The sequence below is a fragment of the Brevundimonas bacteroides DSM 4726 genome (genome assembly GCF_000701445.1).
Lineage (GTDB): Bacteria > Pseudomonadota > Alphaproteobacteria > Caulobacterales > Caulobacteraceae > Brevundimonas > Brevundimonas bacteroides.
The window spans coordinates 278,991-387,822 of record NZ_JNIX01000007.1 but is presented as its reverse complement, the minus strand read 5'-3'; the positions used below and the strand labels follow the sequence as shown (position 1 = coordinate 387,822).

116 protein-coding genes and 3 tRNA genes (1 of these 119 running past the window's edge) are annotated in these 108,832 nt (G+C 68.7%); 58 read left to right on the top strand and 61 right to left on the bottom strand.

The genetic code is table 11. The features are described 5' to 3' along the window. Positions 1-50 precede the first annotated feature (50 nt). Positions 51-563 carry a hypothetical protein gene (locus tag Q333_RS16315; protein WP_035293693.1) on the top strand — a complete coding sequence of 171 codons (513 nt, stop codon included), beginning with the start codon at positions 51-53 and terminating at the stop codon, positions 561-563. On the opposite strand, the gene Q333_RS0104160 is transcribed toward Q333_RS16315, so the two are convergent. The 4 genes from Q333_RS0104160 to gor all read right to left on the bottom strand — a co-directional run bounded on the left by Q333_RS0104160 (position 560) and on the right by gor (position 5,012). Further along, the gene (locus Q333_RS0104160) at positions 560-1,330 is read right to left on the bottom strand and encodes a chorismate mutase (protein WP_029415486.1); all 771 of its coding nucleotides are present in this window, start codon (positions 1,328-1,330) and stop codon (positions 560-562) included. The genes Q333_RS16315 and Q333_RS0104160 overlap by 4 nt on opposite strands. Positions 1,331-1,613: 283 nt before the next feature. After that, positions 1,614-2,198, bottom strand: a complete 585-nt coding sequence (locus Q333_RS0104150; protein WP_051651103.1) for a prephenate dehydratase domain-containing protein — start codon at positions 2,196-2,198, stop codon at positions 1,614-1,616. Continuing rightward, positions 2,195-3,565, bottom strand: coding sequence for a class II 3-deoxy-7-phosphoheptulonate synthase (locus Q333_RS0104145; RefSeq protein ID WP_029415484.1), 1,371 nt, complete (start codon positions 3,563-3,565; stop codon positions 2,195-2,197). Before Q333_RS0104145 ends, Q333_RS0104150 begins: the two co-directional genes overlap by 4 nt. Positions 3,566-3,617: 52 nt before the next feature. After that, positions 3,618-5,012, bottom strand: coding sequence for a glutathione-disulfide reductase (gene gor, locus Q333_RS0104140; RefSeq protein WP_029415483.1), 1,395 nt, complete (start codon positions 5,010-5,012; stop codon positions 3,618-3,620). Positions 5,013-5,246: 234 nt separating this feature from the next. Here gor and Q333_RS0104135 point away from each other — a divergent pair, with 234 nt between their 5' ends. After that, positions 5,247-5,987 carry a TSUP family transporter gene (locus tag Q333_RS0104135; protein ID WP_211249689.1) on the top strand — a complete coding sequence of 247 codons (741 nt, stop codon included), beginning with the start codon at positions 5,247-5,249 and terminating at the stop codon, positions 5,985-5,987. 324 nt (positions 5,988-6,311) lie between these two features. Here the strand turns inward: Q333_RS0104135 and rpiA are convergent, their stop codons facing one another. Further along, positions 6,312-6,998: a ribose-5-phosphate isomerase RpiA gene (gene rpiA, locus Q333_RS0104130; protein WP_029415481.1), complete on the bottom strand. Its 687-nt coding sequence runs from the start codon at positions 6,996-6,998 to the stop codon at positions 6,312-6,314. Between the two features lie 172 nt (positions 6,999-7,170). Next, a complete protein-coding gene (gene glmU / locus Q333_RS0104125) occupies positions 7,171-8,508 on the bottom strand; it encodes a bifunctional UDP-N-acetylglucosamine diphosphorylase/glucosamine-1-phosphate N-acetyltransferase GlmU (protein ID WP_029415480.1) in 1,338 nt (445 codons plus the stop codon). Positions 8,509-8,575: 67 nt separating this feature from the next. Between glmU and Q333_RS0104120 the strand changes: the two genes are divergently transcribed. Both Q333_RS0104120 and Q333_RS0104115 read left to right on the top strand, forming a co-directional pair. Beyond that, entirely contained in the window at positions 8,576-9,289 is a 714-nt protein-coding gene (locus Q333_RS0104120) for an HAD-IA family hydrolase (protein ID WP_029415479.1), read from the top strand. Between the two features lie 79 nt (positions 9,290-9,368). Then, a complete protein-coding gene (locus tag Q333_RS0104115) occupies positions 9,369-10,658 on the top strand; it encodes a dicarboxylate/amino acid:cation symporter (RefSeq protein WP_029415478.1) in 1,290 nt (429 codons plus the stop codon). On the opposite strand, the gene Q333_RS0104110 is transcribed toward Q333_RS0104115, so the two are convergent. Next, positions 10,655-10,951 carry a FliM/FliN family flagellar motor switch protein gene (locus Q333_RS0104110; protein ID WP_211249688.1) on the bottom strand — a complete coding sequence of 99 codons (297 nt, stop codon included), beginning with the start codon at positions 10,949-10,951 and terminating at the stop codon, positions 10,655-10,657. The genes Q333_RS0104115 and Q333_RS0104110 overlap by 4 nt on opposite strands. Positions 10,952-10,982: 31 nt before the next feature. Between Q333_RS0104110 and lipB the strand changes: the two genes are divergently transcribed. Next, on the top strand, positions 10,983-11,684 hold the full coding sequence (lipB, locus tag Q333_RS0104105; protein ID WP_029415476.1) for a lipoyl(octanoyl) transferase LipB: 702 nt from the start codon (positions 10,983-10,985) through the stop codon (positions 11,682-11,684). Positions 11,685-11,690: 6 nt separating this feature from the next. On the opposite strand, the gene Q333_RS0104100 is transcribed toward lipB, so the two are convergent. After that, positions 11,691-11,765, bottom strand: a tRNA-Val gene (locus tag Q333_RS0104100). 124 nt (positions 11,766-11,889) lie between these two features. On the opposite strand from Q333_RS0104100, the gene Q333_RS0104095 reads away from it, so the two are divergent. The 8 genes from Q333_RS0104095 to Q333_RS0104060 all read left to right on the top strand — a co-directional run bounded on the left by Q333_RS0104095 (position 11,890) and on the right by Q333_RS0104060 (position 18,427). Then, positions 11,890-11,974 (top strand) — tRNA-Leu (locus Q333_RS0104095). Positions 11,975-12,101: 127 nt separating this feature from the next. After that, positions 12,102-13,505 (top strand): magnesium transporter, encoded by a 1,404-nt coding sequence (gene mgtE / locus Q333_RS0104090; RefSeq protein ID WP_029415475.1) that lies wholly within the window; start codon positions 12,102-12,104, stop codon positions 13,503-13,505. A gap of 99 nt (positions 13,506-13,604) precedes the next feature. After that, the gene (locus Q333_RS16840) at positions 13,605-15,128 is read left to right on the top strand and encodes a lysozyme (protein WP_051651102.1); all 1,524 of its coding nucleotides are present in this window, start codon (positions 13,605-13,607) and stop codon (positions 15,126-15,128) included. 42 nt (positions 15,129-15,170) lie between these two features. Then, complete coding sequence (locus Q333_RS0104080; protein WP_029415473.1) at positions 15,171-16,334, top strand: isovaleryl-CoA dehydrogenase; 1,164 nt, start codon at positions 15,171-15,173, stop codon at positions 16,332-16,334. 2 nt (positions 16,335-16,336) lie between these two features. Further along, positions 16,337-16,768 carry a DUF3574 domain-containing protein gene (locus Q333_RS0104075; RefSeq protein ID WP_029415472.1) on the top strand — a complete coding sequence of 144 codons (432 nt, stop codon included), beginning with the start codon at positions 16,337-16,339 and terminating at the stop codon, positions 16,766-16,768. Positions 16,769-16,816: 48 nt separating this feature from the next. Next, on the top strand, positions 16,817-17,002 hold the full coding sequence (locus Q333_RS0104070) for a DUF3008 family protein (protein ID WP_029415471.1): 186 nt from the start codon (positions 16,817-16,819) through the stop codon (positions 17,000-17,002). 49 nt (positions 17,003-17,051) lie between these two features. Further along, a complete protein-coding gene (locus Q333_RS0104065) occupies positions 17,052-17,687 on the top strand; it encodes an exopolysaccharide biosynthesis protein (RefSeq protein ID WP_029415470.1) in 636 nt (211 codons plus the stop codon). 77 nt (positions 17,688-17,764) lie between these two features. Further along, the gene (locus tag Q333_RS0104060) at positions 17,765-18,427 is read left to right on the top strand and encodes an exopolysaccharide biosynthesis protein (RefSeq protein WP_029415469.1); all 663 of its coding nucleotides are present in this window, start codon (positions 17,765-17,767) and stop codon (positions 18,425-18,427) included. A gap of 354 nt (positions 18,428-18,781) precedes the next feature. Here the strand turns inward: Q333_RS0104060 and Q333_RS0104055 are convergent, their stop codons facing one another. The 3 genes from Q333_RS0104055 to flbT form a co-directional block, all read right to left on the bottom strand. Continuing rightward, positions 18,782-19,612, bottom strand: coding sequence for a flagellin (locus tag Q333_RS0104055; protein ID WP_029415468.1), 831 nt, complete (start codon positions 19,610-19,612; stop codon positions 18,782-18,784). A gap of 364 nt (positions 19,613-19,976) precedes the next feature. Beyond that, positions 19,977-20,345, bottom strand: a complete 369-nt coding sequence (gene flaF / locus Q333_RS0104050; protein ID WP_029415467.1) for a flagellar biosynthesis regulator FlaF — start codon at positions 20,343-20,345, stop codon at positions 19,977-19,979. Next, on the bottom strand, positions 20,342-20,725 hold the full coding sequence (flbT, locus tag Q333_RS0104045) for a flagellar biosynthesis repressor FlbT (RefSeq protein ID WP_029415466.1): 384 nt from the start codon (positions 20,723-20,725) through the stop codon (positions 20,342-20,344). Before flbT ends, flaF begins: the two co-directional genes overlap by 4 nt. Before the next feature lie 144 nt (positions 20,726-20,869). Between flbT and Q333_RS0104040 the strand changes: the two genes are divergently transcribed. The 8 genes from Q333_RS0104040 to Q333_RS0104005 all read left to right on the top strand — a co-directional run bounded on the left by Q333_RS0104040 (position 20,870) and on the right by Q333_RS0104005 (position 27,204). Beyond that, positions 20,870-22,666, top strand: a complete 1,797-nt coding sequence (locus tag Q333_RS0104040) for a tetratricopeptide repeat protein (RefSeq protein WP_051651101.1) — start codon at positions 20,870-20,872, stop codon at positions 22,664-22,666. A 51-nt stretch (positions 22,667-22,717) separates the two neighbouring features. Further along, entirely contained in the window at positions 22,718-23,161 is a 444-nt protein-coding gene (locus Q333_RS0104035) for a hypothetical protein (RefSeq protein WP_029415464.1), read from the top strand. Continuing rightward, positions 23,158-23,385, top strand: coding sequence for a hypothetical protein (locus tag Q333_RS0104030; RefSeq protein WP_051651100.1), 228 nt, complete (start codon positions 23,158-23,160; stop codon positions 23,383-23,385). The genes Q333_RS0104035 and Q333_RS0104030 overlap by 4 nt, the downstream gene beginning before the upstream one ends. 81 nt (positions 23,386-23,466) lie before the next feature. Continuing rightward, entirely contained in the window at positions 23,467-24,339 is an 873-nt protein-coding gene (locus Q333_RS0104025; protein ID WP_029415462.1) for an AAA family ATPase, read from the top strand. Positions 24,340-24,452: 113 nt separating this feature from the next. After that, on the top strand, positions 24,453-25,346 hold the full coding sequence (locus Q333_RS0104020; protein ID WP_051651099.1) for a hypothetical protein: 894 nt from the start codon (positions 24,453-24,455) through the stop codon (positions 25,344-25,346). A 136-nt stretch (positions 25,347-25,482) separates the two neighbouring features. Beyond that, positions 25,483-26,076, top strand: a complete 594-nt coding sequence (locus tag Q333_RS0104015) for a YfbR-like 5'-deoxynucleotidase (RefSeq protein ID WP_029415460.1) — start codon at positions 25,483-25,485, stop codon at positions 26,074-26,076. 3 nt (positions 26,077-26,079) lie between these two features. Beyond that, positions 26,080-27,021 carry an NUDIX hydrolase gene (locus Q333_RS0104010; protein ID WP_029415459.1) on the top strand — a complete coding sequence of 314 codons (942 nt, stop codon included), beginning with the start codon at positions 26,080-26,082 and terminating at the stop codon, positions 27,019-27,021. Positions 27,022-27,114: 93 nt separating this feature from the next. Next, positions 27,115-27,204 (top strand) — tRNA-Ser (locus Q333_RS0104005). Between the two features lie 143 nt (positions 27,205-27,347). On the opposite strand, the gene Q333_RS0104000 is transcribed toward Q333_RS0104005, so the two are convergent. After that, positions 27,348-29,810 (bottom strand): DUF305 domain-containing protein, encoded by a 2,463-nt coding sequence (locus Q333_RS0104000; protein WP_051651098.1) that lies wholly within the window; start codon positions 29,808-29,810, stop codon positions 27,348-27,350. Positions 29,811-29,961: 151 nt separating this feature from the next. Here Q333_RS0104000 and Q333_RS0103995 point away from each other — a divergent pair, with 151 nt between their 5' ends. Genes Q333_RS0103995 through Q333_RS0103980 form a run of 4 tightly spaced genes read left to right on the top strand, consistent with a single transcriptional unit; the run spans position 29,962 to position 34,859 of the window. Next, entirely contained in the window at positions 29,962-31,512 is a 1,551-nt protein-coding gene (locus Q333_RS0103995) for an exopolysaccharide biosynthesis polyprenyl glycosylphosphotransferase (protein ID WP_029415457.1), read from the top strand. A 13-nt stretch (positions 31,513-31,525) separates the two neighbouring features. Further along, complete coding sequence (locus Q333_RS0103990) at positions 31,526-32,977, top strand: lipopolysaccharide biosynthesis protein (RefSeq protein WP_029415456.1); 1,452 nt, start codon at positions 31,526-31,528, stop codon at positions 32,975-32,977. Beyond that, a complete protein-coding gene (locus Q333_RS0103985; RefSeq protein ID WP_029415455.1) occupies positions 32,974-33,909 on the top strand; it encodes a glycosyltransferase family 2 protein in 936 nt (311 codons plus the stop codon). Before Q333_RS0103990 ends, Q333_RS0103985 begins: the two co-directional genes overlap by 4 nt. After that, the gene (locus Q333_RS0103980; RefSeq protein ID WP_029415454.1) at positions 33,909-34,859 is read left to right on the top strand and encodes a glycosyltransferase; all 951 of its coding nucleotides are present in this window, start codon (positions 33,909-33,911) and stop codon (positions 34,857-34,859) included. The genes Q333_RS0103985 and Q333_RS0103980 overlap by 1 nt, the downstream gene beginning before the upstream one ends. Here Q333_RS0103980 and Q333_RS0103975 read toward each other — a convergent pair. Both Q333_RS0103975 and Q333_RS0103970 read right to left on the bottom strand, forming a co-directional pair. Next, positions 34,840-35,520 carry a P-loop NTPase family protein gene (locus Q333_RS0103975; protein WP_245591476.1) on the bottom strand — a complete coding sequence of 227 codons (681 nt, stop codon included), beginning with the start codon at positions 35,518-35,520 and terminating at the stop codon, positions 34,840-34,842. The genes Q333_RS0103980 and Q333_RS0103975 overlap by 20 nt on opposite strands. Before the next feature lie 63 nt (positions 35,521-35,583). Continuing rightward, complete coding sequence (locus Q333_RS0103970) at positions 35,584-37,044, bottom strand: GumC family protein (RefSeq protein WP_029415452.1); 1,461 nt, start codon at positions 37,042-37,044, stop codon at positions 35,584-35,586. Positions 37,045-37,138: 94 nt separating this feature from the next. Here Q333_RS0103970 and Q333_RS0103965 point away from each other — a divergent pair, with 94 nt between their 5' ends. Next, positions 37,139-37,861: a polysaccharide biosynthesis/export family protein gene (locus tag Q333_RS0103965; RefSeq protein WP_029415451.1), complete on the top strand. Its 723-nt coding sequence runs from the start codon at positions 37,139-37,141 to the stop codon at positions 37,859-37,861. 103 nt (positions 37,862-37,964) lie between these two features. On the opposite strand, the gene Q333_RS0103960 is transcribed toward Q333_RS0103965, so the two are convergent. Together Q333_RS0103960 and Q333_RS0103955 are read right to left on the bottom strand one after the other, a co-directional pair. Next, on the bottom strand, positions 37,965-38,276 hold the full coding sequence (locus Q333_RS0103960) for an SEL1-like repeat protein (protein WP_029415450.1): 312 nt from the start codon (positions 38,274-38,276) through the stop codon (positions 37,965-37,967). A gap of 176 nt (positions 38,277-38,452) precedes the next feature. Further along, positions 38,453-39,178 carry a glutathione S-transferase family protein gene (locus tag Q333_RS0103955; RefSeq protein WP_029415449.1) on the bottom strand — a complete coding sequence of 242 codons (726 nt, stop codon included), beginning with the start codon at positions 39,176-39,178 and terminating at the stop codon, positions 38,453-38,455. 149 nt (positions 39,179-39,327) lie between these two features. Here Q333_RS0103955 and Q333_RS17810 point away from each other — a divergent pair, with 149 nt between their 5' ends. Then, the gene (locus Q333_RS17810) at positions 39,328-40,425 is read left to right on the top strand and encodes an RcnB family protein (RefSeq protein WP_245591475.1); all 1,098 of its coding nucleotides are present in this window, start codon (positions 39,328-39,330) and stop codon (positions 40,423-40,425) included. A gap of 18 nt (positions 40,426-40,443) precedes the next feature. Here the strand turns inward: Q333_RS17810 and Q333_RS0103945 are convergent, their stop codons facing one another. The 4 genes from Q333_RS0103945 to Q333_RS0103930 form a co-directional block, all read right to left on the bottom strand. Further along, positions 40,444-40,719: a hypothetical protein gene (locus tag Q333_RS0103945; protein WP_029415447.1), complete on the bottom strand. Its 276-nt coding sequence runs from the start codon at positions 40,717-40,719 to the stop codon at positions 40,444-40,446. Continuing rightward, positions 40,710-40,919 carry a hypothetical protein gene (locus Q333_RS16310; RefSeq protein WP_035293689.1) on the bottom strand — a complete coding sequence of 70 codons (210 nt, stop codon included), beginning with the start codon at positions 40,917-40,919 and terminating at the stop codon, positions 40,710-40,712. Before Q333_RS16310 ends, Q333_RS0103945 begins: the two co-directional genes overlap by 10 nt. 101 nt (positions 40,920-41,020) lie before the next feature. Further along, positions 41,021-41,482, bottom strand: coding sequence for a DNA polymerase III subunit chi (locus Q333_RS0103935; RefSeq protein WP_029415445.1), 462 nt, complete (start codon positions 41,480-41,482; stop codon positions 41,021-41,023). A gap of 5 nt (positions 41,483-41,487) precedes the next feature. Continuing rightward, positions 41,488-42,966 (bottom strand): leucyl aminopeptidase, encoded by a 1,479-nt coding sequence (locus Q333_RS0103930; RefSeq protein WP_029415444.1) that lies wholly within the window; start codon positions 42,964-42,966, stop codon positions 41,488-41,490. A gap of 92 nt (positions 42,967-43,058) precedes the next feature. On the opposite strand from Q333_RS0103930, the gene Q333_RS0103925 reads away from it, so the two are divergent. From Q333_RS0103925 to Q333_RS0103885, 9 genes are all read left to right on the top strand, one after another. Further along, the gene (locus tag Q333_RS0103925; RefSeq protein ID WP_245591474.1) at positions 43,059-44,237 is read left to right on the top strand and encodes an LptF/LptG family permease; all 1,179 of its coding nucleotides are present in this window, start codon (positions 43,059-43,061) and stop codon (positions 44,235-44,237) included. Next, positions 44,234-45,382, top strand: a complete 1,149-nt coding sequence (gene lptG / locus Q333_RS0103920; protein WP_051651097.1) for an LPS export ABC transporter permease LptG — start codon at positions 44,234-44,236, stop codon at positions 45,380-45,382. Before Q333_RS0103925 ends, lptG begins: the two co-directional genes overlap by 4 nt. 79 nt (positions 45,383-45,461) lie before the next feature. Then, positions 45,462-47,864 (top strand): LPS-assembly protein LptD, encoded by a 2,403-nt coding sequence (locus Q333_RS0103915; protein WP_245591473.1) that lies wholly within the window; start codon positions 45,462-45,464, stop codon positions 47,862-47,864. Positions 47,865-47,946: 82 nt separating this feature from the next. After that, positions 47,947-49,272 (top strand): peptidylprolyl isomerase, encoded by a 1,326-nt coding sequence (locus Q333_RS0103910; protein WP_245591472.1) that lies wholly within the window; start codon positions 47,947-47,949, stop codon positions 49,270-49,272. Between the two features lie 4 nt (positions 49,273-49,276). Continuing rightward, positions 49,277-50,272: a 4-hydroxythreonine-4-phosphate dehydrogenase PdxA gene (gene pdxA, locus Q333_RS0103905; protein ID WP_029415439.1), complete on the top strand. Its 996-nt coding sequence runs from the start codon at positions 49,277-49,279 to the stop codon at positions 50,270-50,272. 9 nt (positions 50,273-50,281) lie between these two features. After that, positions 50,282-51,094 (top strand): 16S rRNA (adenine(1518)-N(6)/adenine(1519)-N(6))-dimethyltransferase RsmA, encoded by an 813-nt coding sequence (gene rsmA, locus Q333_RS0103900; RefSeq protein WP_029415438.1) that lies wholly within the window; start codon positions 50,282-50,284, stop codon positions 51,092-51,094. Positions 51,095-51,176: 82 nt separating this feature from the next. Further along, positions 51,177-52,676, top strand: coding sequence for an alkaline phosphatase (locus tag Q333_RS0103895; protein ID WP_029415437.1), 1,500 nt, complete (start codon positions 51,177-51,179; stop codon positions 52,674-52,676). Positions 52,677-52,771: 95 nt separating this feature from the next. Next, a complete protein-coding gene (locus Q333_RS0103890) occupies positions 52,772-53,692 on the top strand; it encodes a dienelactone hydrolase family protein (protein ID WP_029415436.1) in 921 nt (306 codons plus the stop codon). A gap of 52 nt (positions 53,693-53,744) precedes the next feature. Then, positions 53,745-54,899 (top strand): pyridoxal phosphate-dependent aminotransferase, encoded by a 1,155-nt coding sequence (locus tag Q333_RS0103885; RefSeq protein ID WP_029415435.1) that lies wholly within the window; start codon positions 53,745-53,747, stop codon positions 54,897-54,899. On the opposite strand, the gene gmk is transcribed toward Q333_RS0103885, so the two are convergent. The 8 genes from gmk to Q333_RS0103845 all read right to left on the bottom strand — a co-directional run bounded on the left by gmk (position 54,866) and on the right by Q333_RS0103845 (position 61,671). Beyond that, positions 54,866-55,507 carry a guanylate kinase gene (gene gmk / locus Q333_RS0103880; protein ID WP_029415434.1) on the bottom strand — a complete coding sequence of 214 codons (642 nt, stop codon included), beginning with the start codon at positions 55,505-55,507 and terminating at the stop codon, positions 54,866-54,868. The genes Q333_RS0103885 and gmk overlap by 34 nt on opposite strands. A gap of 1 nt (position 55,508) precedes the next feature. Further along, on the bottom strand, positions 55,509-56,699 hold the full coding sequence (gene mltG / locus Q333_RS0103875; protein ID WP_035293687.1) for an endolytic transglycosylase MltG: 1,191 nt from the start codon (positions 56,697-56,699) through the stop codon (positions 55,509-55,511). Then, the gene (gene fabF, locus Q333_RS0103870) at positions 56,699-57,979 is read right to left on the bottom strand and encodes a beta-ketoacyl-ACP synthase II (RefSeq protein WP_029415432.1); all 1,281 of its coding nucleotides are present in this window, start codon (positions 57,977-57,979) and stop codon (positions 56,699-56,701) included. The genes mltG and fabF overlap by 1 nt, the downstream gene beginning before the upstream one ends. A 104-nt stretch (positions 57,980-58,083) precedes the next feature. Beyond that, a complete protein-coding gene (locus Q333_RS0103865) occupies positions 58,084-58,323 on the bottom strand; it encodes an acyl carrier protein (RefSeq protein ID WP_021697838.1) in 240 nt (79 codons plus the stop codon). Positions 58,324-58,481: 158 nt separating this feature from the next. Continuing rightward, positions 58,482-58,676, bottom strand: coding sequence for a hypothetical protein (locus Q333_RS0103860; RefSeq protein WP_029415431.1), 195 nt, complete (start codon positions 58,674-58,676; stop codon positions 58,482-58,484). Next, the gene (fabG, locus tag Q333_RS0103855; protein WP_029415430.1) at positions 58,676-59,416 is read right to left on the bottom strand and encodes a 3-oxoacyl-[acyl-carrier-protein] reductase; all 741 of its coding nucleotides are present in this window, start codon (positions 59,414-59,416) and stop codon (positions 58,676-58,678) included. The genes Q333_RS0103860 and fabG overlap by 1 nt, the downstream gene beginning before the upstream one ends. 14 nt (positions 59,417-59,430) lie before the next feature. Continuing rightward, the gene (fabD, locus tag Q333_RS0103850) at positions 59,431-60,378 is read right to left on the bottom strand and encodes an ACP S-malonyltransferase (RefSeq protein WP_029415429.1); all 948 of its coding nucleotides are present in this window, start codon (positions 60,376-60,378) and stop codon (positions 59,431-59,433) included. A gap of 69 nt (positions 60,379-60,447) precedes the next feature. Further along, the gene (locus Q333_RS0103845; protein ID WP_029415428.1) at positions 60,448-61,671 is read right to left on the bottom strand and encodes a hypothetical protein; all 1,224 of its coding nucleotides are present in this window, start codon (positions 61,669-61,671) and stop codon (positions 60,448-60,450) included. Between the two features lie 255 nt (positions 61,672-61,926). Between Q333_RS0103845 and rpsF the strand changes: the two genes are divergently transcribed. From rpsF to Q333_RS0103815, 6 genes are all read left to right on the top strand, one after another. Further along, complete coding sequence (rpsF, locus tag Q333_RS0103840) at positions 61,927-62,310, top strand: 30S ribosomal protein S6 (protein WP_029415427.1); 384 nt, start codon at positions 61,927-61,929, stop codon at positions 62,308-62,310. Between the two features lie 14 nt (positions 62,311-62,324). After that, complete coding sequence (rpsR, locus tag Q333_RS0103835) at positions 62,325-62,606, top strand: 30S ribosomal protein S18 (protein ID WP_029415426.1); 282 nt, start codon at positions 62,325-62,327, stop codon at positions 62,604-62,606. 1 nt (position 62,607) lies between these two features. Then, positions 62,608-63,192 carry a 50S ribosomal protein L9 gene (gene rplI, locus Q333_RS0103830; protein ID WP_029415425.1) on the top strand — a complete coding sequence of 195 codons (585 nt, stop codon included), beginning with the start codon at positions 62,608-62,610 and terminating at the stop codon, positions 63,190-63,192. A gap of 345 nt (positions 63,193-63,537) precedes the next feature. Then, on the top strand, positions 63,538-66,006 hold the full coding sequence (locus Q333_RS0103825; RefSeq protein WP_029415424.1) for a TonB-dependent receptor plug domain-containing protein: 2,469 nt from the start codon (positions 63,538-63,540) through the stop codon (positions 66,004-66,006). A 115-nt stretch (positions 66,007-66,121) separates the two neighbouring features. Next, positions 66,122-66,499 carry a hypothetical protein gene (locus Q333_RS0103820; protein WP_029415423.1) on the top strand — a complete coding sequence of 126 codons (378 nt, stop codon included), beginning with the start codon at positions 66,122-66,124 and terminating at the stop codon, positions 66,497-66,499. A 124-nt stretch (positions 66,500-66,623) separates the two neighbouring features. Then, positions 66,624-68,111 carry a replicative DNA helicase gene (locus tag Q333_RS0103815; RefSeq protein WP_029415422.1) on the top strand — a complete coding sequence of 496 codons (1,488 nt, stop codon included), beginning with the start codon at positions 66,624-66,626 and terminating at the stop codon, positions 68,109-68,111. 11 nt (positions 68,112-68,122) lie between these two features. On the opposite strand, the gene der is transcribed toward Q333_RS0103815, so the two are convergent. From der to Q333_RS0103780, 7 genes are all read right to left on the bottom strand, one after another. After that, entirely contained in the window at positions 68,123-69,736 is a 1,614-nt protein-coding gene (der, locus tag Q333_RS0103810; protein ID WP_029415421.1) for a ribosome biogenesis GTPase Der, read from the bottom strand. Between the two features lie 28 nt (positions 69,737-69,764). Beyond that, entirely contained in the window at positions 69,765-71,216 is a 1,452-nt protein-coding gene (locus Q333_RS0103805; protein WP_029415420.1) for a PQQ-like beta-propeller repeat protein, read from the bottom strand. Positions 71,217-71,236: 20 nt separating this feature from the next. Further along, positions 71,237-71,992 (bottom strand): tetratricopeptide repeat protein, encoded by a 756-nt coding sequence (locus Q333_RS0103800; protein WP_029415419.1) that lies wholly within the window; start codon positions 71,990-71,992, stop codon positions 71,237-71,239. A gap of 81 nt (positions 71,993-72,073) precedes the next feature. Beyond that, entirely contained in the window at positions 72,074-72,910 is an 837-nt protein-coding gene (gene panB / locus Q333_RS0103795; protein WP_029415418.1) for a 3-methyl-2-oxobutanoate hydroxymethyltransferase, read from the bottom strand. 69 nt (positions 72,911-72,979) lie between these two features. Beyond that, positions 72,980-73,399, bottom strand: a complete 420-nt coding sequence (locus Q333_RS0103790; RefSeq protein ID WP_029415417.1) for a hypothetical protein — start codon at positions 73,397-73,399, stop codon at positions 72,980-72,982. Beyond that, positions 73,389-73,952, bottom strand: a complete 564-nt coding sequence (locus Q333_RS0103785) for an RNA polymerase sigma factor (RefSeq protein ID WP_035293684.1) — start codon at positions 73,950-73,952, stop codon at positions 73,389-73,391. The genes Q333_RS0103790 and Q333_RS0103785 overlap by 11 nt, the downstream gene beginning before the upstream one ends. 28 nt (positions 73,953-73,980) lie before the next feature. Then, complete coding sequence (locus tag Q333_RS0103780; RefSeq protein WP_029415415.1) at positions 73,981-74,382, bottom strand: DUF6249 domain-containing protein; 402 nt, start codon at positions 74,380-74,382, stop codon at positions 73,981-73,983. 221 nt (positions 74,383-74,603) lie between these two features. Between Q333_RS0103780 and Q333_RS0103775 the strand changes: the two genes are divergently transcribed. Next, on the top strand, positions 74,604-74,909 hold the full coding sequence (locus Q333_RS0103775) for a UrcA family protein (RefSeq protein WP_029415414.1): 306 nt from the start codon (positions 74,604-74,606) through the stop codon (positions 74,907-74,909). Here the strand turns inward: Q333_RS0103775 and Q333_RS0103770 are convergent. From Q333_RS0103770 to Q333_RS0103760, 3 genes are read right to left on the bottom strand one after another with little or no spacing between them, the layout of a single operon-like run. Continuing rightward, entirely contained in the window at positions 74,899-75,213 is a 315-nt protein-coding gene (locus tag Q333_RS0103770; protein ID WP_029415413.1) for a hypothetical protein, read from the bottom strand. The two genes, Q333_RS0103775 and Q333_RS0103770, sit on opposite strands and share 11 nt — an antisense overlap. Next, positions 75,203-75,727, bottom strand: a complete 525-nt coding sequence (locus tag Q333_RS0103765; RefSeq protein ID WP_029415412.1) for an RNA polymerase sigma factor — start codon at positions 75,725-75,727, stop codon at positions 75,203-75,205. Before Q333_RS0103765 ends, Q333_RS0103770 begins: the two co-directional genes overlap by 11 nt. Before the next feature lie 24 nt (positions 75,728-75,751). Next, positions 75,752-76,159, bottom strand: a complete 408-nt coding sequence (locus Q333_RS0103760) for a hypothetical protein (RefSeq protein ID WP_029415411.1) — start codon at positions 76,157-76,159, stop codon at positions 75,752-75,754. Between the two features lie 130 nt (positions 76,160-76,289). On the opposite strand from Q333_RS0103760, the gene Q333_RS0103755 reads away from it, so the two are divergent. Beyond that, positions 76,290-76,529, top strand: a complete 240-nt coding sequence (locus Q333_RS0103755; RefSeq protein ID WP_029415410.1) for a DUF2188 domain-containing protein — start codon at positions 76,290-76,292, stop codon at positions 76,527-76,529. Here Q333_RS0103755 and Q333_RS0103750 read toward each other — a convergent pair. Continuing rightward, positions 76,526-76,873, bottom strand: coding sequence for an ArsC family reductase (locus Q333_RS0103750; protein WP_029415409.1), 348 nt, complete (start codon positions 76,871-76,873; stop codon positions 76,526-76,528). The genes Q333_RS0103755 and Q333_RS0103750 overlap by 4 nt on opposite strands. Positions 76,874-76,946: 73 nt before the next feature. On the opposite strand from Q333_RS0103750, the gene Q333_RS0103745 reads away from it, so the two are divergent. Further along, positions 76,947-77,510 carry a hypothetical protein gene (locus tag Q333_RS0103745; protein WP_029415408.1) on the top strand — a complete coding sequence of 188 codons (564 nt, stop codon included), beginning with the start codon at positions 76,947-76,949 and terminating at the stop codon, positions 77,508-77,510. A gap of 19 nt (positions 77,511-77,529) precedes the next feature. Here Q333_RS0103745 and Q333_RS17245 read toward each other — a convergent pair whose 3' ends face one another. Genes Q333_RS17245 through infA form a run of 4 tightly spaced genes read right to left on the bottom strand, consistent with a single transcriptional unit; the run spans position 77,530 to position 79,525 of the window. Then, positions 77,530-77,691, bottom strand: coding sequence for a DNA gyrase inhibitor YacG (locus Q333_RS17245; protein ID WP_084175720.1), 162 nt, complete (start codon positions 77,689-77,691; stop codon positions 77,530-77,532). 4 nt (positions 77,692-77,695) lie between these two features. Next, complete coding sequence (locus tag Q333_RS0103735; RefSeq protein ID WP_029415407.1) at positions 77,696-78,724, bottom strand: S1 domain-containing protein; 1,029 nt, start codon at positions 78,722-78,724, stop codon at positions 77,696-77,698. Continuing rightward, positions 78,721-79,296 carry a Maf family protein gene (locus tag Q333_RS0103730; protein ID WP_029415406.1) on the bottom strand — a complete coding sequence of 192 codons (576 nt, stop codon included), beginning with the start codon at positions 79,294-79,296 and terminating at the stop codon, positions 78,721-78,723. Before Q333_RS0103730 ends, Q333_RS0103735 begins: the two co-directional genes overlap by 4 nt. Before the next feature lie 10 nt (positions 79,297-79,306). After that, complete coding sequence (infA, locus tag Q333_RS0103725) at positions 79,307-79,525, bottom strand: translation initiation factor IF-1 (protein WP_008261544.1); 219 nt, start codon at positions 79,523-79,525, stop codon at positions 79,307-79,309. A 183-nt stretch (positions 79,526-79,708) separates the two neighbouring features. Between infA and Q333_RS0103720 the strand changes: the two genes are divergently transcribed. Continuing rightward, positions 79,709-80,167 carry a RidA family protein gene (locus Q333_RS0103720; RefSeq protein WP_029415405.1) on the top strand — a complete coding sequence of 153 codons (459 nt, stop codon included), beginning with the start codon at positions 79,709-79,711 and terminating at the stop codon, positions 80,165-80,167. A gap of 7 nt (positions 80,168-80,174) precedes the next feature. Here the strand turns inward: Q333_RS0103720 and Q333_RS0103715 are convergent, their stop codons facing one another. Next, entirely contained in the window at positions 80,175-80,885 is a 711-nt protein-coding gene (locus Q333_RS0103715) for a hypothetical protein (RefSeq protein ID WP_029415404.1), read from the bottom strand. A gap of 116 nt (positions 80,886-81,001) precedes the next feature. Between Q333_RS0103715 and mntR the strand changes: the two genes are divergently transcribed. After that, a complete protein-coding gene (mntR, locus tag Q333_RS0103710) occupies positions 81,002-81,436 on the top strand; it encodes a manganese-binding transcriptional regulator MntR (RefSeq protein ID WP_035293680.1) in 435 nt (144 codons plus the stop codon). Positions 81,437-81,441: 5 nt separating this feature from the next. Here the strand turns inward: mntR and Q333_RS0103705 are convergent, their stop codons facing one another. Further along, complete coding sequence (locus tag Q333_RS0103705; RefSeq protein WP_029415402.1) at positions 81,442-81,918, bottom strand: glycohydrolase toxin TNT-related protein; 477 nt, start codon at positions 81,916-81,918, stop codon at positions 81,442-81,444. A 133-nt stretch (positions 81,919-82,051) separates the two neighbouring features. On the opposite strand from Q333_RS0103705, the gene Q333_RS0103700 reads away from it, so the two are divergent. Next, positions 82,052-83,482, top strand: a complete 1,431-nt coding sequence (locus Q333_RS0103700; RefSeq protein ID WP_029415401.1) for an amidase — start codon at positions 82,052-82,054, stop codon at positions 83,480-83,482. Here the strand turns inward: Q333_RS0103700 and Q333_RS0103695 are convergent. From Q333_RS0103695 to tadA, 3 genes are read right to left on the bottom strand one after another with little or no spacing between them, the layout of a single operon-like run. Continuing rightward, positions 83,479-84,651: a class I SAM-dependent methyltransferase gene (locus Q333_RS0103695; RefSeq protein ID WP_051651096.1), complete on the bottom strand. Its 1,173-nt coding sequence runs from the start codon at positions 84,649-84,651 to the stop codon at positions 83,479-83,481. The two genes, Q333_RS0103700 and Q333_RS0103695, sit on opposite strands and share 4 nt — an antisense overlap. Positions 84,652-84,693: 42 nt before the next feature. Then, positions 84,694-85,110, bottom strand: coding sequence for an MliC family protein (locus Q333_RS0103690; protein ID WP_029415399.1), 417 nt, complete (start codon positions 85,108-85,110; stop codon positions 84,694-84,696). Between the two features lie 26 nt (positions 85,111-85,136). Beyond that, on the bottom strand, positions 85,137-85,619 hold the full coding sequence (tadA, locus tag Q333_RS0103685) for a tRNA adenosine(34) deaminase TadA (protein WP_029415602.1): 483 nt from the start codon (positions 85,617-85,619) through the stop codon (positions 85,137-85,139). Between tadA and Q333_RS0103680 the strand changes: the two genes are divergently transcribed. The 3 genes from Q333_RS0103680 (at position 85,608) to Q333_RS0103670 (ending at position 89,043) form a co-directional block, all read left to right on the top strand. Then, positions 85,608-87,134 (top strand): pseudouridine synthase, encoded by a 1,527-nt coding sequence (locus tag Q333_RS0103680; RefSeq protein WP_029415398.1) that lies wholly within the window; start codon positions 85,608-85,610, stop codon positions 87,132-87,134. The two genes, tadA and Q333_RS0103680, sit on opposite strands and share 12 nt — an antisense overlap. Positions 87,135-87,137: 3 nt before the next feature. Beyond that, complete coding sequence (gene rsmD, locus Q333_RS0103675) at positions 87,138-87,701, top strand: 16S rRNA (guanine(966)-N(2))-methyltransferase RsmD (RefSeq protein ID WP_029415397.1); 564 nt, start codon at positions 87,138-87,140, stop codon at positions 87,699-87,701. Between the two features lie 328 nt (positions 87,702-88,029). Beyond that, on the top strand, positions 88,030-89,043 hold the full coding sequence (locus Q333_RS0103670) for a Kelch repeat-containing protein (protein WP_029415396.1): 1,014 nt from the start codon (positions 88,030-88,032) through the stop codon (positions 89,041-89,043). Here Q333_RS0103670 and Q333_RS0103665 read toward each other — a convergent pair. The 4 genes from Q333_RS0103665 to Q333_RS0103650 form a co-directional block, all read right to left on the bottom strand. After that, a complete protein-coding gene (locus Q333_RS0103665) occupies positions 89,040-89,531 on the bottom strand; it encodes a low molecular weight protein-tyrosine-phosphatase (protein ID WP_029415395.1) in 492 nt (163 codons plus the stop codon). The two genes, Q333_RS0103670 and Q333_RS0103665, sit on opposite strands and share 4 nt — an antisense overlap. Positions 89,532-89,625: 94 nt before the next feature. Then, on the bottom strand, positions 89,626-90,096 hold the full coding sequence (locus Q333_RS0103660) for a DMT family transporter (RefSeq protein WP_245591471.1): 471 nt from the start codon (positions 90,094-90,096) through the stop codon (positions 89,626-89,628). Next, positions 90,093-90,695, bottom strand: a complete 603-nt coding sequence (locus Q333_RS0103655) for a glutathione S-transferase N-terminal domain-containing protein (RefSeq protein WP_029415393.1) — start codon at positions 90,693-90,695, stop codon at positions 90,093-90,095. Before Q333_RS0103655 ends, Q333_RS0103660 begins: the two co-directional genes overlap by 4 nt. After that, positions 90,695-91,093 carry an MAPEG family protein gene (locus tag Q333_RS0103650; protein ID WP_029415392.1) on the bottom strand — a complete coding sequence of 133 codons (399 nt, stop codon included), beginning with the start codon at positions 91,091-91,093 and terminating at the stop codon, positions 90,695-90,697. The genes Q333_RS0103655 and Q333_RS0103650 overlap by 1 nt, the downstream gene beginning before the upstream one ends. 86 nt (positions 91,094-91,179) lie before the next feature. Between Q333_RS0103650 and Q333_RS0103645 the strand changes: the two genes are divergently transcribed. Together Q333_RS0103645 and Q333_RS0103640 are read left to right on the top strand one after the other, a co-directional pair. Then, positions 91,180-91,746 (top strand): TetR/AcrR family transcriptional regulator, encoded by a 567-nt coding sequence (locus tag Q333_RS0103645; RefSeq protein ID WP_162175571.1) that lies wholly within the window; start codon positions 91,180-91,182, stop codon positions 91,744-91,746. A 290-nt stretch (positions 91,747-92,036) separates the two neighbouring features. Continuing rightward, positions 92,037-92,651: an SOUL family heme-binding protein gene (locus tag Q333_RS0103640; protein ID WP_245591470.1), complete on the top strand. Its 615-nt coding sequence runs from the start codon at positions 92,037-92,039 to the stop codon at positions 92,649-92,651. A gap of 31 nt (positions 92,652-92,682) precedes the next feature. Here Q333_RS0103640 and mutL read toward each other — a convergent pair whose 3' ends face one another. Then, the gene (mutL, locus tag Q333_RS0103635; RefSeq protein WP_029415389.1) at positions 92,683-94,542 is read right to left on the bottom strand and encodes a DNA mismatch repair endonuclease MutL; all 1,860 of its coding nucleotides are present in this window, start codon (positions 94,540-94,542) and stop codon (positions 92,683-92,685) included. Positions 94,543-94,753: 211 nt separating this feature from the next. Between mutL and Q333_RS0103630 the strand changes: the two genes are divergently transcribed. Together Q333_RS0103630 and Q333_RS0103625 are read left to right on the top strand one after the other, a co-directional pair. Beyond that, positions 94,754-95,329: a DUF4287 domain-containing protein gene (locus Q333_RS0103630; RefSeq protein WP_029415388.1), complete on the top strand. Its 576-nt coding sequence runs from the start codon at positions 94,754-94,756 to the stop codon at positions 95,327-95,329. Between the two features lie 251 nt (positions 95,330-95,580). After that, positions 95,581-96,702, top strand: a complete 1,122-nt coding sequence (locus Q333_RS0103625; RefSeq protein WP_029415387.1) for a Ppx/GppA phosphatase family protein — start codon at positions 95,581-95,583, stop codon at positions 96,700-96,702. Here the strand turns inward: Q333_RS0103625 and Q333_RS0103620 are convergent. The 7 genes from Q333_RS0103620 to Q333_RS0103590 all read right to left on the bottom strand — a co-directional run bounded on the left by Q333_RS0103620 (position 96,669) and on the right by Q333_RS0103590 (position 105,068). After that, positions 96,669-97,556, bottom strand: coding sequence for a peptidylprolyl isomerase (locus tag Q333_RS0103620; RefSeq protein ID WP_035293675.1), 888 nt, complete (start codon positions 97,554-97,556; stop codon positions 96,669-96,671). The two genes, Q333_RS0103625 and Q333_RS0103620, sit on opposite strands and share 34 nt — an antisense overlap. A 2-nt stretch (positions 97,557-97,558) precedes the next feature. Further along, positions 97,559-98,419, bottom strand: coding sequence for a peptidylprolyl isomerase (locus tag Q333_RS0103615; protein WP_029415385.1), 861 nt, complete (start codon positions 98,417-98,419; stop codon positions 97,559-97,561). A 14-nt stretch (positions 98,420-98,433) separates the two neighbouring features. After that, positions 98,434-98,916: a pantetheine-phosphate adenylyltransferase gene (coaD, locus tag Q333_RS0103610; protein WP_029415384.1), complete on the bottom strand. Its 483-nt coding sequence runs from the start codon at positions 98,914-98,916 to the stop codon at positions 98,434-98,436. An 82-nt stretch (positions 98,917-98,998) separates the two neighbouring features. After that, positions 98,999-102,241, bottom strand: coding sequence for an efflux RND transporter permease subunit (locus tag Q333_RS0103605; RefSeq protein ID WP_035293754.1), 3,243 nt, complete (start codon positions 102,239-102,241; stop codon positions 98,999-99,001). Further along, positions 102,241-103,404: an efflux RND transporter periplasmic adaptor subunit gene (locus tag Q333_RS0103600; protein WP_029415382.1), complete on the bottom strand. Its 1,164-nt coding sequence runs from the start codon at positions 103,402-103,404 to the stop codon at positions 102,241-102,243. The genes Q333_RS0103605 and Q333_RS0103600 overlap by 1 nt, the downstream gene beginning before the upstream one ends. 117 nt (positions 103,405-103,521) lie before the next feature. Then, on the bottom strand, positions 103,522-104,304 hold the full coding sequence (locus Q333_RS0103595; protein WP_029415381.1) for a hypothetical protein: 783 nt from the start codon (positions 104,302-104,304) through the stop codon (positions 103,522-103,524). Then, positions 104,304-105,068: a class II aldolase/adducin family protein gene (locus tag Q333_RS0103590; RefSeq protein WP_029415380.1), complete on the bottom strand. Its 765-nt coding sequence runs from the start codon at positions 105,066-105,068 to the stop codon at positions 104,304-104,306. Before Q333_RS0103590 ends, Q333_RS0103595 begins: the two co-directional genes overlap by 1 nt. A 168-nt stretch (positions 105,069-105,236) precedes the next feature. Here Q333_RS0103590 and Q333_RS0103585 point away from each other — a divergent pair, with 168 nt between their 5' ends. The 3 genes from Q333_RS0103585 (at position 105,237) to Q333_RS0103575 (ending at position 107,746) form a co-directional block, all read left to right on the top strand. Next, complete coding sequence (locus Q333_RS0103585) at positions 105,237-106,373, top strand: DUF2336 domain-containing protein (protein WP_051651095.1); 1,137 nt, start codon at positions 105,237-105,239, stop codon at positions 106,371-106,373. A 54-nt stretch (positions 106,374-106,427) separates the two neighbouring features. Beyond that, the gene (locus tag Q333_RS0103580) at positions 106,428-107,201 is read left to right on the top strand and encodes an NAD kinase (RefSeq protein ID WP_029415378.1); all 774 of its coding nucleotides are present in this window, start codon (positions 106,428-106,430) and stop codon (positions 107,199-107,201) included. Positions 107,202-107,266: 65 nt separating this feature from the next. Continuing rightward, positions 107,267-107,746, top strand: coding sequence for a hypothetical protein (locus Q333_RS0103575; RefSeq protein ID WP_029415377.1), 480 nt, complete (start codon positions 107,267-107,269; stop codon positions 107,744-107,746). 170 nt (positions 107,747-107,916) lie between these two features. Here the strand turns inward: Q333_RS0103575 and Q333_RS0103570 are convergent, their stop codons facing one another. Next, positions 107,917-108,832, bottom strand: the 3' portion of a protein-coding gene (locus Q333_RS0103570) for a DUF2336 domain-containing protein (RefSeq protein ID WP_029415376.1). The gene runs 230 nt beyond the window's last position; 916 of the gene's 1,146 nt are visible here — the last part of the coding sequence; its start codon lies off the right edge, out of view — the gene reads right to left on this strand; its stop codon occupies positions 107,917-107,919.

Here is a 108,832-nt window from a genome sequence, read left to right as displayed (position 1 = left end):
TAGCGCTTAGACTCCCCTTCCCTGACGTTGGGAGAACGGGGGACTTTGAAATGAAGACGATGATGACGGCGCTCGCCTGTGCGGGCGCGGCTATGCTGCTGGCGGCGTGCGACGGCAGCGTCACCAGGACCATCAGCGCCTCGGCGGAGACCGGCGAGACGCCGATGGTGCTCGCGGCCAGCGATATCGAGGCTGGTCGCTATCTGGTGCTGGTTGGCGGCTGCAACGATTGTCACACGCCGCAGTACGCCGCGACCAACGGCGCTCAACCGCCGGAAGCCGAGTGGCTGAAGGGCTCGACCGAAGGCCATACTGGCCCGTGGGGCACGACCTATGGCAAGAACCTGAGGCTGACGACGCAGCGACTGAGCGAGGACCAGTGGGTCGAGCTGCTGGCCACCGGCTCGAGCCTGCCACCCATGCCGTGGCCGAGCGCGCGCGCCATGTCGGAGGCCGACAAGCGGGCGATCTATCGCTACATCCGCCAGCTGCCCGGCGACGCGGGCGAGCAGGCTCCGGAGCCCCTGCCGCCTGGCGCAACGCCGCCCGCGCCTGCCGCCTAGGCGATCGCGCCGACGCAGCCCTCGGCGTCGCCGGGCGTGAGCCGGGCGTCGGTCAGAGCCAGGGTCCAGCCGTGGTGGGTGTTCAGACCCCAGCGGCGCGCCCCGCCGCCGTCGCCCGCGTCCCCGCCCGCCGTGACGATGACGCTGCGGCCGGTCGGCAGGGCGGCGGGGTCGATCTTGCCCACGGCGAGCGAGCTGGGCTGTCCGCCCGCCTGGCCGAAGCCGTCGAAGACGCTCAAGGATGACCAGTCTCGGCGCAGGCCGACCCACCAAGGGTCGTCGGTATTGACCGCCAGCACCGCCACGCCCTTGCCCTCGGCGGCGAAGGCGAGCGCGGCCTGGGCGTCGCGCACCATCCGGATCGACGCCGCCGAGCCGAAGCGGTGACGCGCCCCGTCGAAGGCGCGGGTCGGGTCGACGGGGGCCCAGACCTGGACCTGGAGTTGCCCCTGCTGGGCCAGGCCCCAGCCGACGATCTCGCGCCAGAGGCCTTCGACGGCGGTGGCGTTCTCGGGCTGAGCCTTGGACAGGACGCGGGACAGGACGGTCTGCTCGCGGTCGGGGCGCAGCTTGGTGTGGGGGCCGTGCGGCGCGTCCTTGGCGAGGCCCACCTTGGCGGCGATGGCGAGGCGCTTCTGGAACAGGGCCAGCATCTCGTCGTCTATGAGGTCGATCTCGTGACGCAGGGCGGCGAGCGCCATCTGCTCGGGCGACATCTCCTCGGGGTTCATGTCGGGCCAGACTTGCTGGAGGTTCGATTTTGGCATGGCGGGTGAGCTTTCAACGGGTGCGTTTCGATGTGAGGGGTGCGTGGGTGCGCCGCCGCCCCGGGTCAGGGCGGTCGCCGGCGAGGCTGTCAGGTGCGAGAAGCGCGCCTGGCCTCAGCCGGCGTATCGAAAGCCGTAGAAGCGATAGCCGAGATAAAACGAGCCGGCCGCGCGCGAACGGGGCGAAAGGGTCGAGAGGCAAGCGCGCGGGGACATGATCGGGCTCGGTTCGCGGGCCATTAGCGGCCCGTATCACCTAATGGCACGCAAGGATCGTGCGCCGTCAACCCGGTTGTCGCGCCAGGAGGACAAACCGCGTGCTGTTCGTGTCCGAATCCTGAAGGTCGTTGCGCAGAATCGACAGGCCGTAGACCTCGGCTGCTGCGACGGGAGCCAGGGCGGCGCGTGTGCGGTCGCCGAGTTCGGACACCTCTCGCGCGGCCCCGGCGGTGTCGAAGGCCTCAACGACGTCCAGGCCGAGCGCGGCGATCTTGGCCGTGCACTGGCGAAGCGCCACAGGGTGGCTGTGGACGGTGCGCAGATGGCCGACCTCGGCGCCAGGGACGGCCATGAGGGCGATCTGGATCTTGCGCCAGACCTCGGCGACCACCGGCAGGCCGGCCTCGGCGACCAGGGTGGCGGCGGGCTCGACGACCCCGATGGTGGAATTCTCGACCGGGATGAGGGCGCAGTCGCAAGCGCCGGATTTCACGGCCTGAATGGCTTCGGCGAAGGTCTCGAAGGGGACATGCTCATCCCAGGGACGCAGCTCGACGCAGGCCTCATGACTGAAGGCGCCCGGCGCGCCCTGGAAGGCCGTGCGACCGGCCCGGTCGTCGCCGTCGGGCCGGCCGATGCCGGAGGTCACGCCGCCGCCGCGCGCGCCAGCCGGCCGGTCTTGAGCCGCTCGGCGATCAGGAAGGCCAGCTCCAGCGCCTGATCGGCGTTCAGACGCGGGTCGCAGTGGGTGTGGTAGCGGCTGGACAGATCGTCCTCGGTCACGGCCTGGGCGCCGCCGATGCATTCGGTGACGTTCTGGCCCGTCATCTCCAGATGGACGCCGCCGGGGTGCACCCCTTCCGCCTCCGCCACGTCGATGAAGCCCTTCACCTCGCCGATGATCCGGTCGAACGGGCGGGTCTTGTAGCCGCTCTGCGCCATCAGGGTGTTGCCGTGCATCGGGTCAATCGACCAGATGACACGCTTGCCGTGCGCCTTCACCGCCTTCATCAGGCGCGGCAGGCGGTCGTGGACCTTGTCATGGCCGAAGCGGCCGATCAGCGTCAGACGGCCCGGCGTATTGTCGGGATTGAGCGCATCGATCAGGGGCAAGAGGTCGTCCGGCTCCATCGTCGGGCCGCACTTGACGCCGATCGGGTTCCTGATGCCGCGCATGAACTCGACGTGGGCGCCGTCCAACTGGCGCGTGCGTTCGCCGATCCACATCATGTGGGCCGAGGTGTCGAACCATTCGCCCGACGCCCCGTCCAGACGGGTCAGAGCGCTTTCGACGTTCAGCAGCAGGGCCTCGTGCGAGGTGAAGACCTCGACGCGGCTGAGGTCCGGATGCGTTTCCGGCGTGACACCAACGGCCTCCATGAAGGCCAGGGCCTCGGCGATCTTGTCGGCCAGTTCGCGGTACTGGGCCCCTACCCCGCTGTCGGCAAAGCCCTGGGTCCAGCGGTGGATGTTGTAGAGGTCGGCGTATCCACCCCCGGCGAAGGCGCGCAGCAGGTTCAGCGTCGAGGCCGACTGGTTGTAGGCCTTCAGCAGGCGCTGGGGATCGGGCAACCGCTCTTCCGGGGTGAAGGCCGAGCCGTTGATGTTATCGCCACGATAGCTGGGCAGGGTGACGCCATCGATCGTCTCGGTTGGCGCCGAGCGGGGCTTGGCGAACTGACCGGCGATGCGGCCGACCTTCACCACGGGCTTGCGTCCCGCGAAGGTCAGGACCACCGCCATCTGCAGCAACAGGCGGAAGGTGTCGCGGATGTTGTCGGTGGAAAATTCCTTGAAGCTCTCGGCGCAGTCGCCGCCCTGGAGCAGGAAGGCCTCGCCAGCCTCGACCTGGGCCAGGCGATCCTTGAGCCGACGCGCCTCGCCCGCGAAGACCAGGGGCGGAAGCGCGCGCAGTTCGTCCTCGACCGCCGTCAGGGCGCGGGGGTCCGGATAGTCCGCCGGCATGTGCAGGGCGGTCTTGGTTCTCCAGCTCTCGGGCGTCCAGCGCGTACTCATGGGCTTAGGATAAGCTTCTCGCGGCTGCGAAACAATGAACCCGGCGTCGCGGTCACCCCGCGTTCGTTTCCGACGTCTGCTTGACCCTCAGCGTCACCAGTTCCTCGGCCATGGTGGGGTGGACGGCGCAGGTGGCGTCCCACTGGGCCTTGGTCAGGCCGGCCTTCACGGCGATGGCGGCCAGCTGGATCATCTCTGGAGCCTCGGGACCGACGATGTGGACGCCGACGACGCGGTCGGACGTCGCGTCGACCACCAGCTTCATTAACATGCGCTCGTCAGAGCCCGTGAAGGCGTACTTCATCGGCCGGAAGCGGGTCACATAGACGTCGACTTCGCCGGAGCATGCCCTGCGCGCCTCATGCTCCGTCAGGCCCACGACGCCGACGGGCGGCTGGCTGAAGACCGCCGTCGCGACCGCTTCGTAGTCGAAGGCCTGCGGGTTGTCGCGATAGACTGTCTCGTGGAAGGCCACGGCCTCGCGGATGGCGACGGGCGTCAGGTTCATGCGATCCGTCACGTCGCCGATGGCCCAGATGTTGTCGGCCGTCGTCTTCGAGAACTCGTCGACCTTGATCGCGCCCTTGTCATTCAGTTCGACACCCGCCGTCTCCAGACCCAGGCCCTTGACGTGTGGCGCGCGGCCGGTGGCGAACATGACGACGTCGGTCTCCAGCTCCATGCCGTTCTCGAGCACGTTGAGCAGGCCCATCTCGGTCTTGCGGATCTCGGCGTGCTGGCAGCCGAGGATGACCTTGATGCCGCGCTTGTCGATCTCGGCGGCGAGATGTGCGCGGACGTCGTCATCGAAGCCGCGCAGGATGTTGGGGCCGCGATAGATAAGCGTCGTCTCGACGCCGAGGCCGGCAAAGATCCCGGCGAACTCGACCGCGATGTAGCCACCGCCCGCGATCAGGATGCGCTTCGGCAGTTCCGGCAGGTGGAAGGCCTCTTCCGAGGTGATGGCGTGTTCGATGCCGGGGATCTCGGTCGGCAGCCACGGGCGGCCGCCCGTGGCGATCAGGATGCGCTCGGCCGTGACGATCCGGTCGCCGCCGTCCTCGCCCTTGCCGGCGATGGCGACGGTGTGGGCGTCCTGCAGCACGGCGCGACCGTGGACCAGTTCAACCCCGGCCTTGCCGAGATTGGCGACGTAGAGGCCCGACAGGCGGGCGATCTCGACGTCCTTGGTCTCGATGAACTTGGGCCAGTCGAAGGTGGCGTCGATGGTCCAGCCATAGCCCTCGGCGATGTCGAAGCTGTGGGCGAAGTCCGAGGCCATGACCATGAACTTCTTGGGCACGCAGCCGCGGATCACGCAGGTGCCGCCGACCCGGTGTTCTTCCGCCACCGCAACCCGCCTGCCGGACAGGGCCGTCAGCCGCGCCGCGCGCACCCCGCCGGAGCCCGCGCCGATGACGAAGAGATCGTAGTCGTAGGTCGTCATCGCGGGCCCCGCGCCGTCATCGAAAACAGCGTCTGAATGGTCTGGAACGTCTGAAATCCGCCGCTTCGGCGAACCTCTTCAAGGGCGTGGACGTAGGCGTAGCGGGGTCCGGCGGCAAGGCGGGGGCGTCTCTTACGACTGCGAAACCGTCGGCTTTTGGGCAGCGAAGACCGAGGCGGGGAATCGACGCAGTTTGGTCCTGCCCACAGACCAAAGCCCAACACAGGAGCCCGCGTGGAACCGACGACCATCCTGATGATCGCGGTCCTGATGGGGCTGGGGGCGGCGCTCTACACCTCGGTCGGGCATGCGGGGGCGTCGGCCTATCTGGCGATCATGGCCCTGTTCGCCGTCGAGCCCGAGGTTATGCGGCCGACCGCGCTGGTGCTGAACGTGCTGGTCGCCAGCTATGCAACGGTTCGATACGTGCGCGCCGGGCGGTTCAACCTGTCGCTGCTGCTGCCGTTCGTGATCGCCGCCATCCCTTGCGCCTTCATCGCCGGACGGTTTCCGCTGCCGCCGGAGCTCTATCGGCCGGTGGTGGCGGTCGTGCTGTTGCTGGCGGCGGTCCGCCTGCTGTGGCCCCGACCGATGAGGGCGCTGAGCGATCCGAAGCCGCCGCACACTGGGCTAAGGCTTGTCGCCGGTGGCGCGATCGGGACGCTGTCGGGGCTGACGGGGACGGGGGGCGGGATCTTCCTGAGCCCGCTGATCCTTCTGATGGGGTGGGAGACGCCGCAGAAAACGTCTGGCGTGTCGTCGGCCTTCATCCTGTGCGTGTCGATCTCCGGCCTGCTGGGCAGTTTGACGACAGTGGGGCGACTGCCCACGGAGCTGCCCTGGTTCGTGCTGGCGGTGGCGGTCGGGGCCGTGGTGGGGACGTTCGTCGGCATCCAGCGGCTGAGCGGGCCTCGCCTGCTTCAGGCGCTGGCGGTGGTGCTGCTGATCGCCTCGGCCAAGCTGGCGTTAGGGTGAAGACCGGGGTCCAGATCAACGGGTGCCGAGGTCGCAAACGACAAGTTTCATCACAACGAGCACAGCGAAGGCACAACGGACACGACGGGACCGAGCGGACGGCCCGGTCGTCGACCGGCCACTGGATGCATCGATGATTGGGATGCGGCTGCGCCGCCGGTTACCCGGAGACGCGAAGCGTCAAATTTCGAGGCGATCTTCAGGGCGAGCGGTCGTCGCCGCCGAAGCGCGCTCGGTCTCGTCGTGTCCTTTGTGCCTTCGCTGTGCCCGTTGTGATGAACCGCCACTTCCGCCACCTGCCCGATGCCGGCATCAGGGCTCCATCTACGGCAGCAGGGTCCTCACCCCGCCGTCATCGCCGATGATGGCCTCGTCGGCGAGGTCGAGGAACAGGCCGTGCTCGACCACGCCGGTGATCAGCTTCAGATCGTCGGCGAGGCGGACCGGGTCGTGGATGGCCTGGCACTTCGCGTCATAGATGACGTTGCCGCCGTCGGTGCGGACGACCCCGCGATCGGCCTGGCGCAGGCGGGCCGGCATGGCGATGTCGTGGTCGGTCAGGACGTCCATGATGCGGTTGGCCGTCGAGCGGTGGCCGAAGGCGACGACCTCGATGGGCAGGGGGAAGGCGCCGAGCACCGGCACGACCTTGGCGGCGTCGGCGATGACGATGCAGCGATCCGACGCCTCCCACACCAGCTTTTCGCGCAGCAGCGCCGCGCCGCCGCCCTTGATAAGGGCGAGGCCGGGACCGACCTCGTCGGCCCCGTCGACGGTCAGGTCGATGCGGGAGACGTCGTCGAGCGCGGCGAGCGGGAGGCCCAGCTCGCGGGCCAGGTCGGCGGTCTTCTCCGACGTCGGGACGCAGCGGAGATCGGACAGGTCGCGGGCGGCCAGCGCCTTGACGAACCATGCGGCAGTGGAGCCGGTGCCGAGGCCGACGACCATGCCCGGTTCGACGCGGAGCGCGGCGGCTTCGCCGGCGAGTTGTTTCTGGTTATCGCTCACGATCCCTCTCCACTTGGGAGAAGGCTTGAGGCTCGGAGAGCGAAGCGATCCGCAAGCCGAAAGGGTGAGGGTCGGGTGGTGCGAACGAGGCGAGGTCGAACCCTCACCCTTTCGCGCAAGACCGGTCGCCCGATGGGCTCTCGGGCGCTCAAGCCCTCTCCCAACGGGAGAGGGGTCACGACGTCTGCTCCTTCTTCGCCTTAGCCTTTTCGCGGAACGCCTTCCCTCCGCCTTCCTTCACGATCTGACGCGCCCGCCCGAACGCCAGCGCATCCGCCGGCACGTCCTTGGTGATGACCGAGCCCGATCCCACCAGCGCCCCCGCACCGATCGATACCGGCGCGACCAGCGAACTGTTCGAGCCGATGAAGGCCCCCTCGCCCACCTCGGTGCGGGCCTTGTTGAAGCCGTCGTAGTTGCAGAAGATCGTGCCCGCGCCGACGTTTGCGCCCGCCCCGACCGAGCCGTCGCCCAGATAGGCCAGGTGGTTGGCCTTGGCGCCCCGGTCCATGCGGACGGCCTTCACCTCGACGAAGTTGCCGACCTTGACGTCCTCGGCCAGGTCCGCGCCGGGGCGCAGGCGGGCGTAGGGGCCGACCTCGGCGCCCGAGGCCACCGTCGCGCCCTCGATGTGGGAGAAGCTGCGGATGCGGGCGTTCTCGGCGATCCGCGCGCCCGGGCCGAAGACGACGAAGGGTTCGATCACCGTGCCGGCGCCGACCTGGGTGTCCCAGGCGAAATGGACGGTGTCAGGCGCGCTCATGGTCACGCCTGCGGCGAGGAAGGCCTCGCGCTGAACCTTCTGGAACAGGGCCTCGGCCTGGGCGAGCTCGGCCTGGGCGTTGACGCCCATGACGGCGTCTTCGCTGGCCATGACCGCGCGGGTCGGAGCCCCCTGCGCGCGCGCAAGCGCCACGACGTCGGTCAGGTAGTATTCGCCCTTGGCATTGGCGTTCGTGACGCGGCCCAGGAGCTCGAACAGTAGTCGGGCGGGCGCGGCCATCACGCCGGAGTTGCAGGTGGTGAGCGCCAGGACCTCGGGCGAGGCCTCCTTGGCCTCGGTGATGGCAGCGAGCGTGTCGCCCTCCATGACCAGGCGGCCGTAGGCACCGGGGTCGCGGGCCTCGAAGCCGATGACGGTCACGCCGCCGCGGCCGAACACCGGGGCGATGTCGGCGGCGCGCAGCAGGGGCACGTCGCCATAGGTGACGACCACCTCTCCATCGAAGTCGGCGAGCAGGCTTTCAGCCGCGCGCACGGCGTGACCGGTGCCCAGCGGTGGGTCCTGGACGGCGAGGGCGGCGGCGCCCAGCCGCTCTTCGACATGGGCGCGGACCTCGGGCGAGTGGCTTCCGACGACGACGACGATGCGCTCGCAGCCCAGGCCCTCGGCCGCGTCGATGGCGTGGTCCAGCATGGCGCGGTGGCCGACCCGGTGCAGCACCTTCGGGACAGGCGACTTCATGCGCGTGCCCTGGCCGGCGGCGAGGATGATGGCGGCGCGTCTGGTCATGAATCGGTCCGGCGGTTAGTCACCCGGGCGGTCTAGCCCATCGGCGGACGAGACGGGAGAGACGGCGATGATCGAACAGGACCTGATCGGCTGGACGATCGGCTTTGACCTCGACGGCACCCTGGTGGAGACCCACGAGGACCTGATCGGCACGCTGAACCGCATGCTTGCGATCCAGGGCCTGCCGCCCTGCCCGGTCGAGGGCGCGCGCGACCTGATCGGCGGCGGGGCGCGGGCCTTGCTGGTCCACGGCTTCGAGCGGGCCGGAGCGCCGGTCGAGGACGCGCAGGATCCGGCGCTGTTCGACGCCTTCATCGCCGATTACGTCGATCACATCGCCGACCACTCGCGGCCCTTTGACGGCGTAGTAGAGACGCTGGAGCGGCTGGCGGCGCGCGGCGCGACTCTGGTGGTCGTGACCAACAAGCGGTCGGACCTGTCGGAGCTATTGCTCGGCAAGATCGACCTGACGCGGCATTTCGCGGCCATCGTCGGGCCGGACCGGGTCAGCGCGAGGAAGCCGTCGGGCGCGCACCTCGTCGAGGCGGTTCAGAAGGTCGGCGGCGACCTCGCCCGCGCCATCATGGTCGGCGACGCGGCCCCCGATATCGGCACGGCCCGGGACGCGGGCGCGCCGGTGATCGGTGTGACCTTCGGCTACACGCCGACGCCGATGGAAGAGCTGGAGCCTGACGTCATCATCGACGCCTTCGAGGACGTCGAAGAAGCGATCGATATGCTGGTAGTCGACCACTACGTGCTGAAGGCGATGGCGGGCTGATCGCTTTGCTACGGGACCTGTTGCGGTATCGCACTGCAACATCCATGTCCGGAGGCCGCCACCGAGAGCGCCCTCCCCCATGTTCACCCGCTTCTTCGCCATACCCCTGTGGCAGCGCACTGCCGCCGGGTTCGTGCTCGGCATCGTCGCAGGGCTGATCCTGCAGGAGCGGGCGACGATCTGGCTGGAGCCGATCGGCGACGTCTATCTGAACCTGATCCGCATGGTGGTGGCTCCGCTGGTGCTGTTCACCATCGCCAGCTCCATCGCCAAGCTGGGCGAGGGGACCGGCGCCGTGCGACTGGCGATCCGGACCGTGGTCTGGTTTGCCCTGACGTCGTTCCTTGCCGTCCTCGTGGGCCTCGCCTTCGGGCACCTGATTGATCCGGGCGCGGGTCTGGCGAACCTGCCGTTGGGCGAAGTGCGCGAGCGTGAGATCCCGTCACCGCTGGAGGTGCTGATCGGCATCGTGCCGACCAATCCGTTCACGGCGCTGGCCGAAGGCAAGGTGCTGCAAATCATCTTCTTCTCGGCCCTGGTCGGCGCGGCGCTGGTGGCGCTGGGCGACCGGGCGCAGACGGCGCGGCGCTTCGTCGACGAAGGCGCGGCGGTGGTGTTCCGCATCACCCGCTGGGTGATCCAGCTGACGCCCATCGGCGTCTTCGGCCTGATCGGTGCGGTCGTCGGCGGCTATGGCTGGGAGGCGCTGCTGCCGCTCGGCAGGTTCGTGATCGCCATCTACGCGGCCTGCCTGTTCCACATCTTCGTCGTCTATCCGGCGCTGCTGAAGGCGCACGGGCTGAAGGTCATTTCGTTCTTCAAAGGAGCCTTCGCGGCGCAGCAGACGGCGTTCGCCACCCAGTCGTCGCTGGGCACCCTACCCATCACCCTGCGCCAGACGGTCGAGCGGCTGGGCGTGCCCCAGGCCTATGCGGCGTTTGCCGCGCCTCTGGGAGCCAACGTCAAGATGGACGGGTGCGGGGCGATTTATCCGGCCATCGCCTCGATCTTCATCGCCCAGTATTTCGGCATCGAGCTAACGCTGACGCAGTATGTCCTGATCGGGCTGACAGCGGTTCTGGGATCGCTGGGGACGGCGGGGGTGCCGGGCACCTCCATCGTCATGCTGACGCTGACCATGTCGACGGCGGGGCTGCCGCTGGAGGGGATCGGCTATATCGTGGCGGTCGATCGCATCGTCGACATGATCCGCACCATGACCAACGTCACCGGCCAGATGCTGGTGCCGGTCCTGGTGGCGCGCGAAGAAGGCGTGCTGAACCGCGACATCTATGACGGCCGCGTCGCCTGGCTGCCGGGCGATCCGGAGACGGAGACGCCCGAGGGCGTCCGGGCCGCGGGAATCTAGGCCGCGCCGGCCATGAAGTCGTAAACGTCGGCCGGCCGGGTCACGGTGATGGCGATGCGGTCCTCGCGGATCTCGATCAGGCCGCGCGCGACGGGGTGGTTGTTGGCCAGGATCCAGACCTCGTCGTGCTCCGTGGCGTCCAGCGGGATGACGGCGCCGCGGCCCATCTTCAGAAGCTGGGACATGGGCAGCACGGAGCGGCCCAGCACGACCGACAGCTCGACGTTGACGGCCTCGACCTGGCTCATGGAGACTCCGGATACGCTGGAGGGTACTGGCGGCTGATCTTGCATTGGCGGCCCTCGGGGTCACATTGGGCCGATCATGCTTGCCGAGCCGTTAAGCGCCGCCGCTTCCGCACTGATTCGTCCCGACGACCGCCCCGTCGAGTGGGTCACGTCGCCCGGCTACGTCGCCTATGAAGATGCCGTGGCCGAGATGGAGGCGCGGGTCGCCGCCATCGCCGCCGGAGAGGCCGCTGAGCGCGTGTGGCTGCTGGAGCATCCGCCGCTCTACACCGCAGGCGTCTCGGCCAAGGACGAAGACCTGTTGGCGCCCGGGCGCTTCCCGGTGCACCGGACGGGTCGCGGCGGGCAGTTCACCTATCACGGGCCTGGGCAGCGCGTGGCCTATGTCATGCTCGACCTGAACCAGCGCGGCCGCGACGTGCGCGGGCTCGTACGCGGGCTGGAGGCCTGGATCATCGGCGCGCTGGACGAGTTCGGCGTCGAGGCCGGGGTGCGCGAAGGACGCGTCGGGGTCTGGGTCGAAAGGAAGGGTCCCGGCTGGCAGCGCGAGGACAAGATCGCCGCCATCGGGGTGAAGGTACGCCGCTGGGTCAGCTTCCACGGCATCAGCCTGAATGTGGAGCCGGAGCTGGACCACTTCGGCGGCATCGTGCCCTGCGGCATCGCCGAGCACGGCGTCACCAGCCTGGTCGACCTTGGCGTGCCCGCGACGATGGATGAGGCCGACGCGGCGCTGAAGGCCAGCTTCCGCCGGGTGTTCGGGGCGATCGAGGGCTGAGGGAAATGGTGGATGCGACAGGGATTGAACCTGTGACCCCCTCGGTGTGAACGAGGTGCTCTCCCGCTGAGCTACGCATCCATCTCTCGGGGAGGCGGGGACATAGCCCGGTCGGTTCGGAGTGGCAAGCGGATTGGCGGCGGCCCGCGCACGACGCCCCTTCCCAAGCCCGGCGACCTCCGCTATCAGCGCGCCTCCGATGCGAGCGGTCGTGGCGGAATTGGTAGACGCGCAGCGTTGAGGTCGCTGTGGGGCAACCCGTGGAAGTTCGAGTCTTCTCGACCGCACCATCCTGCTTCGCCCTGACGGGCTTCGCAGGATTGGTCCCGCACCGGACCAATCTGAAGGCCTAAAGCCTTCGTCGAACGGGGCCGCATCGGCAGATAGCTGATCGCTGACAAACAGGGAGGCTGACGCGTGAGCACCACCGCACCCGCCGTCCCTGTGGCCGACATCGAAGATCACGAGGCGCTGGACGAGGACTATGTCCTGACCGCCGGCTTCGTGGAGAAGGTGGTCGACGCTGCCGACGACAGTGACGGACTGCGCCTGCGCAGCCTGCTGGAAGATCTCCATCCCGCCGATGTCGCCGACCTCATGGGCTTCCTGACGGCCGAGCATCGCGCGGTCGTGGTGCTGTGGCTGCCGCCGGAGCTGCTGGCCGAGACCCTGCCGGAGCTGGACGACGGCATCCGCGAGGAGGTGCTGGAGCGGGTGCCCAACGCCACCCTGGCCGAGGCGCTGCAGGAGCTGGATTCCGACGACGCCGCCGCCGTGGTCGAGGACCTGGAAGATGACCAGCGCGAGAAGGTGCTGGCGGCAATGCCTGCGCCCGAGCGCGCCGCCATTGAGAACTCGCTGCAATACGCCGAGGATTCGGCCGGCCGCCTGATGCAGCGCGAGGTCATGGCCGCGCCGCTGTTCTGGACGGTGGGTGACACGATCGACCACGTACGGGCGCAAGGCGAGGACCTGCCCGAGCTGTTCTTCGACATCTATGTGGTCGATCCGCTGAACCGGCCGGTCGGGGGCATTCCGATCAGCGGCCTCTTGCGGGCAGCGCGGTCGGTCAAGCTGTCAGACTTGATGGAGCCGGTGAACGAGATCGCTGCCGACACCGATCAGGAAGAGGTCGCCTACATCTTCGAGAAGTACCACCTGATCTCGGCGCCCGTGGTGGATGCGGGCGGGCGGCTGGTCGGCCAGATCACCGTCGACGACATCGTCAACATCATCCAGGAAGAGAACCGCGAAGATATCCTCCGCCTGGCCGGTGTTTCGGACGAAAGTCGGGGCGCGGGCGTGTTCGGCGTCGTGCGGTCTCGCATTCCGTGGCTGATTGTGAACCTGGGCACGGCCCTGTTCGCCAGTTCGGTGATCGGCCAGTTCGCCAATGAGCTGGAGGCGCTGGTCTATCTGGCCATCCTGATGCCGGTGGTGGCGTCCATCGGCGGCAATGCGGGGACGCAAGCCCTGACCGTGGCGGTGCGGTCGCTGGCCTCGCGCGAGCTGACCTCGGCCAACGCCGTGCGTATTCTAAGCCGTGAGGTGACAGTCGGTCTTTTCAATGGCGTCGTCGTCGCCACCCTGTTGGCGGGGGTGGCGTGGGTCTGGTTCCGCGAACCCCTGCTGTCGCTGACCATCGGGCTGGCCGTCGTCATCAACCTGCTAGCGGCGTCGCTGGCGGGGACGCTGATCCCCCTGGCGCTCGACCGGCTGGACCGGGACCCGGCGGTGGCCTCGCCGGTTTTCGTAACGTGGATCACCGATACGATCGGATTCTTCTCCTTCCTTGGTCTCGCCGGGATCATCCTGTTGTAGGGATAGAGCGGCGGCGCGGTCCTTGCGGGATCGCGTTCGAGGCGAAGCCGTCCTGTCTCGATTTGGGTCAAAAGTCCGGTGTCCGAAGCAGTCCACCCCGTGAAGAAGGTCTCCCGCGAGGGGATCGTCCTCATCAAGAGTTTCGAGGGCTTCCGGCCCCGCGCGGTGGCTCGGCCGGAGGGCGGCTGGATCATCGGCTATGGCCACACGCTGTCGGCGCGCGAGGGCGCCACGGTCTCGGAGACCGACGCCGAGCTACTGCTTCGCTATGACCTGCTGGCCGTCGAAAAGCGGCTTGGTGAGGCAACTCCGCAGAACCTGAACCAGCACCAGTTCGATGCGCTGGCCAGCTTCGCCTTCTCGGTCGGTCTGGATCGCTTCGAGACCTCCGACGTCCTGTCGCGCCTGACGTCGGGCGATGACGGCGCAGCGGCCGAAGCCATGCTGGCCTGGCCCGAGACCCGCAGCCCGTCGGCAGGCGCGCGTCGTCGGGCCGCCGAGCGCGCCCTGTTCACCGCCGATCCCACGCGACCGGTGGCTCTGGCCGCCCTGCTGGCCGCGCCTTTGCCGGAAGTCGGCACCGCCGCCGAACAGACCGAGACACCGGTTGAGCCGGTCGGGCCTACGGCGGTCGAGCAGACCGACCCACACCCGGCACCGGAGCCGGAAGCGGCCCTCGTGGTCGCCGAGGCCGCGCCCGCCGAAGCGCTGGTCGAGCCCGATCCCGTCCCGCCACATGTCGCCGCCGTTGCAGCCCTGCTGGGCGAAGCCCAAACACCCGTCGGGCCGGCCGCCGCGCCTATCGTGCCCACCTTCGAGACACCCGCCCTAGCCCCAGTCGAGCCTGAACCCTCGAACGCCGCATTCCCGGTCGAGACCGACGTCGCTGCGGAAGGAGTTGCGGAAGCGCCGATCGTCCAGGCACCGGCGAACGACGTCGAGGCCGAGGTCGAACCGCAGAGCGCGGCTGTCGTAGAGCCCGCGGAAGCGCAGCCGCCTGTTGTCGAACCTGCGCCGTCGGTAGAAGGCTTCTCGGGCGGCGAGATTGGTGAGAGCTCTGTCGCGACGCTAGCGCTCAGCACCCAGCGCTATGCGCCTTATGGGCAGCCGATCATTGGCCCCCTTCCCTATCTGGCCCCGGCCGCCGACGCCCAGCCGGCTCGGGCCGCGGCGGACGTCGACGTCGAGCCGCTGGTAATCGGCCGACCGGTCGAGGGCCTGATCCTAACCTCGCCGGAGGACACGCCAGCGCCGCTCGCCGTGCGTCCGGCCTGGACGGCCGAAGAGCGTGCAGAGGTCGAGACCGCGCCATCCGGCGAGAGCCTGTTCGGCGAGGACCTGACCCTGACCCAGGGCGGGCAGCCGTTGGGACGCTCCGACTTTGAACCCGAGGCTCCAGAGCGTTTCGACTGGAGCGAGACCGGGGCCTTCATCGTCATGGGCGCGGTGGGCCTGACGGCGTTCGGCGCGTCGATGGCCGCCTTCCGGCTGGCTTCCGAACAGGGCGGCGGCGACGAGACCAGCATCATCGGCTGGGTGCTGGCCGTGATCGGCGTCGCCTGCGTGGGTGTGTCGTCCTTCAACCTGTATCGCAAGTTCGGCCTGGCGGGCAGCGACCGTTAAGCCCCTCCCAAGGCGGTAACGGATCATGCTAGGGCGCGGGGCATGAGCATTCCCAACGCCCCCCAATCGATGGAATTCGGCCTCGGCGAGACCGCCGACGCCATCCGCGACACCACTGCCCGCTGGGCCGCTGATCGGCTGGCGCCGCGCGCCGCCGAGATCGACGAGAAGAACGAGTTCGCCCGCGACCTGTGGCCAGAGATGGGCGAGCTTGGCCTGCACGGCATCACGGTGGAAGAGGAGTTCGGCGGCCTGGGCCTGGGCTATCTCGAGCACTGCGTGGCGATGGAAGAGGTGTCGCGCGCCTCGGCCTCGATCGGCCTGAGCTACGGCGCCCACTCCAACCTGTGCGTCAACCAGATCCGCCGCTGGGGCACCGAGGAGCAGAAGCGCCGCTATCTGCCCGGCCTGATCTCCGGCGAGCATGTCGGATCGCTGGCCATGTCGGAGGCCGGCTCGGGCTCGGACGTGATGTCGATGAAGACCCGCGCCGAGAAGAAGGGCGACCGCTATATCCTGAACGGCACCAAGTTCTGGATCACCAACGCGCCCCACGCCGAGACCCTGGTCGTCTATGCACGGACCGGCGAGGGCAACGGCGGCGTCACCGCCTTCCTGATCGAGAGGGGCATGAAGGGGTTCAGCGTCTCCAAGAAACTCGACAAGATGGGCATGCGGGGGTCGGACACCGCCGAGCTGGTGTTCGAGGACTGCGAAGTCCCGGAAGAGAACGTCATGGGCGGCGAAGGCCGCGGCGCAGCGGTGCTGATGAGCGGGCTGGACTATGAGCGGGCCGTTCTGGCGGCGGGGCCGCTCGGCATCATGCAGGCGGCGCTGGATGTGGTCCTGCCCTACGTCCGCGACCGCAAGCAGTTCGGAAAGGCGATCGGCAGCTTCCAGCTGATGCAGGGCAAGGTGGCGGACATGTACGTCGCCCTGAACTCGGCCCGGGCCTATGTCTATGCGGTCGCCAAGGCGTGCGATCAGGGGCTGACCACGCGCTATGACGCGGCGGGCGCGATCCTGCTGGCGTCGGAGAACGCGGTGAAGGTGACGCTGGAGGCCGTGCAGGCCCTGGGCGGCGCCGGCTACACCAAGGAATGGCCGGTCGAACGGCTGGTCCGCGACGCCAAGCTGTATGACATCGGCGCGGGGACCAATGAGATCCGGCGGTTCCTGATCGGGCGGGAGCTGCTCGGGTCGTGAACATGATACGCGCTGTCATCGGACTGGCGGGTTCCCTGGCGCTTGGCGCGTGTGTCAGCGTGGATGTCGAGCGGGTCGAGGCGCGCGGGTCGGCCGCCTGCGCCGCGGGCCTGTCGCCGACGCCTGTGGCGCATCTCTACTTCGGCCGCTTCATCGGAGGGTCGATGGGTGTGTCAGACACCGAATGGCAAGACTTCGTCGACGCGGAGATCACTCCCCGTTTTCCGGACGGACTGAGCGTCGCCGACGTTTCCGGACAATGGCGAGGACCGGACGGCGTCATCGTGCGGGAACCGTCCAAGACCGTCATGGTCGTGTTGACCGGAGCCGAGACCGAGCAAGCGTCGCTCGACGCGATCCGGACCGCCTACGTCGAGCGTTTCGACCAGGACGCCGTCATGCTGATCCAGCAGACGGCGTGCGTCGGATTCTAGGAACGCGGCGAGGCGCAACGGGTTGGTTGCGGCGGAAGGAGACCCGCCATGCCCGCAAAATCCGCCGCCCAGCAGAAAGCCGCCGGAGCCGCCCTGTCCGCCAAACGCGGCGACACACCCAAGTCCAAGCTCAAGGGCGCTTCCAGGTCGATGCTGTCGATGTCCGAGAAGCAGCTCGAGGAATTCGCCCACACCAAGAGGAAGGGCAAGCCCGAGCACGCGGCCAAATCCTGAACGCGGCGTGGGGCGCGAAACCTTCATCGTCGTCGCCTAGGCTGACTGAATGGATCTGACGACGACCTCGACCGGACGACCGCTGCGCTTTTCCGACACACTGGAACGGCTCGGGTCGCGCGGCGCCGAGAGGTTGTGTCTCGGCGAGATCGTGGAGGCCTTCGGCGAGCGGGCGTTCGGGGCGGTGATGCTGCTGTTCGCCATCGTCAACATGCTGCCCTGGCCGCCCGGAGGGACGACCCTGACAGGGGCGCCGCTGCTGTTCCTGTCGGCCGAACTGGCCTGGGGGCGCGAGACGCTGTGGCTGCCGCGCTGGCTGGGGCGGGCCTCGGTCAGCAGGAGCACCTTCAGGACGCTCAGCGGACGGCTCATGAAGATCATCCGCTTCTCGGAAGCCCTGTCGCGACCTCGCCTCTACTTCCTGACCGGCCGGCTGGGCCAGGGGCTGGTCGGCCTCGCCTGCCTGCTGCTGTCGGCCATTCTTGTGCTTCCGGTGTTCGGCGGGAACCTGCTCCCGGCGATCGCCATGGGCTTCTTCTCGCTCGGCGTCATGCAGAGGGACGGGCTGGCCGTGCTGCTGGGGTGGGTGATGACCGCGATCACGGCGGCGGTCCTGGTCTTCGCCTGGCGTCTGGTGGTCGCGGGTTTCCAAGCCGGCGCCGACTGGATTGGTCAGGTCCTGTAGTTCTGTCGGAATGTTAAGTGGCCAGCGGGCAAGCTCGGCCCTAGATCACCCTCACCCCTTCGAGATGCCCGTCGCCGATGCCCGACTACGATTATCAGAGCGACAACCGACCCTTCTCACAGGTGCTCGAGGACATCGCCGCCAAGGACGATGAAAAGCTCTACCTCGGCGAGCTGGTGAACGCGTTCGGCGAGCGCGGCTTCGGAGCCATGATGGTGTTCTTCGGCCTGGTGAACGCCATCGCCTCGCCCATCCCGGGGTCGACGACGATCCTGGGGGCGCCTCTGCTCCTGATCTGCCTGCAGCTGGCGACGCGGCAGGACCAGTTGTGGATGCCGAAGTGGGCGCTGAAATCGAGCCTGCCGCGCGAGAACTTCCGGGGCGTGATCGCGCGGGTGCGGAAACCGCTGCAGACCATCGAGCGCCTGTCCAAGCCCCGGCTCAGCTTCATGTCCAGCGAGATCGCAGAGGTGCTGATCGGCGCGACTTCCTGTCTGCTTACGATCATCGTCATGCTGCCGATCTTCGGAGGCAATCTGTTCCCGTCACTGTTCGTGGCCCTGTTCGGGTTCGGGCTGATGCAGAAGGACGGCGTGGCCATCGCCGTGGCCTGGATCGGGGTCGCGGGGTTCTGCGTCTTCGTCTGGCTGGCGTGGGAGGTGATCTCCCGGCTGTTCCTCGCCACCGCAGGCTACTGGCAGTCGGCCTGGCAGTGGGTCACCGGCCTGTTCGGCGGCTGACCGCGCGCCAAACCCGGGCTCAAGCAGCGAGACGCCGCGCGTCGAGCGGTAGCCCCCAACAACAAAGGGCCGCCGGGTTGCCCCGACGGCCCTCATTGTCTGACCACGAGACGGTCGACCTTAGCCTTGTCTGAAAGGATCAGACCCGGACCTCGCCAGAGGACCAGCAACCGGTCACCGCACGGGTATGGGACAATGAGATCACTGGATCACCTCCTTTCGACTGTTGAACAGGGATGATGAAGGTAGGGGTGGTTCGGCTGCCGCGCAAAGCCCCGATGCCGACTTCGTGATCGCAGTCGGTCGGCCCAAACAGAAACGCCGGAGGCGAGCCCCCGGCGTCCCTTACGCTCACTAGTTCCTGAACAGCGACAGAAGGATCTGCGGCGACTGGTTGGCGATGCCTAGCGCCTGGACCCCGAGCTGCTGCTTGGTCTGCAGCGACTGGAGCTTGGCGCTTTCCTTCGCCAGATCGGCGTCCACCAGATTGCCCACCCCGGCTTCCAGCGCGTCCGTCAGTTTCCCGACGAAGGTGCGATGGGTCTCCAGGGCCTTCGCCTTGGTGCCCAGACGCGCGAGCGCACCGGACACATTGTCGATCGAGGCGTTCACCAGACCCAGCGCCGTGGTGGCCAGGGTCGCAGTGCCGATGGTCGTGGTGGCCGCAACGGTGACGTTGGTCGATCCCAGAGCCAGGACCTCGGCCTGGACCGTCAGGGTCGCGGTGCCGGCCGCATTGGCCAGGGCCGCGAAACCCGTCGCGCCGGTCTTCAGAAGGTTGATCCCGTTGAAGTCGGCGTTGTTGGTCACGGTCGTGATCTGGTCGCGGATCGCCTTGAAGTCCTCGTTCAGGGCCGCCCTCGATGCCGTAGACAGCGACCGATCCGTGGCCGCCAGCGCCTTCTCCTTCAGTTGCAGCAAGAGGTCAGAGACGCTCTCGCCGGCCGCCAAGCTGACGTCGACCGCCGATATGCCGCGGTCGAGCGACGATTTGACCGCCCCCAGGGCGCCGATATCGGCCCGTTGACCCTGGGCGATCGCCCAGATGGCCCCGTTGTCCTTGGCGTTGGAGACCTTTTTGCCGGTGTTGATCCGGGTCTGGGTCATCGCCAGTTCGGCGTTGGTGGCGTTCAGGTTCTGCAGCGCGATCATCGCGCCGTAGTTGGTGTTGACCGAGTTGGCCATGAAACAATCCTTCCATTCTGGTCGGGGTGACGGCCTTCTGGCCGTTGAACCGGTTCTGGTCCTGCGCGCGCACACGCAAGCAGCGGGCCGGAAGCAGCCGATTGAAAGGATTGGGAAAGTTTTGAGGGGCGTAGACAGCCCGGCAATTTATCACCGGTTACGGCCCGAACTTTCCTACCCGCCCCAATCCCTCTCCCGAGCAAAGAGGGGTTGGGGCTCGGAGAGCGCGCCGCGATCCGTCAGCCGAAAGGGTGAGGGCGCAAGGCGCAAACCGGTAAGGGCGGAACCCTTCTCCCTTGCGCGCAAGTCCGATCGCCGGACGGCTTTCGGGCGCTCAAGCCCTCTCGCTCTGGGAGAGGGAGCCCTACGCCGCCTGCTGGCCGCCCTGAGGCGCCAGTCCCTGCATGATCGCGCGGTTGATGTCGATCAAGGGTTCGAAGTCTTCCTCGCCCCGCATAACGGCGGAGGAATGACGGGCGACGAACAGGCTGAGCGAGATGATCTGTGCCCGCATCGGACTGTTCAACTGATTGGACGGATCGGCGCAATCAGTGGCCAAGACCGACCAGAGACGGCGGTTCCAATCGAGCGCGTCGATGCGGGTCTTGATGTCGGTCTTGTCCACAGTGGAGGCGTGGATCAGGGCCCGCGTCACCTGGCCAAAAAGGCGGTATTCCATCTCGCGCGGGGTCTCGGTGCGCGTCGATGCCTGGGAATAGGCTGACAGCATCAGGTCAGGCTTTCCTCATAGTCCACGATCTTCCGGGCGCTCATGAGCGCCTTGTAGTACTCGCGCGCCATCACGTGCTTCGAGCACGCCACGCACTCGGCCATGATCGCCGGATTGCGGGTGGCGTTCATGAACTCCGACAGACGGGTGACGAACTCGTCGTAGACCTTGGGCACGGCCGCCTCGTCCAGGTACATCATCATGACCGGGAAATAGATGCGCTTGGCCGGAGTGGTGACCTCCTCGACCTGCATGATGTCCTTTTCGCGCAGCACCGAGGCCTTGTTCTGGAGGATCAGCACGCCGCGCCGGTCGCCGTTCTGAACGACCGCGCCGTTCAGGACGAACTTCTCGCCGGGTTTCAAAGACAGCTTAAGCGGCATCGGCCGGGCCTCCCTCTCCCGTCGTGGCCTCCTGAGTAGCCGGACGGTGACTGAAGGACGTTAAACGGCCGTGGTTAACCATGTGCTATGACACCGAAAGCCAAGCTGGGTGCAGGCTTCGCCCCACCGCTTTCGAGTCCCTTCATGCCCCTCGCCTTCCCTGCCGACGCCCAAACCGCCGAGCCGGCGCTTGGCCATATGCCCCTGGTTCAAGATGCGACCGGCGACGCGGCCTCCCCTGCCGCGATCCGGCGGCTTTCGCATGCGCTGGCCGACACGCGGGGGCCGAACGCCAAGGCGCAGAAGAAGACGGTCGAACAGCTAAAGGCGGCCGTCGCCTCGATCCGCATGGGCGACTATCAAGCGGCGGCGAAGCGGGCGCTGGCGCTTCTGCAGACGGATGAGCGCAATGGCGTCGCCTGGCATGTCCTGGCCATCGCCCAGGAAAAGAGCGGGCGGCTGTCCGAAGCGCTGGACGCCTATGACGCGGCGCTGCGCATCCTGCCGGAAGACGCCAACATCGCCCATGATCTGGCGCGGCTGGCGCAACGGCTGGGACACCTGGATATCGCCGAGAAGCTGCTGCTGAAGTTTCTGTCGATGGAACCCGGACACGTCGAGGGCACCAACAACCTGGCCTGCGTCCTACGCGACCAGAAGCGGTACGACGAAGCCATCGACCGGCTGCGTGACCTGATCGCCATCGAGCCGGAGAGCCCGACGCTATGGAACACCATCGGCACGGTTCTGTCGGATCAGGGCCGGATGGGGGAGAGCCTGCCCTTCTTCGACGAGGCGCTGAGGCTGGACGAAGGTTTTGCCAAGGCCCGCTACAATCGCGCGAATGCGCTCCAGCCGCTGGGCGAGCCCGAGCGTGCGCTGGCTGATCTGGATCAGGCGCTTCCCGGGGCCGAGAGCCCCTATGAGAATGCCATGATGCGGATGGCGCGGGCCATGCTGCTGATGGGCATGGGGCGACTGAAGGAAGGCTTCGACGAATACGAGGTGCGCCTCGACCCCGAGATGCCCGAAGCCATGCGGGTCGTGGTCGATGCGCCCCGCTGGGACCCGGCGACGACCGACATCCGCGGCAAGCGCCTGCTCGTCGTCGGCGAACAGGGCATCGCCGACGAAATGGTGTTCGGAACCTGCCTGCCCGACGTGATCGAGGCCGTGGGGCCGGAGGGCAAGGTCTTCATCGCGGTCGAGCCGCGCCTCGTCGATCTCTATCAGCGCAGCTTTCCGACAGCGGTCGTCGGCGGACACCGGGCGGTGCGGATCGAGGGTCGGCTGCACCGCTACTGCCCCTTCATGGAGGAGGTCGCCGAGCGCGAAGGCAAGGCCGACGCCTGGACACCGATGGCGGCCCTGCTGGCGCAGTATCGCACCGAGCTGTCTGCCTTCCCCGACCGGGACGGCTACCTGACGCCCGATCCCGCCAAGCTCGCGCGTTGGAAAATTGAGCTGGAGGCCCTAGGCCCAGGCTTCAAGGTCGGGCTGCACTGGAAGAGCCTGGTTCTGACCGGGGTGCGGGCGCGCTACTTCTCCAGCTTCGAGCGGTGGAAGCCGGTGCTGACAGCGCCGGGTTGCGTCATGGTCAATCTGCAGTGCGGGGATGTGTCCGACGATCTGGCCGCGGCGGAGGCGGCCGGTGTGCGCATCTGGACACCGCCGATGAACCTGAAGGACGATCTCGACGATCTGGCAGCCATTTCGTGCGCGCTCGATCTGGTCATCGGACCGGGCATCGCGGGGACCAACCTGGCCGCCGCATCCGGGGCCCGCACCTGGCTGATTCATGCCCCGGACGATTGGCACCTGCTGGGGACAGACCGCTATCCCTTCTATCCGCGGGTGCGCACCTTCGCGACCGGCGGCTTCGACGGCTGGCCGCGAGCGATCGGCGAAATCCGTGCCGCGCTGGAGGCCGAGGTCGCCTGAGGGAACGCCGCCCTGCCCGGCCGCGTTGACCTTCCACACAGGGAGGCGACCATGCCTGACACCGACACCGGCCTCGACGAACAGGACCAGTCCGAGGTCTTCGACGAGGACAACTTCGACCCCGCTGACGCCGGCGCGCCGACGAATGAGTTCCGGACGTTCGAGGACCTACCGGAGGTGCTGGATGTCACCTCAGCCGACGGCGACGCCGACGCGGAGGAGTTCGACGAGGACGACCTCGACCTCGACGACAAGTTGAGCGCTGAAGGCGTGGAGCCTGACGCCGATCCGCTGTTCGGAGCGGATTCGGCGCGGGTCAGCGACCAGGAGCTGGGTGCCGACGAGCCCGGCGAGGATGAGGTCGACCTCGTCTACGCCGGGCTGATGGAAGACGTGAAGGGTGCCCAGGCCAGCGCGGCCCACTGGGAATCCAAGCGTCTGTCGGACGACGACATCGAGGACCTGGGCTACGCCGACAATGGAGACGACCAATGACCCACATCGACGCCTTGAACGCCGTTGCAGGCGGTTCTGCGAAAGACGACCACGATGCGGACGTCGCGCCCGTTCGCCCCGTCGCCCCGCTGGGCGAGAACAAGCACGACCACCTGGCCGAACACGAGGCCGAGGCGGAGAACCGCCAGGAAGCCTTGGTCGATGAAGGCATCGAGGAAACCTTCCCGGCAAGCGACCCGGCAACGCCCAAGCGGATCACCTGAATGCAAGGCCCTGGAGCAAACTGATCGTTGTTAACCGGCCGCGTCATCGGCTAGGGCTGGCTCGAGCAACCGGAGCCATCCATGACGCGGCCGACCGACCGGTTCGAGGGCACCTCGGACTATATCGCCACCCAGGACCTGAAGATTGCGGTCAACGCCGCCGTGGCGCTGGAGCGGCCGCTGCTGATCAAGGGCGAACCGGGCACCGGCAAGACGGTGCTGGCCTATGAGCTGGCCAAGGCGCTAAACGCACCGCTCATCACCTGGCACATCAAGTCGACGACGAAGGCCCACAACGGCCTGTACGAATACGACGCCGTCAGCCGCCTGCGCGACAGCCAGCTGGGCGACGAGCGGGTTCATGACGTCCGCAACTATCTGAAGCCCGGCAAGCTGTGGGAGGCCTTTACCAGCCTGGTCCGCCCCGTGCTGCTGATCGACGAGATCGACAAGGCCGATATCGAGTTTCCCAACGACCTGCTGCAGGAACTTGATCGCATGGAGTTCTTCGTCCAGGAGACCGGCGAGACCATCAAGGCGGCGGTGCGTCCCGTGGTCGTCATCACCTCGAACAATGAGAAGGAACTGCCCGACGCCTTCCTGCGCCGGTGCTTCTTCCACTACATCCGCTTCCCCGACGACGAGACGATGAAGGCCATCGTCGGGGTGCACTTCCCCGGGATCAAGCCGCGCCTGGTCTCGGAGGCGCTGAAGACCTTCTACGAGATCCGCGACACGCCGGGCCTGAAGAAGAAGCCGTCGACATCGGAGCTTCTTGACTGGTTGAAGCTGCTCATGGTGGACGATGTCCAGCCCGAGACGCTGCGCGAGACCCACCCGCACAAGTTGATCCCGCCCCTGCATGGTGCCCTGCTCAAGAACGAGCAGGACGTGCATCTGTTCGAGCGGCTAGCGTTCCTCAATCGACGGGAAGGCGCGCGTCCCGGCGGCTAGAAAAACGACGCATTCTGCACATGCGACGAACAGATATCGTCAGACGCCTTACCGCGATTTCACTGGAACAGCGGCTGTTTTTGTTCGAAGGGAAGGCTGAAAGGACCGCCTGAATGCGTCTGCCCGCGCTCGCACCGATCTGCCTCGCCGCCCTGCTGCCAGGGCTGGTTCTTGGCGCCTGCGACGGCGACAACTCCGTGCGCATCTCGGCGACCGAGACCCAGACCGACGGCAAGGGCGTGCTGAAGGTCATCGACACCCTGCAGTGCCCCGAGACGATCGGCGTTCTGACCCGCAAGGGCTCGGCCCACGACGGCGGCGAACACTGCGTCTACACCGGCCCGCGCGGCGCAGAGGTGTCGCTGAAGCTGGTGCGGCTGGACGACCAGCCCATCGAGACCATCCTGGACCGGTTCGAGCAGGATCTGATGGCCTCCATGCCGCACACGGCGGCGTCCCTGGCCGCGTCGCGCGAGGCGTCCGAGGCGCGAGCGGAAGCCGACGCGGCGCGCGTGGAAGCCGGCGCCGCGAGGGCCGAGGCTCGAGCGGCGGCCGATGCGTCCGCCGACGCCTCCGCGGAGAGCGCGCGGGTGCGCATGCCGGGCGTCGCCGTCGACGCCGAAGGCGACCGCGCCAACGTCCGCCTGCCGGGGCTGACGGTCGATGCGGAAGGGGACAAGGCCAGCGTCCGGATCGGCGGCTTCTCCATCGAGGCCGATGACGCCTCGGGCAGCGTCGACGTGTCGTCCGAGGACGAGACCGTCAGCGTCCAGGCCCGGGACGATGCGGCCGAGATCCGCACCCGCATTCCCGGCGAGGCGATCCGCACCACCTACATCCTGACCGACGACCGTCCGGCCGACGAAGGCTGGCGGCTGGTCGGCTTCGAGGCGCGCGGTCCGAGCGGCGGCCCTGTCGTCATCGCCATCGTCAAGGCCAAGGATCGCAACAGTGACGGGGTGCTGGACTCGGCGCGCGATCTGGTGACGCTGAACGTCGGCGAGTGATCGGCGGCGCTTGATCCTGAGCGCGGGATGGGTCACCTGACCCGCCGACCGACAGGAAGCCGCCTTGGACGCCTCGACCGCCCGCAAGCCCGCCCGCCGCACCGCCCCCAAGCCCGCGCCGCGCGCCTGGCAACGGATGCTGTCCGGCCGCCGGCTGGACCTGCTCGATCCCTCGCCCTTCGACATCGAGATCGAGGACATCGCCCACGGCCTGGCCCGCGTCGCCCGCTGGAACGGCCAGACCATCGGCGAGCACGCCTTCTCGGTCGCCCAGCATTCCTGCGTCGTCGAGGAGATCGCCGCCCACATCCGGCCGGGGCTGGAGCCGAAATGGCGACTGGCGGCCCTGCTGCACGACGCGTCGGAATACGTGATCGGCGACATGATCTCGCCGTTCAAGGCGGCGCTGGGCGTCAGCTACAAGGCCTTCGAGGCGCGGCTGGAGGACGCGATCCATGTCCGCTTCGGCCTGCCCGCCAAGACGCCGCTCGAGATCAAGAAGCTGATCAAGTCAGCAGACAAGGCCTGCGCTTTCTTCGAGGCGACGCAGTTGGCGGGGTTTACGGAGACTGAGGCCCTGGGCTTCTTCGGCGCGCCGCCCGCCGGATACGACCTGGCCATCGACCCCCTGCCGCCAGCCCAGGCGCAGGCGCGATACGTCGAACGCTACCGCATCCTGTCCGAGGCCATGGGCGTGCTGACCGGGCCCGACGCCTGGCACACGGAATAGGGCATGAGCTGGGGCGGGGAACATGGAGTGCGGATCAGCCTGTCGGCTGTGGTCATGGCCCTGCATTCCGGCCGTCTCTGCGTCCTGACCACCGAGACTGCGGAGGGTGAACTAGCCCTGCCCTCCGGTCCCTTCGACCCCGCCCACGACCGGACGTTCGAGCTCGCGTTGCGGGCTTTCGTGACGGCCCAGACCGGTTTCAAGCTGGGTTTTGTCGAGCAGCTCTACACCTTCGGTGACGCAGGCCGGAACGCCCCGCGCGCCACACCCGGACCAGATCAGCGGCGCGAGATTTCGGTCGGCTACCTGGCCCTGACCTCGGACGCCGTCGACATGACCCCGCCAGGTGCCCGCTGGACGGCTGTGCTGGACTTGTTTCCGTGGGAAGACGGCCGCGGGGGCGGTCGGGTGGCACTGGCCGCGATTATGCGCAGTCTGTCGGAATGGGCTGCACGGGATCCCCGCCGCAAAGCCAGGATCGACGCCCTGTTTCCGAGCGAGGCGTCCCAACGCTGGGACGAGGCGCGGGTGCTGGAGCGTTTTGAGCTTCTGTATGAGGCCGGGCTGGTCGCCGAGGCGGGCCGCGACCGCGACGATGCGCGACCCCCGATCCTGGAGGATCGGGCGATGGCGTCCGATCACCGGCGTATCCTGGCTACCGGCTTAGGCCGTCTGAGAAGCAAGCTGCGATATCGCCCCGTGCTGTTCGAGCTCACGCCTGGCACCTTCACCCTGTCTGAACTGCAAGCTGCAGCCGAGGCCGTGGTGGCGCTGAACCTGCACAAGCAAAACTTCCGCCGCGGTGTGGAACGCACGGGCCTCGTCGCACCAACCGGGCGTGTGTCGACGGGAACAGGGGGACGCCCTGCCGAGCTATTCCGCTACACCGGGGCCTCCAGCTCCGACGGGCATGCGCCGGGTCTGGCCCTGCCCGCACTCCGCTAAGCCTGCCGGCTGATTGACGAACTTCCGGCTTGCGGCACCCGCCCGGCCCGATTAGAGAAGCGCCTCGCTTTCAACCGAGCGCTTGGTCCCCGCGGAGAGGTGGCAGAGTGGTTGAATGTACCGCACTCGAAATGCGGCGTGCCTTTACGGGTACCGGGGGTTCGAATCCCCCCCTCTCCGCCACCGGCTGCTCGTTGAGACCCGGTACGACATTCACTGCGCTTAGTGGACAACATTAGGCCCCCAGCCCGAACCGCAGCCTGCGACGGCCGGACCGATCGCCAGAGCGGTGTGTGGGGTCGACGGCCGATCGACCCCACGGTTCGTCATCCCACTCTAGCGGCAATGCCGTTGAGCGTGTCCGCCAGACCTGCTCGCCGCCGGGACGCCAGATCCGCGCCAGAGGCACCGACCTGAGCAGCCAGAGCGCGCAGTCGTTGCGCCACAGCAGGATCGGACCCCTCCGATTCCATTAGCGCGGCGGCTGTGTCGATGGCCTGCGTTACCGAGGCGATCTGATCGGCGGGAAGGCCGCCGTCGCGGGTCAGCTGGTCCAGGTAGGCCCGGGCCACGACCGGATGCGCCGGCCAGGTCACCCGGAACTGCTGCTGCGGGTTCACGGTCTCGCCTTGCTGAGCCATGCGGGCCGCCGCGATCTCGTTCTCGGTCAGGTGCTCGCTGGGCGTCAGCTCCAGCACGTCCAGACCGCGCGCGATTTCGGTGCCATAGATGCGGCCGTCGTACCAGTAGACCGACCAGAAGCCGCCCAGGATGTCGTGCTGCTCGCTGAGCGGGCCGCGGTCGAAATAGGCGATCTCGCGCGGATTGGCCGAGTCGGTGAAGTCGCTGATCGACAGGCCGCCCTGGTACCAGGCCTGAACAAACAGGTCGCGCCCCGGCACCGGGATCAGCGAGCCGTTGTGGGCCACGCAGTTCTCGCGCGCCGTCTGGGCGCCCGGCAGCTTGTAGTAGCTGCGGAACACCAGCTGGTTGTCGACGATGTCGTAGATGGCGTTGGCGCCCCAGGTCTGGGGATCCTGGACACGGCAGCGCGGACGCCCGCCCCCGCCCCACTCGTCGGTGAACACAACCTTGGTGCCGTCGTTGTTGAACGTGGCCGAGTGCCAGTAAGCGAAGCCCGGATCGTTCACCGCCGCGATCCGGCGCGGAGCGGCCGGATTGGAGATGTCCATCAGGATGCCGTTGCCCGAGCAGGCCCCCCCCGCGAGGTTGCCGTCCGGGAACAGGGTGATGTCGTGGCACTGGTTGGTGACACTGGTGGTCTGGGTGCCCTCGCCGTGGTCACCGCCGCGCCACAGGCCGGCGACAGCGCCGGTCACATCGTCGGCGAAGACACGCGGACTGTCGATGATGCGGGAGCGCGACGGATCGGCCAGCGGGATCTCGATCACGTCGATGCTGAACAGGGCGGTGTCCTGGTCACCCGGCAGACCAACGACGCATCCGGCCAGTTCCTCGTCGTCACGCACGCCAGCAGTGCCGGAGTTGTAGACAATCAGGCGACGGTCATCCGCCGAAACGACCGAGTGGGTGTGCGAGCCACGGCAGGTCTGCACCTGTCCGACCTGCACCGGATTGGTGCGGTCCGAGATGTCGAAGATGCGCACGCCCCGGAAGCGATCCGGCTGCGGCCCGTCGCCCACGCCCTGGCGACCGCAGTCGACGCGGCCGTTGTTGGATTCCACCGACATCAGCAGCAGGTCGCCGTGGATGGAGACGTCGCCCTGGCCGCCGGGGCAGACCACCGAGGAGATCAGTTGCGGCTCTGGCGAGGCGTCGCTGAGACGATACAGGTTGAAGCCATGATAGTTGCCGACCGCCAGCAGATCGCCCGAGAAAGCCATGTCTGTGTTGGCGAAGCTGAGGAAGGGCCCGCGGCTGCCGAACTGGCCCGACGGCGACGCCGGGGTCTCGTCGGTGTCGTTGCGTGCAGGGATCGGCGGCGGCAGACCCTCGGGGTTCGCCGGGTCGAAGAAGCCCGTCGGCTTGGGCAGGCTGGCCACCAGCGTCAGGTTGGACGCGGCCTGACCGGCGTCACGGAAGCCGGCCGCGAGCGTGCTGCGCGGATCGCCGACCTGCTCGCGCAGGAGGAGCGACATGCGATTGATCTCCGCCGTCTGCTCGCTGGTGATGTCGTTGACGAAGCGGAACAGCACCGGGTCATAGGCCGAACCCGAACGACCCAGCAGGTCCGACACCATGGTCACGGCGCCCTCGTGGTGGGCGATCATCAGGTTCAGGAACTGCCGGTCGAACTCGGCGCCCGACGCCGCCCGGAGCGCCGCCAGTTGTTCGGCCGTGGCCATGCCCTTCATGCCAGCGTGCCCGGCGCCGTGCGCCGAGTGATCCATTCCCGCGTGGTCCATGCCCGCCATCGCATGGCCGGCGGCCGGGTTGGGGGCGGCTTCGCCGCGCTCGGTCAGCCAGCCGCGCATGAACTCGATCTCGTCGGCCTGGGAGGCGTTGATGCGCCCGGCGATGTCGCGGATGGCTTGGGTGTTGGTGCGCTCCTGAACCAGGTTCGCCATTTCCACGGCCTGGCTGTGATGCAGGATCATGTCCTGCATGAACTGCACGTCGTCGTCGGAATAGCGGTTATCGGCGATGCGCGACGCTTCGGCGCCTTGCAGGGTGCGGCTTGCCTGACCGGGCGCGCCGGGCTGGACGATAGGCGCCTGCTGCGCCAGCGCCCCCGAGGCGAACAGCAGGACGGCGGCGGCGGCCGAGGCCCCCAGACGATGACGGACGGACGGCGCGAACTTCTGCAACAACAACTCTCCCGGTCGGTGGGTCGACGACCCCTCGCCGTCTTTTGACCACGGCCGGCGCGCGGGGCCAAGCCGCCTTTCGTCGTCGAACCGTCGCGCGTTCGCCCCAGCCGTTAACGCGACATCCACGGGGGCTGTGCATGCTGGGGGCATGACCACGGCCTTCGACCTGACGCGCGGCGCGGACGCCCGGCTGGACGCCTCCGCCCTCCAGGCCCTGGCGGCGCGAACCCTAACGCCCCAGGGCGACGGCAAGGCGCGGCGAGGCCCCTTCCGGCCCGAGGTCTGGCTGAATGCCCGTCAGAGGCACGCTTCGCGGCTGGCGGTTCACTGGTTCCGGACGATCGATGTGGCGATCGTCGGTGCGATCACGACGGCGGCGCTGATTCTGTCGTCGCCCGGCGGGCTGATGGCCTCGCCGCTGGCCGACCTGCTTCCCTTGGCCATCGGTGCCCTGTTCGTGCTCGGCAGCTTGCGCTCGCTGAGCCTTTATCGGTTTGAACGCGGCCAAGGGCTGCCGCTCCATCTCGCGACGGTCACGGGCTTGGCGGTCACGGGTGGCCTGACGGCCACACTTCTCGAGGCGATGCTCTCGTCTGGGCGACCGGATTTCTCGACGACGATCCTCTGGACAGCCTTTGTCGCCGTCGCGCTTTACGGCTCGCACCTGGCCTGGAGCCTCATGGTCGCGGACTGGCGCGCGAGGGGGGCGCTTACCCCCAACATCGTGCTGGTCGGAGCGACCCGCCACGCCGAACGCCTGATCCGCGACGCCCTTCAGCGCCGCGACATCAATGTTCTGGGCGTCTTCGACGACCGCCTGGCCCGCTCGCCTGAGACCGTGGCGGGCGTTCCCGTGCTCGGCGACGCCGAAGCGCTGATGACGCATCGCATGACCCCCTATGTCGACAAGATCGTGCTGGCGCTCGACCCCAAGGCCGAGGCGCGGGTGCGCGAGCTGACCGCGCGGCTGTCGACCCTGCCCAACGAGGTCACCCTGCTGGTCGATCCAGTCGACGCGTCGGAGCGCGGCGCGGCATTGGACCGGCTGGCCCGCGCGCCGCTGGCCTCGCTGGACGGCCCCATCGACGATGATCGGCGCGCCTTCAACAAGCGCATCCAGGACCTGGTGATCGGTGCCTTCGCCCTGGTCATGCTGTCGCCGATGATCGCGCTCACGGCGCTCGCCATCCGCCTCGACAGCCCCGGCCCCATCTTCTTCCGCCAACGGCGGCACGGCTTCAATCACGAGGAGATCGTGGTCTGGAAGTTCCGCTCCATGCGCCACGAGGCCGCCGACGCCACCGCCAGCCGCCAGGTCACCGCCGACGACGACCGGGTGACCCGCGTCGGCCGGTTCATCAGGAAAACCAGCCTCGACGAACTGCCCCAGCTGTTCAACGTGCTGCGGGGCGAGATGTCGCTGGTCGGCCCCCGCCCCCACGCCATCGGCATGAAGACCGGCCAGGTCGAGAGCGCGCGCCTGGTCGCCGAATACGCCCACCGCCACCGCATGAAGCCTGGCATGACCGGCTGGGCCGCCATCAAGGGCTCGCGGGGGCCGCTGCACACCGCCGCCGAGGTCCGCACCCGCGTGCGGTTGGACATTGAATACATCGAGCGCCAGTCGCTGTGGCTCGACCTCTGGATCATGCTGGTCACCGTGCCCGTGCTGCTCGGCGACCGGGCGGCCCAGCGGTGACGGGAGCGCCCTGATGTTCTGGCGAGGTGTCTGGGGCTATCTGCCCGCCAACATCGTCCAGGGGCTGGTGGGCTTCGGCTCCATCGTCGTCTTCACGCGACTGCTGAGCCCCGAGGACTTCGGCCGCTACGCCATCGCCTTTTCGGTGATGACCCTGTTTCACGTCGCCACCTTCAGCTGGCTGGAGGCGGCGATGGCGCGTTTCTGGGCCGCCGAGAAGGGCCAGTCGCTGGCCGACCACTTCCTGACGCTCTATCGCACGGCCGCCGTCGTCACCGCCGCTGTCCTACCGCTGATGGCGCTGCTGCTTTGGCTGGCCCCGATCGGCCCCGACATGAAGCTGACCATCGGCATTGCGCTCGCCGGCATTCCGATCCGCTGCCTATCCAAGCTGGCGCAGGAGCGGTTCCGGGCCGCCGGAGAGGTGAGGACGTCCGCAACCATGGACATCTTCGTCAGCCTGGGCGGCTTCGGCTTCGGCGTGGCGGCGGCCTTCGCGGGACTGGGTTCGGCGTCGCCCTTCATCGGCCTTCTGCTCGCGCCGCTCCTCACCCTGCCCTTCGTGCTGCCGGGCGAGCTCCGGCGAGCGAAGGGCGGCATCCTGTATCGTGACCGCCTGTGGTCCTACGCTCGCTACGGCTATCCCATTGCGGCGGGACTGAGCCTGACGCTGGTCATGGCCTCGACCGACCGTTTCCTGCTGGAGGTGTTCCAGGGGCCCGCCGCCGTCGGCGCCTATCACGCGGGTTACAGCCTCGCGAGCCGGACGCTCGACGTGCTGTTCATCTGGCTTGGCGCGGCAGGCACCCCTGCCCTCATCATGGCGTGGGAGCGATCCAGTCGCGAAGGCTTCATGGCCGCCGCCCGCGAACAGGCTTCGACCTTCATCCTGATCGGCTTGCCCGCCGCCGTGGGCCTGGCGCTGGTCGCCCGGCCACTGGCGGACGTCATGATCGGCGAAGACCTGCGGACTGTAGCGGCGTCGGTCACACCGCTGATCGCGGCTTCGGCGCTGCTGTCGGGCATCACGTCCTATTACCTCAGCCAGAGCTTCGTTCTGGGCCGACGAACCGATCGCCTGCTGCTGACGCTATGTATCCCGGCGGGGTCGAACGTCCTGCTCAACCTCGCTCTGGCGCCGACCATGGGCGTCATGGGCGCGGCGATCGCCACGACTATGAGTTTCGGCATCGGCGTTCTGGCCTCCATCGCTATGGGCCGTCGGATCGGAGTGGCCATGCCCATCCCGTGGGAGACACTGGGTCGCTGCGCCCTAGCTTCCCTCGCCATGACCGGAGCCGTGCTGCTCGTGCCTGCGTGGGGTGGGGTGGCCGAACTGTTCTCCAAGGCGGCGGTGGGCGCTGTCGTCTATGGCGTCCTGGCTCTGGGTCTCAACGTAGCTGGGGTGCGCGATCTGGCCGGGCGCCTGATCGGGGCGCGGCTGAACCGGAGGGCGACGGCATGAGCGGTTCGCCCACGATCCAGAACGGCCGCTGGGCCAAGGCGGGGCCTGCCCTGTCGGTGCTGATTCCCTTCCTGCGGGATGACCCGTCAGAGCTGCTGGCCGTGCTGGATCGCGAGGCGGAGGCCCTGAACGGCGCGGTCGAGGTCGTCGTCATGGACGACGGCACGGGGGACGCTGCCCTGACCGACCGCCTGACGGCGCTGGTCGAGGCGATGGTCCTGCCGGTCCGCCTCATCACCCTGCTGGCCAATGAGGGTCGCTCCAAGGGCCGCAACCGGCTGGCGGGAGCCGCGCGCGGCAGTTCGCTCCTGTTCCTAGACAGCGACATGCGGCCGGACAACCACCGCTTCCTCCAGACCTGGGCCGAACTGGTACGCCAGCAGGCCCCCGCCGTGGCCTTCGGCGGCTTCTCGCTCCTCCAGGCGCCGGACGAGCCGCGCTTCTCGGTGCATCGCGCCATGGCGACAAACGGCGAATGCATCGGCGCCACCGAGCGGGCCAAGGCACCCGAGAAATATGTCTACACCTCCAACCTGCTGGTCCGCCGCGACGTGTTCGAGGCGGAGGCTTTCGACGGCGCCTTCACCGGCTGGGGCTGGGAGGACGTGGAGTGGGCCATGCGGGTGTCGCGCCGTTGGCCGGTTCTGCACATCGACAATCCGGCGACCCACATGGGACTGGATACCGTCGAGCAACTGGCCGGCAAGTACGAGCAGTCCGCCGGGAACTTCGCTCGCGTGGTGGCGCGACATCCAGACATCGTCAGGGCCTATCCCAGCTATCGCGTGGCCAAGGCCCTGAAACGCGTGCCGGCGCTGCGACAGGTGCGACCTCTGATCAAACAGGTGGCGCTCGCTGCCTGGGCGCCGACCCGGGCGCGCGCCTTCTCCCTGCGCCTTTACCGCGCCGCCCTCTATGCGGAGGCGGTGTGATGCAGCCGGTCTGCGTCCTGATCCCGACGATGCGGCGGCCCGAGAGTCTGGGGCGGGCGTTGCGGTCCGTGTTCGCTCAGGAGGGCCTGAACGGGCGACCGGTCAGCGTGGTCGTGGTCGACAACGACCCGGCCGGCACGGCCCGGGCGACCGTGGACGCCGTGCGAGCGGAGTGCCCCTTCGCCCTCGCCTATCGCCACGAACCCCGCCCCGGCGTGGCTACGGCGCGGAACGCGGGTCTTGCCGAGACGGACGCCCCCCTGATCGCCTTCCTCGACGACGACGAAGCCGCCTCGCGCGGCTGGCTTGCCGCGCTGCTGAGAGCCCGGGAGGCCACGGGCGCCGACGCTGTCTTCGGCCCCATCGTCGGACGCATCCCGGACGAGACCGGCTGGGCGGCGGCCTATCTGCAGCACTTTTTCGGACGCGAGGGCCCGGTGTCCACACAGCTGATCGATGATGGATACGGCTGTGGAAACTCCCTGATGGTGCGCGCGACGGCCCTGCCCGGCTCCGCGCCTTTCGACACCTCGGCGGACCAGACCGGGGGCGAAGACGACGCCTTGTTCGCGGCGCTTGAGGCGCGGGGCGGCCGGTTCGGCTGGGCGCACGACGCCTGGGTGGAGGAGTTCGCGCCACCGCATCGGGCGACGATGGGCTACGCCCTGGCGCGCGCCTTCGCCTACGGCCAGGGACCGAGCCAGACCGCCGCCAAGGCGCGGGACTGGCCGAGCGTGATGCGCTGGATGCTGATAGGCGCGGCTCAGACGGTCGTGTGGGGCGCGGCCTCCCTAGGCCTGACACTCGTCGCACACCCCCGCCGAGCGGACATGATGGACCGCACAGCGCGCGGATTAGGAAAAGTCTTCTGGATGAGAGGCTTCGAGCCGCAGCTCTATGGTGCCCGTGAACTGCGCCGCCTGGACGCCGTCAGCCCGTCAGCCGCCTGAGGAACGGCGGCGGGGCGTAGGTCGAGCGGTTCACGACCACACCCGCGATTCGGCCGCCCACGGCCTCGATCTCGTCCCTCAGAATCACCGGCTCGACCGCCGAGGTCGCCTCGGTCGCCACCACCAGCACCGTCGCATCGACGAACGGGGCGAGCGTGATCGCGGTGTCCGACCGATCGGCGGCAGGCGCATCGATGACCACCGTGTCGGCGAACTTCCTCATCGCGTCCCAGTAACGGGGATCGGCCAGTGGCTCAGCTCGCTGACCGGAGCGCAGGAGCTCAGCGCGAAAGCGGGTGATCCACAGACGGCCGCCCAGGCACGGCCGCGCGGTCATCAGCCGGGCGTGGGCCACCGGCTTGCGGTCACGACCGATCACCGGCGGGCTGACGGCGAAGAAGCTCGATCCGTTCGGAGAGGACGCGGCGGGCGCTCCCAGGCGGCCGAAACGGTCGAAGTCCGCAGCGACGGCCTCCTGCTGGCCGGGCTGGGCCAGGTCGGCGTCGATCAGCCAGACGGGCTTTCTGGCCCGCACAGCCGCCAGCCGGGCGAACTCGCGCGCGACGGTGGAGGCTCCCTCCCCCGTCGTGGCGCAGGCGATCTGGACGACCCGTCCGCGATGGGCGGGGGCCGGTCCCAGAGCCGCCCAGAGGCCGGCCATTTCGCTCGTGAGGTCGACCATCGAATCGGTTACGCGCTGACTGAACCGGCCAAGGCTAGCATGTCATCCGGCCTTGACCGGCGCGACGGCGAGCACCGGCATCTCCAGCGTCCGTCCGACCATCCCCGGCGTCGACAGCCCCCGCCGCGTGAACACCCGCAACAGGCCGACGCACAGGGCGGTGAAGCCCGCGAACAGGATCACCAGCGCCAGCAGGGGCGCCTTCAGGCTGGTCCCGCGCGTGGGGGCGGCGGCGCGTTCGATGACCCGCACATTGTCGGCGCCCGCGCGAACCAGGCCGTTGTCGGCGCGGCTTTGGGTCTCGCGCTGCTGGAACTCGCGGATTGAGGCGGTCAGCACGTCGCGGTTGGACGCCAGCGTCGCGTTCTCGGACTCCTGACGCGTCATGCGGGCCTGGCGGTCGAGTATCTCTGCCAGCTGGCGGTTCACCGAAGACAGACGCGCGGTCAGGCTGTCGCGCTCGGCCTGGGTGGTGATGCGGGTGGTCTCCAGCTCAGTCCAGATCGGGTTCGGTCCAAGGCGCACTTCCTTGGCCCCCACGGTGGTGCCCGAGGCGACATATTCCTGAAGCTGGGCGATGCGGGCCTCGATGTCGCGAACCGGCTGGCTGTCGGGCTGATAACGGGCCAGCAGCTGTTCGCGCTCGGTGCGCAGCGTCAGGATCTGGTCCTGGGCGGAGACGTTCAGGTCCTGCTGCAGGGCGATCTCGGCCGGCACGCGGGCCAGCTGCGCCTCGATGGTGACCAGCCGCCGGGCGGCCTGGTTCAACTGGTTCTCGACCGACAGCTTCTCTGTCAGGGTCGATTGGTAGACGGCAGCGAGCGCCGTCTTGGTCGCGGCGAAATCCCCGATCTCGTTGGACGACAGGAAGGTCTCATAGGCCCGGTCCACATCGGCCAGCTCGTCCTCGAAGGCCCGGCGCTGGCTGGCGATGGCGGAGGTGGAGCGGTCCTGGAACACCTCGCGGCGATAGATCAGGTACTGGTCGATGATGGCGTTCAGCACCCGCGCCGACTTCTCGGCGCTGTCGCTCTCAAAGCCCAGACCGATGGTCGAGCCCTGCGGCGTGGTGGAGATCGACAGGCCGTCATTGATGAACTTGATGGCGTCGCCTTCCTGCTTCTCGACCGGATCGGTCGAGACGCGGCCGGGCTTCTGGAAGAAGGGCAGACCGAGCGCGCGCACGGCCCTCAGCTTCACCTCGCGGCTGCCGATGATGTTGGCCTCGGTCTGGGCGACCTCGCCGGGTGCCGGAGGCGTGGACTGGCGGTCTGTCATCCCGCCCACGCGGGGTTGATAGACGTATTCCTGGCCCGCGCCGACGAACAGGCTGGCCCCGGCGGTGTAGGTCTTCTTCAGCGTCAGGACAGCCGCGGCACCGATGGACAGAACAACCAGGAACACCAGCACCATAACCCACAGCTCGCGGAACAGCAGGCCGACGACATCGCCGAACCCGTATCGAGGGCGGGCCGAGACATAGGCTGTGGCCGTGGAACGCATGGGCGGACGGAGTTCCGGGGAATCGTGAACGTCCCCGATCCTTCGCCGGTCGGCGTTAACCACTGATTACCCATGTTCGGCGAGCCTCGCGCTCATGATGGATCGGCGGCGGATTCTGTGGGGTGTTCTGGGCGCGGCCGTCGCGGCCTCGACCAGCGCGTGCGCCTCGGGCCAGAGCCGACCGACCAACCGGGTGCAGCGGGGCGGCTTTTCCGACATCGCCTTCGCCGACTGGACCGACGCCGAGCCGGAGTACGTTCTCTATCCCGGCGACGAGATCGACGTCGCCCTGCCGACGGCGACGGAGCTGAACCGGTCGCTGAGGGTCGGCCCGGATGGCCGCATCGCCCTGCCCCTGATCGGCCAGGCCATGGCGGCGGACCGGACGCTGGCGGAGCTGGAATACACGCTGAGCGAGGCCTACGCCTCGCAGCTGGTGCGGCCGGTGGTGGAGATCACGCTGAAGCAGGCTGGACCGATCCAGGTCTGGGTGGCCGGCGAGGTTCGCACGCCCGGCGTCATCGCCCTGAACGGCGACCTCGACGCATATCAGGCGGTGGTCCAGGCCGGCGATTTCCTGGCCACCGCCAAGCCGCAGGAGGTGGCGCTGATCCGGCGCGGGCCGGGTGGCGTTCGCATGATGCGGGTCGTTGACCTGAGGCCCCGCCGCGGCGAGGTCGTCGCGCTGCGCCGCGGAGACATCCTCTATGTGCCACGCTCGACCCTGGGCGAGTTGGCCAACTTCTTTACCCAGATCCGCAACGCCCTGCCGATCGGGTTCAACTACTCGATCAACGGGCAGTATCAGTCATTTTAATGGGCTACCGCTCGCGACGCGGTCGCTCGGTACTTGAGCCCGGTTTGGAGCGCTAAGCTCGCCTACGGTAGTCTCGCTGCTTGAGCGCGGCTCGCGGCCTGGATTACGCCGCCAGCTTGACCACGCCCGCGTCGATGTAGCGACGCGCGGCGCGCTGGGCCTCGGCGATTTCGTCGCGTTCCATCTCCTCGGACATCTCGCGGCGATAGACCCGGGCTTCGATCGAGCCCTTCATGGCCGCCAGGTTGAAGATCATGTGGGCCGAGACCCGGTCCATCGGGCAGCCGCCCGAGCCCGAGGAATACATCATCCCCAGTCGGAACAGGGCGTCGCCGTCCATGTCGGGCGTGGGCAGAGGCAGCGGCGCGGCCTCGACTTCGTTGATCGCTTCCGGCGCGGTTTCGTGCGCGTTCATCGTCGTATCCTTTGCGATGGCCGACCCTTCTGGTCCGCCTCTCTGACACGCGATCAAATACCGCCGGTTTGAAGTTAAAGTTAACAGCGGTGCGGCCGCCAAACTCTTTTCAGTAAAAGCGAAATGAATACTCCGCAGGAGATTCAGGACTGCGAAATACACTGTAAACGTCTGATTCAGGATTTCCGCGCGCGTTGACCGAACAGGAGCTTCCTCGCCTCCTCCGCCGCCTTGCCGGACGCCGCCAGATTGCTGCGCAGGTCGTCGCCGACCGCCCTGCCTTTCTGCACCGCCGGACGCGCACCAACGCGCTCGACCCAGGCCTTCAGATTGGGGAAGTCCGCCAGTTCCTGCCCCTGGGGCTGTGGCAGGATCCAGGGCCAGGCGGCCATGTCGGCGATGGAGTAGTCGCCGGCCAAGAACTCGCGGTCCGCCAGGCGCCGATCCAGCACGCCGTAGAGGCGGTTGGTCTCGTCGGTGTATCGCCGCACGCCATAGGCGATCTGGCGCTGGTCCTTGATGAGGGCGGGCGCGTACTGGCGGAAGTGGTGCGTCTGGCCTGCCATCGGGCCGAGACCGCCGACCTGCCAGAACAGCCATTGATCCACCTCGGCACGGGCGCGGACATCAGTCGGATAGAAGCGGCCCGACTTGTTCCCGAGATACTGCAGGATCGCCCCGCTCTCGAAGATCGACAGCGGCTGTCCGCCCGGGCCGTCCGAATCGACGATGGCGGGCATGCGGCCGTTGGGGCTGATGGCTTGAAACTCCGGCGTGAACTGCTCGCCCCGGCCGATGTTCACCGGCTTCAGCTCATAGGGCAGGCCCATCTCCTCCAGCGCGATGGAGACCTTCCAGCCGTTGGGCGTCGGCCAGTACCAGAGCTCGATCGGGGCGGTCATGGCGGCGTCTCCTAAAAGCTTGGCTGGTGCTGATCTGGGCGGCGGCGGGGCCGGCCGCAAGGCGTCAGGGGCCGTTCAGACGCCGTTCATGGGGCGAAGCAGACGGTGCCATCGAGCCGCCGGATATCGGCGTGCGGGGACAGACGAGAATGAGATCGATGTTGAAGGCATTCGCCGCCACGGCCGCGCTGGCGCTGGTGGCCGGGCTGCCGACTGTGGCGCTGGCCCAGGACGAGGTGCAGCAAGAGGCACCAGCGCCCAACATGGTCGGCGCCAGCTTCCGGCCGGATGAAACGTCCGCGCCGCCGGTGCAGAACTGGAATGACGGCCCGCGCGTAGAACCGGTTCAGGATCGGGGTGGGCGCGGCGATGGCGGCGGACGCCGGGATCGCGGTGGCGATGGCGACGGCGGCCGCAGGGATCGTGGCGGCGACGGTGAACGCGGCGGCGGCGGGTGGAACCGGGGAGGCGGCGACAACGGTGGCCTGACGCCTCCCGCTCCGCCGCCTCCCGTCATTGAACAACCCGATCAGACGCCCGGTGGCGGCTGGAACCGCGATGGCCGTGGCCGCGATCGGGACGGCGACGGTCCGCGCGATCGCGGCGGACGCCCGGGTCGCGACAGCGGAGGTCAGGACAGCGGCTACGACCGGGACCGCGACGGTGACGGCAATCGCTGGAACCGCGACGGTCAGGACTGGGACCGCGACAGGGACAGGGGCGGCGATCGGGATCGCGACGGACGCGACCGTGATCGTTGGGACAGACATCGCGACCGCAACGGCGGCGGATGGAACGGTGGAAACTGGAACGGCGGCAATGGCGGCTGGGATCGCGACCGGGGCGGACAGTGGGATCGCGACCGCTCGCGGCGGCGCGACTACGACGGCTTCCGCAATCGCTGGAACCAGAACCAGTGGCGGCGCGACTGGAACCGCAACCGAGGCTACGACTGGTGGCGCAATGACCGGGGCTTCCGGGGCTATAACGGCTTCCGCTTCGGCTTCTATTTCGCGCCGGGCCACGGCTATTACTCGGTGCCCCGGAACTATTGGGGTCAGAGGTGGTATCCGGGCGACTACCTGCCGTCGGTCTTCTGGCGGTATCAGCTGAACGACTGGCGGACGTTCGGCCTGGGCTTCCCGCCGCCGGGGACGCAGTGGGTCGCGGTCGACAACCACATCTATCTGATCGACAGCTACGACGGTTACATCATCGAGGTCATCTTCGACGCCTGGCGCTGGTAGCGCCCCGGCGCACCGGGGTCAGCCGCAGTCGACGCTGCGGATGATCCCGGTGGCTTCCTCGAAGCGCACGTTCAGCCGGTCCGGGCGATAGTCGCGCGTCGTCGGGCAGGTGGTGCAGACGATCCGGACATTGGCGTCGGCCGGAAAGGTCACGGCCCCGACATGCGTGCCGACCAGCGACTGGGCGGCCGCGGCGTCGCACCGGCCGGGCCCCGCTGCGGGCGACGTCGGCTCGGGCGTGGCCGCGCACGCGGCGACGGCGCCGACGGCGCCCAGCGTCAGGATCATCCGCATCGCACCTGCTCCACGATCTCGGTCTGGGTGTTGTAGAAGATGTTCAGCCGATAGGCCGAGAAGTCCATCGTCACGGGGCATGTGGTGCAGGTGACGCGGCGGTTCACCACCTCGACCGGCACGGGGATTTCATTGCGGTGCCGGCCGATCAGGTACTGGAAGTCCCGGGCCTTGCAGAGGTCGTCGTCCGCGTCCGGCATCCGGCTGCCGACCGGCTGGTTCTCTTCCGCGCGCTCGACAACAGCGGGCGCGGTCGCCTCGGGCGGGGTGGAGGAGCAGGCGGCGAGGAACAGCGCGGCGATCAGGCCGCTTTTTCCCAGCGCCCCTCGTCCGACTGTTTCCAGAAGGCGAGGTTGGCCCCCTGGTCCTTCAGCGCCTTCCAGCGCGCTCGCGCCGTGGTCAGGGCCGTGTCGTCCCGGCCGTCGAAGATGATGAAGCATCGCTCGAACTCCTCTGTCAGGCTCATGTCTGATCCATCGACGATGAACAGCGCCTGAGAACGGTTCAGGTTCGCGTCGTCCGCCGTCAACAGGATCGGCTGGCGCTCCGCGTGCGGCTCCTCGGCCGAGCCATGGGCCAGGAAGCTGTCCTCGCGCCAGGTCCACAGCCGCTCGTCGATCTCGCGCCGCTGATCGTCATCGGCGACGCGCACGCGCGCGCGCCAGCCGCGCTGAAGCGTCCGGTCAAGCAGTTCGGGCAGCACCTGGTCCAGTGTCGACCGCTCCATGTGATAGAACCAGACCTCGCCGGACGCTTCCGTCATGCGGATCAGCCCTCGTAGGTGTCGGCCACCATTCGATCGAGCAGGCGCACGCCCCAGCCCACCGGACCGTCCGGCACGGTCGGCCGCGTCGATTTGTTGACCCAGGCCGTCGGGGCGATGTCGATGTGCGCCCAGGGCAGGCCATTGACGAACCGCTGCAGGAATAGAGCGGCGGTGATCGAACCGCCGTCGCGCCCGGCCGAGTTCTTCACATCGGCGTTCACGCTGTCCATGATCTTGTCGTACTGGGGCGGCATCGGCATGCGCCAGACGTTCTCGCCGACCTTGGGGCTGGCGGCCAGGATGGCGTTGGCCAGCTCGTCGTCGTTCGAGAAGACGCCCGCGTAATCCAGGCCGAGCGAGATGATCATGGCGCCCGTGAGCGTCGCCAGATCGACCATGAACTTCGGCTTGAAGCGGTCCTGCGTGTACCAGAGGGCGTCGGCCAGAACGAGGCGACCTTCCGCGTCGGTGTTGATGACCTCGACCGTCTGGCCCGACATGGACTTGACGATGTCGCCCGGACGCTGGGCGTTACCGTCGGGCATGTTCTCGACCAGGCCCAGAACGCCGACGGCGTTGACCTTGGCCTTGCGGCCCGCCAGCGCGTGCATCAGGCCGGCGACAGCGGCGGCGCCGCCCATGTCCCAGATCATGTCCTCCATGCCCTGGGCCGGCTTGATCGAGATGCCGCCGGTGTCGAAGCAGACCCCCTTGCCAACGAAGGCGATCGGCTGGTCGCCCGGCTTGCCGCCGTTCCACTGGATGACCGCCAGCTGGCTCTCGCGCACCGAGCCCTGGCCAACGCCCAGCAGGACGTGCATGCCCAGCTTTTCCATTTCCTTTTCGCCAAGGATCTCGACCTTGAGGCCGAGCGGCTCCAGCGCCTTGACGCGGCGGGCGAACTCTTCGGGATAGAGGACGTTGGCGGGCTCGGCGACCAGGTCACGCGAGAAGTAGATGGCGTCGGCGACGGCGTTCAGGGGCTCGAACGCGGCGGCAGCGGCCTTGGCGTCCTTGGTGACGATGTGCACCGCCTTGATCGACGGCACCTTCTCCGGCTTTTCCTTGGTCCGGTACTTGTCGAAGCGATAGGCGGCCAGGCGCACGGCGAAGGCGGCGCGCGCGGCCTGCTCGGCCGACAGGTGCGACAGGTCGATCGTCAGGGCCTCCAGCCCCGACAGCTTGACCGCGTGATAGGCCGCGCCCACCGCCGTCTCGAGCGCCAGGTCGTCGAACTTGGCCGCGTCGCCGGCGCCGCTCAGCACCACCAGATCACAGTCCAGACCGCCCGGGGCGGCGACCAGCGTCGTGGAGTTGGCGCCGCCGGTGAAGCGGCTGGCACCCATGGCCTTGGTCAGGACGCCCGACGCGGCGGCGTCGTGGTCCGCTCCCGCACCGGCAAGCGCGCGGCCGTCATGGACGAGAATGGCGAGAGCGCCCGCGCGGCGGGCGTCGGCGACGAAATCGATCGTGAGGGGCAAAACGGACTCCAGCCGGGTTCAGGCCCGGTCGTTGATACTGTGAAGCTTGCTTATAGCCGCCATTGTCGGCGGCTCGCCAGCGCGTGTATTAGATGCGCCGCAACGAACGCGCCCGCAACCGGGTGATCCCCATCGCCCGCATGACCCTGATTCAGCGCTACCTTTTCCGACAGATCGCCCTGCCCGTCGTCGGGGCCTGCGCGTCGCTGGCCGGAATCGGCATCCTGTCGCAGAGTCTGGATCAACTGGAGGTCATCGTCGAGCGCGGCCAGAGCGTGTGGGTCATGCTGAAGCTGACCCTACTGGCGGTGCCTCAGCTGTTCGCGGTCATCCTGCCGATCGGCCTGTTCGTCGGCGCCCTGATCGCCCTGACCCGGCTCCAGCGCGAGCAGGAGCTGACCGCCGCCTATGCGAGCGGCATGACCCGCTGGCGCATGATCGAACCCGGCGCGCGGCTGGCGGCCATCGTCGCCGTGGTCATGCTGATCACCAACGTCCTGATCCAGCCGTGGGCCCAGCGCGAGGCGCGCGATCAGGCCTTCGAGATCCGCACCGACCTCGCCGCGCTGCTGGTCGAAGAAGGCCGCTTTGTCCAGGGACCGAACGGCCTGACCGTCTACGTCCAGGAGATCGAGCAGAACGGCCTGCTCAAGAACCTCTTCATCTACATTGAGGACGGCGACGAAGTGACGACCTGGGATGCGTCGGAAGCCCGTTTCGGTCGTGTCGACGGCCAGCCGGTCCTGACCATGCAGGCGGGATCGTGGCAGCAGTACAGCTCCGCCGGAGTGCTGCAGCAACTGTCGTTCGACCGTTGGGTCTTCCAACTTGCACCGTACGTCACCGACACCGAAACGGTCCGCTACAAGCCGTCGGACCTCTATCTTGACCAGCTCTTCGACCCATCGGCGCAGCTGATCGAAACCGCCGGATCGCGCGGCGAACTGCTGGCCGAGGCGCACGCGCGTCTATCCTCGCCGCTCTATGCGCTGGCGGCTATGGCGATGGCCCTGACGGCAATCCTCGGCGGAGCCTTCAGCCGGACGGGCTATTCCGGCCGCATCGCCAAGGCCTCGGCCGCATTCCTGCTCGTGCGGATCGTCGGCTACGCCGTGGTAGCCGCCAGCGCCTGGAACGGCTGGCTGAACGTATTCCAGTACCTGCTGCCCATCGCCGCGACGGCGGTGTCGCTGCGGCTGCTGTTCCGGGCGCTGAAGCCCCGGCGGGCGAGCGGCTGGTCGCTCTCGGCGCTGAAGGCGCGGGTCGCATGACGACGCTCGGCTCCGTCTCCGCCGCGCCCCGCCATGTGCTGAGCGCCCTCCGGCTTGGCCGGATCGAACGCTATGTGCTGATTCAGCTGGCCCGATCTCTGGCGGTGGCGCTCGGCGTCATCTCCGCGCTCGTCATGCTGATCGACTTCGTGGAGATCTCCCGCGGGCTGGGCTCGGACACCGACCTGTCGGCGTTGCGCATCTTCGGCCTGATGCTGGTCAAGAGCCCGGCGGTCATCGTCCAGCTTCTGCCCTTCGTCTTCCTGTTCGGGACCCTGTCGGCCTTCGTCAGCCTGAACCGTCGCTCCGAGCTCGTGGCCATGCGGGCGGCGGGCGTCTCGGCCTGGCGCTTCGTGCTTCCTGCGGCGGGCGCGGCGCTGGCTTTCGGCATTTTGACGGTGACTGTCATCGGCCCGTTGGCCGCGTCCGGCGACGGGCTGTTCCAGCGCGAGCGGCAACGCATCTCGGGCTCTGTCATGAGCGGCGAGGAGCAGGAGGCGATCTGGCTACGCGAAGGCGACGGACCGCGCCAGATGGTCATCCGCGCCGGCCGGCAGGACCGCGCCAACGCCCGCCTGCTGGACGTGACCTTCTTCATCTACACCACCGACCCCAACGGTCGCCGCGCCTTCACCGAGCGGATCGACGCCGAGGCCGCCAGCCTGTCCGCCGGCCGCTGGCGCCTCTACGACGCCGTAGGCGCCCAGACCGGCCAGCGCGCCATGCGTTACGCCACCCTCGACCTGCCCTCCGCGCTCGCGGACGAGGAGGCGTTCGAACGCTTCGCCCGGCCCCAATCGACCCCCTTCTGGTCCCTGCCCGGCCAGATCCAGCGAATCGAGGACGCGGGCTTCTCGTCCACCGCCTACCAGCTGCGCTTCCAGCAACTGCTTTCCACGCCCCTGACCTTCGCGGCCATGACCATCCTGGCGGCGGCGTTCTCGCTGCGGCTGATGCGGCTGGGCGATCTAGCGCGCATGGCGGTATCGGCCGTGGTGCTGGGCTTCGCCTTCTTCTTTCTGACCCAGTTCTCGGCGGCGATGGGGTCGGCGGAGGTCGTGCCGCCGCTGGTGGCCGCCTGGCTGCCGGCGGTGCTGACGGCGCTCGCCGCCTTCACCTTGCTGTTCTATACCGAAGACGGCTAAGCCCCTGTCCGGCGGGGGCCATCAGGAGCGGTTCTTCATTCCCATGCGGCCCGGCGGTTTCGTTCCGATGACCCAGGCTTTGCGCCTCCGCCTTCTGGCCGGAGCGGCGGCGATCGCCTGCCTGCCGGGCCTGGCCGCCGCCCAGACCGCGACGCCACGCCAGCCCGACATCCAGCCCGAGACCGGCGGTCTGACCCCCGGCGCCCTCTACATCGAGGCCGACAGCGCCGGGCGCATCGGCGATGTGATCTCGGCGACCGGCGAAACCGAGCGGGTGTTCGCCCGCTATCAGGACCACACCCTGATCGGCCGCTCCATCACCTTCGATATCGCCCAAGGGATTGGCACGGCCGACGGTGAGGTCGAGCTGACGGACCCGGAGGGCAACCGCGTCTTCGCCAGCCATCTGGAGCTCGACGAGGACCTGCGCGCTGGCGTCGCCGTCGATTTCGCCACCCGCCTGACCAACGGGGCCAGCCTGATGGCCGCGACGGCGGTGCGGCGCAGCGAGAACGTCAACGAGCTGAACTACGCCCTCTTCACCCCCTGTCCCATCTGCGACGAGGACGGCAATCCCAAGGAACCCAGCCTCTCCATCCAAGCGGAAAAGGTCGTACAGGACGAGGAGTTGCGGGCGATCCTGTACCGCAACGCGGTGTTCAAGCTGGGCGGCGTTCCAGTGTTCTGGCTGCCCGCCTTCGCCCACCCCGACCCGACGGTGGAGCGAGCCTCGGGGTTCCTGGTCCCTACGGTCAACTACGACGACGGGCGCGGCCTGTCGGTCGAGACGCCCTATTTGCGCGTCGTCTCGCCGTCCGAGGACTGGCTGATCAGCCCCCAGTTCAACACCCGCGTCCTGCCCTTCCTGAACCTGCAGTGGCGGCGGCGATTTGCAGACGGGACGGTCGTCCTGCGCGGCGGGGCGACCTATGCCCGCAACTTCGGCGACTTCGATCTGGACGGCGACGGCGACGCCGAATCCAACGTCGACTTCGGAGACCGCACGGCGCGCAGCTACTTCCTCGGCTACGGCCGGTTCGATCCGGCCGGCCCTTGGCGCTGGGGCTTCACGGCCGAGCGGACCTCGGACAAGACCCTGTTCGACCGCTACGACATCCAGGATCCGTATGCGGACAACGGCCTCTACTACGGCGACCAGCGACGCCTGATCAGCCAGATTTATGCCGAGCGCCAGACCGAGCGGTCCTATCTGTCGGTCGCGGCCTTCACCATCCAGTCGCTGCGAGTGTCTCGGTTCGACCCGGTCACGCCGGCGCTGAACGAGTTCGAAGACGACGACGCGCTGCCGCTGGTCGCGCCGCTGATCGATGCGCGCTGGGAGCCTGAGACGGCAGTACTGGGCGGGCGTCTGCGCCTGCGCGGTTCGGCCGTGTCACTCTATCGCGAGCGCTATTTCGGCAGCCCGGTTCTGCGTCCCGAGGTCATTCCGACCGGCTCGACCGTCGGCCTGCCCGGCGTCGACAGCCGCCGCATCACCGGCCAGGCCGACTGGCGTCGGGCTTTCATCGCGCCGGCCGGCGTTCGCTACGAGGCCTTCTTTGACGGCCGGGTCGATGTCTATTCCGTCGATGACCTGCCGCCGGTCCTGGGGCTGGAGAACGAGACCATCACGCGCGAACGGGCCACGCTCGGCCTGGACGTTAGCTATCCCCTGATCCGTCGCCTCGCGAACGGGGCCGACCTGATTGTCGAGCCGATGGGCCAGCTGTCGCTCTCGACCGACCCCGACCTGGACCCCCGCATACCCAACGAGGACGCCGAGACCATCGAACTGGACGAATCGTCCCTGTTCCGCGTTGACCGCTTTCCCGGCTACGACCTGATGGAGGGCGGCCTGCGCCTGACAGCCGGCGTCCGCACGACCATCCGCTGGGACCAGGGTCGCAGCGCCAGCTTCTTCGTCGGCCGCAGCATGCGCGACGCCGAGCAGGACGACTTTCGCGTTCCGATTCCGGACGATCCGACCCGGCTCTATGATCCAACGGGTCTCGCGTCTCAGACCTCGGACTGGGTCGTGCAGGGCGAGTTCAAGCCGTCGGACCGAATCCGTGGCTGGGGCCATGCCACGGTCGACGGATCCGGCGATCTACGCCGCGCCGAGGCCGCCGTCGACGGGCGCTGGGGCCGCCGCAACCTGGCGACCGTCAGCTACATCCTGGATCGCTCCAACCCGCTGGATGGCCCGCTGAACCGGAACTACGAGTTCGTGCAGGTCGCGGCGCAGCAGTTCGTCTATGGCAACTGGGGCGTGACGGTCGCGGGCATCGCCGATCTGGAGCGCGATCTGATCACCCGGTCCGAAGTGGGCCTGCTGTTCGACGACGACTGCTTCCGCATCGAGGTTGGCTATCGCCGCGACAATACGCGGGTCCGCCCCACCGGACCGTCCGAGGGCGTCTTCTTCCGTCTCAACCTCGCCACTTTTGGCGGGTCAGGGTATGGATCGAACGGCCTGCGTTAGGCATGAGGCGTCAAGACAGCGCCCGCCCGGTCCAGAACCGACGCGCGAGGCTTCGAGGGAACCAGGACTGACCATGGGTTTGATGCGTATTTCGACCGCTGTCGCTATGGCCGCGCTGGTCGCGGGCTCCGCGACCGCCCAGACCGCACCGGCAGGACAGGCGGCCGGCACGCTGGATCCGGCGGCCGAACAGGCTCCGGCTGCACCGGCGGCGCCCGCGCCGGAGTTCCGGCTGGCGGACGGCATCGTCGCCACCGTCAACGACCAGATCATCACAGGCTTCGACCTGCGCCAGCGCATGCTGACGGTCATCGCCATGAGCCAGGTCCAGCCGACCGAGGAGAACATCCCCGCGATCCAGCAGCAGGCGCTGCAGGCCCTGATCGAGGAGCGTCTTCAGGCCCAGGAAATCGCGAACTACGAAACCTTGGTGGTGACCGACGAGGAGGTCGATCAGGAAATTGCGGCCATGGCCCAGGACGCGGGCGTGACGCCGGACCAGTACATGGGCTTCCTGGCCCAGGGGGGCATCCGGCCCGAACAGATGCGCCAGCAGCTGCGCACCGAAATCGGCTGGCGCCAGCTCGTCGGCGGCCGCTTCAACACCCGCTCTCGCGTCAGCCGCACTCAGGTCGAACAGGCGTTGCGTCAGCTGTCTGAGGCGGCTCAGCGACCCCAATACCTGATCGGCGAAATCTACATCGAGGCCGCTCGCGTGGGCGGCCAGCAGGCGGCCTTGAACGGGGCCGAGCAACTGGTCGCTCAGATGGTCCAGGGCGCCCCGTTCCAGGCTGTGGCCCGCCAATTCTCGGCCGCGCCGTCGGCCGCGCGCGGCGGCGACGCCGGCTGGATTGTCCAGGGCACCGTCCAGCCCGCGCTCCAGACCGCGCTCGATACCCTTCAGGTCGGCCAGCTGTCGCGTCCGATCCCGGTCGAGGGCGGCGTCTACATCATCTACATGCGCGACAAGCGGTCCGGCGCGGCGACCAGCCTGGTCAGCCTGAAGCAGGCCATGATCGAACTCCCTGAGACCGCCAATGAAGCCGAGGTGGCCGCCGCGACCGAACGTCTGACGACGCTCCGACCCCAGCTGACGTGCGACAACATCCTGCAACGCACCACCTCCGAAACGGGGCTTTTGGGCTCGGACCTGGGCGAAAGCGATGTCGCCAACCTCGCGCCCCAGTTCCAGCAAGTTGCCCGCTCGGCCGAGGTCGGTACGGTCTCGAACCCAGTCCGCACCCCCTTGGGTCTGCACCTTGTCGCCGTCTGCGGGCGGCGTGTGGGCGGTGCCGACGCGCCCTCCTATCGCGAGGTCGAGGCGCGGCTACAAAACCAGAACCTGGCCATGCTCGCGCGCCGCTACATCCGCGATTTGCGCGCCGACGCCCTGATCGAGGTCAAGTAGGCCCTTGGCCCGGCCGCCCCTGGTCCTGTCGCTCGGCGAGCCCGCCGGGATCGGACCGGAAGTCTTGGCCAAGGCCTGGACGGCGTTGAAAGGCGAGAAGCCCTTTTTCGTCCTGGGCGACGCCTGGTTGCTTGCCGCGCAGGGTGGACCCGTCGTCGAGATCACCGACCCGGCGGAGGCGCTCTCGGCCTGCGCGACCGCCTTGCCCGTCCTGCACCATCCCGCGCCTGCGCCGGTGACGGCCGGCGCGCCGGATGTCCGCAACGCCAGCGTCGTCGCCGACTGGATCGAGCGGGCGGTCAATCTGTGCCTGGCGGGCGAGGCGTCAGGTCTGGTCACCGCCCCTATCGCCAAGGCTCCGCTCTATGCCGCCGGCTTCCGCTTCCCGGGCCATACCGAGTTCATCGCCGAACTGACCGCAGACACGCCCTTCGACGGCACGCGCGGGCCGGTCATGATGCTGACGGCCAGGGACCTGCGCGCCTGTCTCGTCACCATCCACCTGCCGCTGGATCAGGTGCCGGAGATGGTCACGGCCGAACGGGTCAAACGCACCGCCCGCGTCGTCCACGAATCGATGCGCCGCGACTTCGGCATCGCTGAGCCGCGACTGGCGCTCGCCGCCCTGAACCCCCACGCCGGAGAGAGCGGCGCGCTGGGCCTTCAGGAAATCGAGGTGCTCAGGCCCGCTGCTGCAGACCTGCGCGCCGAGGGCATCGCGATCACCGACCCCCTCCCCGCCGACACGATGTTCCACGACGAGGCCCGCGCGACCTACGACGCCGCCGTCTGCCTGTATCACGACCAAGCCCTGATCCCGGTCAAGACGCTGGACTTCTGGGGCGGGGTGAACGCGACGCTGGGTCTGCCCATTGTGCGCACCTCACCCGACCACGGCACGGGCTTCGAGATCGCGGGCAAGGGCGTGGCTCGTCCCGATAGCCTGATCGCGGCGATCCGCCTGGCGGCGGAGATGGCGGCGGCGCGCGCCAGAGGCTAACAGCGGCGGGTGACCGACCTGCCCTCCTTGCGCCAATCCCTGGAAGCCCACGGCCTGCTGGCCAAGAAGAGCTTCGGCCAGCACTTCCTGCTGGACCTGAACGTCACACGAAAGATCGTCCGACTCGCCGGTCCGTTCGAGGGCCGCGCCGTCATCGAGGTCGGCCCCGGTCCCGGCGGTCTGACACGCGCCCTGCTGGAAAGCGACCTTTCCCGGCTGGTTCTGGTCGAAAAGGACCCCCGCTTCCTGCCCCTGCTGTCCGAGCTCGACGACGGCTCTGGCCGCCTGACGATCGTCGAGGGCGACGCGCTGAGGGTCCGGGAGGCCGACCTCGTCGAAGGCCCGACCCACCTCGTCTCCAACCTGCCCTACAACGTCGGCACGCCGTTACTGATCAAGTGGCTGACCGGGCCGTGGACGCCCCACGCCCTGACCCTGATGTTCCAGAAGGAGGTCGCCGAACGCATCGTCGCCCAGCCCGGCGACGACGACTATGGCCGCCTCGCCGTCATCGCCCAGGCAACGGCGACGGCGAAGATCGTCATGCACCTGCCCGCCGCCGCCTTCACCCCCCCGCCGAAGGTCGCCTCGGCGGTGGTGCATCTGGTGCCGCGCCTCGACCGCCCCGCGCCCGACCTGCTGAAGCGGCTGGAGCGGGTCACCGGGGCCGCCTTCGGCCAACGCCGCAAGATGCTGCGCTCCAGCCTCAAGCCGCTGGGCGGCGGCTCCCTATGCGAAGCCGCCGGGGTGGATCCCGACGCCCGCGCCGAGACCATCGACATCGCGGGCTTCCTGCGGCTCGCCGAGGCCTTGCGGCCTTAAGTCCCTTGGTTCCGGCCCAGCCGCATCGAAAAACCGTCATCGCCTCCGGTTAGGCCTCGCCGCTCACAGTCTGGAGTGCTTCATGATCGTCCGCGCCGCCCTCGCCGCCGTTCTTCTCGCCGGATCGGCCCCGATCGCCCTGGCCCAGGAACCGTCCCAGGCCGCCGACAGCTACTTCGTCGAGGCGCGTGCGGACCTGGAAGCCCGCCTCAGCACCCAGCCGACCATGGGGCGGGCGCGCAACATCATCCTTTTCATCGGCGACGGCATGGGCGTCAGCACCCTGACGGCGGCGCGCATCCATCAGGGCCAGCTGGCGGGCCAGGACGGCGAGTCGACCTGGACGGCGATGGACCGCCTGCCCTACTCCGCGCTGGTCCGCACCTACGCCCACGACGCCCAGGTGTCGGACTCCGCGCCGACCGCGACGGCGATGGTCGCCGGGGTCAAGACCCGCAACGACATCATCGGCCTGGACCAGACCGCCACCCTGAACGACTGCCCCGGCTCGCGCGGACGCGAGGTGCAGTCCATCTTCACCGTGGCCGAGGCCGCCGGTCTACGCACCGGTGTGGTCTCCACCGCCCGCATCACCCACGCCACCCCGGCGGCGGCCTATGCGCATGTCGCCAACCGCGACTGGGAGAACAGCAGCGAACTTCCTGCCGAGGCGCGCGAGGCCGGTTGCGTCGACATCGCCCGCCAGATGATCGAATGGCCCCACGGCGACGGACTGGACGTCATCCTGGGCGGAGGACGCTCCCAGTTTCTGCCCACGGCCGCCACGGACCCCGAGGACACCCAGGCGCGCGGCCTGCGCGACGACGGTCGGGACCTGGTCCAGGAATGGCAGGCGCGTCATCCGGATGGCCGCTATGTCTGGAACGCGACCCAATTCGCCGATCTCGGCGCGGACCGGCCCGTGCTCGGCCTGTTCGAGCGCGACCACATGGAGTTCGAGGCCCAGCGGGCATCGGACGCCGGGGGCGAGCCGTCCCTGACCGAGATGACGCTCAAGGCGCTGGACGTCCTCGAGGGCGGCGAGGGCTATGTCCTGATGGTCGAGGCGGGCCGGATCGACCACGCCCACCATCTGGGCGCCGCCGCCCTGGCGCTGGGCGACACGGTCGAGCTGGATCGCGTGGTCGCGGCGGTCATGGCCCGGGTCGACCTGTCCGACACCCTGGTGATCGTGACCGCCGACCACAGCCACAACTTCACCATGGCCGGCTATCCCCAGCGCGGAAACCCCATCCTGGGCCTGGTCGTCGACGTGGATGGCGACGTGGTCGAGGCCCGCGACGGACACCCCTACACCACCCTCGCCTACGCCAACGGCCCCGGCGCCGTGATCGGGCCGCGTCCGGACCCCAGCGTGGCGGACACCACGGCCCTGACCTATCAGCAGCAGGCGCTGGTGCCGCTGGGCTCGGCCAGTCACGGCGGCGAGGACGTGGCCGTGCGCGCGGCGGGTCCCTGGGCGCACCTGTTCCAGGGCACCATCGAGCAGCACCTGATCTACCACGTCATGCGTCATGCCATGACCCAGCCGGAACCGGACGACCAGGTCTCGACCGACTGAGGCCGACCTGCGGCTCCTGCGCCGATGGCGCCGCTCGCGGACTTGATCCACAGTGAACGCGCCTCCGTCTAGAGAGGCGAATGAGGGAGGCCCCGATGGGCGACGACAGCAAGAAGATCCCGGCCGAAGCGGTCGACCTCTATACCCGCTTCATCCACGGCGAGATCGACCGGCGAGCCTTCGCCACGGGCGTCAGCCGCTACGCCGTCGCCGGCCTGACCGCCACGGCGATCATCGAGGCTCTGATGCCCCACTATGCCCTGGGCCAGCAGATCGCCAAGGACGACGAGCGCATCCGCGCCGACTACGTCACCGTGCCCTCGCCCGACGGCCACGGCGAGATCCGGGGCTATTTCGTCCGCCCGTTCAGCGCCGATTCGCGCAGCGCCACACCCGCCAGGCTGCCCGGCGTGGTCGTGATCCACGAAAACCGGGGTCTCAATCCGCACACGGAGGATGTGGCCCGCCGCTTCGCCCTGGCCAACTTCAACGCCTTCGCCCCCGATACCCTGACCAGCGTCGGCGGCTATCCGGGCGACGACTATCGCGGCGGCCAGCTGTTCTCTTCGCTCGATCGCAACAAGATGACCCAGGACCTGCTGGCCGCCGCCCGCTGGCTCCGGACCCGCGAGGACGGCAACGGCAAGCTCGCCGCCACCGGCTTCTGCTACGGAGGGGCCGCGTCCAACCTGCTGGCCGGCATGATGGGCGAGGAACTCGCCGCCGCCGCGCCCTTCTACGGCGGGGCCACGCCGTCCGAGCTCGTGCCCGCGATCAAGGCCGCCATCCTGATCCACCACGGCGCGCTGGACGGACGCCTGGCCGAGGGCTTTCCCGCCCAGATCGCCGAACTGGAGCGGCACGGCATCACCCACGAAGGACACCTGTGGCCCGACTCGGTCCACGGCTTCTTCAACGACGCCACGCCGGAACGCTACAACCCGACCACGGCCGCCCAGGCCTGGGACCGGACGCTGGCGTGGTTCAACCAGTACACGCGGACGCCCGCAGCCTGATCGTCATCGCACGGGCTTGTCGCCGGTCGGCCTCTCCGCCTAGACCGGCGACATGACCGCTGCCATCGAGCCGTTTCGCGCCATCGTCATCAGCCGCCTGGCCCATGCGCTGAAGGCCGAGGGCCGCAGCGTCATCCACATGGAGTTCGGCCAGCCCTCGACCGGCGCTCCGCCCCGCGCGATCGCCGAGGCGCACCGCGTGCTCGACGCCGACGGCATGGGCTATTGGGAAAGCGCGCCGCTCAAGACCCGGATCGCGCGGCTGTATCAGGACCGATATGGCGTTGAGGTCACGCCCGACCGCCTGCTGCTGACCTGCGGGGCCTCCCCCGCCCTGGTGCTCGCGCTCTCCTCACGCTTCCAGCCCGGCGACCGCATCGCCATGGCCCGGCCCGGCTACGTCGCCTACCGCAACGTCGTGAAGGGGCTGAACATGCAGGCGGTCGAGATCGCCTGCGGCCCGGCTCAGCACTATCAGCTGACCGCCGCAGCGCTCGAGGCGCTGGACCCGGCCCCCGCCGGCGTCATCGTCGCCAGCCCCGCCAACCCGACCGGTTCGGTGATCGCCGAGGCCGAACTGGCCCGCATCGCCGAGGTCTGTCGGCGGCGCGGCGTCCAGATCATCTCCGACGAAATCTACCACGGCCTCAGCTACGTCGGCCCCCAGCCGACCCTGCTGCGCTTCGAACCCGAGGCGATGGTGATCAACAGCTTCAGCAAGTACTGGAGCATGGCCGGCTGGCGCCTCGGCTGGCTGCTGGTCCCGTCGGACCACATCGAGGCGGCCAAGGCCTACATCGGCAACCTGTTCCTGACCCCGCCCTCGCTCAGCCAGCACGCGGGCCTGGTCGCCATGGACGAGCACGAGGTTCTGGAAGGCCATCTGGAGGTCTATCGCCGGAACCGCGCCCTCATGCTCGACGCCCTGCCGCGCCTGGGCCTGAAGACCATCGCCCCGCCCGACGGCGCCTTCTACATCTGGGCCGACATCGGCCACCTGACCGACGACAGCGTCGGCTTCTGCGAACGCCTGCTGAAGGACACCGGCGTCGCCACGGCTCCGGGTGTGGACTTCGACCCCGTCGAGGGCCACCGCTTCATGCGCTTCAGCTTCGCCGTTTCGACACCTGAGATCGAGGAGGCCCTGCGCCGGCTGGAGGCGTGGTTCGCGGGTCAGACGTCCTCGGACAGCAGCGCCTCGCGGTAGCCTTCCACCCAGGTATTCCGGAACCGGCGACTGCGCTCGGCGTGGTAGATGTGGGCCAGCTCGGCATAGGACCGGTCGAAGTCGTCGTTGACGAAGACATAGTCGAACTCGGCGCAGTGCTCGATCTCGCCCTTGGCGTTCTGGATGCGCCGTTCGATGACCTCCTCGGCGTCCTGAGACCGGGTCACCAGGCGGCGACGTAGCTCGGCCAGGCTGGGCGGCAGGATGAAGACGCGCACGGCGTCGTCGGGGCATTTGTGCGCGATCTGGCGCGCGCCCTGCCAGTCGATGTCGAACAGCACGTCGCGGCCCTCCGACAGCGCCCGCTCGACCGGCTCGCGCGGGCTGCCGTAGCGGTTTCCATGCACATCGGCCCATTCCAGAAAGGCGTCGGCGTCGATGCCCGCCTGGAACTCTGCGTGATCGACGAAGTGATAGTCGCGGCCCGCCACCTCGCCCGGCCGGATGCCGCGAGTGGTCATGGACACCGACAGTTCCAGTCCGCCGTGATCGGCCATCAGGCGGCGGCACAGGCTGGTCTTGCCGGCCCCGGACGGGCTGGCGACGATCAGGAGGACGCCTCGGCGCGGCGTGCGGTCGTTGGACATTCTAGCTCTGGGACGGGTTGGCGGCGGGCACCGTCGTGCGCGCGGGCGTCGCCGGACGCAAGGTCCCCGGCGGCTGCATGGTGATGACGGCGTCGCCGGTCGGGGCGGGCGTTGCTGCGGCTGCGGGCGCTTCCGGAGTCGGACGAGCGTCGGGCGGGACGACCTCGGCAGGCTCTCCCGCGCGCTGGGCCTCGATGGCGCGCCAACGGGCGACGTTCCTCAGATGCTCCTCATAAGTTCGGGCGAAGGCGTGGCCGCCCGTCCCGTCGGCCACGAAGAACAGATCATCCGTTGACGGAGGATTGAGCACCGCTTCCAGCGACTGCCGCCCCGGATTGGCGATCGGCGTCGGCGGCAGGCCGTCGATCAGATAGGTGTTGTAGCCCGTGTCGCGCTCCAGCTCCGAGCGCCGGATGCCCCGCCCCAGCGGCCGCCCCTTGGTGATGCCGTAGATGATGGTCGGGTCGCTCTCTAGGCGCATGCCCTGTCGGATGCGGTTCGAGAACACCGCCGCCACGCGAGGGCGTTCCGCCGCCACGCCCGTCTCCTTCTCGACGATGGAGGCCAGGATCACGGCCTCCTCGGGCGTGCGGACCACGGTGTTGGGGCTGCGCCGCGCCCAGAGTTCGGCCAGGTTCTCCTCGGCCGCGCGCTGCATGCGGGCGATCACGGCCTGGCGGCTCTCGCCGCGCGTGACCTCATAGGTCTCGGCCCACAGCGACCCCTCTTCCGGGATCTCGTCGATGGTGCCGGTCAGCACCGCCTCCCGGTTCAGGATGTCGACGGCCTGGGCCGAGGACCAGCCCTCGGGGATGGTCACGAAGTGTCGTACGACGCGGCCATCGGTCAGCAGGCCGATGACGGTCTTCAGCGACGCCCGGCTGGGCACCTCATACTCGCCCGCCCTCAGCCGCCGGTCCGCCCCGGTCAGGGTCGCGGCCGCCTTGAACATGTCGACCGACCGGATCACGCCCGCGTTCTTCAGCCGCGCCGCGATGGCCGAGACGCCAGAGCCGCTGGGCAGGGTCACGATGGTCGATTCGTCGTTTTGGGCCGGCGGACCGGGCGAATAGTAGACGCTCCAGGCCCAGGCCAGGCCCGCGATCAGGAACAGGCTCACCGTGGCAGAGGCCGCCAGCAACGCCGCGATCAGGCCGGGTCTTTTCTGGCCCGGCGTCCCCCCGAACACCATCAGGCGACCTTGCGGAACAGGATGGAGGCGTTGGTGCCGCCGAACCCAAACGAATTGGACATGGCCACGTCGATCTCCATCGGCTTGCCCTTGTGTGGCACGAGGTCGATGGCGGTTTCGTGTTCCGGGTCGTCCAGGTTGATGGTCGGCGGCGCGATCTGGTCGCGGATGGCCAGCACGCTGAACACCGCCTCGATGGCCCCGGCGGCGCCGAGCAGGTGGCCGGTCATGGATTTGGTCGAGGACATGGCCAGATGACCCGCGTGATTGCCCACCAGGCGCTCCACGGCGCGCAGCTCGATCCAGTCCGCCATCGTCGAGGTGCCGTGGGCGTTGACGTAGTCGATGTCGGTGACGTCGATGCCCGCCCGCTTCACCGCCGCCTTCATGGCCCGATAGGCGCCGTCGCCGTCCTCGGACGGAGCGGTGATGTGGAAGGCGTCGCCCGACATGCCGTAGCCGATGACCTCGGCATAGATCTTGGCCCCGCGCGCCTTGGCGTGCTCGTATTCCTCCAGCACCAGGACGCCTGCCCCCTCGCCCATGACGAAGCCGGCATGGCCCCGGTCATAGGGTCGCGACGCCTTCTCCGGCGTGTCGTTGTAGGCGGTGCACAGGGCCTTGCAGGCCAGGAAGCCGGCGATGCCGATCGGCACGATGGAGCTCTCGGCCCCGCCCGCCACCATCACGTCGGCGTCGTCGAAGGCGATCATCCGGGCCGCGTCGCCGATGGCATGGACGCCCGAGGCGCAGGCCGTGACGACCGCATGGTTGGGCCCCTTCAGCTGATGCCGGATCGAGATCTGGCCCGAGACCAGATTGATCAGGGCCGACGGGATGAAGAAGGGGCTGATCCGGCGTGGGCCGCTCTCGGCCAGGATCTGGGCGCTCTCGGCGATGGGGCCCAGGCCTCCGATCCCGGCGCCCATCATGACGCCGGTGCGTTCCTTGTCTTCGTCGGTCTCGGGATGCCAGTTGGCGTCGTTCAGGGCCTCGTCGGCGGCGGCGATGCCGAACAGGATGAAGTCGTCGACGCGCTTCCTCTCCTTGGGCGACATGATGGCGTCGGCGTCGAAGCTGCCGGGCACGTCCGGGCCGCCGCCGCCGCGCCCGTCGACGCTGGGCACCTCGCCGGCGATGGTGCAGGCGAAACCTTCCGTGTCGAAGGCGGTGATCGGCCGAATGCCGGAGCGACCCTCGACGATGCCCTTCCAGCTGTGTTCGACACCCGTGCCGAGGGGCGTGACGAGGCCGAGACCGGTGACGACGACGCGGCGCATGGCGAGCTCCAGCTCCGTTAAGCGTGATTCAGAAACAGTAATGGCCGCCGGGCCTCTCCGCTAGGAGCGCCGGGCGGCCATTGGATGCCGATGGGACGGCGGGATCAGCCCGCGGTCTTCTCGTCGATGAACTTCACCGCGTCGCCGACGGTCTGGATGTGCTCGGCGGCGTCGTCGGGGATCTCGATGTCGAACTCTTCCTCGAAGGCCATGACCAGCTCGACGTTGTCGAGCGAGTCGGCGCCGAGATCGTCGATGAAGCTGGCCTTTTCGGTGACCTTGTCCGGATCGGCGTCCAGGTGGTCGATCACGATCTTGCGGACGCGTTCCAGGGTATCGGACATGGGTGTCTCTGCCTCAAAGGGCCGCCTGGGGCGGCGTAGTGGTTGTCTGCCGTCTCACGACGGCCCCGCTTGCGCAAGGGGCAACGCCCGCATGAGCCAACCGGTTGCCGAGCCCTTTAGCACACCGCTCGCGGGTGGAAATAGGCTGTAACAGCCTGTCATCCCCGGCGACGATTGACCCACCACAAGAGCGCGGCTCCGGAGAGGGCCATCGGCGCCCCATAGACCGCCCAGATGATCTGCCCCGTCATGAAGCTGCCGGGCAGGATGTTCAGGCCCTGCAGCACCCAGATGATTCCGATCAGCAGCAGCGGGCCACACAGGATCGTCGCCGGGTAGCGCAGGACGATCATCAGATCATCGCCATGCCGCCGTTGACGTGCAACGTCTGGCCCGTGACGTAGGCCGCCTCGTCCGACGACAGATAGACGGCCGCGGCCGCGATCTCCTCGCCCGTGCCCAGCCGCCCGGCCGGGATGCGACCCAGGATGGCGTCCCTCTGCTGATCGTTCAGCACGTCGGTCATGGGTGACGCAATAAAGCCCGGCGCGATGCAGTTCACGGTGATGCCCCGGCTGCCGACCTCCTGGGCGAGGGACTTGGAGAAGCCGATCATCCCGGCCTTGGATGCCGAATAGTTGGTCTGGCCCGGATTGCCGGTCACGCCGACCACCGAGGTCACGCCGATGATCCGTCCCGATCGGCGCTTCATCATGCCCTTCACGGCGGCGCGGGCCAGGCGGAAATAGCTCTCCAGATTGATCTGGATGACGGACTGGAAGTCCTCGTCCTTCATCCGCATCAGCAGGCCGTCCTTTGTGATCCCGGCGTTGGCGACGAGGATATCCAGCGGCGCGCCCGCGACCTCCTCGGCTCGCCCGACCAGGCCGTCGACCGACTCGGCGTCCGAAAGGTTGGCCGCCGCCGCGAAAGCACGCTCGCCGAGTTCTCTGGCCAGGTCCGCCAGCACCGCCTCCCGGGTGCCGGACAGCACGACGGTCGCGCCTTGGGCATGCAGCGCTCGGGCCACAGCCCCGCCGATGCCGCCGGTCGCGCCGGTCACTAGCGCGGTCTTGCCGGTCAGATTGAACATGGTCGTCTCCGTGATCAGGCGAAGGAGGCCGCGAAGGCCTCGATGTCTTCCGGGGTGTTGAGCGCAAGGCTCTCGGCGTCAGGTGCGATGCGCTTGGCCATGCCGGTCAGGACCTTGCCCGAGCCGACCTCGACAAAGCGGGTCACGCCCCCGGTGGTCGCCATCCATTCCATCGACTCGCGCCAGCGGACGCGACCAGTAACCTGTTCGACGAGCAGACGACGGATCGTATCCGCATCCGACACCGGCCCGGCTGTCACATTGGCCACCACGGGGACCGCAGGCCCCCGAAGCGCGGCCGACGCAAGGGCCTTCGCCATTTCATCGGCCGCAGGCTGCATCAGCGGGCAGTGAAACGGCGCCGAGACGTTGAGCGGGATCGCACGCGCGCCCAGCTCCTTGGCCTTCTCGATGGCGCGATCCACGGCGGCCTTCTCGCCCGAGATGACGACGTTGCCGTTGTTGTTGTCGTTGGCCACGACGCAGACCCCGACCTCGGCGCCCGCCGCAGCGGCGGCTTCCGCCAGCGCCAGATCCGTCTTGGGCCCGATCAGCGAGGCCATCGCCCCCTGCCCCACCGGCACGGCGCGCTGCATGGCCTGGCCGCGCAGCTTCAACAGCCGCGCCGTGTCCGCGACCGTCAGCGCCCGCGCCGCCGCCAGCGCCGAATACTCGCCCAGCGAATGGCCGGCCACGAAGGCGGCGCGATCCACGGCGATGCCGAAGTCCTTTTCCAGCACCCGCACGACGGCCAGCGACACCGCCATCAGGGCCGGCTGGGCGTTCTCGGTCAGGGTCAGATGATCCTCCGGGCCGTTCCGCATCAGACCCGACAGATCCTGCCCCAGCGCCTCGTCTACTTCGCGGAACACCTCTCGCGCGCTGGCGAAGGCGTCGGCCAGCGCAACCCCCATGCCGACGGCCTGGCTGCCTTGTCCGGGAAACAGGAGGGCGAGGGTCATGAAGCGGTCCTTGGTCCGTTGAATCGAGACGGAGGGGTAGGACGATGGGCACGCGAGGACAAGCGAGGGCTAAGCGTTCGCCTCGTGCAGGTCCAGGAACACGCCTTGCGCCATCCACGGGTTTTCGCCGACGAAGCCCAGGGTGGGTCGCGCATTGTTTGTCGCCGCAAGACGCTGGAGGACCCGTCCGGTCCGCACATCGATGATGCCGTAGACGCCCCGAATGTCGCATCGCTCGGGGAGACCGATCAGCGCCCTCTCGCCGCTGGCGCTGAGCGCCAGACCCTGGCCCTCACCCCTTTGCGTCGATCGCCCGGCCAAGCGCCAAATCCAGCGCCTGCTCTCCAGATCGTAGAGGCCCGCGTAATCGCCCGAAACCGGAATCGGCGGCGGAGAGGGCCCGTGCTCGTAGATCACCCCGCCCGCCGCAAGAGGAAGGCGAACCAGGAGCCTTCGCCCCCCCTCGACGAAAACCACGTGCCCAGCCAGCGCTTCTTCGGGAAGGACGACGGCAGCCTCGCCTTCGGTCCAGAGAACGAGCCCGTCGACGCCGTTCTGCCCAACTAGGCTGGCCCGCGCCCGGACAAGTGCCCGAACCCGACCGTCGGCCATTAACACGCCCGCCTCGACGTCGCACCAGAGCCAGCCCGGCGGCGAATCGAAGGCGGCCAGCAATGCTTCACGAATGAGAACCGGAGACCGCACACGCCCGCTCGAGGCATCGATCACGGCAAGCGCGGGCGTCGTGTTCGGCAACTCAGGCCTGTAGTAGCCGCCACGCGTGTCGAAGCTGGCGATGCCCAGACCCGCACCGTTCAACCAACGCATCTGGTCGAGACGACCCGGCGGGTCGCGCAACGGGGGCGAGACCTCGATCCGGCCGTCATCCCACCGGCGCGCGCAGGCCCGCGGACCGGTGGAGAAGCCGGATGGTGCGGTGTCGCCCTTCAGCAGCCAAACGGAACGGCTGTCGTCGCTCCAGGCCAGACTGTCGTCGTCGCCCTGGAGGCCGAACGACGGCCCCTCGAGCGGAAAGGTCGACACAGGAGCGCCGTCGACGGGCGCGAACGTCAGCGCCCGATGCGTTCGCAGAAGCAGGGTGCGACCGTCGGGCGAGAGCCTATGTGTAGAAGAACCGGGCGTGGCTGGCATCCGGATGGTGATCCGACGCGCCGGCCCCGTCACCGGTCCCCCGGCCTCGCAAGGGTCAGCCTCCGCCTCGGACAGCGGGTCGCAACTGCCCCCGACCAGCACCGTCGCCGCACCCAGAAACTGTCTGCGATCAAAAGACATGGATCGATTCAACCTCCCAAGCCCTAAGATCGCATGGAGGTTGACGGTGAACGGCACCCTCACAGCCCGCGACCGGTGCCAAGGGTCCTTGCCCCCTCGTCCCTTTTCCCCTATACGCGCCGGCTTTCCAGGGCCTCGGTCCCGGAGCGGAACACCAAAGGGTTCGGGAAGTCCTCCCGGCCGCCGCACCGGGAGCCATCGTCGAACGGACTACCCGGTCCCTCGGCGCCGACGCCCTCAACGGGAGACGAACGAATGGCTCTTTACGAGCACACGGTCATGTCGCGCCAGGACATCAGCGCGCAACAGGCCGAAGCCCTCAACGACACCATCAAGGACCTGATCGTCGCCGGCGGCGGCACGGTCGCCAAGATCGAGTACTGGGGCCTGCGCAACCTGACCTATCGGGTCAAGAAGAACCGCAAGGCTCACTATTCGCTGCTTGCCATCGACTGCCCCCCGGCCGCCATGGCCGAGGTCGAGCGTCAGCTGTCGATCAACGAGGACGTCCTGCGCTGGCTGACCGTCCGCGTCGAGGAACTGGACCTGGAACTGTCCCCGCTGCTGGCTCGCCGCGAGCGTGAGCGTGAGCGCGAACGCGAGCGTGGTCCCCGCGACGACGCCGAGCTGGCCGCCTAAGGAGAGATCGAACCATGTCCGACACCCACTCCGCCAACGTGCCCGGCACGCCCGTCAACGCCTCGGCCGGCCCGCGCCGTCCCTTCAATCGTCGTCGCAAGACCTGCCCGTTCTCGGGAGAGGGCGCGCCGAAGATCGACTACAAGGACGTCAAGCTGCTCCAGCGTTACATTTCCGAACGCGGCAAGATCGTGCCCTCGCGCATCACCGCCGTGTCCCAGATCAAGCAGCGCGAACTGGCCAAGGCCATCAAGCGCGCCCGCTATCTGGCCCTCCTGCCCTATGTGGTGAAGTAAGATGAAGGTCGTTCTCCTGGAGCGCGTCGAGAACCTCGGCGCCATCGGCGACGTCGTCACTGTCAAGGACGGCTTCGCCCGCAACTTCCTCCTGCCCCGCGACAAGGCGCTGCGCGCCACGTCGAAGAACCTGGAGAAGTTCGAACTCGACCGCGCCGCCATCGAGGCCCGCAACGAGAAGAACAAGGCCGAAGCCCAGAAGGTCGCCGACAAGATCGACGGCCAGTCCTACATCATGATCCGCCAGGCGGGCGAAACGGGTCAGCTGTACGGCTCGGTCGCCGGCCGTGACGTCGCCGAGGCCGTTCAGGCCGAAGGCGGCAAGATCGAGCGCTCCCAGGTCGTGCTGAACGTCGCGATCAAGACGCTGGGCGTCCACGAGGTGCTGGTCCGCCTGCACCCCGAGGTCACCGCCACGGTCAAGATCAACGTGGCCCGCTCGGCCGACGAAGCCGAACGCCAGGCCAAGGGCGAGGACGTGATCAAGTCCGCCTACGACGAAGACCGCAACGCGGCCGCCGAGCAGGCCCGTGACATGGTCGAGGGCGGCGCCGGCCAGCAGGAAGGCCTCGGCTCCGAGGCCTGATCGCCTTCAGTTCGATTCGCTGGACTTTCAGAAATACTGAAGGGCGCGTCTCCGGACGCGCCCTTTTCTTTTGGCGGGCCGCCTGCTGGCCAGACCGAGGCAGACTGTTTCCCTACGCGCTCGGCGATCGGCCGAACTATGTCAAAATTGCAACGACCGGGCGAGTTCGCACGACGGTTGCTTGCACCGCGCCATTAAGCATCACAGCTTGTTCATGGACGTCCGACGACCGCCTGAAACGCAAGGATCGTGCGCGGTCGAACGTGCGCCACCCTCCGGTCGCCTGGAGGGGTCGAGACAAGACAGCCGGCGCACGGGCGTCGGTTCACGGCATCAGGACAGATCATGACCCAACGCTCCACCCGCGCCCTGCTCTTCGGCTTCTCCTCCATCGTGGCCCTGGCCTGCCTCGCGGCGCCGGCCCAGGCGCAGGATGCGCCCCAGGACGACGCCACCACGGTCGACGAGATCGTCGTGACCGGCACCCGCACGGTCGGCCGCACCCGGCTCGACACCATCGCGCCGGTCGATGTGATCTCCGGCGAAGTCCTCCAACGCCAGGGCACCGGCGGCGAGCTGGCGACGGCGCTGGCGGCGAACGCTCCGGCCATCAACTTTCCGCGTCCGGCCATCTCGGATGGTTCGGACCACGTCCGCCCGGCGACCCTGCGCGGTCTGGCGCCCGACCAGACCCTGGTGCTTATCAACGGCCAGCGGGGTCACGTTAGCGCGCTCGTCAACGTTAACGGCAACCTGGGTCGCGGCGCCGCGTCGTTCGACCTCAACACCATTCCCTCGGTCACGCTGCAGACCGTCGAAGTCCTGCGTGACGGCGCCTCGGCCCAGTACGGCTCCGACGCCATCGCCGGCGTCGTCAACCTGCGTCTGCGGGAAGCCGACAGCGGCGGCGGCATCACCACGAGCTACGGCCGCTACGACACGGAGTTCGACACGGCCCGGGGATCGCAAAGCCGGACGGACGGCGAGCAGGTCTCGCTCTCGGGCTGGATCGGCCTGCCCCTGTTCGACGACGGCTTCCTGACGCTGTCCGGTGAATGGCAGCGTCGCGACCCGACCAACCGGTCTGATTTCGCGGCCCCCGCGGCCACACCGACCAACTCGTCGACCACCGTGCTCGGCCGCTTCGGTGATCCCGAGGTCGAATCCCGAGCGGTCTGGGCGAACGCCGGCCTCGATCTGGGCAATGGCTGGGAGGCCTACGCCTTTGGCGGTTTCGTCGACAAGGACACAGAGTCGGCGGCCACGGCCAGGGCTTTCAACAACGCGAACAACGTGCTGGCCGTCTATCCGAACGGATTTCTGCCTCTGATCGCCACCCACATCAACGACTACAACCTCTACGGCGGCGTGAGGGGCGCGGCCTGGGGCATCGACTGGGACATCTCGGCCAGCTGGGGGCGCAACGCCCTCGACTACCGCGTCGAAAACACCATCAACGCGTCGTTCGGCACCAACTCCCTGCGTTCCTTCCGCGCGGGCGGGCTGGAATACGAGCAGTTCACCCTCGCGGTGGACGGCGTGCGGCCGATCGACGTCGGCGCGCCCGAACCCTGGAACCTCGCCTTCGGCCTTGAGTATCGCACGGAAGACTTCGTTCAGACGGCGGGTCAGGTTCAGTCCTGGATCCGCAACCCCGGCAGCACCCAGGGTGGTGGCGCGCAAGGCTTCCCCGGCTTCAGCCCGGCCAATGCCACCGAGCGCGACCGCAACAACTTCGGCGCCTACGTCGACTTGGAAGGAAAGTTCAACGACCAGTTCACCGTGGGCCTGGCCGCGCGCTACGAGGACTATTCCGACTTCGGCGACACCCTGACCGGCAAGGTCTCGGCCCGCTACGACCTGTTCCCGGAACTGGCCTTCCGGGGCTCGGTCTCGACCGGCTTCCGGGCGCCGGCTCTGCAACAGCAGTACTTCAGCTACATCGCCACCAACCTGGTGACGACCGTGGTCGGCGGCGTGCCGGTCACCAACCTCATCCAGTCCGGCACCTTCCGTGTCGACGATCCGGTGTCGATCGCCCTGGGCGCCCGGCCGCTGAAGCCCGAGACCTCGGTCAACTTCTCGGTCGGCGCGGTGGTGCGCAACGGCCCCTTCGAGCTGACTATCGACGCCTACAGCATCCAGGTCGAAGACCGCATCATCCTGTCCGAGAATCTCGGGCCGACGCGTCCAAGCCAGTCGGCCGCCACGGTCGCTGCCGTGCTGGGGATCATCCAGCCACTCGGCGTGTCGTCGGCGCGCTTCTTCACCAACGGCCTCAGCTCTACGACCAAGGGACTGGATATCGTCGGTCGCTATCGCCTGCCAACCGACAGCCTGGGCCGGTTTGACTTCACCCTGGCGGCCAACTTCAACGACACCCTGATCGAGGACATTCCCGGCGTCCCGGTTGTGTCGATCCCGGTGTCGCCCAACTTCCTGTTCGACCGCTCCAATATCCTGGCGTTCGAAGAGGGCACGCCGGAGAAGAAGTTCGTCGGTTCCGTCGACTGGTCTCTGGGCGCTTGGTCGGCCACGGCGCGCGCGACCTACTATGACAGCGTCCTGATCGCCAACAACGTCTCCACACTGGACTACGAGACTGGCGAAGACACCCTGATCGATCTGGAAGGCCGCTACGAGTTCCCGTTCGGCGTCACGGCCGCAGTGGGGGTCAACAACCTGACGGACGAGTATCCGAACTTCACCCCGGCGACGCTGAACGCGCCGACGGGCTCGGTGGGCTTCCCGCAGTTCTCGCCCTACGGCTTCAACGGCCGCTTCGTGTACGGGCGTCTCAGCTACAACTTCTGACCCCAGAGTCGAAGCCCATCAGGCGGCGCGGAGAGCCATCTCTGCGCCGCTTTCTCTTCTGCCATGAAACAGCCTTGGTCCAGCTTTGCATTGGCAGGTGTCATCGGAGGGGTTCATGAAAGTCGTCGCTGTCGCCGCGCTCGCAGGGCTCATTCTCGCCGCGCCCCCCGTGCTCGCGCAGAGCCGCACGCTCGATGCGTTCGTCACCGAGGCGAACCGCATCCCGCTGAACCCGACCTCGGCCATTCGCTCGGACGCCCGTCGGCTCGTGCGCGAGTTCAACGCTTCCATGACGACCGTCGGCGCCGAGGTCCGCGACGCCCGCGCGGCTGGCCGCACACCCCCCGCCTGCCCGCCCGAGCGCATCCAGATGAACCCGCGCCAGTTGCTCGACTATCTGAACGCCATCCCCCAAGCGCGGCGTCAGCGAATGACTCCGACCGACGGCATCCGCTCGTGGCTGGCCTCGCGCTACCCCTGCCCCGCCGCCTGATCGCACGCCGGAACTGATCCGTTTCAGGATTTTCCAGCGGTCCACAGCACGACCAATTCGACCCCCAGAGAAGGCTGCGTCCGGGACTGTCGCAGGCGCATGCGAGGGGTAATGCGTTAACCCGATGAACGCCTTCGCTCCCATTTCCGCTGATACGGTCCCCATCCCCTCCTTGCCCCACAATCTGGAGGCCGAGCAGGCACTGCTGGGCGCGCTCATGTTCGACAATGGCGTGTTCGAACGCCTGTCGGACCGGCTGAAGGGATCGCATTTCTACGAGCCCTTCCACCAGCGGCTGTATGACGCCATCGAGGATCACATTCGCCAGGGCCTGCTGGCCGAGCCGACCATCCTGATGGAGCGGTTTAAGCAGGACCCGGCTTTCGCCGAGTTCGGCGGCCTGCGCTATCTCGCAGATCTGATGGACCGGGCTCCGCCGGGGGCCAATGCGCCGGACTACGCCCGCGTCGTCTATGACCTCGCCCTCCGTCGCGACCTGATCCGCATCGGCGGCGACATCATCAAGGACGCGCCCGATCCCGAGACGCCCGCTATCGAGCAGATCGAACAGGCGGAGCTGACGCTCTACTCACTGGCCGAGAACGGCGCCCCCTCCTCCGGCTTCGTCAGCTTTTCGACGGCTCTGGCCGGCGCCGTGCAGATGGCGGGCGAGGCCTATCAGCGCGACGGCAAGCTGGCGGGACTGGCTACCCACCTGAACGATCTGGATCAGAAGCTGGGCGGCATGCACCCGTCCGACCTGCTGATCCTCGCGGGCCGTCCGTCGATGGGCAAGACGGCGCTGGCGACCAACATCGCCTTCAACGTGGCCCGCAACTACCGCTGGGAGCCGACGCCGGATGGGCGAAAGACCGTTTCCGGCGGGGTGGTGGCCTTCTTCTCGCTGGAAATGAGCGCCGAACAGCTGGCCATGCGGATCCTGGCCGATGCGTCGGGCGTGTCATCCGACCGGCTGAGGAAGGGCGAGATCGACGCGGCGGACTTCGGCAAGGTGCGCGACGCCGCCATCGAGATTGGCGAGAGCCCGCTCTACATCGACGCCACCGGCGGCATCTCGATCTCCAAGCTGGCTGCACGCGCGCGGCGCCTGAAGCGTGCCGAACAGGGGCTGGATCTGATCATCGTCGACTACCTGCAGCTCGTGACCGTTGGCGAAGGCAACGGCCAGAAGAACCGGGTGCAGGAGGTGTCGGAGATCACCGGCGGGCTGAAGGCGCTGGCCAAGGAGCTGAACGTCCCGATCATCGCCCTGTCGCAGCTGTCGCGTCAGGTGGAGGCCCGCGAGGACAAGCGGCCCCAATTGTCGGACCTGCGCGAATCCGGCTCGATCGAGCAGGACGCCGACGCCGTCATGTTCGTCTATCGCGAGAGCTACTACAAGGAACGCGCCGAGCCGCGCGAGGGCACCGAGGAGCACCTAAAGTGGCAGGAGGAGATGGACATGTTGCGCGGCGTGGCCGAGGTCGTCATCGGCAAGCAGCGCCACGGCCCCATCGGCATCGTCAAGCTGAGCTTCGATTCCGACACGACCAAGTTCGGCAACCTCGCCCAGGGCGGGCGTTACGGAAACTTCGCCGACATCCCTGAATAGTCAGTCAGGGACTACTTCCGCGGCCCCTGCTTCTGGCCCGTGCGGATGCGGCCAGAGCGACTGACTTGGCGAGCGCCGCCGCGCGCGCCCTTCTGCACGGCGACCGATGATCCGGCCTTCTTGGAGGCCGAGGCCTTCACCGCGCCGATGACGCGGGGCTTGGCGACGCGGGTCTTCTTCTGCTCCAGCGCCTTGCCGGGCAGGCGAGACTCTTCCTCTTCCTTCTTGCGGACCTTGCGCGGCGCTGTCTTGGCGTCGCCCTTGTAGCGTTCCGGTCCGGACTTGGCCCCGCCCTCGGCATACGGGTTGGCCGAGTTGGACTTGATGGTCAGGCGCAACGGAACGCCAGGCAGGTCGAAGCTCTCGCGCAGAGAGTTGGTCAGATAGCGCAGGTAATGGTCGGGCAGCGCGCCGCCCCGGCTGGCGAACAGCACGAAGGTGGGCGGTCGAGCCTTGGTCTGGGCCATGTATTTGGTCTTGATGCGCTTGCCGTCGACAGCGGGCGGCGGGTGGCGCTGGGTCGCCATGGCCAGCCAGTCGTTCAGGTCCTTGGTCTTGACCTTGACCGACCATATCGCATGGGCCTTCAGCACCGCAGGCATCAGCCGCTCGACGCCGCGACCGGAATGGGCAGACAGGGCCACGAACTCGGAGCCCTTCAGCTGGGGCAGTTTGTCGTCGGCCAGACGCTTCAGCTCAGCCAGACGCGACTGCGGCTCCTCTTCCAGGTCCCATTTGGAGGCGACGTAGACGAGCGCCCTCCCCTCGCGCTCGACCAAGTCTGCAAGTTGGAGATCCTGGACGTCAAAGGCGTTATCCTTGTCCATCACAAGAACCACGACTTCCGCGAAAGTGATGGCCCGAAGGGTGTCGGCGACCGACAGCTTCTCCAGCTTCTCCTGAACGCGGGCCTTGCGGCGCATGCCCGCCGTGTCGACAAGGCGGATGTTCTGGCCTTCGTAGGTCCAGTCGACCGAGATGCTGTCGCGGGTAATCCCGGCTTCGGGGCCGACCAGCAGGCGGTCCTCGCCGATCAGACGGTTCACCAGCGTCGACTTGCCGGCGTTCGGGCGGCCGATGATGGCGATGCGGATCGGCTTGTCGGGCTCGTCGACCTCTTCGACGAAGATGTCGACCGAGGCCGCGACGATGGCCTGATACAGGTCGGCCATGCCCTCGCCGTGCTCGGCCGAGATGGCGACGGGTTCGCCGAAGCCCAGGGCATGGGCCTCGCCCACGCCGCCGCCGGATTCGCGGCTCTCGGACTTGTTGGCGAGGATGACGACGGGCTTGTGCTGCTTCCTCAGGCGATCGGCGAAGATGCGGTCGAGCGAGGTCACGCCTTCGCGGGCGTCCATCATGAACAGGATCAGGTCCGCGTCCTCGATGGCGGCCTCGGTCTGCTCGCGCATGCGGGCTTCCAGGCTCTCGTCGGTGACGTCCTCGTAGCCGGCCGTGTCGATCAGCGTCAGGTCGAGGTCGCCGATGTTGCCGTCGGCATAGCGGCGGTCACGGGTCACGCCGGGGCGATCGTCGACGAGCGCGAGGCGCTTGCCCACCAGCCGGTTGAACAGGGTCGACTTGCCCACGTTGGGGCGGCCGACGATGGCGACCTTCAATGCCATGCCGGCCTTCTAGCGTGATTTCGGCGCGTCAGCGAATGCTGACGAGATCGCCGCTGTCCGTCAGGATGTAGAGCTGCCCGTTATAGGCGATGGGGGCCAAGAAGGCCGGACCGCCGAGACGGATCGACGCCGTCTGGGCGCCTGTCTTGGGATCGAAGGCCACGGCCTCGCCGTCCGAGTTGACAAGCACCAGCCGGTTGGACGCCAGGATCGGTCCCGACCACTCCGGACGCACAGTGCGATCGCCGAACCCCAGGAAGCCGCCTTCCTGCCGCACCCGGCCCTCGTTCAGGTCGCGGGTCCAGTAGACTGCCCCGCTGTCGCGGTTGACCACCGTCAGCTCGCCGTTCTTGGACACGATATAGACGACGTCACCGACCGGCAGGGGCGCGTTGACGCCCGCAATCGGCAGCGTCCAGCGCGGCTGGCCCGTGCGGATGTCCATCGCCTGCATGACGCCGGAGTGGCCCACGGCATAGACGAAGCCGCGCGAGATGACCGGGCGCCCGGCGATGTCGCGGATTTCCGACAGGGCGCTGGTGCGGCTGGTGCGCGACAGGACCTGGTTCCACACCGGCTGGCCGTTCGAGGCCCGCAGCGCAACCACTTCGCCGGAGGAGAAGGGCGCGATCACCGTGTCACCGCTGACCGCCGGGCTGGAGGCGCGCATCACGCGGGCCGGCTCGACGATGCCGCGATAGGACCAGTCCTGCTGGCCTGTCTGCGTGTTGAAGGCGATGATCTGGTTGTCGACGTCGACGACATAGATGCGGTTGCCCGCCAGGGTGGGCGCGCCACGCAGGGGCACATCGACCGGCTGGGTCCAGACCACGTTCCCGGTCGCGGCGTCCAGCGCCGACATGGTGCGATAACCCGAGGCGACGTACAGCCGCCCGCCGCCGACCGCCAGACCGCCGCCGAAGCCGCCCTCCAGCGCGCCGCCGCCCGTTCCGACCAGCGGCACAGGCAGGCCGAAGACCGCCACGCCCCCCGCCGCTTCACGGCCGTCCGGCTTGACGTCGCGACGCCAGACGATCTGACCCGAGGCCGCGTCTACCGCCGTCACGGTCGATTCGCCGTCCATGACGTAGATGCGCCCATCGGCGGCCACCGGCGGGGCCATGACCTGGGTCGTGCGGCTGGAGCCTCGTCCGATGCCGCGCCGCCAGCCCACGGTGAACTCGGGCGCGGCGATGCTGTGCTCGACTAGGTTTTCGGCCGTGCCCCCGGCCATGGGCCAGGCGGTCCGGGCCGTCGGGCCCGTCACCAAGAAATCTCGCCCCGACAAGGCCGCCGACGGGGTCAGGGTCTGTTCGAACGACAGGATCGAGATGCGGTCGCCTTCGGTCGCCGTGGCCTGGGGCGTGTCGTCCTGACCGAGGCCGAACGGCAGGATGCGCCGGGCCGAGGCGCAGGAGGCGACGGTCGCCGCCAGGCCGACGACGGCCACGATCTTGAGGGCGCGCGTCACGCGGGTCATCCGGTCTCCGGTCTTGACAATCACTGGGCGGGAGCCTCGGTCGGCGCGCCGGGAGCCGTCGGCGGCGCCTGCAGCACCGGCGCGGGTGGAACAACCTGCTGGGCCGCGACGATGGCGGCGAGGCCCGCCGCCGTCTCGCTGTCGATCAGGCCGATGGCGGCCTGGGCGCGCTGGCGCACGGGCTCGGGCACATCCTGACCCAGCGTCAGCAGGGTCAGGAGTTCGCGCGCCTCGGCGGCCTGGCCGTGCTGGATGCGAGCCAGCGCCAGGGCCTCCTGCGCGAACGGACGCATCGGGCGGCCTTCCTCGGTCAGAGGCTCCAGGCGCTCGGTGATCTGCTCCAGCGTCCCGGTATCCATGACCAGCAGCGCCGCCTTGAAGCGGGCCGGATCGGCCAGGATCGGATCGCCCGAAGCGCGGGCGGCCTCGTCGAACAGTTCGATCGCGTCCTCGGTGCGGTTGGACGCCAGCGCCAGGCCTGCGCGCTGCTGGAGCGCCAGCGACTTGTAGGCGCCATTGCCCATCTCGGCCGCTTCGGCGAAGGCGGTCTCGGCACCGGCGTTGTCGCCCGACTGCAGCGCTTCCATGCCGCGCTGATAGGCGACCGAGGCGTCATGGGCCTTGGACGTCTGCCAGCTCTGCCAGCCCCACCAGGCCAGGGCCGCCACCAGGGCCACCGCGAGGAGGCCGCCGACGATCGGCAGCCACTGACGCGCAAGACGCTTCAGCCGCTCGGAGCGGATCTCTTCCTCGACCTCTTCAAAGACATCCGTCACGTCGTCGCCGCCCCGAAAAAACGCTGCAAAGCCAAATCGGCGCGGACCCTAGAGGTTCGACCCCGCGCCCGCAATCGACCGCTAAGGCGTGGCGGGCTTTTTCGAGAAGTAGGTCTCGACTTCGGCAGGAAAACGGCGGGCGCGGACGTCTTCGGCGTAACCCTTGACCGCCCGGTCGATCTCGCCGCGCAGGTCGGCGTAGCGGCGCACGAACTTGGGCGTCCAGTCGAACAGCCCCAGCATGTCCGGTGTCACCAGGATCTGGCCGTCGCAGGCGGCCGACGCCCCGATGCCGATGGTCGGCTTGTCGATGGCGCGGGTGATCTCGGCGGCGACCGGCTCGGCCGTGCCCTCGACCACGATGGCGAAGGCGCCCGCGTCGGCGGTGGCCTCGGCCTCGGCGATGACGCGCAGGCGCTCGTCGTCGGTCTTGCCCTTGGCCTTGAAGGCGCCCTCGGTCAGCACGGCCTGAGGGCGCAGGCCGACGTGGCCCATGACGGGGATGCCGCGCTGGACCAGGTATTCGATAGTCTGGGGCACGGTCGGGCCGCTCTCCAGCTTCACCGCCTGGGCGCCGGTCTCCTTCATCACGCGGGCGCAGTTCTGATAGGCGATCTCCTTGCCGCCCTCATAGCTGCCGAACGGCATGTCGATGACGACCATCGCTCGCTTCGCGCCCCGCATGACGGCCTGGCCGTGCAGGATCATCATCTCCAGCGTCACGCCGACAGTGTTGGGCAGGCCGTGGATGACCATGCCGACGCTGTCGCCGACCAGCAGCAGGTCGCAGTGCGGGTCGAGGAGCTCGGCCGTCGGGGCGTCATATGCGGTGAGGCAGACGATCGGCTCGCCGCCCTTGCGCCGCATGATGTCGGGCGCGGCGAGGCGGCGGACAGCGTCGTTGGACTGCTTGGACATGGCGGCGCTCCTTGAAAGGACGACCTGCATTTAGGCGGGACGCGGCCCCGGCGAAAGCCGGAGCCCCGGTCAGATCTCCTGCGACAGCCGCATCACGCCCGCGGCCGCCAGCGCGATGAGGGCGCCGGCCGCGATCCAGAACAGCTGCATCCCGCCCATCGACCCCAGCGCCATGTCGGACAGCCCGAACTGGGTCAGGCCCGAATTCACAGCCTCCTGGACGTTCAGGCTGGCGGCCTGGACGCCCTGGCCGATGGCGCGGCCGGCGACCGGCGAGGAGCCGTCGTTCAGGTTCAGGCTGACGTTGGTCGTCTCGCGCACGGCGATGATGCCTCCGATCAGGCCGGCGACGGTCAGGGCGACGGTGCGGACCCGGCTGGAGGACTGCAGCTTCGTCTCGACCTCGGCGGCGAACAGGGTCGCGTCGGCCATCTGCGGCGAGCGGCTGAACAGCCGCTCGATCATGGGATCGAATTCGTCAGACGACATGCGCCGCCCTCCCCACGGGTTCCCCGCCCCCCGAAAGCCGGGCGCGGAGTTTATCCAGACCACGTTTGACATGAGACTTCACCGTTCCAAGCGGCAGATTCATGGCGGAAGCGATCTCGGGATGAGACAGCCCCGCGCCGTGACACAGGGAGACGCACAGACGCTCGACCTCGCTGAGGCTTTTCAGCGCCTCGTCCAGATCGACCAGGCCGGCCGCGTCGGGCGAGACCGTGACCTCGGCCTGTTCGGGCTCCAGTTCGGCGACGTAGCGGGCGTCCTTGGCCTTGCGCTTCAGATAGAGGCGCGCGGCGATACGCTTGACCCAGGCGGCGAAGGTGCCCTCGCCCCGGAACTCAGCGCATTTCTCGAAGGCCTGGAGGAAGGCGTCCTGGGCCACGTCATCGGCCTCGGCCGATTGCGCGCCCATGCGCCGGAGCAGCATGCGCACGGCCGAGCCGTGACGGCGGACGAGTTCGCCGAACTCGCGCCGCCCGCCGGCGGCCGCGAGCGCCGCCAGCTCCACGTCGTGCCTGTCCAGAAGGGACTGGGCCATGAGAGATTTCCCCCTGTCAGCCCGCGCCTCAGTCCTTGTTCTTGTTGAAGAAGCTCAGGACGATGAACGCCAGGCCGATCGTGGCGGGGATGGCCGCGATGCCCAGCAGGCCGCCAAAGTCGGGACCTTCCCAACCGTCGCTGCCCCAGCGCATCTCGCTGATGGTGCCGAAGGCGGCCAGGCCAATGCCGACGGCCAACCAGATGATTCCCTGGCGCAGGTCGCGGCTGCGCGACGGCAGGTTGCGGGTCGCCTCCTTGCTGAGCGCGTCAATGACTTCGGGCGGAAGGGGTTGTCCCTTTTCGATCGCGGCGCGCACGGTCTGCTGAACTTCGCGGCGGTCCCGGCTCTTGAGCCAGCTCGGCCCAACGATGATGGCGACCAGCGACGCAAAGATCGTCCCGACGATGAGAACAGGTGTGAGTTCCATTGTGATCCCTCTGATGCGGATGGCCGGAGCCTGATGCCCGGGCCTTCTGATCACAAGAGGCGGTTGGGCGGCCCGGCGGATGCGCGAACGGACGTGAAATCTTCGTAAGGCGACGCCCGGATCGGATGGACGAAACTTAATGCTCCGCTTCGCATCCGCGCGGCGAGGGTGGCGGCTCTGAAGAGCAGGCGATCCCGCCTGCCCTTTCCGGAGCTTGTCTTATGTCCGTGTCCCTGATCCTTGCCGCAGCCCTGATGACCCCGGCCGCACCCTCCGCGGAGCCGGAACTGCGGGTGGCCATCGGCGATCTCGACTTCACCCGACCCGCCGACCAGGACGCCTTCGTCCAGCGTGTTCGCGACGCGAGCCGCGCCTTCTGCGATAGGCACCTTGAGGTCGTCACGCCCGACCGTCTCGGCGATCCCGCGATCTGCCGCTCCGAGATGCGCCGTCTCGCCTACCGCGCCCTGCCGGACCGCCAGCGCGGAGAGATCGCCAGCACCGGACGCTATCGCGTCATCCGATAGGCGACAGTCTGCGACCGGCCGCGACGCTCGTGACGACGGCCAGCGCCGTCAGAGCCAGGATCGTCGCGGCCGGGGCCAGCGTCTCGGCCAGCCCGTCGACCACCGGCCCTAGCAAGGGCCCGAGCACCCACAGCAGGACGCTGGCGGCGATTGTCCAGGGCACAAGGGCGGCAACGGTCGCCACAGCCCGGCGACGCGCGATTTTCGCCGCGACCCGGGCCTCGAAGGCCAGGTCGCGCGCCGGAGGCAATGCATCGGCAAAGAACGCGGACAGGGCTCGGTCGGCCATCGGATCAGACGTCATGCGGCTCTCCTGTCAGAGCGGCCAGCAATCGCGTCCGGCCCCGGGTGACATGGGACTTCACCGTGCCGAGGGGAAGCCCCAGGATAGAGGCTGCTTCCTGATGGGAGAAACCGTCGGCGAGACACAGCGCGATACAGGCCCTCTGGTCTGTCGGCAGGTCGCCCACGGCCGCCTCCAGGGCCATTCGATCTTCCGGTGAGATTCCAGCGGAGGCCTCTGACACCTCCACCCAGGCCCGGCCCCGCGCTTGGTCGCGCAGTCCGGACCGCAGGGCATCCTGGGCCTTCTTCCAGGCGATACCGAACAGCCAGGGGCGAAACCGCGCCGGATCCTTCAGGCGGCCCAGCGATGTCCAAGCCGCGACGAACGTCTCCTGCGCCACGTCGTCCGCCAGATCGAACCCGCCCAGCGTCCGCCGCAGAAAGGCCCGCAGCGGGGCCTGGTGCGCGGCGACCAGCCGGGCGAAGGCGGCGTCCGACCCCGCCCTCGCGGCCGCCACCAGGGCGACGTCCATCGTCTCCTGCCCCACGCCGCTGCATCAGTCCTTCGGACGCTTGCCGAACATCAGCGTCACGCCCGTCGCGGCTGCCAGCGCCCCCATGACAAAGGCCACGATCAGGAAGGCGTCGCCGGCGTCATACATATTGGCCCAGGCGGCGTAGCCGAACCCTCCGGCCAGGATGGTGAAGAGCACGAGCGAGAACAGGCTGCCATTCCGTCCGCCGCTTGGCGAGCTGTAGGCCCGGCTCTCAGTCTCCGCGTCGATCGGCCGTTCCAACACTCTCAGCAGAGCCTCGGGCGGCTGCTCGCCTTTCTGGGCGTAGGTCTCGATCAGCTTCAGCGTTGCGCGCTGCCGCCGATAGTTGAGCAGGCTGGAGAACCCGATCGAGACAAACCACGCCAGAGGAAACAGCAGCCACCAATAGGATCGAAAAAGGTCTTCCATCGCTTTCACCCCTTATATGCGCCGGCCCATCGCCCGCGTTTTCGATCCCTGGTCGTCGCCGACGGTCCGAATGGATGCACGGCGCGAAGAAAATGCGATGATCGTTGACGAACCCCAGCCGGAGCCCATCATGAGCCACGTCACCTATCGCATCGTCGAGCACGACGGAGGCTGGGCCTACAAGGTAGGCGACACCTTCTCGGAGACCTTCCCGAACCACGATGCGGCCAAGGCAGCGGCGGTGCGGGCCAGCCGCGAGCAGCGGGTGTCGGACCAGACGGCCTACATCGAGTACGAGGACACGGCGGGCACCTGGATCACGGAACGCGCCGATGGCCACGACCGCCCCGACACCGATGTCGAAGGTTAGCCGAACGCGGCGGCGTAGGCCTCGGGCTTGAAGCCGACCAGGGTGCGGTCGCCGAGGTCCAGCACCGGCCGCTTGATCATCGAGGGCTGGGCCAGCATCAAGGCGATGGCCTTGTCGGCGGTCAGGTCCGAGCGGTCGGCCTCTGGCAGGGCGCGAAAGGTCGTCCCGGCGCGATTCAGGACCGTTTCCCAGCCGTGGGTGGCGACCCAGGCTTCCAGCATCGCGCGGTCGACCCCGGCCTTCTTGTAGTCGTGGAATGCATAGGCTCGGCCGTTCTGGTCCAGCCAGGTCCGCGCCTTCTTGACCGTGTCGCAGTTGGGGATGCCGTAGAGGGTCGGTGTCATGGAACCGAGATAGTCCGCAGCCCCGTCGCGCGGCAAGGGCGGCGCACACCCTGTTCGCCTTCTGGAGACCATGATGCGCCGCCTGTCCCTGATCGCTCTTGTCGCCCTGGCCGCGTGCTCGGAAGCCCAGCCCGAGCCGGCCGCCAAGGCCCTGACAGAAGCCCCCACCGCGCCCGCCGTTATCCCGGACGCCACGAGGGGCTTCGCCGAGGGCGTGCGGATCGCCTGGGCGAACGGTCAGGCTGTCACGCCGGAGGAAACCATCCAGCTGGTCGGGCTGAACGGACCGGAGGGGGCGCTCGTCGGGCTTGAGGCCGGGCAACCCGGCTCGCGCTGGACAACAGTGCTGGCAGGCATTGCCTCGGGGGAACCCGCCTGGCTGAACGTGGCCGCGGCGCTGGAGCCGGGCGTCTCCGGCGAACGGGCCGAGGAATTGGATACGGCGCTGAAGGCTGCGCTGGCGACGGACCCGGCGGCGACGCTGCGGGTTCTGGAAGTCGCGCGCCAACGGATGTCGCCTGCGGTCGTGTGCGGCGGCGACACTCGCGTGAAGAGCCTGCTGCGACCGGCCGTACAAACGGTGACGGACCCGGCGCTCGAGGCCAAGCGGACCGCCTGTCTCGAGGCCCTCGGCTAAACCGCGCTGGTCGTTCTGATCAGGGCCCCTCCTCCGGCGGCGCTTCATCCTCGTCATCGACCGGCAGGACGTAGGCGCCCGACAGCCACCGCTGCAGATCGACGTCGGCGCAGCGCCGCGAGCAGAAGGGCTTGTACTCCGGCGCGGTGGGGTTCCGGCGGCAGATGGGACAGACGGACATCGCCTCAGGCCTCCTCGATGTCGGCAAAGCCGACGCGCACGCCCGGGTCCGCGACGACGGCGGCGCGGGGGCCGAGGCGGGCGGCGAGCGGAGCGGCGATCGCGGCCTCGTCGGGGTGACACCGGGCGGTGAAGCGGGGTGTCGCCGTATCCTGCAACACCCGCATCCGCAGTCGGCGGACGGTGTCGATGGCGGTGGTCGTCAAGGCCCGCCCGCCGTCCCGGCCGTGCAACCGCTCCTCGATCGGCGTCGCCCTCCACGGCAGGGATAGCTGCAACACCCCAAAGCGGTTCAACGGCCCGAACACCGCTTCCGGCTCGTCGAAGGCGACGCGGGCGGCGGCGGCGATGGCCTCCGCGTTCAGCCGGGTTCCGACCAGATCGACGGCGACCAGCCCGCCCCAGCTCTTCAGCCGGATCAGGCGAGCGGCGTGCTTGAGCCCCTCGACGTTCGCGCGCTGGCGGCCTCGTTTGGGGTCCTGACCCGGCAGATGGGCATAGTCGATATCCACGGCGATCATCGCGCGGGTCCGCTGCACCGCGAAGTCCAGCGCCAGATCGGCGAAGACATCCCCCTGCCCCATCGCCTCTTCCTCGGCGTCCCACGACGCCTGGATGGCGGCGGGACCCGTCTGGACCGGAACGCCCGGCGCGACCCGGGCCAGCGCGGCGGCCACATCCGGACCCGGGCTGAGCAAGCGTGGAGGGCCGTCGGCGAGGCCGATCCGACGCACGGTCGGACCCTTGCGCTCTCGCGGCTCAGCCGTCACCTCGACCTCGATAAATTCGCCCTCCCGCAGGCGCGGCCTCTGGCCGTGCGGCAGGAAGGCGGGGCGACCGGGCGAGCCCATGTCCACGAAGGCGGCGTCGAAAGCGGCCTCCACATCGACCACACGCCCGACCGAACGCGCGCCCAGTCGATCCTGCGGCGGGTCGTCCTCACGCTGGATGATCAGCCGCTCGAACCGGCCGTTCCGGGCCACGATCCCGCGCGTCTCGCCGGGTGTGTCGTCGAGGAAGACCTCGATAGTCACCGCCGCCACCCGGCCCCGACGAGCAGGTTGACCGTCTCCGGCAGGGGCAGGCCCATGACCGCCGGATGACTGCCAACGATGCGGGTGACGAAGGCCGCAGCCGGTCCCTGAATGCCATAGCCGCCCGCCTTGCCGCGCCAGTCGCCACCCGCGACGTAGGCCCCGACCTCGGCGTCCGACAGCCGCTTGAAGGTCACGCGCGTCTCGACCACCCGATGCGCGGTGCGCGCGGCGGTCGCGCAGGCGACGGCGGTGAAGACCCTGTGATTACGTCCCGCCAGCAGGCGCAGGAACCGCTCGGCTTCCGCTTCGTCGGCGGGCTTTTCCAGCAGACGGCGGCCCACAGCGACGACGGTGTCGGCCGACAGGACCACCGCCCCGGGATGACGCGTCAGGACGGCCTCGGCCTTGGCCCGAGCCAGGCGCGCGGCCAGCCGCGGCGGCTGCTCGGCCTTCAGCGGGGTCTCATCGATGTCGGCGGGGTCGATGTGGTCGGGAACGATCCCGACCAGCGCCAGCAGTTCGATGCGGCGCGGGCTGGCCGAGGCCAGCACCAGGGGGGGGCGCGACATGCGCGCGCCCTTACTTGAAGCGATAGGTGATGCGGCCCTTGGTCAGGTCATAGGGCGTCATCTCGACCAGGACCTTGTCGCCGGCCAGGACGCGGATGCGGTTCTTGCGCATCTTGCCCGCCGTGTGGGCGATGATTTCGTGGTCGTTCTCGAGCGTCACCCGGAACGTCGCGTTCGGCAGCAGTTCCGACACCGTGCCGGGAAACTCGAGCAGTTCTTCCTTGGCCATGCGGCCTCCCACGCCCCGTGGATACGAATCGAGGCTCGCGCCGGGCGGGGACGCGAGCCGTAAGGAGCGGGCCTAATGCACGAAAACGGGCGGATAGTCGAGTTCCCCGCCTGCGTCGCGCGAAGGGGAGACGCCGACGGTTCGACGCGCTAAACGCCCCGGCGAAACTCCAGGGAGTCCACCATGAGCATCGCCGCCCGCCTGACCGAACTCGGCATCGTCCTGCCCCAGCCCGCCGCCGCCGTGGCCAACTATGTGCCGTTCGTGCGCGCCGGGAACCTGCTGCACATCTCCGGCCAGCTGTCGAACGATGCGTCCGGCGGCATCAAGGGCGTGGTCGGCGAGGACGTCAGCCCCGAGCAGGCCCAGGCCGGCGCTCGCCTGTGCGGCATCAACCTCCTGGCCCAGATGAACGCCGCGCTGGACGGCGATCTGGAACGGGTGGTCCGCGTCGTGAAGCTGGGCGGCTTCGTCCAGGCCGGTCCGGGCTTCCATGCCATTCCAGCCGTGATCAACGGCTGCTCGGACCTGATGGTTGAGGTGTTCGGCGACAAGGGCCGCCACGCCCGCTCGGCCGTCGGCGTCTACCAGCTGCCCCTGGGTTTCGCCGTCGAGGTCGATGCCGTGATCGAGGTCGCCTGACCCCCGCTCACAGGCGATCGTCGAACCGGGGAATGACCAGCTCGGGGTCGGCCCGGTCGGCTTCCGGGCGCGCCAGTTCGACCGGAGTCGGAAGGCGAAGACGCTGATCCGTCAGCCTCAGCAGCGGGGGCGGAAGGGCGCCCCGATCGGCGGCGGCGCGTCGCCATGCCGCCTGGCCCGCGAACAGGGCGGCGGCTCCTGCGGCAGCGCCTGCGAAGAACAGCGTCAGGGCGGCGGCGGCGCCTTCCCACCAGGGTGATGCAGGCGCGGCGACCTCGTCCGTTTCCAGCCCGCTGCGGGACGGCTGGCGTGTTGCCGAGGGCTCGGCGAGGCGCATCACCTCCCCTCCCCGGGCCATCAGCATCGGCGCGTTGACGCGCGGGACCAGGGCGTAGGCGCCGGTGCCCGTCCGGACCAGGGCTACGTCCTGATCCAGCAAGGCCGTGCCGAAGTCTCTCAGCAAGGCGTCTTCCGAATACCAGCCGTCCGCCCGGAAGGTCACGACGGCGTCGACCGCCGGGTCGATCTCCAGATCATGCGCCAGCGCCCCCGACACGATGTCGGTCGCCGCTTCCGACGCCGGGGTGTCGGTGAAGCTGAAGACGTAGAACTGCAACGGCTCGGCCGCTTGCGGGACCCCGCCCGTTCGCGGCGCCGCGATCGCGGGCGCGATCGCGAACAGGCCCAGCAGCACAGCGAGGAGCAGACGCTTCAGCATGGAGACGCTCGATACCACGGCTTGCCCTTGGCGCCCCTTCACGACAGGACGATGAAATCGCGCTCGCATGGTCTAGCATCCGACTCGCGCGGGGTGACCGCGTTCTGGAGCCCGCCGTGGACGAACCCTTCAGCGCCGCCCGCAGAGCCGCCGCCTTCCGGCGCATGCGCGACGCCCGCTCCAGCGAGGTGGCGGAGGACTATGTCGAACTGGTCGGCGACCTGATCGCCGAGACCGGCTCTGCGCGGCTGACGGATCTGGCCGATTGCCTGGGCGTCGCGCCCGCGACGGCGGCCAAGGTGCTGCAGAGGCTCCATCGCGAGGGCCTGGTCGATGTGCGCCCCTATCGCTCCATCGCCCTGACGGAGGCGGGCGAGCGCATGGCCGACGCGTCGCGCGAACGTCACCGCATCGTCCACGATTTCCTCCTGGCGCTGGGCGTGACCGGCGAGACGGCCGAGGCCGACGCCGAGGGCATAGAACATCACGTCAGCCCCGAAACCCTGCGCCTGTTCGCCGAGTTGACAATCCGGCTTCGCGGCGACGCCTGACGCCGTCACGGCAAGGGAATCGGCTCCGAGAAGCTGTCGGGAGGGATCAGCTGCAACAGCTGGACCTGCCGCCCGCCGCCGGGCTGTCCGAAAGCGGGCGCGGCGACGCCGACCTTCATCCGCGTGCCCGCCGGCACGGTGACCACGACATACTGCTCGGCCGTGTTCTCGGGCGGCAGGGCCAGGCTCTGGCGGACGACCTCGCGCGACGTCGGCGCCGTGGGCGACAGCCAGGCCCCCAGCCGGTTCGCCCCGCCGCCGTAGGCCCGGTAGAAGGTCAGGACCCGATCGGTCGTAACCTCCTCGACCGGCCCGGCCCAGGCCTCGACCAGTACGGCGGGCGGCGGGGCATAGACCGTCGTCGGCGCAGAGGGCGTGGCGCAGGCCGCCAGCCCCAGCGTGATCGCCATCGACAGCATCAGGACCGGCGTCGCCACGAGGCGGCGCGCGGCGGACAGAGTCCGGATGATCGTGATGGTCATGGAAGCCTCCCCCTCAGCAGCAAGGCTACACCCCTCAACGCGGACGGCAAGCCGCAGCCGGGCAGGCTGTTCATGCGCGCGATCAAAGGTCTAGGGTGTCGACAACGCCGGAGCGGCGATGGGGAGCGTTACGATGAAGACGAAGATGATGCTGGCCGTTTCGGCTGCGGTGCTGGTCCTGGCGGGCGCGGCGAACGCCCAGACCTGGGGCGGCCCTCGCGCGGTCCTGCATGACGAGACTACGGCCAACAGCGTGATCCTCTGGACCCCCGGCCTCGGAGCGGTCGAGTGGTCAGCGGAAGACGGCATCGCGGGCATGCCCATCCTGCTGAAGGACAATATCGAGACCCGCGACATGCCCACGACCGCCGGCTCGCTGGCGCTCGCCGACAATGCTCCGGGCCGCGACGCGCCGCTGGTCGCCCGCCTGCGCGACGCCGGCGCGGTGATCCTGGGCAAGACCAACCTTTCGGAGTGGGCCAACATCCGCTCGTCCAACTCCATCTCGGGCTGGAGCGCGGTCGGCGGCCTGACGGTCAATCCCTATGACCGGACGCGCACCGCCTGCGGCTCGTCCTCGGGCTCGGCGACGGCGGTGGCGACGGGGCTCGCCCCGGCCGCGATCGGCACGGAGACGGACGGGTCCATCACCTGCCCGGCCTCGGTCAACGGTGTCGTGGGCTTCAAGCCGACCGTGGGCCTGGTCAGCCGCACGCACGTCGTGCCGATCAGCCACAGCCAGGACACCGCCGGCCCGATCGCCGTGGACGTGGCCACCGCCGCGACCGTCCTGACCGCCATCGCCGGGACCGATCCGGCCGATGCGGCGACGTCGGAGGCGGACGCGCGCCGGACCGACTATCGCGCCGCGCTCGACACCGGATCGCTGCGCGGAACCCGGCTGGGCGTGCTCCGGTACGGCGTGACCAACTATTCGGCCGACACCCAGGCCGCGTTCGAGGCGGCGCTGGCGTCGCTCCGCGCCGCAGGAGCCGAACTGGTCGAGATCACGACCGCGCCGCAGACGCAGGGCATCGGCCAGATGGAGCTGACCGTCCTGATGTACGAGCTGAAAGCCGATCTGAACGCCTACCTCGCCTCGACCGACCCGACGGAGGTGCCGACGCGGACCCTGGCCGAGGTCATCGCCTTCAACGAGCGCGAAAGCCGCGAAACCGTCCTGTTCGGCCAGGAGCTGCTCCTGCAGGCCGAGGCGACCAGCGGGCTGGACAATCCCGACTACATCGCCGCGCGCGCCAACTCGCTGCGGATGGCGGGACCCGAGGGCATCGACCGCATGCTGAGCGAGAACAATGTCGTGGCGCTGGTCGCGCCCTCGACCTCGCGCGCCTGGACCAACGACAGGGAGGACGAGGACAACGGTCAGGGCTCGGCCAGCCGCCTGCCGGCCATCGCCGGCTATCCGCACCTGACCGTGCCGATGGGCCTGGATCGCGGTATGCCGGTGGGGATCAGTTTTATCGGTGCCAAGTGGGACGACGCCCGCATCCTGTCGCTGGGCTATGCCTATGAACAGGCCAGCCCGCGCCCGCCGCGCCCCTAGCGGACGGTCATCCAGAACGACGCGCCATAGAGGTTGAGGTCGGCCATCTTGCCCGGCCTCAGCTTCGCGTTCGCCCGCGCCGAGAGCTCCGAATCCTGGTGGACGAACCAGCAGGGGAACAGCATCTCGAACCGGTCGGGGCCGAACAGCAGCGCCGTCGCCAGCAGATACTGCTCGTTCCACAGCCGCGACAGGTGGCCGGAGATGTAGTCGTACGGCAGGTAGATGTCGTGCACATGCACGATCACGCCCGGCTTCACCCGCGGCAGGATCTCCAGGAAGAAGACCGTCACGTCAGAGCCCTGGAAGCTGCGGTGCGAGCTGTCCAGGAACAGGATGTCGCCCGGCTCCAGCGCCTCGAACAGCGTCAGGTCGCAGTCCTCCAGCGGCGAGCGGATGACGACGTCGACCATCTCGTCGATCTGGTTCCTCGGCTGGGGATCGATCGAGGTCATGTGCGTGCGCAGGCCGTACTTCTCGACCGCGCGCCTGGCGAACTTGGTGGAGATGCCCGAGCCGATCTCGATGAAGCGGGCGGGGTTCTCGCGCTTCAGGATTTGCGTCAGCACCATGCCGTCCAGCGGCGGGAACCAGCCGTTCAGCCACAGCGGGTTGCGCATCTCATAGGTGCCGAAGGTCGGGATGTCGGCGTAGTCGCCGATGCTGTCGCCGATCTCGTCGATCAGGGCGACGTAGCGGTCGCGGCCGGTCTCCAGGATGGCGGTCAGCTCGGGGTGAGACGGCTTGCCCTCCCCCTGGCGCACGATGGCCTTGTAGTCGTAGTCGACGATCTTGAACGGGTGCTCGGCCTGCTCATGCGAGAAGGGGATGATGTCGGGCATCGCTTTCATGCCCGCCGTCGACCGGTCCCAGGCCTGCCGGGCGCCCTCGACATCGCCGGCGCGCTGAAGGGCTGCGGCCAGATCGCGCCAGACCTTGGCGTTGTTCGGGACGCCCGCGACCACCGTCCGCAGCGCCTCGATGCCCTGTTCGACCTTGCCCAGCTTGACCAGGCTGACGCCCCACAGATGGCGGGTCGGCAGATGGTCCGGCGCATCCCTCAGGATGCGACCGAAGGTGATCTCGGCGTGGTTCAGCAGGTGATAGCGCAGCCATTCCGCCCCGGCGGCGAAGTCCTTCTTCTGGGCGGGCGTCAGCGTCTGGGTCATGCCCGCCTCAAAGCCCACCACGCCAAGGATGACAACCCCCGGTCAGTCGATGGCGCGACAGTCGGTGGGCTCGCGCCCGTCGGCCGTCCAGGTCGCCAGCAGCCCCTCGCCGCGAAGATCATAGGCGCTGGCCCGGTACCAGATGCCGTCGGCGGCGCGCTCTCGATATAGGTCGACGGCCTCGCCGTTGGAGTTGCGCACCGTGGCCATGTCCCGGGGGTTGTCGAAATCGACGGACAGCCGCTCGCCGTTTTCGCAAAGATAGACCGTGCGGATGACGCGGTTCAGAGCCCGGTCCTGGACCTCCGCGCCGGTCCGGCGCTTCGCGGTCTGGGCCTCGACGGCCCTCTGACGGACCGCCTCCCCGTCCGTCGGGCCGTCATCTGGCGAGGGTCCGCAGGCGGTCAGGGCAAGCCCCGCGCCGATGAGCAGAAAGGTCAGCGGTTTCAGCGTCGTCATGGAGGTCCCGGTATGGCCAGGCTTGGCTAACGGGCCGAAGCGACCCCCGTTCCGCGACGCGCGCGAAAGAAGCCGCGCAGGAGCTCGCCCGCCTCGCCCGCCAGCACCCCGCCTTCTACCGTCGGCCGATGATGCAGGGTGGGCTGTTCGAACAGGCGCGGTCCGTGGATCACGGCGCCGCCCTTGGGATCGTCCGCGCCCCAGACGACCCGGCCGATGCGGGCGTGGCTGATGGCCCCGGCGCACATGGCGCAGGGCTCCAGCGTCACATAGAGGGTCAGGCCCGTCAGGCGGTAGTTGCGCAGGCGCTCGGCGGCGGCGCGCAACGCCACGATCTCGGCGTGAGCGGTGGGATCGTGTCCGGCGACGGGGCCGTTCGACCCGGTGGCCAGGACCTCGCCGGAGCTCTCGTCGACGATCACGGCGCCCACGGGCACCTCTCCCGCGTCCGCCGCCGCTTGCGCCAGGGCCAAGGCCATGCGCATGAACCGCTCATCATGGCCCGCCATCCCGACGACAACGACAAGAAGCCCTCGCCGCGTCAAGCCCTGCGCGCGCACAAGCCCGGTGACCGCCCCAAGAGCGGCGCCGCGCGGCCCGGCTCGGCATCGGCCGCGCGCTACGAGGCCCTCGACAAACCCGCAGCCGGGCGGGGATCCGGCGGCGGCCGCGCCTATGCGCCTGACAAGGGCGCGCGCCCCGACAAGCCGATCAGAGGCAAGCGCTATTCGGCCGACCCCAAGGCCGGTGGCGGCAAGCCGGGCGCCAAGGAGGCCCCCGCAGAGCCCAAGCGCACCGAACGCATCGCCAAGGCCATGGCGCGGGCCGGCATCGCGTCCCGCCGCGAGGTCGAGCGGCTGATCGGCCTGGGCAAGGTGGCCGTGAACGGCCGCATCCTCGATACGCCCGCGACGCTGGTGACCCGCGACGACGTGATCACCGTCGACGGCAAGCCCATCGCGGCGACCCAGGCCACGCGCGTCTGGCGCTACAACAAGCCGGTCGGCCTCTTGACCAGCCACAACGATCCGGCCGGGCGACCGACGGTGTTCGACGCCCTGCCCGCCGGCCTGCCGCGCGTGATTTCGGTCGGGCGCCTGGACATCAACACCGAGGGCCTGCTGCTGCTGACCAATGACGGGGAGCTGAGCCGGGCGCTGGAGCTGCCGGAGACCGCGCTGGTGCGTCAGTACCGCGCCCGGGCGCGCGGGCGGGTGACGCAGGTTGAGCTGGATCGGCTGAAGGACGGCGTGACCGTCGATGGCGTCCGCTATGGCCCGGTCGAGGCTGTCATCGACAAGGCCAAGACGAACGAAGACGGGTCGCAGTCCGCCAACCTGTGGATCAGCGTCTCCATAACCGAGGGCAAGAACCGCGAGGTGAGGAAGGTGCTGGAGAGCGTCGGCCTGACGGTCAATCGCCTGATCCGCCTGGCGTATGGGCCGTTCCAGCTGGGCACCCTGCCGACCGGCTCGGTCGAGGAGGTCGGCCCCCGTGTCATCCGCGAACTGCTGGCCCAGCACATCCGGCCCGAGAACCTGCCCCAGGGCAATACGGTCGAGACGCCCGCGCCCATCCCCGGCCGCCGCACGGGCGCGCCCAAGGTGGTCGGCAAGTCGGGCTCGGCCATCTCCGACCCGTCGAGGAAGCCCAGCCGCGTCCGCGCCGCCGAAACGGCCGCCGAGGAAGGCGCCGCCCGCGCCGCCCGTGCGCCGAAGAAGGCCGGATGGGCCAAGGCCGCGCCGAAGTTCGAGCACCCCAAGAAGGCCTTCAAGCCCCGCGCCCGGCCGGACGGCGAAGGCGGCGACGACCGGGCCAAGCGCCCGTTCAAGCCGCGCGAGGATAAGATCATCGGACCCAAGTCCCCGACCTGGGCCCGAGACGCGGACAAGGGCGGCAAGGACGGCGCCAAGCGTCCGTTCAAGCCCCGGGCCGACGGCGGGGCCGGTCGCCCGGCGGGTCGCGGCGGGCCGGGTGGAGCGCGCAAGCCTTCGGGGCCGCGCGGACCGCGCTCCGGCGGCTGAACCATGCGCATCGTCGCCGGAAAGCTGAAGGGCCGGGCCATCGTCGCGCCGGACGGCATGGGCACGCGGCCGACCTCGGACCGGGCGCGCCAGGCCATCTTCAACGTGCTGGAGCACGCCGCCTGGTCAGAGCCGCTCACGGGCGCGCGGGTCATGGACCTGTTCGCGGGCTCCGGGGCGCTCGGCTTCGAGGCCATGAGCCGGGGCGCGGCGTTCGTCCTGTTCGTCGAGACCGACGAGGACGCGCGCGGGGCCATCCGTGACAACGCCGACGCCTATGGCCTGATGGGCGCGGCCCGGGTGCATCGGAGGAGCGCCGTCGACCTGGGCGTGCGGCCCGGATCGGACGGCGAGGCCTTCGACCTGGCGTTTCTGGACCCGCCCTATGGCAAGGGGCTGGGGGAGCAGGCGCTGGCCCGGCTGATCGAGGGGAACTGGCTGAAGCCTGGGGCGATCGTGGTGTTCGAACGCGGTTCGGACGAGCCGGAGATCGACACGCCCGGCTATGAGCGGCTGGACGCGCGCGACTACGGGGCGGCGCGGGTGCTGTTCCTGAGACAGGCGTGAAAGTGACTCTCAGACTCTCACGTTCCTGGAAATGCGTTTCAAGTCATAAGGATAGGCTCACCTCTTCGTGAGAGTACGCTCTCACGGACTCCCATACCGCCTCTCGGCTTTGTCCTGGAACAATATAGGAACATCGTCTTGCGAACAAGACCCCGGCCCGTGAGGCCGGGGAGCGAAGGCGTCACAAGGCGCGGGCCGAGACCCGGTTGTCGAGCCAGCTGCGCATGCGCGCCAGGCCCTCGCGATTGACCCGATTGGGGCCGCCGTCGCCGCTGGGGTGGACGGGCCACCCATGGCGCGGGCGAGCGGGCTGTTCTAGCCTCCGGCCATGAGCCAGATCGACCGCCGCACACTGCTTGTCGCCGCCGGCGCCTTTGCCCTGCCGAGCCCGACACGGGCGCAGGCGGTGTGGGAGACCCGCGCCCCCCTTCCCTGGCCCGTTCAGGAGATCTACGCCGCCGTCTGGACCGGGCGAATCGTCACGGCGGGCGGGCTCGTGGGGCGGACGAACGCGCCCCTGCACATCGAGGACCGGGTCGGCCTCTACGATCCGGCCGCCGACGTCTGGAGCGAGGGGCCGAAGCTGCCCGAGGCCCGGCACCACCCGATGATCGTCGCCGACGGCGACCGGTTGCTGGCCATCGGCGGCTATCGTCGGGGAGACGGAGACTGGACCAATGCGACCGAGGTCTGGAGCCTGACGCCGGGGGCCGAGGCGTGGACGCCGGGACCGTCCCTGCCGACGCCCTTGGCCGAGTCCGTCGGCCTGGCCCACGCCGGGCGGGTGCATCTGGTCACCGGCCGCTCGCCGGGGGCCGAGGCCAACGCCCAGTGGCGGGATCAGGTCGACGTCGACACCCACTGGGTGCTGGCGGACGACCGGTGGGAGCGGGCGCGACCGGCCCCGATGGCCAGGAACAGCGCGGCGGGCGCGGTGCTGGACGGGGCGCTGTGGATCGCGGGCGGGCGGACGGTGACCGGCGGCGGGACCGGACGGCTGGATCGGTATGATCCGGCGGCGGATCGCTGGGAGACGCTGGCGCCCATTCCGCGCTCCACCGCGTCGGACCAGCAGGTCGGCGGGGGACTGGCGATGGTCGCTGCCAACGGAAAGCTGGTCGCGTTCGGGGGCGAGTGGTTCGCGCCGGGCGGCGGCGGGGTGTTCCGCGAAACCTGGATCTACGACCCGGCGACGGACGCCTGGAGCGCCGGGCCGGACATGCGCACGCCCAGGCACGGGCTGGCGGCGGCGGCGGTGGGGGACACGGTCTACGCCATCGCGGGCGGGGCGGTGGTGTCGGGCGGCCAGGCGGTGGGCACGGTGGAGGCCCTGACCCTCTAGGGGGCGGCCGAGGCGTCCTTCGACAGGCGCTCCACGATGGCGCGGGCGGCGGCGGCAGCGTCGGCCCAGGTGGCGTCGAAGCCCTCGGCCTCGCCGAACCAGGGATCGGCCACGGCCTGACCCGCGCGCCCCGGCACCCAGTCCAGCAGCAGGCTGAGCCGGGCTGTGCCATCGGCAGGCGCCAGGCGGCGCAGGTCCTTCAGATTGGCGTGGTCCAGGGCGACGATGTGGTCGAAGCGGGCGAAGTCGGCGCGCGTGACCTGACGGGCGCGAAGGGCCGTGATGTCGACGCCGTTCCTGGCCGCGACGGCGATGGCCCGCTCATCCGGCGGCTCGCCCGCATGCCAGTTCCCCGTGCCAGCGGAATCGACGACCAGGGCCACCCCCCGCCGCGCCGCCTCGGCCCGCAGGGCGCCCTCGGCGAGCGGCGAGCGACAGATGTTGCCGAGGCAGACGAAGAGGAGGGAGGGGGTGGGAGCGGTGTCCAACGAAGGTTCCGATTCTTGCGCTACTGGTTGCTCGTTTGCAGGACGCTGGTTGCATCACGCGTGACCTCAGTCGATGCGATCTCAGACGCCGTGTTCACCTAGGCGGAGGGTCGGATTGGGTCAGGATCAAGCCGATCACGACGGCGATGAAACCGGTGACTCGGGTAGGGTCTATGGGCTTCCTCGGGACGCCCCACCATCCGAAGTGGTCAATCACGGCGGACATCATCAGTTGGGCGACCATAACGAACAGGATGACGTTGGCGACACCGTACCGGGACACGAGAACCGTCACCGAATGTATGTAGAAGGCCACGATCAGACCGCCTGCGAACCAAAGAGCCGGAAGAGCCTGAAGGCGGTTGACGGCCACGGCTTGCCCGGATGTCACGAGCACGGCGAGGCTCGCGACCAGCCCAACGGCAAAAAGCAGGACAACAGCTAGAGCCGGGCTGCCGGTCGCCTTGGCAACGGCACCGTTCAGCGTGGCCATAAGGGGAATGCCGGCACCCGCCGCGAACGCCCAAGCCATTCCGGTCAGCGAAATCGCAGAAAGGTCTTTCATGCGGCCAGCGGTTCAGTGGCGCGCATAGACCTCCAGCGCCGAACTCCCGTTTGCCAGGTGTCGAGTGGCTCGTTTCCGGCGCGCCAGTCGACATCTGGAAGTCGAAAGTCGAGGTAGGCCAAGGCCACCGCGCTACCAATCTGGCCGAGGTCCTTGGGAGACGCGGAGCCGCGTGACGCGTCGAGGGCCTGAGTTCCACGAAGGATGCCGGAGGTCCAGCGCGACAACCATTCCGCAGACTGCTGGGCTTCCGGACGACGTCGCTCCATCACCACTGAGAAGGCAGCGTCACAGATCCCTATGGCGAGCGACAAGGCCGTCAGAACCTCGTCGCGTCGATGGCCCGTCTCGGGCAGCAATCCCCGAGACGGGTTATGCCGCGCAAGATGATCGCAGATCGTGCGGCTGTCATAGAGAGCCGCGCCGTCTGCCAGCAAAAGAGTCGGGACCTTGCCCAGCGGGTTCAGATCGGGAAAGCCGTCGGGCGGGCTCATGGGATTGATGTTCGTAACGGTCACCCGGTCCGCCATGTCCAACTCGATCAGGGCGACGCGGACGATCCGCGCGAAGGGCGAAGTCGGCGAAGACAGGAGCTCCATTAGACCAAGCCGAACAGGTGGGCGGCGAGGACCATCTGGGCGATGAAGCCAACGAAGAAGGCGATAGTGCGCAGGAGGGGAATGCCGAGAGCGTAGATCACGGCATGAGCCAGACGGGCGTAGAAAAAGGCGGCCGACCACGCCGCAGTCGCCACGGTGTCGGTCTCCGTCAGAGTGACGGCGACAGCGAGTGGTGCAAACACGACGAGGTTTTCGATGGCGTTGCGATGAGCATTGGCTAGCCGGTAGGCCCAGGCCGCATGCGGGCGGACGTCGGGCTCGGGGTTTCGCAAGGCCTTCCAGACGCCCATCTCGTTCAGTCGGTTGAGGATGAGCGGAATCCACAGCAGACCCGTGAAGATTGCCGTCAGCGCGGCGAAGTGCAGTTCGGCCTTCATACGATGTGCCCCCGTCTTTTCGGTCGCCAGTCGACCCAGGTTCTGCTAGATACATACTAGTCGGTATGGAGTCAAAGAGCTGCGAGATGAAACGAGAACTGAGAGATGCGGCCAAGTCGCTCCTTTGGGAGGGTGGCTATGCGGCGATGAGCCCCCGGCGAGTGCTCGACGCGAGCGGAGCCGGACAGGGCAGTTTGTATCATCACTACCGGGGCAAGCGTCATCTCGCTGAAGACGCGCTCAAGGAGATCGAGGACGAGATGACGGCCATTGCCCACAAGACCTTCGACCCGACGGTTCCGCCACTCGACCGGATACGTGCCTATCTGCTCGACGATCGGGATGGACGGCGGGGATGTCGGCTCGGCCGGCTGGTGAGTGAAACGGAGGTCATCGACGAGCCGAGTCTTCGGGCGCCAATCGCTCGGTACTTCGGCACTGTTCGGAAGCTCCTTATCGACGCCTTGGCCGAGGCTGAGGCGACGGGCACGCTGAAGCCTGGGTATGACACGGTCTCGGTCGCCGACGCCATTGTGGCGTCAATCCAGGGCGGCTTTCTCCTCAGCCGGGCCGAAGGCGATGGCAACCGGGTCCGGTCTGCCGGTCAGGGAATGGTTAGCATGCTGGAGGCGCTGCGAATTCACCCTCTTTGATACAGTATCAAAGCCGACTGAATGCCGCCCTTCTAGCGCTTGCTGGAAGATCGGTGCCGCCGCACTGCCGACCAAGCAGCCCCTCACTGCCGCCCAAGCAACTTCTCCAAATCCGCCAGCTTGAGCTCGACGTAGTTCGGGCGAGCGTGTCGCCCCATCACCTCACGCCCCGCCTGAACCCGTCCCTCCGAACCGCGTTACCGCTACGCACTGTCGCGGCCTCGCGATTCCGCTGGCCTGAGACGTCCGACGCGACGACAAGCGCGCCTGCCGGTCCGATGGAGTCGCCCATGTCTCGCCTGATCCTCTGTATTGTGCTGATCCTCGGCACTCTGGGAACACCCGCCATGGCCACAGAAGAACCTGCCTTCACCCTGGTGCTCCGCGACGGTCCGTTCGAGGTGCGCGACTATGGCCCCACCGTGGTGGCGGAGGTGACCGTGGCCGGCAGCCAGAACCGGGCCTCCAGCCAGGGGTTCCAGATCCTGGCCGGCTATATCTTCGGCGGAAACACGCGGCGCCAGTCGATCGCCATGACCGCGCCGGTCGCCCAGAACCGCACCAGCGAGACCATCGCCATGACGGCCCCCGTCACCCAGACGGCGTCGGGCGACCGCTGGGCCGTGCGGTTCATCATGCCGTCGGAATACACGATGGCGACCCTGCCTGTGCCCAACGACCGCCGCGTCACCCTGCGCGAGGAGCCGGCGCACCGGATGGCGGTGGTGCGGTTTTCCGGCATCGCCGACGCGCGTCAGGTCGAACGGCGGGAGCAGGAGCTGGACCAGCAGCTGGCGGCGCGCGGCATGCGGCGCACCGGCCCGATCACGCTGGCTCAATACGATCCGCCGTGGACGCTGTGGTTCCTGCGTCGCAATGAGGTGATGGCCCCGGTCGCGGGCTGATCGCCTCCCCAACCCCAGCCTGCCGACCCGGCTAGCGACGTCCGAACAGCTTTTCCAGATCCTGCAGCTTGAGCTCGACGTAGGTCGGGCGGCCGTGGTTGCACTGGCCGCTGTGCGGGGTGGCTTCCATCTGGCGCAGGAGGGCGTTCATCTCGGGCGCGCTGAGCACCCGGCCGGCGCGGACGCTGCCGTGGCAGGCCATGGTGCCGCAGACCTCGCCCAGGCGTTCGGACAGGGCCAGCGCCGCGCCGTGCTCGGCCAGGTCGTCGGCGATGTCGCGGATCAGGCCCTGGACGTCGGCATCCCCCAGCAGCGCAGGGGTTTCCCGCACCAGCACCGCCCCGCCGCCGAAGGGTTCGACGATCAGGCCCAGCTGGGCCAGTTCCTCAGCGCGGGCGATGACACGGTCGGCCTCGGCGGGGTCGAGCTCGACGACCTCAGGCGTCAGGAGGGCCTGGCGGGTGACGGCGCCCTCGGCCATCTGGGCTTTCATCCGTTCGTAGACCAGGCGTTCGTGGGCGGCGTGCTGGTCGACCACGACGATCCCGTCGCGGGTCTGGGCGACGATGTAGGTGCCGTGGACCTGGGCGCGGGCGGCGCCGAGGGGGTGGTCGATGTCCGCCGCCGCTGGCGCGGCGTCGGGGGAGTAGGGCTTAGGGCTGAGGGCGTAGGGGTCGCCGGGCTCGACGCGGGCGCTGCGTTCGTTCAGGCCGGGGAGGTCCTGGGCCAAGCCGGCCGGACGGTCCCAGCCGGTCCAGCCGCTGTAGCCGCCGGAGAACCCCTGCGACGTCTGGGACGAGGGGCTGAAGGCGGCGACGCCGGTATGGGGGCGGAACCCCGACAGGGCGTCCGCGGCGACGGTGGTCGAGGCGCGGTGGCCGGCGGCGGCGAGCGCGTGACGCAGCGCCCCCACGATCAGGCCGCGCACCAGGGCGGGGTCGCGGAAGCGGACCTCGGCCTTGGCCGGATGCACGTTCACGTCGACGAACAGGGGGTCGATGTCGAGGAACAGGGCCGCCGCCGGATGCCGGTCGCGCGCCAGGAAGTCGGCATAGGCGCCCCGCAGCGCGCCCTGCAGCAGGCGATCGCGCACCGGGCGGCCGTTGACGAACAGATACTGGTGCGCGCCATTGCCCCGGGAATAGGTCGGCAAGCCCGCATAGCCGGACAGGCGGATGCCCTCGCGCGACTGGTCGATCAGGAGCGCATTGGCCTCGAAGTCGCGGCCCAGCAGGGCGGCGAGCCGCTTCAGCCGGCCTTCGTCGCCGGGGTGTTCGGCGGGCAGGCGCAGCACGGTGCGGCCGTCGAGGTCCAGGGTGAAGGCGACGGCCTCGTGCGCCATGGCCTGGCGCTTGATCTCTTCCGAGATGGCCATGGCCTCGGCGCGTTCCGACTTCATGAACTTCAGCCGGGCGGGGGTGGCGTAGAACAGGTCGCGGACCTCGACCCGCGCGCCGTGCGGGCCGGGGAAGGCGGCGGGGGCGACGGGGCGCTGGTCGCCGCCCTCCACCGTGATCTGGTGGGCGTCGAGGCCGGGGGCGCGGCTCGTGATCGTCAGGCGGGCGACCGAGCCGATGGAGGGCAGGGCCTCGCCGCGAAAGCCCAGGGTGTGGATGCGCAGAAGATCGACGTCGCCGGCGTCGTCGGGCTCCAGCTTCGATGTCGCGTGGCGCTGGACCGCCAGGGCCAGCTGGTCCGGGGCCATGCCGTGGCCGTCGTCGGCAATCAGGATGCGAGCCAAGCCCCCGCCGTCGGCCTGGATCTCGATGCGGGTGCTGCCGGCGTCCAGCGCGTTCTCGACCAGCTCCTTGATGGCGCTGGCCGGGCGCTCGACCACCTCGCCGGCGGCGATGCGGTTGACGGTCTCGGGCGGGAGGCGGCGGATGGGCATGGGATTCGGTAAGGTAGTGCGTCCGGCAGTCGGGGCGAAGGGCGCGCCGCAGGCAAGACAGGTTTCTTCACGGCGGGCACGGCGGAAGGAAAGCCACGGAGAGCACGGCGGGACCCCGTGCTTGGCCACGACGATGCGCTCGCCGTGTTCGCCGTGATACGCAATGATCGCTGTGATGAACCTCTTCGAGGTTCGCCCGGATGGACAGACCATGACCACGATCCAGATGACCGAGCGGCAGAAGAAATGGTTCGCCACGGTGCAGGCGAACCTGGAGGCGCAGACGGGGCGGTCGCTGGAGGCCTGGGTCGAGGTTCTGAAGGCCTGTCCGGAGACGGGCAAGAAGGCGCAGGCCGCCTGGCTGAAGGCGAACCACGGCCTGGGCATCAACCACGCCTCCTACGTCATCTCCGCCGCCGATCCGGGCGGGCTGGGGTGGGACGATCCCGACGGCCTGCGCGTGGCGCTTTGGAAGGACGCGGGGTCGCTGACGATCCTGGAGGCGGTGGAGCGGATCGCGGCGGAGGTGGACGGCGTCGTCCCGACCCAGAGGAAGGGCTACTCTGCCTGGAGCCGCAGCGTCCAGTTTGCCGCCATGCGCCCACTGAAGAGCGGCCGCGCCCTGCTGGGCCTGAAGCTGGAGCCGGAGGCCTCGACACGGCTGTCGGCTGGGGTGAGGAAGGAAAGCTGGTCTGAGCGGCTGACGGCCGTGGTCGAACTGGACGCCGCGGCTTCGGTGGATGGGGAGATCGCGCGCGCGTTCGCATCGGCGGCGGAGCGGGGGTGAGGCGCACCGTGAGAGTCGATCTCCTCCTGGCGGTAGGCATCAGACCTTGTCTTTGACGTCTGGCCCTCCTGCCCACACCGATACGCCCGATGTTCGGGCTGCTGGACCCAATCTCGATCAGACGCCTGGGAGGTGGAAATGGATGCCCGGCTCATCTTCCTGACAGGTGGGCTTGGCGTCCGGCGTACGGCAGGGCTAGGGTGGTCGCGACAGGCGCCCGTCTCGGTTGCGCCTATTTGAAAGTTCGGCCCATGCCGGAACCCGACGGCGCGCCGCGAGGGCGCGACGGACGGTCCCGGGTCCAGCGGGCGCATGGCGGGGGCGCGTCGGGACGCGACGGCCCGGCCTATGGCGCGCTTGATCTGGGGACCAACAACTGCCGCCTGCTGATCGCGCGTCCGGCGCGCGACGGCTTCCGCGTGGTCGACAGCTTCAGCCGCATCGTGCGCCTGGGCGAAGGCCTGTCGCGCACCGGCCGGCTGGACCCCGGCGCGATGGATCGCGCCTACGACGCCCTGGGGCTTTGCGCCGAGCGGGTGATGCGCCGCGGCGTCGAGTCCGCCCGCCTCAGCGCCGTCGCCACCCAGGCCTGTCGCCAGGCCGAGAACGGGGCCGAGTTCATCGAGCGGGTCCGCAAGGGCACCGGTTTGCGGCTGCGCATCATCGATCCCGTCGAGGAGGCTCGCCTGTCGGTCGAGGGCTGCCTGAACCTGATCGACCCCAGGGCAGAGGCGGTGCTGGTCATCGACGTGGGCGGCGGCTCCACCGAATTGTCGTGGCTGCGGCGCTCCGGCGGCGAGATGAAGACCGTGGGCTGGATGTCGGCGCCGCTGGGCGTCGTCACCCTGGCAGAACGCCACCCGGAGCCGGACGGCGCGGGCGACGCCTGGTTCGAGGCCATGGTCGGCGACATGGGCGCGGCGCTGGACGCGGGCGGGTTCGAGGACGCCGAGTTCCGGCGCCTGTTCACCGAGGGTAAGGGCCATCTGGTCGGGACGTCCGGAGCGATCACCTCGCTCGCTGGCGTTCACCTGAATCTGCGCCGCTATCAGCGCGATCTGGTCGACGGCCTGTGGATGACCCGCGCCGATTGCGAGGCGGCGGCGGCGAAACTGAAGGCGCTAGGGCCGCAGGGGCGGGCGGACGAGGCCTGCATCGGCCCGGACCGCGCCGATCTGGTGCTGGCAGGCGCGGCGATCCTGGAAGCCGTTCAGCGCGCCTGGCCCAGCGAGCGTGTCCGGGTCGCCGACCGGGGCCTGCGCGAGGGCCTGCTGCTGGAGCAGATGCGGGCCGCGAAGAAGGCCACCCGCCGTCGTCGGGGCCGTGGCAGGGGCCGGTCTCAGGCTGCGGGCGCGGGCGGTCCGGAGACCTGAACCGGCAGGTCGATGTCGCAGATCGAGAAGTCGGCCCCCCGGGTTGTGCGCGCCGCGTCGGCCAGCGCCCGGAACGCGCTTGAGCCAGCATCCAGCACCTGAACCACCGGCCGCTCCTCGACCGGCAGATCCGAGGCGACCCTCACCCGCGTCATGATGTCGGGTTCCGACGGGACCATGCCGTTGCTGGCCGGATCACCCGTCTTGATGGCGCGCACGACATCCAGCCCCGAAACGACGCGCCCCCAGATGGTGTAGCGCTTGTCCAGCGCCGGATAGGGCTGGCGCATCAGGAAGAACTGGCTGTTGGCGCTGTTGGGCGCATCGTCGCGCGCCATGCCCGCCACGCCCGGGCAATAGGTTCCCCAGCCGTGCACCTTGCCGTCGGCGGTCGTGGCCATCATCGCCGTCGGTTGGGTCTGTATGGGCAGGCTGTTCATGAAACCCAGCATCGACCCGGCCGGTTCGGCGACGGGCGTGAATGGCATCTCCGGCCCCCGGCGGAAGGTGAACTCGGCGGTCAGGTCGGGATAGGGGCTCTGGCCCTCGCCGTTGCCCAGCGGATCGCCGGTCTGGGCCATGAACAGGTCGATGACGCGGTGAAACACGATGCCGTCGAAGAAGGCCCGCCGCGCCAGGACCCGCATCCGCTCGACATGCAGCGGCGCGGCCTCGGGCGCCATCTCGACCAGGATGCGGCCCCGATTGGTGTCGATGACCAGCAGGTTCTCCGGCGACACCGTGCGCCAGTCCGTCGAAGCGGGCGCCGGGATGGGCGCGGGCGGGGTCTCCTGGGCCAGGGCCGGCCCGGTCAGGGCGGCGGCGCAAAGGGCGGCGGCGATCGCTCGCTTCATCCTCATCCTCCGGTGATCTCCACGACCGGCTGCAGGTCGCAGACGCTGAACTGGCGGCCGCGCGCGGCGCGGGTCTCGGCGGCGCGGGCCTGGAAGGCGGCGGAGCGGGCGTCCAGAACGCGGGCGACCGGACGCTCGGCCTCCGGCAGGGCTGCGGCGGTACGAACGCGCGTCATGGTGTCAGGATCGACCGTAACGCGCCCGTCCTCGGCGTCCGACCCGGCCTTGAGCGCCCGCACGACATCGAGGCCCTGAAGGATGCGTCCGAACGCCGTGTACTGGCCGTTCAGCACGGCGTTGTCGCCCATCATGAGGAAGAACTGGCTGTTGGCGCTGTTCGGATCGCCCGACCGCGCCATGCCCAGCACGCCGGTGCAGAACAGGCCCGAGGCGTCGACCCTGAAGTCTGCCGTCACCATCATCTGCGCGTCCGGCTGGGTCTGGACCGGCAGGCTGCCGACCAGGCCGACCAATCCTGTGGGAGCCCCACCCTCGACGGGCGCGAAGCCCGCATCGCGTCCCCGGCGGAAGGTGAACTCGGCGGCGACATCGGCCAGCTCCGATCCGCCCGCGCCTGTTCCCAGCGGATCGCCAGTCTGGGCCATGAAGCCGGTCATGACGCGGTGAAACTTCAGCCCGTCATAGAACCCCTGATCGGCCAGGGTGCGGATACGCTCGGCGTGGCGCGGCGCGGCGCGCGGTTCCACCTCGACCAGAATACGCCCCTTGGAGGTGTCGATCACCAGCAGATTCTCCGGCGCGACGGTGCGCCAGTCCGTGGCGGCGGGCGGCGGGGTGGACTGTCCGGCGGCCGTCAGGGGCAGAAGGGTCAGGGCGGCGGCAAGGGCAAGAGCGATCTTCAAGGCGGTGTCCGAACTCAGGATTTGACGCGCGTCCGCACGGCGGCGGCCACGGCGGGGCTGACGAAGCTGTCGATCGATCCGTCCAGCCGGGCGATTTCCTTCACAAGACGCGAGGCGATGGCCTGGTGGCGCGGATCGGCCATGAGGAAGACCGTTTCGATGTCGTCATTGAGGCGCTGGTTCATCGCCGTCATCTGGAACTCGTATTCGAAGTCCGCGACGGCGCGCAGGCCCCGCACGATGACGTTGGCGTTCAGGCTCTCGGCGAAATGCATCAGCAGCGTCGAGAACGGCCTGACCTCGATGTCGGCGTTCAGGCGGGCGACCTCCGCGCGCACCATCTCCACCCGCTCGGCGGTCGAGAACAGCGGACCCTTTTCGTCGTTCTGGGCCACGCCGATCACCAGCCGGTCGACCAGCTTCACCGCCCGGCCGATGATGTCCATGTGGCCGTTTGTGACCGGATCGAAAGTACCCGGATAGAGCCCGATGCGCATGGGCGATTCCTCCCCGCCTGACCGCTGGATAGCAGGGGTTACGCCGGGCGTCTTCCTCTCGTCACACGGCCGATGAGGCCGCCTACTCGGCCGCGATCGGCACGGCGTCGTTGGCGGTCTGCTCCTGGGCTTCCCACTCCTCGATCTTGCGCGCCGTGTACTCCGGCGAGCGCGTGAAGCGGGCCAGCGCCCCATAGATCACCGGCACGACGAACAGGGTCAGCAGGGTCGCGAACATGGCGCCGGTGAAGATCACCACGCCGATGGTCTGGCGGCTGCCGGCGCCCGCGCCCTGCCACAGCATCAGCGGAAGCGCGCCGAAGGCCGTGGCGATCGAGGTCATGATGATCGGGCGCAGGCGGAGCGCAGAGCTCTCGACGATCGCCTCCTTGATCGAGCGGCCCTGGTCGCGCAGCTGGTTGGCGAACTCCACGATCAGGATGCCGTTCTTGGCCGCCACCCCGATCAGGATGATGAGGCCGATCTGGGAGTAGATGTTGAGGCTCGAGCCCGCCATCAGCAGGCCGAACAGGCCGCCCGCCGCCGCGAGCGGCACCGTCAGCATGATGACCGCCGGGGTGATCCAGCTCTCGAACTGGGCCGCCAGCACGAGGAACACCAGCAAGAGCGCCAGCCCGAAGGCCGCCAGCACCGCGCCGCCCGCCTCCTGCTGATCCCGCGCCGCGCCGCCGTACTGGATGTTGACGATGCCTTGCGGCTGCAGGGCGACCTGTTCCTCCATGAAGGCGACCGCGTCGGCGATCGTCGTGCCGGGGTTCAGGTCGGCCGACAGGGTGATCGCCCGCTGGCGGTCAAGACGTCGCCGGTCCGGCGTCGCGCCCGAGGTCTCGGTCGAAACGACCGACGACAGCGGCACCAGAGTCCCACCGCCGGTGCCGACGTAGAGGGTATTCAGGTCCGACAGCGAGGACCGGTCGTCCCGCTCGGTTTGCAGGATGACGTCATACTCCTGACCGCCGCGCAGATAGGTGGTCGCGCGACGCGAACCGAGCATGGTCTCCAGCGTCCGGCCGATCTCCTGCGAGGAGACACCGAGCGCCGCCGCCCTCTGCGGATCCACCTGCACCAGCAGGCGCGGGGCGTTGGGCTCATAGTTCAGGCGCGGTCGGCTGAAGCCCTCATTCTCCTGCGATGCCGCCAGGATGGGCTGAAGCCACTGGAAGATCTCGTCGTAGTCCGAGCCCGTGGCGATCAGTTCGATGGAGTTGCCGCCACCGCCCCCACCGCCCCCGCCGCGCTGGAAGGCGCCGGGGGTCGAGGCGTTGACCTGGGCGTCGGTCTGACCGCGCAGCTTGCCGTTCAACTCCTGGGCGATCTCGTCGGCGGTGCGATCGCGCTCGGACCAGTCCTTGAGGATCAGGGAGGCGTTGCCGGAGTTGAAGCTGCCGCCGCCAAAACCCGGCGCGGAGATCAGGAAGCTCTCGACTTCGCCGCTCTCGCGGTACTCGGCCAGGATGGGCTCCAGCCCCAGCATGATGTCGCGGGTGTACTGGAAGCCGGCGCCTTCCGGCCCCTGCACTCGCACGCCAACGCGACCGCGATCCTCGGGCGGCACCAGCTCGCTGGGCAGGTTCAGGAACATGAAGGCCGCCCCGCCGCCGACCAGCAGAACCAGCGCTGAGACGCCAACCACGGCGATGCGCCGCCCGACCAGCATATCGAGCGAGTTGGCGTAGGAGTTCTTCAGCTTGTCCATGGCGAAGTCGACGCGGCGCGCGACCCATCCGCCGCCCGAGGCCGGGCGCAGGATCTTGGACGCCAGCATGGGCGACAGGCTGAGTGCCAGGAAGGCCGAGAACGCGATGGCGGCGGCGATGGCGGCCGCCAGCTCGACGAACAGACGGCCGACGTATCCCGGCAGGAACATCAGCGGCGCGAACACGGCCAGCAGCACGATGGTGGTGGCGACGACCGCGAAGAACACCTGGCGCGTCCCGCGCTCGGCCGCGACCAGCGGCGGCTCGCCGTGGTCCAGACGACGCTGGATGTTCTCGGTCACGACGATGGCGTCGTCGACCACCAGGCCGATGGCCAGAACCAGCGCCAGGAGCGTCAGGAGGTTCAACGAGAAGCCTAGCGGCGCAAGGACGATGAAAGTCGCCAAAAGGCAGATCGGGGCCACGATCGACGGGATCAGGGCGGCGCGGAGGGTGCCCAGGAAGATGAAGTTCACCAGCGCCACCAGCACCATGGAGATGCCGATGGTGATCCAGACCTCTTCGATGGCGTGTTTGGTGAAGACCGAGTTGTCCGAGCCGACGACCAGCTCGGTCTGGGGCGGCAAACTGGACTGGATTTCCTCGACAAGGGCCTCGACACCCTTGGAGATCTCGAGGTCGTTGGCCTGGGCCTGGCGGGTGACGGCAAGGCCGATCTGATCCAGGCCGTTGCCCCGGAACAGACGGCGATCTTCAGCGGGAGCCTCCTCGACGCGGGCGATGTCGCCGAGCCGGGTGACATAGACCGGACGGCCCTGCAGCGCGCCCTGAGCGCCGGACCCCGTCGGCTGGGCCCCGGTCGAGACGGCACCGGAGGCCCCGGCGGATTGCTGGGAAGCGTTGCCCGTGGCGCTGATCGGCAGCTGGGCGAAGTCCTCGGCCCGGGCATAGGTCCGATCGACCCGGATCGTGTAATCCTTGTCCGTCGATTCCAGCGATCCGGCGGGCAGTTCCACGTTCTGGCGTGTCAGGGCGGCCTCGACCTGCGTCACCGTCAGGCCGCGCGCGGCCATGGCGTCCGGGTCTAGCCAAATGCGCATGGCGTAGCGCTGCTCGCCGTAGATCTGCACCTGAGCGACACCCGGCACGGTCGCCAGTCGATCCAGCAGATAGCGATCGGCATAGTCGGTCAGCTCCAGCCGGTTCATCGACGACGACCGCAGGAACAGGATCATGATCGGCTGAGCATCGGAATCCGCCTTGGCGACCTCCGGCGGATCGGCCTGGTCCGGCAAACGGCCCTGCACCCGGCTGACGCGATCGCGCACGTCCGAGGCGGCCACGTCGATGTCGCGATCCAGTGCGAACTCGATGGTCACGTTGGATCGACCATCGCGGCTGGTCGAGCTGATGCGCTCTATGCCCTGGATGCCGGCGACCTGCTGCTCGATCGGCTCGGTGATCTGGTTCTCGATGACCTCGGCCGAGGCCCCGCCATAGCTGGTCGAAACCGAGACCACGGGCGGATCGACGTCCGGAAGCTCCCGCACCGGCAGGAAGAAGAAGGCCGCCGCGCCGATCACGCACAGCACGATGGCCGCCACGGCCGCGAAGACCGGGCGGCGAACGGAAACGTCGGAGAGCATCATCGCGTAGCCACCTGTGGCGAGGCGCGACTGTCCTGCGCGGCCGCCTTTTCAGGCGCTCCGCCGCGAGCGCCCCCCGCGCCCGCCACGCTGACCGGCGCGTTGGGCTGGATGCGGTTCAGGCCCGAGCCGACGACGCGGTCGTTGGCCGCAAGGCCGGACAGGATTTCGACGAAGCCGCCCTCGACGGCCCCCGGCTCGACTTCGACGCGCTGAGCGGTCGAGCCGCGCTCGCCGGGCGCGATGCGATAGACGAAGGCGTTCTCGCCCTCGTACTGCACGGCCGACTCGGGCACTGACGGGCTCTGGCGCTGTCCCTGCTGGATGCCGACGCGCATCAGCATGCCGGGCCGGATGCGGCCGCCAGGGTTGGCGAACTCGGCGCGGGCGGTCACGGCGCGCGTGGTCTCGTTGATACGGGTATCGACCAGGGCGATGCGACCTGAGAAGGTCTCATTGCCATAGGCATCGGCAGTGGCCGTGATCGGCAGGCCCTGCCTCAGTACGCCGAGGTAACGCTCGGGGACCGGGAAATCGACGCGGATCACGCTGATGTCGTCCAGTGTCGTGATGACGGCTCCGGGGCTGATCAACGTGCCCGACGTCACGGTCGACAGTCCCAGCACGCCCGCGAAAGGCGCGCGGATGACGCGATCGCCCTGACGCGCCTGGGCCGCGGCGAGCGTGGCTCTGGCCGTCTCGACGGCGGTCAGGGCGTCCTCGGCCGAGACCCGCGGAGCCACGCCGCGTTCGGCGAGCGTAGCAAAGCGCTCATACTCCCGCTCGGCCTGGGCCAGGTTGGCGCGCGCCTGGATGATGGAGGCCTCTTCCTCGCCGGCCTGAAGGCGAACCAGAGGCGCGCCCGCGCCGACGCGCTGGCCGTCCTGGAACAGCACCGCCGTGATGAGCTCCGACGTCGCAGAGGTGATGTTGACCGACCGCTGACCGCGCGCCACACCCAGTACGTCGATCTGGTCGCTGAAGGGCCGCAGCGTAACGACGGCCTCCGAGACTTGCTGCCCGCGTCCTGCGCCCGGTCCGCCGGGGCCGCCCTGGCCGCGCCCACCCTCGTCCTCGGCGAAGGCCACGCGCATCACCGCCGCCACAATCATCAGACCCAGCACCACGGCCGCGGCGATCAGAAAAAAGTGACGTTTGATCACAGGCGTAATTCTCGAGATACGGGAGGCGGTTGGCCATAACGCTTCCGTCGCGTCAGGCAATCTAAACAGTTTGTAACGTCCGCCGTTCCGGTTTCCGTCGCGTCGTCCGGTCGCAGGTCAGAACCGGCGCCAGACGGCCACCACGGGACCTTCCGCCAGGGGCGTCTCCCGTCCTGCGACCGTTCGCCGCCAGCCTGCCTGGAAGCTCCAGCGACCCAGATGCCGGACGACCGACGTCTCGGCCGACAGCCATTGTGCCCCATCATCGTCCGTCACGCCACCGAACGCCTGAGCCATGACCATCCAGTGGTCGCCGAAATGGGCCCCCACAGTCAGGTCGGCGCGAACCTCGTCAGGGAGACCATCGCGCATGCGCCGCGCGACCTGGACCTCAGCGAAGGTCCGGTTCGGCCCCCAGCGCCCCGCCACGACCGCCGGCGCGCCGAACCCTCGACCCGCCGAGACGCGCACCTCCCAGTCCTCCTCGCCGACACCCGGCGCGGCATAGCCCGCGTTGCGCCCTTCGCCCGCCTGGGCGTAACCGCCGTAGATGCTGACCGCGCCACGATGGTCCCGCCACGCCTGCCAGGTCAGGCCGAGTTCAACCGGCCCCCGCCCGGAATAGTCGACAAAGGCGTCCTCGCCCGACTGCCAGTCGCCCTTGAGCTGAAGCGTCAGGCGATCCGTGAGGCCATACTCCGCGAAGACACCGACGGCGCGATCCTCCCGGCGCGCGGGCAAGTGGGCGAGCGCGCCGTTGGGGTCGAACCCCTCGGTGGCTCGCATGACTTCGGCCTTGGCGATGACCTGCGCCTTGCCTTTCGGCTGGGTCCAGGCCCCGGCCTGCACGACTGTCGCCGTCCCCGCGAGCGCGAGGCCCGCGAGGATGGCGATGCGCATCAGACGTCGTAGCCCGGCGACTTGCGGTCCAGCAGCCTTAGCGCGCCGGGCCAGGCCAGCGGGGCTACGAAGCCGAGCCCCCGGCCCTGTTCTTTCGTCTCCGCCTGGGCCGCGTCCGGGGCGAACAACACGTGCTCGCGTCCACCCGACAGCGCCGCCACCTGCTGGGCGCAGGCGCGCTCCAGGAAGAACATCCCGACCCAGGCGGCCGCCGCCGTCTGTCCAACCGCCAAGGTGCCGTGGTTTCGAAGCAGCATCAGAGGCTTGTCCCCAAGGTCCGCCACCAGGCGCTCGCGCTCGTCATGGTTCAGCGCCAGCCCCTCATAGCCATGATAGGCGACGTGGTGCTGCAACAGGCAGGCGTTCTGCCCGATCGGCAGCAGCCCCTCCTTCTGCGCCGCCACGCCCACGCCGGCCACCGTGTGCAGATGGATGACGAAGTGCGCGTCCTCGCGCGCGGCGTGGATGGCGGAATGAATGGTGAAGCCGGCCGGGTTGATGAAGCTCTGGGTCTCCTGGACGATGTTTCCGTCCAGATCGACCTTTACCAGAGAAGAGGCCGTGATCTCCTCGAAGTAGAAGCCGTACGGGTTGATCAGGAAGTGGTGCTCGGGCCCCGGAACTCGTGCCGAGATGTGGGTGAAGATCATATCGTCCCACCCGTGCAGCGCGACGAGGCGATACAGCGCCGCCAGATCGACCCGCGCCTGCCATTCCTCGGCCGAAACGCGCGATTTCAGCGAGGGGGTCGAGCCGTCGGCCATGATCGTCTCCTTGAGCGTGGCGATGAACGGCCGGACCGTCGCGCCAACCTTGGATCGGGTCAAGAACAGCCTAGGATTCAGGCTGACGATTCAGCCTTGGTTAACCGAGTTTTCACGTCCGGCGGCCAAGCTGAACGGTGTTCGGAGTTCCTCCGACCGGAGCCGCCCGTGACCGCTGTCGTCCAGATGCAGACCTACCGCCACGACGAGGATACCGCGTCCAGCGCCTCTCGCCTTCTCGGCCTCGCGCGGTCCAAGACGACGGAGGATCGCCGCCGCCTGCTGCTCGGTATAACCGCCCTGTGCGACGCGACCCCTCCCGGGGCCGAGGCCTCGCCCCTGCTCGGCGACATCTTCATGATCCTGGCACGGCAGGCCGAGCGGGACATCCGCAAGGCCCTGTCCGAGGCCCTGGCCCCCGCCGAATGGGCGCCGCCTGCCCTGGTCGCCATGCTGGCGCTGGATGAGATCGAAATCGCCCGCCCCGTCATCGCCAGAAGCCCCCTGCTGAAAGATCAGGATCTGCTCCGCGTCCTCGTCGAGGCCACCATCGAGCATCAGATCGAGGTCGCACGCCGTCCGCACCTCTCCAGCCAGGTCGCCGACGCCATCATCGACCGGGGCGAGCCCGCCAGCCTGACGGCGCTCGCTGGGAATCGGACCGCCGAAGTCTCTGACAGCGCGCTCGAACGCCTGATCGACCACTCCCGCCGGATCGCGGCGCTCCGCGCGCCCCTGACCCGCCATCCGCGCCTCAATGACCAGCTCGCCACCCAGCTCTATCAGTACGTCGGCCAAGCGCTGCGCGAGGCCATCGGCGAACGCTTCCGCGTCGACGAATCAAAACTCTCCATCGCCGTCGACGCCGCGACGACAAAGGTTCAACCGCAGAAGGCCGAGCCCAAGGGCATCGAGGAGGCCGCCAGCGTTGTCGAACGCGACGAGATGGAGCGCCGCCTCGTCGCCAAACTGCAGGCGGGGGGTCAGCTGCGCGCAGGCTTTCTGATCCGCGCCGTGCGCGAAAGACGCCTGAGCCTGTTCGAACACGGCATCGCCGCCCTGTCCGGCTTCACCCTGGCCCAGGTGCGCGCCGCCATCATGCGCCCTTCGGCCGACGCGCTGTATCTACTGTGCGCCTCTGTCGGCATCGACCGCGCCGTCTTCCCGGCCGTGCTCGACGAGATCCGCAAGCTGTCGGATGGCTGGCCGGGCGAAGGCGACGTCGGCGTCCAGGGCCGCACCAGCCTGCCGCCGTCGGCCGCCGCCCGCGAGTTCCGAGCGCTGATGGGCCACATCGGCGAGTGATCCCGGCGATATGCGTCGTTTGACTTCGCCGTTCCCCTCGGTTCACCTCGACCGGTGAACAGTCCCCCTCCCCGCATCGCCGTCTGCGCCAGCGAACGACCCGAGGCCCAGGCCGCGCGCGAGCGACTGATCGGTCTTTACGGCTCGGTCCCGGAGGCCGAGGCCGACGTCATAGTGGCCCTGGGCGGCGACGGCTTCATGCTGGAGACGCTGCACGCCAACCTCAGCCGCCGCACGCCAGTGTACGGCATGAACCGGGGCTCGGTCGGCTTCCTGATGAACGACTATGAGGAAGACGGCCTGCTCGAGCGGATCGTCGCCGCTGGTCGCGCCGTCATCCACCCGCTCCAGATGGACGCCTGGACCGAGGCCGGTCAGGCGCAATCCGGCCTGGCTATCAACGAAGTCTCCCTGCTGCGCCAGACCCGCCAGTCTGCCAAGCTGAAGATCAGCGTCGACGGCAAGGTGCGGCTGGAAGAGCTGACCTGCGACGGCTGCCTGGTGGCCACGCCAGCGGGTTCGACCGCCTATAACCTGTCGGCCCACGGGCCCATCATTCCGCTGGACGCCCGCATGCTGGCGCTGACGCCCATCAGCGCCTTTCGGCCCCGCCGCTGGCGCGGCGCGCTTCTATCTCACCGGGCCAAGGTCGAGTTCGCAGTCCTGGAAGCCGACAAACGCCCCGTCAGCGCCGTGGCCGACAGCCTGGAGATCCGCCGCGTCGTCCGCGTTGCGGTGAAGGAACGCCGCGACATCGCGCTGACCATGCTGTTCGACGCGGGGCGATCGTTCGAGGAGCGTGTTTTGACTGAGCAGTTCACAGCCTGATGCAAGTCACGGTTTCTTAGGGCGTTCCATGCACTCTGCGGCGGATTAGTTCCCAGGAGCGTCCCGTGAGCAATCCGGCCCAGGTCATCCGTCCCCCGAACGTTCTCCGCGCCAAGGTCGGCGCCGGGTTTGGCGGAATCAACGCAGACGCCATCGCCAAGGCCGAAGAGGCGCTCAAGGCCATGTCGGCCCAGTTCGGCCAGTGGTTGCAGGACGAGATCACCAAGCTGGACGCCGCCCAGGCCGCCGTCCGCAGCGAGGGTTACACCCCCCAGACCGCCGAGGGCGTCTACTTCCGCGCCCACGATCTCAAGGGGCTGGGCACCACCTATCAGTATCCGCTCGTGACCCGACTGGCCGGTTCCCTGTGCAAGCTGCTGGACGATCCCGCCAAGCGCATGGCCGCTCCCATCATGTTGATCGACGCCCACATCGACGCCATCCGCGCCGTGGTCCGCGACCAGATCCAGACCGACGACCACCCGACCGGTCGCGTTCTGGCTGAAACCCTCGAAGCCAAGGTCGCTGCGCATCGAGCGGGCTAAAGCCCGGTAAGACCCACCCCTCCCGTCATCCCCGGGCTTGACCCGAGGATCGGATCATCCGCAGCGGACATGCGGCGGGTGTGGCTCCAGTGCAGACGCATCAACCAATAAAGGAACGGTCCTACGTCCGATCCTTGGGTCAAGCCTAAGGATGACGACCTAACAGGTGATCAGGCCGCGTGCGCTGCCTCGATCCGGACCGGCCCCTGCGGCGCCTGATCCAGCCGCTCCATCAGATAGGCCACATCGTCGCGCGGCGCGTTCGGGCGCTGCGTCAGGAACCGCTCCAGCATCCGCTCGCGAAAGGTTTCGCCCGACACGTCTCCGCCCTCGGCCATCAGCTGACGCCAGGTGTCGACACCGGCACGGAACGCCTGGAACAGGCGCGGCGGCAGACCCGCCCGGTCATAGATTGCCTTCAGTCCCAGCGGCCCTGCATCATGCACCATAAGCCACGCCCGGCTGTGCGGCGTGGACGCCAGCTCGGCCACGCCGTGCTCGAACAGGGCCATCTTGCCCCGCGCCAGAGCCCGCAGCAGCAGGGACGCTGTCAGCGCCTTCCTGGCGTTCAACTGCGCCACGAAGGTAGCCAGATCGGCTCCGGCCGGAGCCTGGTCGATCAGGTCGACAGTCGCCCGCTCCCGCGCATAGGTCGCCAGGCGGATGGCCGTCTCGGGCGCCACCGCATGGCGGCTGACCAGATGCTCGCGCACCGCCTCGGACGCCAGCGCCACAAGTCGTTCGGTGATCTCCAGCGGCAGGACCTGCCGATAGGCCAGCGCCGCCACCACTTCCGGCGCGCTGCCGAATCGGTCAATCGCCCGGCCCATGGCCCGCTCGGACAGGTCGGCGTTGTCGTTGGCCGCCAGCGTACGAACCGCGGCCTCGCCGGCCTCCGCCGCGATCACATCGGCCACGTCGCGCGGCACGCTCGGCCTGGCCGCGACCGCGATTTGACGCGCAGCCGATCCGGCCCGGACGATCTCGATCAGGTCGTCGTCCGAGAACACCGGCGACGATCCGATGATCGGCAGGGCGATGGAGTCGACATCGGCTGCCAGCTTCCTCGCCACGTCGGGCGGCAGC

What these genes read in the sequence shown, in the direction of transcription:
- Q333_RS16315 (WP_035293693.1), top strand. Translation starts at nt 51, where the DNA reads ATGAAGACGATGATGACGGCGCTCGCCTGTGCGGGCGCGGCTATGCTG.
- Q333_RS0104160 (WP_029415486.1), bottom strand. Translation starts at nt 1,330, where the DNA reads ATGCCAAAATCGAACCTCCAGCAAGTCTGGCCCGACATGAACCCCGAG.
- Q333_RS0104145 (WP_029415484.1), bottom strand. Translation starts at nt 3,565, where the DNA reads ATGAGTACGCGCTGGACGCCCGAGAGCTGGAGAACCAAGACCGCCCTG.
- gor (WP_029415483.1), bottom strand. Translation starts at nt 5,012, where the DNA reads ATGACGACCTACGACTACGATCTCTTCGTCATCGGCGCGGGCTCCGGC.
- glmU (WP_029415480.1), bottom strand. Translation starts at nt 8,508, where the DNA reads ATGACCAGACGCGCCGCCATCATCCTCGCCGCCGGCCAGGGCACGCGC.
- Q333_RS0104120 (WP_029415479.1), top strand. Translation starts at nt 8,576, where the DNA reads ATGATCGAACAGGACCTGATCGGCTGGACGATCGGCTTTGACCTCGAC.
- Q333_RS0104115 (WP_029415478.1), top strand. Translation starts at nt 9,369, where the DNA reads ATGTTCACCCGCTTCTTCGCCATACCCCTGTGGCAGCGCACTGCCGCC.
- Q333_RS0104110 (WP_211249688.1), bottom strand. Translation starts at nt 10,951, where the DNA reads ATGCAAGATCAGCCGCCAGTACCCTCCAGCGTATCCGGAGTCTCCATG.
- lipB (WP_029415476.1), top strand. Translation starts at nt 10,983, where the DNA reads ATGCTTGCCGAGCCGTTAAGCGCCGCCGCTTCCGCACTGATTCGTCCC.
- Q333_RS0104080 (WP_029415473.1), top strand. Translation starts at nt 15,171, where the DNA reads ATGAGCATTCCCAACGCCCCCCAATCGATGGAATTCGGCCTCGGCGAG.
- Q333_RS0104075 (WP_029415472.1), top strand. Translation starts at nt 16,337, where the DNA reads ATGATACGCGCTGTCATCGGACTGGCGGGTTCCCTGGCGCTTGGCGCG.
- Q333_RS0104070 (WP_029415471.1), top strand. Translation starts at nt 16,817, where the DNA reads ATGCCCGCAAAATCCGCCGCCCAGCAGAAAGCCGCCGGAGCCGCCCTG.
- Q333_RS0104065 (WP_029415470.1), top strand. Translation starts at nt 17,052, where the DNA reads ATGGATCTGACGACGACCTCGACCGGACGACCGCTGCGCTTTTCCGAC.
- Q333_RS0104060 (WP_029415469.1), top strand. Translation starts at nt 17,765, where the DNA reads ATGCCCGACTACGATTATCAGAGCGACAACCGACCCTTCTCACAGGTG.
- Q333_RS0104055 (WP_029415468.1), bottom strand. Translation starts at nt 19,612, where the DNA reads ATGGCCAACTCGGTCAACACCAACTACGGCGCGATGATCGCGCTGCAG.
- flbT (WP_029415466.1), bottom strand. Translation starts at nt 20,725, where the DNA reads ATGCCGCTTAAGCTGTCTTTGAAACCCGGCGAGAAGTTCGTCCTGAAC.
- Q333_RS0104040 (WP_051651101.1), top strand. Translation starts at nt 20,870, where the DNA reads ATGCCCCTCGCCTTCCCTGCCGACGCCCAAACCGCCGAGCCGGCGCTT.
- Q333_RS0104035 (WP_029415464.1), top strand. Translation starts at nt 22,718, where the DNA reads ATGCCTGACACCGACACCGGCCTCGACGAACAGGACCAGTCCGAGGTC.
- Q333_RS0104030 (WP_051651100.1), top strand. Translation starts at nt 23,158, where the DNA reads ATGACCCACATCGACGCCTTGAACGCCGTTGCAGGCGGTTCTGCGAAA.
- Q333_RS0104025 (WP_029415462.1), top strand. Translation starts at nt 23,467, where the DNA reads ATGACGCGGCCGACCGACCGGTTCGAGGGCACCTCGGACTATATCGCC.
- Q333_RS0104020 (WP_051651099.1), top strand. Translation starts at nt 24,453, where the DNA reads ATGCGTCTGCCCGCGCTCGCACCGATCTGCCTCGCCGCCCTGCTGCCA.
- Q333_RS0104015 (WP_029415460.1), top strand. Translation starts at nt 25,483, where the DNA reads ATGCTGTCCGGCCGCCGGCTGGACCTGCTCGATCCCTCGCCCTTCGAC.
- Q333_RS0104010 (WP_029415459.1), top strand. Translation starts at nt 26,080, where the DNA reads ATGAGCTGGGGCGGGGAACATGGAGTGCGGATCAGCCTGTCGGCTGTG.
- Q333_RS0103995 (WP_029415457.1), top strand. Translation starts at nt 29,962, where the DNA reads ATGACCACGGCCTTCGACCTGACGCGCGGCGCGGACGCCCGGCTGGAC.
- Q333_RS0103990 (WP_029415456.1), top strand. Translation starts at nt 31,526, where the DNA reads ATGTTCTGGCGAGGTGTCTGGGGCTATCTGCCCGCCAACATCGTCCAG.
- Q333_RS0103985 (WP_029415455.1), top strand. Translation starts at nt 32,974, where the DNA reads ATGAGCGGTTCGCCCACGATCCAGAACGGCCGCTGGGCCAAGGCGGGG.
- Q333_RS0103980 (WP_029415454.1), top strand. Translation starts at nt 33,909, where the DNA reads ATGCAGCCGGTCTGCGTCCTGATCCCGACGATGCGGCGGCCCGAGAGT.
- Q333_RS0103975 (WP_245591476.1), bottom strand. Translation starts at nt 35,520, where the DNA reads ATGGCCGGCCTCTGGGCGGCTCTGGGACCGGCCCCCGCCCATCGCGGA.
- Q333_RS0103970 (WP_029415452.1), bottom strand. Translation starts at nt 37,044, where the DNA reads ATGCGTTCCACGGCCACAGCCTATGTCTCGGCCCGCCCTCGATACGGG.
- Q333_RS0103965 (WP_029415451.1), top strand. Translation starts at nt 37,139, where the DNA reads ATGATGGATCGGCGGCGGATTCTGTGGGGTGTTCTGGGCGCGGCCGTC.
- Q333_RS0103960 (WP_029415450.1), bottom strand. Translation starts at nt 38,276, where the DNA reads ATGAACGCGCACGAAACCGCGCCGGAAGCGATCAACGAAGTCGAGGCC.
- Q333_RS0103955 (WP_029415449.1), bottom strand. Translation starts at nt 39,178, where the DNA reads ATGACCGCCCCGATCGAGCTCTGGTACTGGCCGACGCCCAACGGCTGG.
- Q333_RS17810 (WP_245591475.1), top strand. Translation starts at nt 39,328, where the DNA reads ATGAGATCGATGTTGAAGGCATTCGCCGCCACGGCCGCGCTGGCGCTG.
- Q333_RS0103945 (WP_029415447.1), bottom strand. Translation starts at nt 40,719, where the DNA reads ATGCGGATGATCCTGACGCTGGGCGCCGTCGGCGCCGTCGCCGCGTGC.
- Q333_RS16310 (WP_035293689.1), bottom strand. Translation starts at nt 40,919, where the DNA reads ATGCCGGACGCGGACGACGACCTCTGCAAGGCCCGGGACTTCCAGTAC.
- Q333_RS0103935 (WP_029415445.1), bottom strand. Translation starts at nt 41,482, where the DNA reads ATGACGGAAGCGTCCGGCGAGGTCTGGTTCTATCACATGGAGCGGTCG.
- Q333_RS0103925 (WP_245591474.1), top strand. Translation starts at nt 43,059, where the DNA reads ATGCGCCGCAACGAACGCGCCCGCAACCGGGTGATCCCCATCGCCCGC.
- lptG (WP_051651097.1), top strand. Translation starts at nt 44,234, where the DNA reads ATGACGACGCTCGGCTCCGTCTCCGCCGCGCCCCGCCATGTGCTGAGC.
- Q333_RS0103910 (WP_245591472.1), top strand. Translation starts at nt 47,947, where the DNA reads ATGCGTATTTCGACCGCTGTCGCTATGGCCGCGCTGGTCGCGGGCTCC.
- Q333_RS0103895 (WP_029415437.1), top strand. Translation starts at nt 51,177, where the DNA reads ATGATCGTCCGCGCCGCCCTCGCCGCCGTTCTTCTCGCCGGATCGGCC.
- Q333_RS0103890 (WP_029415436.1), top strand. Translation starts at nt 52,772, where the DNA reads ATGGGCGACGACAGCAAGAAGATCCCGGCCGAAGCGGTCGACCTCTAT.
- Q333_RS0103885 (WP_029415435.1), top strand. Translation starts at nt 53,745, where the DNA reads ATGACCGCTGCCATCGAGCCGTTTCGCGCCATCGTCATCAGCCGCCTG.
- gmk (WP_029415434.1), bottom strand. Translation starts at nt 55,507, where the DNA reads ATGTCCAACGACCGCACGCCGCGCCGAGGCGTCCTCCTGATCGTCGCC.
- mltG (WP_035293687.1), bottom strand. Translation starts at nt 56,699, where the DNA reads ATGGTGTTCGGGGGGACGCCGGGCCAGAAAAGACCCGGCCTGATCGCG.
- fabF (WP_029415432.1), bottom strand. Translation starts at nt 57,979, where the DNA reads ATGCGCCGCGTCGTCGTCACCGGTCTCGGCCTCGTCACGCCCCTCGGC.
- Q333_RS0103865 (WP_021697838.1), bottom strand. Translation starts at nt 58,323, where the DNA reads ATGTCCGATACCCTGGAACGCGTCCGCAAGATCGTGATCGACCACCTG.
- Q333_RS0103860 (WP_029415431.1), bottom strand. Translation starts at nt 58,676, where the DNA reads ATGATCGTCCTGCGCTACCCGGCGACGATCCTGTGTGGCCCGCTGCTG.
- fabG (WP_029415430.1), bottom strand. Translation starts at nt 59,416, where the DNA reads ATGTTCAATCTGACCGGCAAGACCGCGCTAGTGACCGGCGCGACCGGC.
- fabD (WP_029415429.1), bottom strand. Translation starts at nt 60,378, where the DNA reads ATGACCCTCGCCCTCCTGTTTCCCGGACAAGGCAGCCAGGCCGTCGGC.
- Q333_RS0103845 (WP_029415428.1), bottom strand. Translation starts at nt 61,671, where the DNA reads ATGTCTTTTGATCGCAGACAGTTTCTGGGTGCGGCGACGGTGCTGGTC.
- rpsF (WP_029415427.1), top strand. Translation starts at nt 61,927, where the DNA reads ATGGCTCTTTACGAGCACACGGTCATGTCGCGCCAGGACATCAGCGCG.
- rpsR (WP_029415426.1), top strand. Translation starts at nt 62,325, where the DNA reads ATGTCCGACACCCACTCCGCCAACGTGCCCGGCACGCCCGTCAACGCC.
- rplI (WP_029415425.1), top strand. Translation starts at nt 62,608, where the DNA reads ATGAAGGTCGTTCTCCTGGAGCGCGTCGAGAACCTCGGCGCCATCGGC.
- Q333_RS0103825 (WP_029415424.1), top strand. Translation starts at nt 63,538, where the DNA reads ATGACCCAACGCTCCACCCGCGCCCTGCTCTTCGGCTTCTCCTCCATC.
- Q333_RS0103820 (WP_029415423.1), top strand. Translation starts at nt 66,122, where the DNA reads ATGAAAGTCGTCGCTGTCGCCGCGCTCGCAGGGCTCATTCTCGCCGCG.
- Q333_RS0103815 (WP_029415422.1), top strand. Translation starts at nt 66,624, where the DNA reads ATGAACGCCTTCGCTCCCATTTCCGCTGATACGGTCCCCATCCCCTCC.
- der (WP_029415421.1), bottom strand. Translation starts at nt 69,736, where the DNA reads ATGGCATTGAAGGTCGCCATCGTCGGCCGCCCCAACGTGGGCAAGTCG.
- Q333_RS0103805 (WP_029415420.1), bottom strand. Translation starts at nt 71,216, where the DNA reads ATGACCCGCGTGACGCGCGCCCTCAAGATCGTGGCCGTCGTCGGCCTG.
- panB (WP_029415418.1), bottom strand. Translation starts at nt 72,910, where the DNA reads ATGTCCAAGCAGTCCAACGACGCTGTCCGCCGCCTCGCCGCGCCCGAC.
- Q333_RS0103790 (WP_029415417.1), bottom strand. Translation starts at nt 73,399, where the DNA reads ATGTCGTCTGACGAATTCGATCCCATGATCGAGCGGCTGTTCAGCCGC.
- Q333_RS0103785 (WP_035293684.1), bottom strand. Translation starts at nt 73,952, where the DNA reads ATGGCCCAGTCCCTTCTGGACAGGCACGACGTGGAGCTGGCGGCGCTC.
- Q333_RS0103780 (WP_029415415.1), bottom strand. Translation starts at nt 74,382, where the DNA reads ATGGAACTCACACCTGTTCTCATCGTCGGGACGATCTTTGCGTCGCTG.
- Q333_RS0103775 (WP_029415414.1), top strand. Translation starts at nt 74,604, where the DNA reads ATGTCCGTGTCCCTGATCCTTGCCGCAGCCCTGATGACCCCGGCCGCA.
- Q333_RS0103770 (WP_029415413.1), bottom strand. Translation starts at nt 75,213, where the DNA reads ATGACGTCTGATCCGATGGCCGACCGAGCCCTGTCCGCGTTCTTTGCC.
- Q333_RS0103765 (WP_029415412.1), bottom strand. Translation starts at nt 75,727, where the DNA reads ATGGACGTCGCCCTGGTGGCGGCCGCGAGGGCGGGGTCGGACGCCGCC.
- Q333_RS0103760 (WP_029415411.1), bottom strand. Translation starts at nt 76,159, where the DNA reads ATGGAAGACCTTTTTCGATCCTATTGGTGGCTGCTGTTTCCTCTGGCG.
- Q333_RS0103755 (WP_029415410.1), top strand. Translation starts at nt 76,290, where the DNA reads ATGAGCCACGTCACCTATCGCATCGTCGAGCACGACGGAGGCTGGGCC.
- Q333_RS0103750 (WP_029415409.1), bottom strand. Translation starts at nt 76,873, where the DNA reads ATGACACCGACCCTCTACGGCATCCCCAACTGCGACACGGTCAAGAAG.
- Q333_RS0103745 (WP_029415408.1), top strand. Translation starts at nt 76,947, where the DNA reads ATGCGCCGCCTGTCCCTGATCGCTCTTGTCGCCCTGGCCGCGTGCTCG.
- Q333_RS17245 (WP_084175720.1), bottom strand. Translation starts at nt 77,691, where the DNA reads ATGTCCGTCTGTCCCATCTGCCGCCGGAACCCCACCGCGCCGGAGTAC.
- Q333_RS0103730 (WP_029415406.1), bottom strand. Translation starts at nt 79,296, where the DNA reads ATGTCGCGCCCCCCCCTGGTGCTGGCCTCGGCCAGCCCGCGCCGCATC.
- infA (WP_008261544.1), bottom strand. Translation starts at nt 79,525, where the DNA reads ATGGCCAAGGAAGAACTGCTCGAGTTTCCCGGCACGGTGTCGGAACTG.
- Q333_RS0103720 (WP_029415405.1), top strand. Translation starts at nt 79,709, where the DNA reads ATGAGCATCGCCGCCCGCCTGACCGAACTCGGCATCGTCCTGCCCCAG.
- Q333_RS0103715 (WP_029415404.1), bottom strand. Translation starts at nt 80,885, where the DNA reads ATGCTGAAGCGTCTGCTCCTCGCTGTGCTGCTGGGCCTGTTCGCGATC.
- Q333_RS0103705 (WP_029415402.1), bottom strand. Translation starts at nt 81,918, where the DNA reads ATGACCATCACGATCATCCGGACTCTGTCCGCCGCGCGCCGCCTCGTG.
- Q333_RS0103700 (WP_029415401.1), top strand. Translation starts at nt 82,052, where the DNA reads ATGAAGACGAAGATGATGCTGGCCGTTTCGGCTGCGGTGCTGGTCCTG.
- Q333_RS0103695 (WP_051651096.1), bottom strand. Translation starts at nt 84,651, where the DNA reads ATGACCCAGACGCTGACGCCCGCCCAGAAGAAGGACTTCGCCGCCGGG.
- Q333_RS0103690 (WP_029415399.1), bottom strand. Translation starts at nt 85,110, where the DNA reads ATGACGACGCTGAAACCGCTGACCTTTCTGCTCATCGGCGCGGGGCTT.
- Q333_RS0103680 (WP_029415398.1), top strand. Translation starts at nt 85,608, where the DNA reads ATGGCCCGCCATCCCGACGACAACGACAAGAAGCCCTCGCCGCGTCAA.
- tadA (WP_029415602.1), bottom strand. Translation starts at nt 85,619, where the DNA reads ATGGCGGGCCATGATGAGCGGTTCATGCGCATGGCCTTGGCCCTGGCG.
- rsmD (WP_029415397.1), top strand. Translation starts at nt 87,138, where the DNA reads ATGCGCATCGTCGCCGGAAAGCTGAAGGGCCGGGCCATCGTCGCGCCG.
- Q333_RS0103670 (WP_029415396.1), top strand. Translation starts at nt 88,030, where the DNA reads ATGAGCCAGATCGACCGCCGCACACTGCTTGTCGCCGCCGGCGCCTTT.
- Q333_RS0103660 (WP_245591471.1), bottom strand. Translation starts at nt 90,096, where the DNA reads ATGAAAGACCTTTCTGCGATTTCGCTGACCGGAATGGCTTGGGCGTTC.
- Q333_RS0103655 (WP_029415393.1), bottom strand. Translation starts at nt 90,695, where the DNA reads ATGGAGCTCCTGTCTTCGCCGACTTCGCCCTTCGCGCGGATCGTCCGC.
- Q333_RS0103650 (WP_029415392.1), bottom strand. Translation starts at nt 91,093, where the DNA reads ATGAAGGCCGAACTGCACTTCGCCGCGCTGACGGCAATCTTCACGGGT.
- Q333_RS0103645 (WP_162175571.1), top strand. Translation starts at nt 91,180, where the DNA reads ATGAAACGAGAACTGAGAGATGCGGCCAAGTCGCTCCTTTGGGAGGGT.
- Q333_RS0103640 (WP_245591470.1), top strand. Translation starts at nt 92,037, where the DNA reads ATGTCTCGCCTGATCCTCTGTATTGTGCTGATCCTCGGCACTCTGGGA.
- mutL (WP_029415389.1), bottom strand. Translation starts at nt 94,542, where the DNA reads ATGCCCATCCGCCGCCTCCCGCCCGAGACCGTCAACCGCATCGCCGCC.
- Q333_RS0103630 (WP_029415388.1), top strand. Translation starts at nt 94,754, where the DNA reads ATGACCACGATCCAGATGACCGAGCGGCAGAAGAAATGGTTCGCCACG.
- Q333_RS0103625 (WP_029415387.1), top strand. Translation starts at nt 95,581, where the DNA reads ATGCCGGAACCCGACGGCGCGCCGCGAGGGCGCGACGGACGGTCCCGG.
- Q333_RS0103620 (WP_035293675.1), bottom strand. Translation starts at nt 97,556, where the DNA reads ATGAAGCGAGCGATCGCCGCCGCCCTTTGCGCCGCCGCCCTGACCGGG.
- coaD (WP_029415384.1), bottom strand. Translation starts at nt 98,916, where the DNA reads ATGCGCATCGGGCTCTATCCGGGTACTTTCGATCCGGTCACAAACGGC.
- Q333_RS0103605 (WP_035293754.1), bottom strand. Translation starts at nt 102,241, where the DNA reads ATGCTCTCCGACGTTTCCGTTCGCCGCCCGGTCTTCGCGGCCGTGGCG.
- Q333_RS0103595 (WP_029415381.1), bottom strand. Translation starts at nt 104,304, where the DNA reads ATGCGCATCGCCATCCTCGCGGGCCTCGCGCTCGCGGGGACGGCGACA.
- Q333_RS0103590 (WP_029415380.1), bottom strand. Translation starts at nt 105,068, where the DNA reads ATGGCCGACGGCTCGACCCCCTCGCTGAAATCGCGCGTTTCGGCCGAG.